The sequence below is a fragment of the Bacillus sp. FSL K6-2819 genome (assembly GCF_038008305.1).
GTDB lineage: Bacteria > Bacillota > Bacilli > Bacillales > Bacillaceae > Bacillus > Bacillus amyloliquefaciens.
Genome location: NZ_JBBOYV010000001.1, coordinates 2,681,871 through 2,797,213 on the forward strand (window position 1 = coordinate 2,681,871; position 115,343 = coordinate 2,797,213).

At 47.4% G+C, this 115,343-nt stretch carries 106 protein-coding genes, 2 tRNA genes, 1 riboswitch and 3 other annotated features (2 of these 112 cut by a window edge); of the genes, 14 read left to right on the plus strand and 94 right to left on the minus strand.

The features are described 5' to 3' along the window. The 4 genes from MHH91_RS14020 to MHH91_RS14035 form a co-directional block, all read right to left on the minus strand. Positions 1-264, minus strand: the beginning of a protein-coding gene (locus MHH91_RS14020) for an SPOR domain-containing protein (protein ID WP_013353065.1). 738 nt of this gene lie to the left of the window's left edge; only the first 264 of its 1,002 coding nucleotides appear in the window; it begins with the start codon at positions 262-264; its stop codon lies beyond the left edge, outside the window. 126 nt (positions 265-390) lie between these two features. Then, positions 391-1,143: a prepilin peptidase gene (locus MHH91_RS14025; protein ID WP_013353066.1), complete on the minus strand. Its 753-nt coding sequence runs from the start codon at positions 1,141-1,143 to the stop codon at positions 391-393. A 139-nt stretch (positions 1,144-1,282) separates the two neighbouring features. Further along, positions 1,283-2,575, minus strand: a complete 1,293-nt coding sequence (locus tag MHH91_RS14030) for a bifunctional folylpolyglutamate synthase/dihydrofolate synthase (RefSeq protein WP_013353067.1) — start codon at positions 2,573-2,575, stop codon at positions 1,283-1,285. Between the two features lie 58 nt (positions 2,576-2,633). Continuing rightward, positions 2,634-5,276: a valine--tRNA ligase gene (locus tag MHH91_RS14035; RefSeq protein ID WP_013353068.1), complete on the minus strand. Its 2,643-nt coding sequence runs from the start codon at positions 5,274-5,276 to the stop codon at positions 2,634-2,636. 58 nt (positions 5,277-5,334) lie between these two features. Beyond that, positions 5,335-5,556 (minus strand) — a binding site (T-box leader). A 170-nt stretch (positions 5,557-5,726) separates the two neighbouring features. Between MHH91_RS14035 and MHH91_RS14040 the strand changes: the two genes are divergently transcribed. Next, positions 5,727-5,918 carry a hypothetical protein gene (locus MHH91_RS14040; protein ID WP_013353069.1) on the plus strand — a complete coding sequence of 64 codons (192 nt, stop codon included), beginning with the start codon at positions 5,727-5,729 and terminating at the stop codon, positions 5,916-5,918. Positions 5,919-5,932: 14 nt separating this feature from the next. Here MHH91_RS14040 and ysxE read toward each other — a convergent pair whose 3' ends face one another. From ysxE to hemA, 8 genes are all read right to left on the minus strand, one after another. Beyond that, entirely contained in the window at positions 5,933-6,955 is a 1,023-nt protein-coding gene (gene ysxE, locus MHH91_RS14045) for a spore coat protein YsxE (protein ID WP_013353070.1), read from the minus strand. A gap of 33 nt (positions 6,956-6,988) precedes the next feature. After that, positions 6,989-8,512, minus strand: a complete 1,524-nt coding sequence (locus MHH91_RS14050; RefSeq protein ID WP_340978123.1) for a LysM peptidoglycan-binding domain-containing protein — start codon at positions 8,510-8,512, stop codon at positions 6,989-6,991. Positions 8,513-8,644: 132 nt separating this feature from the next. Then, positions 8,645-9,934, minus strand: coding sequence for a glutamate-1-semialdehyde 2,1-aminomutase (gene hemL, locus MHH91_RS14055; protein WP_013353072.1), 1,290 nt, complete (start codon positions 9,932-9,934; stop codon positions 8,645-8,647). A gap of 28 nt (positions 9,935-9,962) precedes the next feature. Then, entirely contained in the window at positions 9,963-10,937 is a 975-nt protein-coding gene (gene hemB / locus MHH91_RS14060; protein ID WP_088613212.1) for a porphobilinogen synthase, read from the minus strand. 2 nt (positions 10,938-10,939) lie between these two features. Next, positions 10,940-11,722: a uroporphyrinogen-III synthase gene (locus MHH91_RS14065; protein ID WP_013353074.1), complete on the minus strand. Its 783-nt coding sequence runs from the start codon at positions 11,720-11,722 to the stop codon at positions 10,940-10,942. After that, positions 11,712-12,653: a hydroxymethylbilane synthase gene (gene hemC, locus MHH91_RS14070; RefSeq protein ID WP_013353075.1), complete on the minus strand. Its 942-nt coding sequence runs from the start codon at positions 12,651-12,653 to the stop codon at positions 11,712-11,714. The genes MHH91_RS14065 and hemC overlap by 11 nt, the downstream gene beginning before the upstream one ends. Before the next feature lie 34 nt (positions 12,654-12,687). Continuing rightward, complete coding sequence (locus MHH91_RS14075; protein WP_007408154.1) at positions 12,688-13,518, minus strand: cytochrome c biogenesis protein; 831 nt, start codon at positions 13,516-13,518, stop codon at positions 12,688-12,690. Positions 13,519-13,525: 7 nt separating this feature from the next. Beyond that, positions 13,526-14,893 carry a glutamyl-tRNA reductase gene (gene hemA / locus MHH91_RS14080; protein WP_013353076.1) on the minus strand — a complete coding sequence of 456 codons (1,368 nt, stop codon included), beginning with the start codon at positions 14,891-14,893 and terminating at the stop codon, positions 13,526-13,528. Between the two features lie 196 nt (positions 14,894-15,089). On the opposite strand from hemA, the gene MHH91_RS14085 reads away from it, so the two are divergent. Then, complete coding sequence (locus MHH91_RS14085; protein WP_013353077.1) at positions 15,090-15,581, plus strand: hypothetical protein; 492 nt, start codon at positions 15,090-15,092, stop codon at positions 15,579-15,581. Positions 15,582-15,613: 32 nt separating this feature from the next. Here MHH91_RS14085 and yihA read toward each other — a convergent pair whose 3' ends face one another. The 13 genes from yihA to ilvB form a co-directional block, all read right to left on the minus strand. Further along, positions 15,614-16,201 carry a ribosome biogenesis GTP-binding protein YihA/YsxC gene (yihA, locus tag MHH91_RS14090; protein ID WP_013353078.1) on the minus strand — a complete coding sequence of 196 codons (588 nt, stop codon included), beginning with the start codon at positions 16,199-16,201 and terminating at the stop codon, positions 15,614-15,616. Continuing rightward, a complete protein-coding gene (lon, locus tag MHH91_RS14095; protein WP_013353079.1) occupies positions 16,198-18,522 on the minus strand; it encodes an endopeptidase La in 2,325 nt (774 codons plus the stop codon). The genes yihA and lon overlap by 4 nt, the downstream gene beginning before the upstream one ends. 198 nt (positions 18,523-18,720) lie before the next feature. Next, positions 18,721-20,379, minus strand: coding sequence for an ATP-dependent protease LonB (gene lonB, locus MHH91_RS14100; RefSeq protein WP_013353080.1), 1,659 nt, complete (start codon positions 20,377-20,379; stop codon positions 18,721-18,723). 150 nt (positions 20,380-20,529) lie between these two features. Next, positions 20,530-21,792 (minus strand): ATP-dependent protease ATP-binding subunit ClpX, encoded by a 1,263-nt coding sequence (gene clpX, locus MHH91_RS14105; protein ID WP_014470784.1) that lies wholly within the window; start codon positions 21,790-21,792, stop codon positions 20,530-20,532. 271 nt (positions 21,793-22,063) lie between these two features. Next, complete coding sequence (gene tig, locus MHH91_RS14110; RefSeq protein WP_014470785.1) at positions 22,064-23,338, minus strand: trigger factor; 1,275 nt, start codon at positions 23,336-23,338, stop codon at positions 22,064-22,066. A gap of 216 nt (positions 23,339-23,554) precedes the next feature. Next, complete coding sequence (gene ddcA / locus MHH91_RS14115) at positions 23,555-24,559, minus strand: DNA damage checkpoint antagonist DdcA (protein WP_013353083.1); 1,005 nt, start codon at positions 24,557-24,559, stop codon at positions 23,555-23,557. A 118-nt stretch (positions 24,560-24,677) separates the two neighbouring features. After that, positions 24,678-25,277, minus strand: a complete 600-nt coding sequence (gene leuD, locus MHH91_RS14120; RefSeq protein ID WP_013353084.1) for a 3-isopropylmalate dehydratase small subunit — start codon at positions 25,275-25,277, stop codon at positions 24,678-24,680. A gap of 14 nt (positions 25,278-25,291) precedes the next feature. Beyond that, positions 25,292-26,710 carry a 3-isopropylmalate dehydratase large subunit gene (gene leuC / locus MHH91_RS14125; RefSeq protein WP_013353085.1) on the minus strand — a complete coding sequence of 473 codons (1,419 nt, stop codon included), beginning with the start codon at positions 26,708-26,710 and terminating at the stop codon, positions 25,292-25,294. A gap of 49 nt (positions 26,711-26,759) precedes the next feature. Continuing rightward, entirely contained in the window at positions 26,760-27,857 is a 1,098-nt protein-coding gene (gene leuB / locus MHH91_RS14130; RefSeq protein ID WP_013353086.1) for a 3-isopropylmalate dehydrogenase, read from the minus strand. A gap of 20 nt (positions 27,858-27,877) precedes the next feature. Further along, entirely contained in the window at positions 27,878-29,434 is a 1,557-nt protein-coding gene (locus MHH91_RS14135) for a 2-isopropylmalate synthase (protein WP_014470787.1), read from the minus strand. Further along, on the minus strand, positions 29,421-30,449 hold the full coding sequence (gene ilvC / locus MHH91_RS14140; protein WP_007408142.1) for a ketol-acid reductoisomerase: 1,029 nt from the start codon (positions 30,447-30,449) through the stop codon (positions 29,421-29,423). Before ilvC ends, MHH91_RS14135 begins: the two co-directional genes overlap by 14 nt. Before the next feature lie 22 nt (positions 30,450-30,471). Beyond that, a complete protein-coding gene (gene ilvN / locus MHH91_RS14145; protein WP_013353088.1) occupies positions 30,472-30,990 on the minus strand; it encodes an acetolactate synthase small subunit in 519 nt (172 codons plus the stop codon). Beyond that, complete coding sequence (ilvB, locus tag MHH91_RS14150; RefSeq protein WP_014470788.1) at positions 30,987-32,711, minus strand: acetolactate synthase large subunit; 1,725 nt, start codon at positions 32,709-32,711, stop codon at positions 30,987-30,989. Before ilvB ends, ilvN begins: the two co-directional genes overlap by 4 nt. Before the next feature lie 119 nt (positions 32,712-32,830). Further along, positions 32,831-33,082, minus strand: a binding site (T-box leader). A 425-nt stretch (positions 33,083-33,507) separates the two neighbouring features. Here ilvB and MHH91_RS14155 point away from each other — a divergent pair. Continuing rightward, positions 33,508-33,858, plus strand: coding sequence for a hypothetical protein (locus MHH91_RS14155; protein ID WP_014472150.1), 351 nt, complete (start codon positions 33,508-33,510; stop codon positions 33,856-33,858). A 38-nt stretch (positions 33,859-33,896) separates the two neighbouring features. Here MHH91_RS14155 and MHH91_RS14160 read toward each other — a convergent pair whose 3' ends face one another. The 14 genes from MHH91_RS14160 to sdhC all read right to left on the minus strand — a co-directional run bounded on the left by MHH91_RS14160 (position 33,897) and on the right by sdhC (position 43,350). After that, positions 33,897-34,082, minus strand: a complete 186-nt coding sequence (locus MHH91_RS14160; protein ID WP_013353091.1) for a hypothetical protein — start codon at positions 34,080-34,082, stop codon at positions 33,897-33,899. A gap of 250 nt (positions 34,083-34,332) precedes the next feature. Further along, a tRNA-Arg gene (locus MHH91_RS14165) sits at positions 34,333-34,406 on the minus strand. A gap of 124 nt (positions 34,407-34,530) precedes the next feature. Beyond that, positions 34,531-34,604 (minus strand) — tRNA-Arg (locus MHH91_RS14170). Positions 34,605-34,718: 114 nt separating this feature from the next. Next, on the minus strand, positions 34,719-35,228 hold the full coding sequence (locus tag MHH91_RS14175; RefSeq protein WP_013353092.1) for a YfcE family phosphodiesterase: 510 nt from the start codon (positions 35,226-35,228) through the stop codon (positions 34,719-34,721). A gap of 16 nt (positions 35,229-35,244) precedes the next feature. Beyond that, entirely contained in the window at positions 35,245-35,841 is a 597-nt protein-coding gene (locus tag MHH91_RS14180; RefSeq protein WP_088030569.1) for an XTP/dITP diphosphatase, read from the minus strand. A gap of 12 nt (positions 35,842-35,853) precedes the next feature. Beyond that, on the minus strand, positions 35,854-36,591 hold the full coding sequence (gene rph, locus MHH91_RS14185; RefSeq protein WP_013353094.1) for a ribonuclease PH: 738 nt from the start codon (positions 36,589-36,591) through the stop codon (positions 35,854-35,856). 109 nt (positions 36,592-36,700) lie between these two features. Then, a complete protein-coding gene (locus MHH91_RS14190) occupies positions 36,701-37,786 on the minus strand; it encodes a GerMN domain-containing protein (RefSeq protein ID WP_013353095.1) in 1,086 nt (361 codons plus the stop codon). A 105-nt stretch (positions 37,787-37,891) separates the two neighbouring features. Next, positions 37,892-38,710, minus strand: coding sequence for a glutamate racemase (racE, locus tag MHH91_RS14195; RefSeq protein ID WP_013353096.1), 819 nt, complete (start codon positions 38,708-38,710; stop codon positions 37,892-37,894). 7 nt (positions 38,711-38,717) lie between these two features. Further along, the gene (locus MHH91_RS14200) at positions 38,718-39,158 is read right to left on the minus strand and encodes a MarR family winged helix-turn-helix transcriptional regulator (RefSeq protein ID WP_013353097.1); all 441 of its coding nucleotides are present in this window, start codon (positions 39,156-39,158) and stop codon (positions 38,718-38,720) included. Between the two features lie 186 nt (positions 39,159-39,344). Further along, a complete protein-coding gene (gene gerE / locus MHH91_RS14205) occupies positions 39,345-39,569 on the minus strand; it encodes a spore germination transcription factor GerE (RefSeq protein ID WP_003152579.1) in 225 nt (74 codons plus the stop codon). A 120-nt stretch (positions 39,570-39,689) separates the two neighbouring features. After that, entirely contained in the window at positions 39,690-40,127 is a 438-nt protein-coding gene (locus tag MHH91_RS14210; RefSeq protein WP_013353098.1) for an acyl-CoA thioesterase, read from the minus strand. Between the two features lie 59 nt (positions 40,128-40,186). Then, positions 40,187-40,945 (minus strand): succinate dehydrogenase iron-sulfur subunit, encoded by a 759-nt coding sequence (sdhB, locus tag MHH91_RS14215; RefSeq protein ID WP_013353099.1) that lies wholly within the window; start codon positions 40,943-40,945, stop codon positions 40,187-40,189. 2 nt (positions 40,946-40,947) lie between these two features. Next, positions 40,948-42,708, minus strand: a complete 1,761-nt coding sequence (sdhA, locus tag MHH91_RS14220) for a succinate dehydrogenase flavoprotein subunit (RefSeq protein ID WP_013353100.1) — start codon at positions 42,706-42,708, stop codon at positions 40,948-40,950. A gap of 33 nt (positions 42,709-42,741) precedes the next feature. Continuing rightward, positions 42,742-43,350 (minus strand): succinate dehydrogenase cytochrome B558, encoded by a 609-nt coding sequence (gene sdhC / locus MHH91_RS14225; protein WP_003152571.1) that lies wholly within the window; start codon positions 43,348-43,350, stop codon positions 42,742-42,744. Positions 43,351-43,646: 296 nt separating this feature from the next. Here sdhC and MHH91_RS14230 point away from each other — a divergent pair, with 296 nt between their 5' ends. After that, positions 43,647-44,093, plus strand: a complete 447-nt coding sequence (locus MHH91_RS14230; RefSeq protein ID WP_013353101.1) for a YslB family protein — start codon at positions 43,647-43,649, stop codon at positions 44,091-44,093. Positions 44,094-44,139: 46 nt separating this feature from the next. Here the strand turns inward: MHH91_RS14230 and MHH91_RS14235 are convergent, their stop codons facing one another. The 9 genes from MHH91_RS14235 to MHH91_RS14275 all read right to left on the minus strand — a co-directional run bounded on the left by MHH91_RS14235 (position 44,140) and on the right by MHH91_RS14275 (position 54,776). Further along, a complete protein-coding gene (locus MHH91_RS14235) occupies positions 44,140-45,369 on the minus strand; it encodes an aspartate kinase (protein ID WP_013353102.1) in 1,230 nt (409 codons plus the stop codon). A gap of 125 nt (positions 45,370-45,494) precedes the next feature. Beyond that, positions 45,495-45,674: riboswitch (Lysine riboswitch) on the minus strand. Positions 45,675-45,735: 61 nt separating this feature from the next. Then, the gene (uvrC, locus tag MHH91_RS14240) at positions 45,736-47,508 is read right to left on the minus strand and encodes an excinuclease ABC subunit UvrC (protein ID WP_013353103.1); all 1,773 of its coding nucleotides are present in this window, start codon (positions 47,506-47,508) and stop codon (positions 45,736-45,738) included. Positions 47,509-47,653: 145 nt separating this feature from the next. Next, positions 47,654-47,968: a thioredoxin gene (trxA, locus tag MHH91_RS14245; RefSeq protein WP_003152560.1), complete on the minus strand. Its 315-nt coding sequence runs from the start codon at positions 47,966-47,968 to the stop codon at positions 47,654-47,656. 151 nt (positions 47,969-48,119) lie between these two features. Further along, positions 48,120-49,610, minus strand: coding sequence for an alpha-N-arabinofuranosidase (locus MHH91_RS14250; protein ID WP_013353104.1), 1,491 nt, complete (start codon positions 49,608-49,610; stop codon positions 48,120-48,122). A gap of 213 nt (positions 49,611-49,823) precedes the next feature. Further along, entirely contained in the window at positions 49,824-50,801 is a 978-nt protein-coding gene (locus tag MHH91_RS14255; protein WP_014470796.1) for an electron transfer flavoprotein subunit alpha/FixB family protein, read from the minus strand. 31 nt (positions 50,802-50,832) lie between these two features. Further along, a complete protein-coding gene (locus tag MHH91_RS14260) occupies positions 50,833-51,606 on the minus strand; it encodes an electron transfer flavoprotein subunit beta/FixA family protein (protein WP_013353106.1) in 774 nt (257 codons plus the stop codon). Between the two features lie 13 nt (positions 51,607-51,619). Next, positions 51,620-52,399, minus strand: coding sequence for an enoyl-CoA hydratase (locus MHH91_RS14265; RefSeq protein ID WP_013353107.1), 780 nt, complete (start codon positions 52,397-52,399; stop codon positions 51,620-51,622). Between the two features lie 13 nt (positions 52,400-52,412). Next, entirely contained in the window at positions 52,413-52,997 is a 585-nt protein-coding gene (locus tag MHH91_RS14270) for a TetR/AcrR family transcriptional regulator (protein WP_014470798.1), read from the minus strand. A 90-nt stretch (positions 52,998-53,087) separates the two neighbouring features. Continuing rightward, on the minus strand, positions 53,088-54,776 hold the full coding sequence (locus tag MHH91_RS14275; RefSeq protein WP_013353109.1) for an AMP-binding protein: 1,689 nt from the start codon (positions 54,774-54,776) through the stop codon (positions 53,088-53,090). A 105-nt stretch (positions 54,777-54,881) separates the two neighbouring features. Between MHH91_RS14275 and MHH91_RS14280 the strand changes: the two genes are divergently transcribed. Beyond that, entirely contained in the window at positions 54,882-55,559 is a 678-nt protein-coding gene (locus MHH91_RS14280) for a DUF2711 family protein (RefSeq protein ID WP_014472154.1), read from the plus strand. Between the two features lie 140 nt (positions 55,560-55,699). Here the strand turns inward: MHH91_RS14280 and MHH91_RS14285 are convergent, their stop codons facing one another. The 5 genes from MHH91_RS14285 to zapA all read right to left on the minus strand — a co-directional run bounded on the left by MHH91_RS14285 (position 55,700) and on the right by zapA (position 61,115). Further along, positions 55,700-56,104, minus strand: a complete 405-nt coding sequence (locus tag MHH91_RS14285) for a DUF350 domain-containing protein (RefSeq protein WP_003152541.1) — start codon at positions 56,102-56,104, stop codon at positions 55,700-55,702. 16 nt (positions 56,105-56,120) lie between these two features. Then, positions 56,121-58,478, minus strand: a complete 2,358-nt coding sequence (locus MHH91_RS14290; RefSeq protein ID WP_014472156.1) for an endonuclease MutS2 — start codon at positions 58,476-58,478, stop codon at positions 56,121-56,123. Between the two features lie 20 nt (positions 58,479-58,498). After that, positions 58,499-60,211 carry a DNA polymerase/3'-5' exonuclease PolX gene (gene polX / locus MHH91_RS14295; protein WP_014472157.1) on the minus strand — a complete coding sequence of 571 codons (1,713 nt, stop codon included), beginning with the start codon at positions 60,209-60,211 and terminating at the stop codon, positions 58,499-58,501. Between the two features lie 105 nt (positions 60,212-60,316). Next, the gene (locus MHH91_RS14300; RefSeq protein ID WP_013353113.1) at positions 60,317-60,850 is read right to left on the minus strand and encodes a CvpA family protein; all 534 of its coding nucleotides are present in this window, start codon (positions 60,848-60,850) and stop codon (positions 60,317-60,319) included. A 7-nt stretch (positions 60,851-60,857) separates the two neighbouring features. Further along, a complete protein-coding gene (gene zapA / locus MHH91_RS14305) occupies positions 60,858-61,115 on the minus strand; it encodes a cell division protein ZapA (protein WP_003152533.1) in 258 nt (85 codons plus the stop codon). 133 nt (positions 61,116-61,248) lie between these two features. On the opposite strand from zapA, the gene rnhC reads away from it, so the two are divergent. Continuing rightward, positions 61,249-62,190 (plus strand): ribonuclease HIII, encoded by a 942-nt coding sequence (rnhC, locus tag MHH91_RS14310; protein WP_013353114.1) that lies wholly within the window; start codon positions 61,249-61,251, stop codon positions 62,188-62,190. A 39-nt stretch (positions 62,191-62,229) separates the two neighbouring features. Here rnhC and pheT read toward each other — a convergent pair whose 3' ends face one another. The 3 genes from pheT to MHH91_RS14325 form a co-directional block, all read right to left on the minus strand. After that, positions 62,230-64,644 (minus strand): phenylalanine--tRNA ligase subunit beta, encoded by a 2,415-nt coding sequence (gene pheT, locus MHH91_RS14315; protein WP_013353115.1) that lies wholly within the window; start codon positions 64,642-64,644, stop codon positions 62,230-62,232. Positions 64,645-64,657: 13 nt separating this feature from the next. Further along, a complete protein-coding gene (pheS, locus tag MHH91_RS14320; RefSeq protein WP_014470804.1) occupies positions 64,658-65,692 on the minus strand; it encodes a phenylalanine--tRNA ligase subunit alpha in 1,035 nt (344 codons plus the stop codon). A 360-nt stretch (positions 65,693-66,052) separates the two neighbouring features. Beyond that, positions 66,053-66,799: a TrmH family RNA methyltransferase gene (locus MHH91_RS14325; RefSeq protein WP_014470805.1), complete on the minus strand. Its 747-nt coding sequence runs from the start codon at positions 66,797-66,799 to the stop codon at positions 66,053-66,055. Positions 66,800-66,919: 120 nt separating this feature from the next. Here MHH91_RS14325 and sspI point away from each other — a divergent pair, with 120 nt between their 5' ends. The 4 genes from sspI to MHH91_RS14345 all read left to right on the plus strand — a co-directional run bounded on the left by sspI (position 66,920) and on the right by MHH91_RS14345 (position 71,118). Beyond that, positions 66,920-67,135: a small acid-soluble spore protein SspI gene (sspI, locus tag MHH91_RS14330; RefSeq protein WP_013353118.1), complete on the plus strand. Its 216-nt coding sequence runs from the start codon at positions 66,920-66,922 to the stop codon at positions 67,133-67,135. 60 nt (positions 67,136-67,195) lie between these two features. After that, complete coding sequence (locus MHH91_RS14335) at positions 67,196-68,281, plus strand: CdaR family transcriptional regulator (protein ID WP_013353119.1); 1,086 nt, start codon at positions 67,196-67,198, stop codon at positions 68,279-68,281. Positions 68,282-68,380: 99 nt separating this feature from the next. Further along, positions 68,381-69,793, plus strand: coding sequence for a glycolate oxidase subunit GlcD (gene glcD / locus MHH91_RS14340; RefSeq protein ID WP_014472159.1), 1,413 nt, complete (start codon positions 68,381-68,383; stop codon positions 69,791-69,793). Next, complete coding sequence (locus MHH91_RS14345) at positions 69,790-71,118, plus strand: (Fe-S)-binding protein (RefSeq protein ID WP_340978129.1); 1,329 nt, start codon at positions 69,790-69,792, stop codon at positions 71,116-71,118. The genes glcD and MHH91_RS14345 overlap by 4 nt, the downstream gene beginning before the upstream one ends. Positions 71,119-71,186: 68 nt before the next feature. On the opposite strand, the gene cstA is transcribed toward MHH91_RS14345, so the two are convergent. From cstA to MHH91_RS14405, 12 genes are all read right to left on the minus strand, one after another. After that, positions 71,187-72,983, minus strand: coding sequence for a carbon starvation protein CstA (gene cstA, locus MHH91_RS14350; RefSeq protein WP_013353122.1), 1,797 nt, complete (start codon positions 72,981-72,983; stop codon positions 71,187-71,189). A gap of 110 nt (positions 72,984-73,093) precedes the next feature. Continuing rightward, positions 73,094-74,593 carry an arabinosylfuranosidase ArfA gene (gene arfA / locus MHH91_RS14355; protein WP_014470807.1) on the minus strand — a complete coding sequence of 500 codons (1,500 nt, stop codon included), beginning with the start codon at positions 74,591-74,593 and terminating at the stop codon, positions 73,094-73,096. 16 nt (positions 74,594-74,609) lie between these two features. Continuing rightward, positions 74,610-75,437, minus strand: coding sequence for a carbohydrate ABC transporter permease (locus tag MHH91_RS14360; RefSeq protein WP_038463275.1), 828 nt, complete (start codon positions 75,435-75,437; stop codon positions 74,610-74,612). Positions 75,438-75,455: 18 nt separating this feature from the next. Further along, positions 75,456-76,397 carry a carbohydrate ABC transporter permease gene (locus tag MHH91_RS14365; RefSeq protein ID WP_013353125.1) on the minus strand — a complete coding sequence of 314 codons (942 nt, stop codon included), beginning with the start codon at positions 76,395-76,397 and terminating at the stop codon, positions 75,456-75,458. A 39-nt stretch (positions 76,398-76,436) separates the two neighbouring features. After that, a complete protein-coding gene (locus MHH91_RS14370) occupies positions 76,437-77,732 on the minus strand; it encodes an ABC transporter substrate-binding protein (protein WP_013353126.1) in 1,296 nt (431 codons plus the stop codon). Between the two features lie 30 nt (positions 77,733-77,762). Further along, positions 77,763-78,947, minus strand: a complete 1,185-nt coding sequence (locus tag MHH91_RS14375; protein ID WP_013353127.1) for a sn-glycerol-1-phosphate dehydrogenase — start codon at positions 78,945-78,947, stop codon at positions 77,763-77,765. After that, positions 78,944-79,750, minus strand: coding sequence for an HAD-IIA family hydrolase (locus tag MHH91_RS14380; RefSeq protein ID WP_373419132.1), 807 nt, complete (start codon positions 79,748-79,750; stop codon positions 78,944-78,946). The genes MHH91_RS14375 and MHH91_RS14380 overlap by 4 nt, the downstream gene beginning before the upstream one ends. Then, positions 79,728-80,417, minus strand: coding sequence for an L-ribulose-5-phosphate 4-epimerase (gene araD / locus MHH91_RS14385; RefSeq protein ID WP_013353129.1), 690 nt, complete (start codon positions 80,415-80,417; stop codon positions 79,728-79,730). The genes MHH91_RS14380 and araD overlap by 23 nt, the downstream gene beginning before the upstream one ends. Then, positions 80,410-82,095, minus strand: a complete 1,686-nt coding sequence (araB, locus tag MHH91_RS14390; RefSeq protein WP_013353130.1) for a ribulokinase — start codon at positions 82,093-82,095, stop codon at positions 80,410-80,412. Before araB ends, araD begins: the two co-directional genes overlap by 8 nt. Before the next feature lies 1 nt (position 82,096). Further along, complete coding sequence (gene araA / locus MHH91_RS14395; RefSeq protein ID WP_014470808.1) at positions 82,097-83,590, minus strand: L-arabinose isomerase; 1,494 nt, start codon at positions 83,588-83,590, stop codon at positions 82,097-82,099. A 178-nt stretch (positions 83,591-83,768) separates the two neighbouring features. Beyond that, positions 83,769-84,734, minus strand: coding sequence for a glycoside hydrolase family 43 protein (locus MHH91_RS14400; protein WP_013353132.1), 966 nt, complete (start codon positions 84,732-84,734; stop codon positions 83,769-83,771). Positions 84,735-84,873: 139 nt separating this feature from the next. Next, positions 84,874-85,959 (minus strand): M42 family metallopeptidase, encoded by a 1,086-nt coding sequence (locus MHH91_RS14405; protein ID WP_013353133.1) that lies wholly within the window; start codon positions 85,957-85,959, stop codon positions 84,874-84,876. A gap of 182 nt (positions 85,960-86,141) precedes the next feature. Here MHH91_RS14405 and MHH91_RS14410 point away from each other — a divergent pair, with 182 nt between their 5' ends. Continuing rightward, entirely contained in the window at positions 86,142-86,534 is a 393-nt protein-coding gene (locus tag MHH91_RS14410; RefSeq protein ID WP_013353134.1) for a hypothetical protein, read from the plus strand. Between the two features lie 13 nt (positions 86,535-86,547). Here the strand turns inward: MHH91_RS14410 and MHH91_RS14415 are convergent, their stop codons facing one another. The 8 genes from MHH91_RS14415 to MHH91_RS14450 all read right to left on the minus strand — a co-directional run bounded on the left by MHH91_RS14415 (position 86,548) and on the right by MHH91_RS14450 (position 92,127). Next, positions 86,548-86,814, minus strand: a complete 267-nt coding sequence (locus MHH91_RS14415; protein WP_013353135.1) for a DUF1294 domain-containing protein — start codon at positions 86,812-86,814, stop codon at positions 86,548-86,550. 57 nt (positions 86,815-86,871) lie between these two features. Next, entirely contained in the window at positions 86,872-87,231 is a 360-nt protein-coding gene (gene rplT, locus MHH91_RS14420) for a 50S ribosomal protein L20 (RefSeq protein ID WP_003152495.1), read from the minus strand. Between the two features lie 31 nt (positions 87,232-87,262). Next, positions 87,263-87,463 carry a 50S ribosomal protein L35 gene (gene rpmI / locus MHH91_RS14425; RefSeq protein WP_003152493.1) on the minus strand — a complete coding sequence of 67 codons (201 nt, stop codon included), beginning with the start codon at positions 87,461-87,463 and terminating at the stop codon, positions 87,263-87,265. A gap of 12 nt (positions 87,464-87,475) precedes the next feature. Next, entirely contained in the window at positions 87,476-87,997 is a 522-nt protein-coding gene (gene infC, locus MHH91_RS14430; RefSeq protein ID WP_010886591.1) for a translation initiation factor IF-3, read from the minus strand. 58 nt (positions 87,998-88,055) lie between these two features. Further along, positions 88,056-88,186 (minus strand) — a sequence feature (ribosomal protein L20 leader region). A gap of 180 nt (positions 88,187-88,366) precedes the next feature. After that, complete coding sequence (gene lrgB / locus MHH91_RS14435; RefSeq protein WP_013353136.1) at positions 88,367-89,050, minus strand: antiholin-like protein LrgB; 684 nt, start codon at positions 89,048-89,050, stop codon at positions 88,367-88,369. Between the two features lie 12 nt (positions 89,051-89,062). Next, the gene (lrgA, locus tag MHH91_RS14440; protein WP_013353137.1) at positions 89,063-89,503 is read right to left on the minus strand and encodes an antiholin-like murein hydrolase modulator LrgA; all 441 of its coding nucleotides are present in this window, start codon (positions 89,501-89,503) and stop codon (positions 89,063-89,065) included. Between the two features lie 130 nt (positions 89,504-89,633). Then, positions 89,634-90,368 carry a LytR/AlgR family response regulator transcription factor gene (locus MHH91_RS14445; protein WP_013353138.1) on the minus strand — a complete coding sequence of 245 codons (735 nt, stop codon included), beginning with the start codon at positions 90,366-90,368 and terminating at the stop codon, positions 89,634-89,636. Continuing rightward, positions 90,346-92,127, minus strand: coding sequence for a sensor histidine kinase (locus MHH91_RS14450; RefSeq protein WP_013353139.1), 1,782 nt, complete (start codon positions 92,125-92,127; stop codon positions 90,346-90,348). The genes MHH91_RS14445 and MHH91_RS14450 overlap by 23 nt, the downstream gene beginning before the upstream one ends. Positions 92,128-92,314: 187 nt before the next feature. On the opposite strand from MHH91_RS14450, the gene MHH91_RS14455 reads away from it, so the two are divergent. Next, positions 92,315-93,109 carry an HAD family hydrolase gene (locus MHH91_RS14455; RefSeq protein ID WP_013353140.1) on the plus strand — a complete coding sequence of 265 codons (795 nt, stop codon included), beginning with the start codon at positions 92,315-92,317 and terminating at the stop codon, positions 93,107-93,109. Between the two features lie 56 nt (positions 93,110-93,165). Here MHH91_RS14455 and thrS read toward each other — a convergent pair whose 3' ends face one another. From thrS to MHH91_RS14500, 9 genes are all read right to left on the minus strand, one after another. Then, positions 93,166-95,097, minus strand: coding sequence for a threonine--tRNA ligase (gene thrS / locus MHH91_RS14460; RefSeq protein ID WP_013353141.1), 1,932 nt, complete (start codon positions 95,095-95,097; stop codon positions 93,166-93,168). Between the two features lie 409 nt (positions 95,098-95,506). Continuing rightward, on the minus strand, positions 95,507-96,337 hold the full coding sequence (ytxC, locus tag MHH91_RS14465; RefSeq protein WP_013353142.1) for a putative sporulation protein YtxC: 831 nt from the start codon (positions 96,335-96,337) through the stop codon (positions 95,507-95,509). A gap of 65 nt (positions 96,338-96,402) precedes the next feature. Further along, a complete protein-coding gene (locus MHH91_RS14470) occupies positions 96,403-97,044 on the minus strand; it encodes a TVP38/TMEM64 family protein (RefSeq protein WP_014470811.1) in 642 nt (213 codons plus the stop codon). Positions 97,045-97,075: 31 nt separating this feature from the next. Continuing rightward, a complete protein-coding gene (gene dnaI / locus MHH91_RS14475; RefSeq protein WP_013353144.1) occupies positions 97,076-98,011 on the minus strand; it encodes a primosomal protein DnaI in 936 nt (311 codons plus the stop codon). Between the two features lie 24 nt (positions 98,012-98,035). Further along, positions 98,036-99,445: a replication initiation and membrane attachment family protein gene (locus MHH91_RS14480; RefSeq protein WP_013353145.1), complete on the minus strand. Its 1,410-nt coding sequence runs from the start codon at positions 99,443-99,445 to the stop codon at positions 98,036-98,038. A gap of 110 nt (positions 99,446-99,555) precedes the next feature. Beyond that, positions 99,556-100,014: a transcriptional regulator NrdR gene (gene nrdR / locus MHH91_RS14485; RefSeq protein ID WP_003152473.1), complete on the minus strand. Its 459-nt coding sequence runs from the start codon at positions 100,012-100,014 to the stop codon at positions 99,556-99,558. Between the two features lie 250 nt (positions 100,015-100,264). Beyond that, a complete protein-coding gene (speD, locus tag MHH91_RS14490) occupies positions 100,265-100,645 on the minus strand; it encodes an adenosylmethionine decarboxylase (protein WP_003152471.1) in 381 nt (126 codons plus the stop codon). 237 nt (positions 100,646-100,882) lie between these two features. Beyond that, the gene (locus MHH91_RS14495; protein ID WP_013353146.1) at positions 100,883-101,905 is read right to left on the minus strand and encodes a glyceraldehyde-3-phosphate dehydrogenase; all 1,023 of its coding nucleotides are present in this window, start codon (positions 101,903-101,905) and stop codon (positions 100,883-100,885) included. A gap of 207 nt (positions 101,906-102,112) precedes the next feature. Then, positions 102,113-102,499, minus strand: a complete 387-nt coding sequence (locus MHH91_RS14500; RefSeq protein ID WP_013353147.1) for a winged helix-turn-helix transcriptional regulator — start codon at positions 102,497-102,499, stop codon at positions 102,113-102,115. 183 nt (positions 102,500-102,682) lie between these two features. Between MHH91_RS14500 and MHH91_RS14505 the strand changes: the two genes are divergently transcribed. Both MHH91_RS14505 and MHH91_RS14510 read left to right on the plus strand, forming a co-directional pair. Next, on the plus strand, positions 102,683-103,882 hold the full coding sequence (locus MHH91_RS14505; RefSeq protein ID WP_013353148.1) for an MFS transporter: 1,200 nt from the start codon (positions 102,683-102,685) through the stop codon (positions 103,880-103,882). A gap of 57 nt (positions 103,883-103,939) precedes the next feature. After that, positions 103,940-104,782 (plus strand): aldo/keto reductase, encoded by an 843-nt coding sequence (locus MHH91_RS14510; protein ID WP_013353149.1) that lies wholly within the window; start codon positions 103,940-103,942, stop codon positions 104,780-104,782. Positions 104,783-104,821: 39 nt separating this feature from the next. Here the strand turns inward: MHH91_RS14510 and coaE are convergent, their stop codons facing one another. The 9 genes from coaE to citZ all read right to left on the minus strand — a co-directional run. Then, positions 104,822-105,415: a dephospho-CoA kinase gene (gene coaE / locus MHH91_RS14515; RefSeq protein ID WP_013353150.1), complete on the minus strand. Its 594-nt coding sequence runs from the start codon at positions 105,413-105,415 to the stop codon at positions 104,822-104,824. A gap of 14 nt (positions 105,416-105,429) precedes the next feature. Beyond that, positions 105,430-106,062: a sporulation membrane protein YtaF gene (ytaF, locus tag MHH91_RS14520; protein WP_013353151.1), complete on the minus strand. Its 633-nt coding sequence runs from the start codon at positions 106,060-106,062 to the stop codon at positions 105,430-105,432. 136 nt (positions 106,063-106,198) lie between these two features. After that, positions 106,199-107,029, minus strand: a complete 831-nt coding sequence (gene mutM / locus MHH91_RS14525; RefSeq protein WP_014470812.1) for a DNA-formamidopyrimidine glycosylase — start codon at positions 107,027-107,029, stop codon at positions 106,199-106,201. A 24-nt stretch (positions 107,030-107,053) separates the two neighbouring features. Then, positions 107,054-109,693: a DNA polymerase I gene (gene polA / locus MHH91_RS14530; RefSeq protein WP_013353153.1), complete on the minus strand. Its 2,640-nt coding sequence runs from the start codon at positions 109,691-109,693 to the stop codon at positions 107,054-107,056. Between the two features lie 245 nt (positions 109,694-109,938). Further along, positions 109,939-111,678: a two-component system histidine kinase PnpS gene (pnpS, locus tag MHH91_RS14535; RefSeq protein ID WP_014470813.1), complete on the minus strand. Its 1,740-nt coding sequence runs from the start codon at positions 111,676-111,678 to the stop codon at positions 109,939-109,941. Then, on the minus strand, positions 111,671-112,390 hold the full coding sequence (locus MHH91_RS14540) for a response regulator transcription factor (protein WP_013353155.1): 720 nt from the start codon (positions 112,388-112,390) through the stop codon (positions 111,671-111,673). The genes pnpS and MHH91_RS14540 overlap by 8 nt, the downstream gene beginning before the upstream one ends. A gap of 215 nt (positions 112,391-112,605) precedes the next feature. After that, on the minus strand, positions 112,606-113,544 hold the full coding sequence (gene mdh, locus MHH91_RS14545) for a malate dehydrogenase (protein ID WP_003152455.1): 939 nt from the start codon (positions 113,542-113,544) through the stop codon (positions 112,606-112,608). 46 nt (positions 113,545-113,590) lie between these two features. Then, complete coding sequence (gene icd, locus MHH91_RS14550; protein ID WP_013353156.1) at positions 113,591-114,862, minus strand: NADP-dependent isocitrate dehydrogenase; 1,272 nt, start codon at positions 114,860-114,862, stop codon at positions 113,591-113,593. Between the two features lie 160 nt (positions 114,863-115,022). Further along, positions 115,023-115,343 carry the 3' portion of a citrate synthase gene (gene citZ / locus MHH91_RS14555; RefSeq protein ID WP_013353157.1) on the minus strand. 798 nt of this gene lie beyond the right edge of the window, so 321 of the gene's 1,119 nt are visible here — the last part of the coding sequence; the start codon falls outside the window, past its right edge — the gene reads right to left on this strand; it ends in the stop codon at positions 115,023-115,025.

Sequence of the window (115,343 nt, forward strand, 5' to 3'; positions counted from 1 at the left end):
CGGGACGACTTTCGGGTCATCTTCAAATACCTCCTGATTCTTCTCATCATCCCAATTGAAATCTTCTTCCTTCGGATCTTCATGGGAAGCTGCGATCTCCTGCTCCGCCTTCTTTGTTTCTTCCCAATTTGAAAATGTGACGGTTTTCTCCCCGCCTTCATTCACATCTTCTTGTCCATACATCGTTTCTTCTTTTCCGTTAATCGTTACTTTAAGGGCATTGTTTTTGGCTTTGCTGTTCTTTTTGCTCTTCCTTTTTTTCAACGTCTCTTCCCCCTTGCATTCGTCTTGGCCGTACCTTGAACTGATCATGGTTCACACTTTAGCATAGGCGAAAAAAAAAAGAACAAGACTTTTGTCGTCTTGTCCAAAAAACGTTCGCCAAATTTTTCAAGCTCCTCCGGAAGCGAGTTTGATGTAAAACGAAAACAGTTCTTCACCGTATAAATAACTCACAGCGCTCCCGGCCGCGATGGCGGGCGCAAACGGGAAAGGCTGCTTTTTACCAAGCCTGCCGCCCGCTGCGGCGCACATCCCGTATACGGCTCCGATTATAACGGAAAGAAAGAATGCAATGAGTACGAGCTTCACGCCGAGCGCAAGGCCGATGACCCCAAACAGTTTCACATCACCTGCACCGATGCCTCCTTTACTGACAAACATAATAAAAATAAGCAGAAAAAATCCGCAAACGGCTCCGGCAAACCCCGCATACCATGAATCCAGCGGAGAAAAAATACGGCCGACGATGAGAAGCGGCAGAAAAAACAGCAGAACCTTGTCAGGAATCAGCATATATTGCAGATCTGTCACGGTAACAATCATTAATAGAGACAGAAATAACAGCGCGACTAACAGTTCTCTTGAGAAACCGAAATGAATACCGGCAGCCGTAAATAAACATGCCGTCCAGCATTCCGCCGCCGGATACATAATCGACAGCTTCCCACGGCAGTTTCTGCATCTCCCTTTTTGCAGGACATAAGAAACGACGGGCACCAGCTCACCCCAGGAGAGCGGCAGGCCGCAAAAGGAACAGGATGAGCGCGGCGAAATAACCGAGATCCGAAGCGGGATACGGCACGCTGCTGTATAAAAAAAAGAACCGAAAATCAAACCGAGCAAAAACAGAATCAAAAGCACTCAGACCACACCTTTTCTATCAATCTGGCTCAGATTGTAGCATAGAAAAACATCATGCCTGAAATGGCTGAAACTATATTTTCCTCATAAAAACACCCGGCAAAACCGTAAAATGGTTTGCCGGGTATCCGAAGAGCTGTCAGATAAGCCGCTTTCTCATTTCTGAAATAAAATATAAGGATCCGGTAATGATGATGACATCATCCGTTCCGTCTTTTTGCTTAATCCATTCTGTCACACTGTCCGGGTTTTCATCGAAGCTTTTGTTCGCAAGACTGCTTGCATTGTAAAGGTCTTTTGCGCTTGAAGCACGCGGAAAATCAAATGATACAAAATGAATGGAGTCTGCTTCGGTTTCAAGCTTTTTAATCATTTCCTGATACGGTTTGTCTTTTAATGCGCTGAATACGACATGGATGTTTTTATCAGCAAAGCGCTGCCTGATCGTTTCTGTCAGCGTTTCAACGCCCTCTTCGTTATGCGCACCGTCTGCAAATACTAAAGGGCGGCTTTGAAGCCGTTCAAATCGGCCCGGCCACGAAGCCTTTTTCAGACCGTTTCGCAATGCTTCTTCAGAAATGGCGGCGACTGTCAGGCGATTCAGCCATTCAGCGGCCAATATCGCCAATGCCGCATTCTGCCTCTGATGAATGCCGATCAGCGACGTTTGAATGTTATCATAGCAGTTCGTTTCCGTTTCCAGCGAAAAGCTTTCACCGTACGGAAGCGCCGCTTCATTAAAAAGTCTGCACGTTTTATATAGCGGCTGGCACGGAGCCTGCTTCTTTTCGGCTTCCGCTTCAATAACGCCGAGTGCTTCCGGCTGATTGACGCCCGTTATGACAGGAATGGCTTTTTTGATAATACCGGCTTTCTGCCCGGCGATCTCCTCGATGGTATTGCCTAAAATCGCCATATGATCATGCCCGATACTTGTAATGACCGACAAGAGCGGTTTCACTATATTGGTTGAATCAAATGTGCCGCCCAGCCCCGCTTCAAAAATGACAAAATCGATATCATCCCGCTTCGCAAAATATAAAAATGCACACGCTGTAATGATTTCAAATTCTGTCACCGTTCCGGCATCGGTCTTATCGAGCTCATCGACTATCGGTTTTATTTCATTAACGAGCGCTCTCCATTCCTCATCAGAAATCGGCGTGCCGTTGACGCTGATACGCTCATTGAACGTAATGATGTAAGGAGATGTGAATGTGCCGACCGTATAACCGGCTTCCTGAAGCACGGATCGGATAAAAGAGACGGTTGATCCTTTACCGTTTGTGCCCGCCACATGAATGGCGCGGATGTTCTTTTCCGGGTGTTCCAATTTTTCCATCAGCCTTTCCATACGGAGAAGGCCCGGCTTAACGCCGAACTTGAGTCTGCCGTGAATCCAGCTGATCGCTTCTTTGTACGTCTTAAACAATGAAATCCCCTCTTTTATACGACAAGGCGGTTTCTTAGGAAACCGCCCCGCTGGTTTATCAGCCTTTCAGCTCTGCAATCCGCTGCCGGACAGCTTCGCGTTTCGCCGTGTAGTCTTTCTCTTTTGCGCGTTCTTCTTCAATGACATGCTCAGGAGCTTTTTTAATGAATCCTTCGTTGCCGAGTTTTTTCTGAACGCGTTCGACTTCTTTTGTCAGCTTGTCGAATTCTTTTTGCAGACGGGCGATTTCCTCATCAATGTTAATCAGCCCTTCAAGCGGCAGAATGACTTCCGCTCCGGTAACGACTGCTGTCATCGCTTTGTCTGCCGCAGTGATATCCGTCCCGATTTTCAGCGTGCTCGGATTCGTGAAACGCTCAACGTAAGAACGGTTCTTCTCAAGGCGGCCGGCAATGTCTTCCGTAGATGTTTTAATGTAAAGCTCAACCTGCTTGCTCATCGGGGTGTTGACTTCGCTCCGGATATTGCGGACAGAACGGATTAATTCAACAAGCAGTTTCATATCAGCAGCCGCCTCTTGATCCGTATGTTCCGGCACCGGAACCGGCCAAGAGCTGATCGTGATTGACTCGCCTTCATGAGGAAGGTGCTGCCAAATTTCCTCCGTTAAGAACGGCATAAACGGGTGAAGAAGGCGCATCGTTTGGTCAAGCACGTACGCCAGGACAGAGCGGGTTGTTTTCTTCGCCGCTTCATCTTCACCGTACAGCGGAAGCTTCGCCATTTCAATATACCAGTCGCACACATCGTCCCAGATAAAGTTATACAGGTGGCGTCCGACTTCTCCGAATTCATAACGGTCCGCAAGCTGGGTTACATCTTCAATCGTTTCATTCAGTCTTGTGAGAATCCACTTATCAGCAACTGATTTCTCACCGGACAGATCAAGCTCGTCATACGTCATGCCGTCCATGTTCATTAAGGCAAAACGGGAGGCGTTCCAAATTTTATTTGCGAAATTCCATGTAGATTCCACTTTTTCATAGCTGAAACGGAGATCCTGCCCCGGTGAACTTCCGGTTGCCAGGAAATAGCGGAGGGAATCCGCTCCGTACTTGTCGATGACATCCATCGGATCAACACCGTTCCCAAGGGATTTACTCATTTTTCTGCCCTGCTCGTCACGGATTAAGCCGTGAATCAGCACGTCTTTGAACGGGCGCTCACCGGTAAACTCAAGACCTTGGAAAATCATCCGGGATACCCAGAAGAAGATGATGTCATACCCTGTCACAAGAACATCGGTTGAGTAATACCGCTTAAAGTCTTCAGCGTTTTCATCAGGCCAGCCCATTGTAGAAAACGGCCAAAGCGCGGAGCTGAACCATGTATCAAGCACGTCTGAATCCTGTTCCCAATTTTCGCTGTCTTCAGGCGCCTCAAGGCCGACATACACTTCTTTGGTTTCTTTATGATACCAAGCCGGGATGCGGTGGCCCCACCACAGCTGACGGGAAATACACCAATCACGGATGTTTTCCATCCAGTGGAGATACGTTTTCTCGAAACGGTCAGGAACAAAGTGAACTTTCTCTTCTTTTGACTGAAGGTCAACCGCCGCATCTGCCAGCGGCTGCATTTTGACAAACCATTGTGTGGACAGGTACGGCTCAACAACGGCGCCGCTTCTCTCACTGTGGCCGACAGAATGCATATGGTCTTCGATTTTAAAGAGAACGCCTGTCTCCTGGAGATCTTTGACGAGTTTTTTGCGGCATTCAAACCGGTCCATGCCGTTATATTCGAGCGCTTTTTCATTCATTGTTCCGTCTTCATTCATGACAAGAATCCGCTCTAAATTGTGTCGGTTTCCGAGTTCAAAATCATTCGGGTCATGGGCTGGCGTGATTTTAACGGCTCCAGATCCGAATTCCATATCAACATAATCATCGCCGACGATCGGAATTTCGCGGTTTGTAATCGGCAGAATCACCGTTTTACCGATCAAGTGCTTGTAGCGCTCATCTTCAGGATGAACCGCGACAGCCGTGTCGCCAAGCATCGTTTCCGGACGGGTGGTCGCGATTTCAATTGAGCCTGAACCGTCTGCTAACGGATAGCGCAAATGATAAAACGCGCCCTGTACGTCTTTGTAAATCACTTCAATATCGGATAAAGCCGTTTTTGTGGCAGGGTCCCAGTTGATGATATATTCGCCTCTGTAAATCAAGCCTTTTTCGTACAATTTGACGAATACTTCACGCACGGCTTTGTTCAGCCCTTCATCAAGAGTGAAACGTTCGCGCGAATAATCGAGTCCAAGTCCCATTTTGGCCCATTGGCTGCGAATGAAATCAGCATACTCTTCCTTCCACTTCCATGTTTCTTCAAGAAATTTTTCGCGTCCAAGGTCATAGCGGCTCGTGCCCTGTTCGCGGAGTTTCGCTTCGACTTTTGCCTGAGTGGCGATGCCGGCATGGTCCATCCCCGGAAGCCAGAGCACGTCATAGCCCTGCATGCGTTTCATACGCGTAACGATATCTTGCAGCGTCGTATCCCACGCATGACCGAGGTGAAGCCTGCCCGTCACGTTCGGCGGCGGAATGACGACAGAATACGGCTGTTTCGTTTGATCGCCGCCCGCTTCGAAATATTTTCCTTTCAGCCAAAAATCATAGCGGCCTTTTTCTATCGCAGACGGATCATATTTTGTCGGCATTGTTTGTTCGTTTGTATCCATAATAACCCTCCAGCATGTTTAGAAATGGCTGAGCAACTAAAAAAGAGCCTTCATCCTGATAAAGGACGAAAAGCTCTTTCGCGGTACCACCTTTTTTCATGAACAGATCTGTTCATGCACTTAAACGGATAACGGGTGCGGCCCGAATTTCTCTACTGTATGTTCAAGAAATTATGCTCCCGGGCGACCTTCCAATGAGACGGCATAAGAAGCCTTTCAGCACAGTAGCTTCTCTCTCTTCATGCGTCTTTCTTGTACTCTTCCCGTTCAAAGCAGGTGTATTCTATCAGCTCATGATCTTATTTATTATGTTCTTTATTATAGTAAAAGTGTTTTTGATTCGTCAATCATCTTTTCCAAAAACCGCTGCCGTCATACATAAATGGGCATGCACCCCGCCCTTTTACGCACATACGATACAAAGAAAGGCGAATGTGAGGAGGAATTGCCGTGAAAAAAAGATTCAATTCTTATTCGCTCCCCCAGTGGGCCAGACAGGTCCGCCTTGTATCCGCGCAAGTCATTATACCGATTACGATCTTTCAGGGAATCAGGACGATTTTCTTTCCGACGACTTTTGATGTCCTTCTGCTTGCCATCCTGCTGTTTTTAGCGTGCGCCCTGCATTTGGAATGGATATAAAAAAACGAGTCCCGTTATGAAGAGGACTCGTTTTCCGCCTTTATTTTTTTCTCCTGCTCAATCTGATACACCTTCATGAGAAATGGTTCAACATTTTTCATCTGCCAAAACGCCCTTAATAATTGCGAGCACTCTTCTTTTTCAGAGCCCCTTTGAGCGGTCTGATACCGTTTCAGCACTTTGTACATGCCGGACGGATAAGCCATATAGCTGAGAAACAGGCTGATTTCCGCTTCACGGAGCGGAAATGATTTATGATACGTATAAAACCAGTCAAGACACTCCGGACACGCTTTCGGATAGCTTCTGAACAATCTGGAATAAAAGCCGAGCAGATCATTTTGCGGAGGGCCCAGCGCAGCTTTCTCGAAATTGGTGAAAAAGCCCGCTCCCACGTCATTATATAGAAAATGGCGGCTCGATAAGCTGCCGTGATTGATCACCGCTCTCGTCTTATCAAGATCCTTTGCCGCTTCGAACCACTCCTCCAGACGCTCCAGAGCAAAATTGACGGCGGACACCGTTTCTGTAAGATACGTAACGGCCTGCAGTTCAAAAGGAGAAAGGTACCACTCTTTTTCCGCCCGGTCGGCAAATTGTTCATAGACGAGCTTATCATTTTCCCAATCTCTTTTCGTTACTTCATAAAAGCCGCTGATATCTTCAGTACTGATTTGGATGTCCCGCACGGTCGCGGAGTGGAGCTTCGCAACCTCTTTAAAAAGGTAAACATGCTTTTGATCCAGTTCTTCTTCCTGATCGTACTGAAGCCAAGGCATTAAATAATAAGAATCCTCCGTCTGGCTTCCGGCAAAAAAATCGCCTGCATGCGTGCGGTAGATCGGAACAAATGAACGGTAGCCTTTCTCCTCAATCTCAATCATATGATCCGTAAAATCATTGCTGCGGGCCGGCTTGAGCTGTTTCAAAGCAAAAATGCCGTGGTTTGAGTAGACTTTCCATACATGCGGGCTGACAGGCTCAATATACTCAGCCGCCAGCCCGTATTCCTGAAGCACTGATTGGACTGCTTCCATTCCATTCACCACATTTTTACGGCCTCTTTGTGCTTACGCATGGCTGTTATTATATTCAGGTATATACAGAAGCTGACCTTCTTCAAGCTCGTCATCAAACGATAAAGAATTCGTTCTGATAAGCTGCTGGGATGTGATGTCATATCGTTCGCACACCCGATCGATTGTATCTTGCTGCTGTACAATGCAAATTTTCATTCTCGAAAACTTTTCTTCTTCTCTTGTAAATAATTTTGTCAAATAATGAGAGTTGTCATTTTCCTTCTGATCCGTTTTCGGTGCCGGTTCTTCATTCTCTCTTTCGGACTTAAGCGGCTCAGGCCGTTCAGATGCCGCCGGTTCTTCAGGCGGCAGTTTGGAAAACTGAAAAGACAAATCAAGAGGTTCCCCGGTTTCCTCCTCCGGCTGCGCCATCTTCCTTACCTCAATTTCAAACCCTTCATCAGCCTGGGTTTCTTCCTCAAGAAACTTAGGAGCGCTGTAAAATTCCTCTTCCCGCGGTTCCGGAACGAACTCGCGATAAGCGGGCTCCTGTTCTTCTTCAAAAACCGCAGGCTCCTCTTCGTCTTCTGTCTCCTCTTGATCACTCTGACGGAGAAGCGGTTCGGCCTCTGGCTGCTCTTCTATTTCAAGGGCGGGCTGTTCCTCAACCTCTGTTTTTTCTGCATGCGGGGTCAGAGTAAAAGCAGGGGAAACCGGTTCAACATCATCCTTTGGCTCTTCCAGCACTTCCGCTGCATCATCCTCAGATACAGGCTCATTCCTTTCAGCCGACATGATTGCAGGCTCCTCAGCTTCTTCCGGCTCTTCTTCGTCTTGGACGGCAGCGGGAGGAGGAGGCTCAGTAATTGAAACAGGTTCCGGCACCTCTTCCAGCCTCAGAACAGGGGCGGTTTCCTCATCCTCCTCTTTTTCTTCTTCCTCTTCCTGCCTGAGTATAGGCGGAGTCTCTTCCTCATTCTCCACGGTTTCTTGTATTGCTTCTTCTTCCGATACACTCAGCGGCTCTTCAGGAATCTGACGTATCATTAATTCTGGTTCATTTTCTTCCTCGGAACGATGTTCAGCAAGATTGATCATTTCTTCTCTGGAAAATTCAGGCGCCACATACAGAGGGATTTCCGGCTCTTTTGGCTCGGTTTCCTCAAGCAGTCCTTCAATTGCCAAATCAGCCTGAATGGTTAAGATTCTTGAATCCGTCAACTGATAATCAAAGGCATCAATAAAAACGAAAACATCATTGAGGTGGCTCACTTTATTTTTCGGAATCGTGATGTCTACCGGGAAACAATGAAGGAGCTCTGCAGTGCCATCCTCCCTTGCCCTCACTTCCTCTACATGTCTCAGCTCTCTATCAAGCTCTTCGAAATGACTGCTGTGATCTATGTTGTAATCGCCAGTAAGTTCTAATGATCCTTTAATTGAGACATAATCATTTACTTCCTGCACCCTGATATCAGGGTCTAATGAAATCGAAAGTAATTCAGAAACTTCCTGTCCTTTTTGGAAACAGATTGATTCTTCAACAGAAAATTGCAACCGGTGATTATGCGGCAAGTTCATATCCTCCTTTCATCTAATCCATACAATTAGATGTCACTAAAGGTGTATGCCGCAATCCGGATAAATATGATAAAGGAGGCATTGAAAAAAGCCGATACAAGACTTGCTTGCATCGGCTTTTCGGTATCAGCGGCTGATAGTCTGGAACACTTTCTCAGCGGCTTGAATGGTTTTTTCAATATCCTCCATTGTATGCGCAGTGGAGAGAAACAATCCTTCAAATTGAGACGGCGGAAGAAATACGCCTGCGTCAGCCATCCCTTTATAATATTTGGCGAACAGCTTTAAATCAGATGATTTAGCTGTTTCATAGTTAATGACAGGCTCATTTGTGAAAAAGAATCCGATCATTGAGCCCGCACGGTTAAACGTGTGCGGAATGCCATGTGCTTCAGCGGCTTTGGAAATGCCTTCTTCAAGCATATCGCCTTTTTTCACAAATTCTTGGTAAGATTCAGGTGTGAGCTGCTGTAACGTCTCAAGTCCCGCTGTCATGGCAAGCGGATTTCCCGACAATGTTCCCGCCTGATAGATCGGACCGCTCGGAGCGATTCGTTCCATGATTTCGGCTTTGCCGCCATACGCACCGACAGGAAGACCGCCGCCGATGACTTTGCCGAGACACGTTAAGTCAGGCGTCACGCCGAAATATCCTTGCGCACAGTTATAGTCCACGCGAAAACCGGTCATGACTTCATCAAAAATTAACAGCGCGCCATTTTGTTCCGTGATGTCACGAAGCCCTTGCAAAAAGCCTTCCTGCGGCGGAACAACGCCCATATTGCCGGCTACCGGCTCAACAATGACCCCGGCGATATCTTCACCGTACTCACGGAATGCGAGTGCAACGCTTTCCAAGTCGTTATACGGAACGGTAATCGTATTCATCGCGATTCCTTCAGGCACACCCGGGCTGTCAGGAAGGCCGAGTGTCGCCACCCCGGATCCCGCTTTGATCAGCAGCGAATCACCGTGGCCGTGATAACACCCTTCGAATTTCAAAATTTTATTGCGGCCGGTATATCCTCTTGCCAGACGAAGAGCGCTCATTGTCGCCTCTGTTCCGGAGCTGACCATCCGTACGATTTCAACAGACGGCACACGGTCAATGACCAATTTGGCCAGTTCGTTTTCCACTTCAGTAGAAGCTCCGAAACTTGTTCCGTTTTCCGCGACCTTTTTCAGGCTTTCAACGACGCGGTCGTTGGTGTGGCCCAAAATGAGCGGACCCCAGCTCAGCACATAGTCGATATATTCATTGCCGTCAATATCAAAAATTTTCGATCCTTTGCCGCGCTGCATAAAAATCGGGTCCATATCAACTGATTTAAATGCGCGCACCGGGCTGTTCACTCCGCCCGGCATCAGTTTCTGTGCTTCTTTAAAAGCGGATTTTGATTTTTCATAGTTTCTCATCTGCCTCAGCTCCCGTCAAATGAAATTCTTATTCAGCAAGCCATTTTGCTGCGTCTTTTGCATGATACGTCATAATGAGGTCGGCACCTGCACGTTTCATGCTCGTTAAAATTTCAAGCACCATTTCTTTTTCTTTAATCCAGCCGTTTTGGGCTGCAGCTTTCACCATAGAATACTCCCCGCTTACATTATAAGCGACCAGCGGCAGGTGATGGCGGTTTTTCACATCACGCATAATATCTAAGTATGACATAGACGGTTTGACGATTAAAAAGTCAGCGCCTTCTGCAGCGTCTGATTCAGCCTCACGGAGCGCTTCCAAGCGGTTGGCCGGATCCATCTGATATGTTTTTCGGTCGCCGAACTGCGGTGTGCTGTCAGCCGCGTCGCGGAACGGACCGTAAAATTCACTTGAATATTTCACGGCATAGGACATGATCGGAATATTTGTGAATCCTTCTTTGTCAAGCGCTTCTCTGATCACTGTGACAAAACCGTCCATCATGTTTGAAGGAGCGATGATATCAGCGCCGGCTTTAGCCTGGCTGACGGCTGTCTGCGCCAGCAGTTCAAGCGACTCGTCATTCAGGATTACTCCGTCTTTCACAACGCCGCAATGGCCGTGATCCGTATATTCACAGAGGCATGTATCAGCGATTACGATCATTTCAGGATAATGCTTTTTAATTTCAGCAATCCCTTTTTGCACAATGCCGTGATCGTGAAAAGCCTGAGTTCCGCAGTCGTCTTTTTCTTCCGGCACGCCGAAAACGATGACCGACTTAATGCCGAGTGATATGAGCTCAGCCATTTCATCCTTTAATAAATCGAGTGACACATGATAAACCCCCGGCATGGAAGGAACTTCTTTTTTTCCTTCAAGCCCTTCAACGACAAATAAAGGGTAAATAAAATCTGAAGGGTGAAGGCGTGTTTCTCTTACTAAATCTCTCATCGCAGCGTTCGCGCGCAAACGGCGGTGTCTGTTAAATGTTTGATTCATCATTATCTATCCTTTCCCGACATGCTGCACATGACGTCCAGCATGCCTTCAATCGTATAGGTGTCAGGCACATGGGATGAGATCCCGTATTCCAATAGCGCTTTTTCCGTCAAAGGGCCGATGCTGATATAGCTCGCACCGCTGTTTTCCAAAGTTTTTTTTTCGTCTCCGACCGCATGCATAAACGTATGCACCGCCGAAGAACTGGTAAACGTAATAAAATCAAAATGAGAGCGGGATGCAGCCTGTCTCAGCTCGTCCATTCCTTTTTCATCCTGAATGGTATTGTACAGCACCCATTCCCTTATTTGATAGCCAAGCGGCTCAAGCTCCGCTTTTATGACATCGCGTGATAAATTGCCCTTTATCACTGAAATGGGTTCGGCAGCTGATGCGTGCCGCTTTAATGTATCAGCCAGACATTCAGCCACATACTCATCAGGCATCGCATCCGTCCCGGCTCCCCGCTCTTTAAGGGCGCGCGCAGTCTTTTCACCGACGGCTGCGATTTTTTTCCGTCCCGAAAGCGCAAGGCCGTGCTCATCGAGGTAGGAAAAAAAGAACCGGACACCGTTTACGCTTGTAAAAACAAGCCACCCCGGCTCAGAAAGGTCTTCCCGGAGACTGTCCGCACATTCACCCGGGAGCGCTTCCTGAAAAGCGATCAGCGAAGCGGAAACAGCCGTTCCGCCGAGCGCCTCCACTTTTTTTCGGAACGGGGCGGCCTGTCTTTTGTTCCGGGTGACAAGCACGGTCTTTCCTTGTAAAGGAAGGTCATTTGCCATCCTGATCGAGCTCCTGTTTTACGCTGTCGATTAATGCTTTGGCTCCTTTTTCAGACATCATCGCCGCACAGCGTTTCCCGATTTCTTCCGGATCATGTCCCGCCGCTGTTTCTTTATAAATCGTCTTACCGTCCGGAGACGCAACAAGACCGACCAATTCAACCTCATCCCGGTCATTGACGGACGCATACCCGGCAATCGGCACTTGGCAGCCGCCTTCCATCGCGTGCAAGAAAGCCCGTTCGGCTGCCACCGTGCGTTTCGTATACTCATCGGTGAATTGCGCAAACAGCTTCAAAAGCTCCTCATCCGACTCTCTGCATTCAATGGCAAGAGCGCCTTGGCCTACCGCAGGCAGACAGCGGTCCGGTTCGAGGAATTCAGATACGACATCATCTTTCCAGCCCATTCTTGAAAGACCCGCAGCAGCTAAAATAATAGCATCATAATCTTCCGTCTCAAGCTTTTGAAGTCTCGTATCTATGTTGCCTCTGATCCATTTAATAGTAAGATCAGGGCGCTCAGCAAGAATCTGGGCGCTTCTTCTTAAACTGCTCGTGCCGATGATGCCGCCTTCTTTTATGTCGTCCAGCTTTTGATGCCCCTTGGAAATCAGCGCATCACGCGGGTCCTCACGTTTCGGTATGCAGCCGATGACCAGACCTTCAGGCAAAACAGCAGGCATGTCTTTCATGCTGTGGACCGCCATATCAATCTCCTGATGTAACAGCGCCTGTTCAATCTCTTTGACAAACAGACCTTTGCCGCCCACTTTTGACAGTGTGACATCAAGGATGCGGTCGCCTTTTGTGACAATCTCCTGAATTTCAAAGTTATACGAAGGATTCAATTCCTTTAGTTTGTTAATCACCCATTTTGTCTGGGTCATAGCCAGTTTGCTCCGTCTGGAACCTACCTTAATCGTTCTCATTTTCTTTCCTCCCGAATCTGTTTGGCGCGTGACGTTAACTGAACCAATGGAATTGCGATAGGCTTCCGAGCAGGAAGTAATTAATCATCAGCACGAGAAAACATGCTGAATTCCATAACGCCGCCACTTTTCCCTGCAGTTCCTTAATCATTCTGATATATAAATAGTAGCTGTATAAAAGCAGCACAATAAACGAGCCGAGCACTTTTGAATCAAACCAGTACAGCGTTTCCAGAGACACATACGCCCAGATTACGCCTAAGATCAAACTTAACAGCAGCATCGGAACTCCGATGACATTCAAAACGTAAGCCATATAATCAAGTTTTGACAAATCTTCAATTCTCAACAGCCATTTTCCCCATTTTTTCTTCTTTAATAAAGAATATTGAAATTGATAAAGAAGCGAAAAGACAAAAGAAAGGGAAAAGGCGCCGTATGAGAGAATCGCCATTGTGATATGAATGACCAAAAGCTCTGAGACCAGCTGGCCGGAAAAAGCTGCCGAATGCTGATCAGTCGGTGAAAACGTGTGGATCGCGATCATCGAGAAACCGATGACATTCGTGAAAAACACGATAAAATCAACCCGCAGAATCTGCGTGACAACAAGTGAGAGCGTAACAAGCACCCACGCATAAAAGTAAAGGGCCTCTGTAATATTTAAGACCGGAAATCTCCCCGTCTGCCACATAAAATAAGAAAGATAGACGGTTTGCAGAGTCCAGACAATAGAAAGCAACCAGAAGGCCATTTTCCCAGCCTTCCGGTTGTGTTGAAGAAAATCTATAAAGTAAAAAAGGACGCTTACTGCATAAATAACAATTGTCGCTTCATTAAGTCTTGCCATTGCTGTATCAATCATACAGCGCTCACTCACTTACAAGCGGACGTAAGCCCGTTTTTGCTTCTGCCTTTTGAAACGAATGAACCGTCTGGCGGTTATCCAGGCTTTTGTCCAGCTGGCGGCCGGCTTCATCCTCAATATCGAAAATCTGCATAAACAGCTTCAGCTTTTCCTCGGAATCCGCTTCAGCCGCAAGCTCTTTCGCTTTCAGAATCGGGTCGCGCAGCATCTGGTTAATGATGCTTTTCGTATGTTTGCTGAGCAGTTTTTTCTCTCTTACCGTCAGATTAGGCAGCTTGCGCTCAATGCTCTGCATCGTATCGGACTGGATGGACAGCGCCTTTTCACGCAGCGCCGAAATGACCGGCACGACGCCGAGCGTATTAAGCCACTGCTTAAATTCAACAATTGCCGCTTCAATGAACAGCTCGACTTTTTCAGCGGTTTCACGGCGTTCTTTTAAGTTGGCTTCAACGATTCCTTCAAGGTCATCAATATCGTACAGGAAAACACCTTCAAGATCGTTCAGCGCAGGATCAAGGTCTCTCGGCACAGCGATGTCCACCATAAATAACGGGCGGCCCTTCCGCTGTCTGCCCGCTCTCTCCATCATATCTTTAGACACGACAAAATCACTCGCGCCTGTCGAGCTGATTAAAATATCAGCTTCAGCAAGTGCATGTTCAAGCTGGTTTAAGCTGCGAGCTTCTCCGGAGAAACGGTCAGCAAGCTCTTTTGCCTTCAAAAACGTTCTGTTGATGACCGTTACTTTGCCGATGCCCTGTCCGTGCAGGTTTTCTGCGGCGAGCTCGCCCATTTTCCCCGCACCGAGAATCAAAATGTGCTTATTTGACAGAGAGCCGAAGATTTTTTTCGCGAGTTCAACGGCCGCGTAACTGACGGAAACGGCATTGGCGCCGATATCGGTTTCAGCATGCGTGCGTTTGCCGACAGTCACCGCCTGTTTAAAGAGCTCATTGAAAATGGTGCCGATTGTCTTTTCTGTCTGCGCCGTTTTAAAGCTCGAACGGACCTGGCCGAGTATTTGTGTTTCTCCGATGACCATGGAATCCAAACCGCACGCCACACGGAATAAATGCTCGATCGCCGCATCGCTCTCATAAAATTTCAGAAACGGAGACAGCTCTTCTTTCGGCAGCGAGAACCATTCGGATAAAAATGTCTTTATATAATAACGGCCGGTATGAAGCTGGTCGACCACCGCATATATTTCAGTTCGGTTGCAGGTTGACACGATAATGTTTTCAAGAACACTTTTTTCTTCTTTTAAACGGAGCATCGCTTCTGCAAGCTCATCCGGCTGAAAACTTATTTTTTCACGTATTTCAATGGGGGCGGATTTATAATCTACTCCCACTACAAGAATATGCATAGCCGTTCATGCACCCCCGTACATCGCAATTTATTTATAATCATTCTAACATAGAATTTATTATTTATAATAATTATAACATAGTTTCTTCGTGAAAATGTGAACAGATTTCAAAAATGTTATGCTATAGTATAAAAAGCTTCGTTTCCTCTGTAATCATCATACTAAAAATCCTTTACTGCGGGTAGGTGACAGGATGAAAAAAACATCAATTTTATTACCAGGACTTCTGCTTGCCGCTTCATTATTCGCATGGCTTCAGAGCGGACAGGTCCGCCTCTTTGCGAATCAGGGAGAATGGCCGGTGCTCCTTATGCTTTTGGGTGCCGTGTTCTTGTATCAGGGCAAAAAGGAAGCGGCTGGGCCTCACGTCCTTATCGGTATGCTTCTGTTCGGAATAGGTTTACACTTTTTCGCCAAACCAGAGCTCTCTTGGTGGCCGGGAGATTTCGAAATGCTGCTCTTCGTACTCGGTTTCTCCTTATTTGCGGCCGCCAGAAAAGAATATGTATACGAAGCGGTTGCCATGATTGGTTTTTCCCTCTTTTTATACTTCTTTAAACAAATTACGGCGTGGATGGAATCCGTGAATATTCCGACGGAGCATTTCAAAACATACTGGCCGTATGTTTTCGTCGGAATCAGCCTTTTCTTATTGTTTATCAAGCGGAACAAAACTATACGATAAAACCCAAAACGCACTGCGTTTTGGGTTTTTCATTACCTGCTGATCATTTTTTTAATGGCTCCCCATGCTTCATCTTTTCCTTTTTTTGTTTCAGAGGAGAATAAAATCAGCTCATCTTCAGGGTCCATATCAAGCGTCTGTTTGACAACCTTTAAGTGCTTGTCCCATTTTCCTTTTGGAATCTTATCCGCTTTTGTCGCAATGACGATAACGGGAATGCCGTAATATTTCAAGAATTCATACATGTTCACGTCATCAGCAGACGGCGCGTGTCTGAGGTCGACAATCTGCACGCAGGCTTTCAGCTCTTCACGGGTCGTCATATAGGTTTCAATCATTCTCCCCCATGCTTCCCGCTCGCTTTTTGAAACTTTCGCAAACCCGTACCCGGGAACGTCGACAAAATGCAATTCATCATTGATGATGTAAAAGTTTAAGGTCTGTGTTTTCCCCGGTTTTGATGACGTTCTGGCCAGGTTTTTCCGATTGATTAATGAATTGATAAAAGATGACTTTCCTACATTTGATCTTCCCGCCAGCGCGATTTCCGGAAGTCCCCCATCAGGGTACTGTTCCGGTTTAACCGCGCTGATCACGATTTCTGACTTTGTAACTTTCATTTCTTCTCTCCTACTAAGGCATGTTCCAAAACGTCATCCAGATGTGACACGAATATAAATTTCAGTCCTTCTCTGACGCTTTCAGGAATATCCTCTATATCTTTTTCGTTATCTTTAGGCGCAATAATCGTGGTCAGGCCCGCTCTGTGGGCACCGAGCGCCTTTTCTTTCAGTCCGCCGATCGGAAGCACGCGGCCCCGCAGCGTGATTTCTCCCGTCATACCGACTTCGCGTTTTACCGGACGATCCGTTAACGCTGAAACGAGCGCCGTGGCCATCGTAATTCCCGCAGAAGGGCCGTCTTTCGGCACCGCTCCTTCAGGGACATGAATATGAATGTCATGGTTCTCATGGAATGTCGGATCGATTCCGAGCTGTTCCGCTTTTGAGCGGACATAACTGAAAGCTGCCTGGGCGGATTCCCGCATGACATCTCCCAGCTTCCCGGTCAGAATCAGCTTTCCTTTTCCCGGTGACAATGACACCTCGATTGAAAGCGTGTCTCCGCCGACTGTCGTATACGCAAGCCCCGTGACGACCCCGATTTGATCTTCGGTTTCCGCTTGTCCGTATCTGAATATCCGTTTTCCAAGGTAGTCTGCCAAATTTTTCTCTGTAACGGTAATGCGTTTTCTTTCCTCAGAAACGATGGCTTTTGCAGCTTTTCGGCAAATGGCGGCAACCTGGCGTTCAAGCGTTCTCACACCGGCTTCCCTTGTATAATAGCGGATGATGTCGGTAATCGCCTGATCCCGAATCTGCAGGTTGCTCTTTGTGAGCCCGTGCTCTTTGATCTGTTTCGGAAGCAGGTGGTCTTTTACGATCTCCAGCTTTTCGTTTTCAGTATAGCCTGACAGGCTGATAATCTCCATTCTGTCTCTGAGAGGGCCCGGTATTGAAGCAAGGTTATTCGCAGTCGCGATAAAAAGCACTTTCGATAAATCGAACGTCTCTTCAATATAATGGTCGCTGAATGTGCTGTTTTGTTCCGGATCCAGCACCTCAAGCATCGCCGAAGACGGGTCGCCTCTGAAATCAGACGACATTTTATCAATCTCATCAAGGAGAAAGACCGGATTTTGTTTGCCGGCTTTTTTCATCCCCTGTATAATACGGCCCGGCATCGCTCCGACGTATGTACGCCGATGCCCGCGGATTTCAGATTCATCCCGCACACCGCCCAGTGAAATTCTCACAAAACGGCGCCCCATGCTCGTACTGATTGATTTTGCAAGAGATGTTTTTCCGACTCCCGGAGGTCCGGCCAGACAAAGAATCGGCCCTTTCAGCGTTTTCGTCAGCTGTTTCACAGCCAAATACTCCAGAATCCGTTCTTTCACTTTCTCTAAACCGTGATGCTCTTTGTCTAAGATTTCCCCGGCTTTTTTAATATCCAGTTTATCTTCTGTTTCGTCCGACCACGGCAGAGCGATAAGCCAGTCAATATAGTTGCGGATAACAGAGCTTTCCGCTGAGCTTGACGGCACTTTTTCGTAACGGCTTAATTCCTTAAGCGCCGTTTCTTTGACACGCTCAGGCATGCCGGCTTCTTCTATCTTCTCCGTGAGCGACTGAACTTCACCGGTTTTCCCTTCTTTGTCGCCAAGCTCCTTCTGAATGGCTTTCATCTGTTCACGCAAGTAGTATTCCTTTTGAGTGCGTTCCATCGAACGCTTGACGCGCTGTCCGATTTTTTTCTCAATTTCCAGCACTTCTTTTTCATTATGAATAGAACGGATGACCTTATTCAGGCGTTCTTTAATATCAGCCGTTTCTAAAATATCCTGCTTGTCCTTTAATTTCAGCGGGAGATGAGAAGCGACGATATCCGCCATTCTGCCGGGCTCTTCAATATCAGTCACGGCTGCATACGTTTCTGCGGAGATTTTTTTAGAAATTTTTATGTACTGGTCAAAATGGTCCAGCAGCGTCCGCATAAGCGCTTCATCTTCCACGTCTTTCGAATCGTCCTCATGCATCAGCTGTATATCGACCGAAGTATAATCTTCGAGCTCGGTGTATTCAAGGATCTGCGCCCGCTGAATTCCTTCTACAAGCACTCTGATCGTACCGTTGGGAAGCTTCAGCATCTGTTTAATTTTTGTATAAGTGCCGACGGTGAAAATGTCCTCTTCACCCGGTTCGTCTATCGAAATATCCTGCTGAGTGGCTAAAAAAATCATATGATCATGCATCATTGCCTGTTCAAGAGCCTGAACCGACTTGTCCCGGCCTACATCTAAATGTAAAACCATCGTCGGGTATACCAATAAACCTCTTAAAGGGAGGAGCGGGATGCTGCGTTTTGTATCTTCTGCCATGTGACTGACACCTCCGTGACTTTAGTATGAACCATTATAATACAACTTTTTCATCGTTGTACAATTCCGGGATCGGGCAATCATCGGCTTACCGCCTGCCCTGTATATAAAACAGTCTCTTCGTAGTATACCCTTTCTTTCTGTTCTGAAAAAGGAAAAGATGTCCTCCATAAAAAAACCCCATTATAAAAATGGGGTTTATACGGATTCCTTATTCATTTGGATATCAAACGGTTTCTGTTCTGAAGGCGGGTCTACCAATATGACGTCAAGCACTTCCTGAAACGTTTTTACCGCTTTAATGGTGATTCCATCTATTCGTTTCAGAATGGACTGCTGATTTTCATAAGGGATAATGACCGTTTTTGCTCCGGCCTGCTTTGCGGCTTTGATTTTCGGGATAACGCCGCCGATGGGTTTGACAAGCCCTGTCAGGCTGATCTCTCCCGTCATCGCCACCGTATGGTCGATAGGGATGCGGTGAATCGCGGAAAAAATCCCCGCAGCCATCGCGATACCCGCAGAAGGTCCGTCAATCGGACCTCCGCCCGGAAAATTGACATGAATGTCATAGTCTGAAGGTTTGATGCCCATTGTGCGAAGAACCGTCAGAACATTCTCCACTGACCCCTTCGCCATACTTTTGCGGCGGATCGACTTTGATTGGCTGCCAATGCTCTCTTCCTCTGCGATTCCCGTAATATTCAGGCTGCCTTTGTCCTGCGCAGGCGTGACATTCACTTCGATTTCCAGCAATGCGCCGCTGTTCGGCCCGTAAACGGCAAGCCCGTTCACGATACCGACTTGCGGTTCATCAGCGATTTTCTGCTCATTTTTCGGCGTAAGCTGACTGGAATGAACAACCCACTCTATATCCTCTGTCGTAATTTCTTTCCTGTCCTCGGTCACCGCCATACCGGCGGCAATCTGAATCATATTGACGGCTTCGCGTCCGTTTCTCGTATATGCGGTCAGCACACCAAGAGCCTCATCAGAAATCTCTTTCTGAATTTTGTCGGCCGCTTTTTTCGCAACGGTTTTAAGTTCATCCTTTTCCAGCTCGCGGAAAAACACTTCAAGACAGCGGGACCGGATGGCCGGCGGAATTTCATTCGGCATTCTCGTTGTCGCTCCGATCAGTCGGAAATCCGCGGGAAGCCCGTTTTGAAAAATATCATGAATATGATTCGGTATCTGCGTATTTTCCTCACTGTAATACGCACTGTCTAAAAATACTTTCCGATCTTCAAGCACCTTCAGCATTTTATTCATCTGAATCGGGTGAAGCTCGCCGATTTCATCAATAAACAATACACCGCCGTGCGCATGGGTCACAGCCCCCTGCTTCGGCTGCGGAATGCCCGCCTGACCCATTGCCCCCGCTCCCTGATAAATCGGATCATGCACTGAACCGATAAGCGGATCGGCAATACCCCGTTCATCAAATCGTGCGGTCGTCGCATCAAGCTCAACAAAAACGGCCTGCTTCTGAAATGGTGACTGTTTATGTTTTTTCGCTTCTTCCAATACGAGACGCGCCGCAGCCGTTTTACCGACTCCCGGAGGCCCGTAAATTATGACATGCTGCGGGTTCGGACCGCAAAGCGCTGCTTTTAATGCTTTAATCCCATCCTCCTGGCCGACAATATCCTGAAAGCTTTTCGGCCGCACCTTCTCTGATAAAGGTTCTGATAAACTGATGGCGCGCATTTTGCGAAGCTGTTCCATTTCCTTTTTTGATTCTTTATCTATCGTCACTTTTTGTGTACGCTGGTTTTTGAGCAGATTCCAAAAATATAATCCGATGACTATCCCGAAAAACAGCTGTACAAATAATGCGATCCCTGTCCAACTCATGCTGGTCCCTCCTGAAAAAACGATTTATGTATCCAATTCATTCCTCTGTCCGCTAGTATCTCCCAGCAAAGCCCGGAATAAACATTTTTCAGAAGGGTCGGGACAAGAAAAAAACCTCCTGATCAATCCGAGTCAGGAGGTTTTGTAACGTTACGCTGATGTTTTATCTTGACCGACAACAGTGCCGTCTTTTAATACAAGACGCGGTGCTTCACCGTCTGCCACTGTCGCTCCGGTAATGACACATTTTTCAATGTCATCGCGGGACGGCAGATCAAACATGACGTCAAGCATGATGCCCTCAATGATAGAACGCAGGCCGCGTGCGCCTGTTTTTCGCTCGATCGCTTTTTTCGCAATTTCAGATAATGCCTCGTCTTCAAAATCAAGCTCGACATCATCTAGTTCTAACATTTTCTTGTATTGTTTGACGAGTGCGTTTTTAGGTTTAGTCAGAATTTCAACCAGTGCCGTTTCGTCAAGCTGCTCAAGGCTTGCAATGACAGGAAGACGGCCGATGAATTCAGGAATCAGCCCGAAACGAAGCAAGTCTTCCGGAAGAACTTTAGAAAGCAGTTCTTCTTTTTCCAAGTCTGCCACTTTATTATCAGAGCCGAAGCCGATGACTTTTTGTCCGAGACGGCGTTTAATGATTTGTTCGATGCCGTCAAATGCACCCCCGCAAATGAACAGAATGTTCGTCGTATCGATCTGAATGAATTCCTGATGAGGATGTTTGCGCCCTCCTTGAGGCGGCACGCTTGCAACCGTTCCTTCAAGAATTTTCAGCAGCGCCTGCTGAACGCCTTCGCCTGATACGTCACGTGTGATGGACGGGTTTTCAGATTTACGCGCTACTTTATCGATTTCATCGATATAAATAATGCCTTTTTCCGCTTTTTCCACATCATAGTCTGCTGCCTGAATCAGTTTGAGGAGAATGTTTTCTACGTCCTCACCGACATATCCGGCTTCAGTCAGAGATGTAGCGTCCGCGATCGCAAACGGCACGTTCAGAATACGCGCAAGTGTCTGGGCGAGAAGTGTTTTCCCGCTTCCAGTCGGCCCGATTAATGAAATATTACTTTTAGAAAGCTCGACATCATCCACTTTACTGTTGGAGTTGATGCGTTTGTAATGGTTGTATACCGCAACCGCAAGTGATTTCTTCGCCTGATCCTGTCCGATGACATATTCATTCAGAATCTCACGGATTTCCTGCGGCTTCGGAACGTCTTTAAATTCGACTTCTTCTTCTGTGCCCAGCTCTTCTTCTACGATTTCTGTACAGAGCTCGATGCATTCGTCGCATATATATACACCCGGTCCTGCAACCAGCTTACGAACCTGATCTTGCGTTTTTCCGCAGAACGAGCATTTTAATTGTCCTTTTTCCTCGTTGAATTTAAACATTCTTTCACCCCTTAATCTTGTCTCACTTTTTCTTTTACCTGAAGGGCAAAAGAAAACGGTTCTTGCTACGATCGAGTATGTATTGCATTTTACCATACTTTCCAGTAAGACGGTAACAATGTGTTTCGCGCTTGCACATTCTATATGTATGACAAAAAACAGCCCGGCAATGACTATCTTGCCCCAAGAAAAAGAGTTATATCATAATTGTACAAAACAAGGCACGAATTAATCGCGCCCTGTTTTATTATGTCTATTATTATGAACCATATTAACGGTTTTCTACAAGAAAATCAATTGCTTTTCGAACTTTTAAATCTTCTTTCATCGCGTCAGTTGAACCGATTGCCTGCTTGATGTTTTCAACCGGCATGTTGTAAGCTTCAGCCATTTTAGTCAGCTCAGCTTCAACTTCTTCGTCAGTCACTTCAAGATTTTCAGCTTGAGCGATCGCTTCAAGCGTCAGGTTTGATTTTACGCGTTTTGCAGCATCTTCTGTCATTTGCTCTTTTAACGCGTTTTCATCTTGACCTGAGAATTGAGTGTAAAGCTCAAGGTTCATGCCTTGCATTTGCAGACGCTGTTCGAATTCTTTCAGCATGCGGTCAAGCTCAGTGTCGATCATCGCTTGAGGAACATCAGCTTCAGCGTTTTCAGATGCTTTCAGAACAAGCTCTTCACGCAATTTAGCGTCAGCTTCGTTTTCTTTTGCTTCTTCAAGGCGTTTTTTTGTTTTCTCAGTTAATTCAGCAAGCGTTTCAACTTCTTCGTCAATGTCTTTTGCGAATTCGTCGTTAAGCTCCGGAAGCTCTTTCGCTTTGATTTCATGAATTTTCACTTTGAAAACAGCTGGTTTTCCGGCAAGCTCTTCAGCATGGTACTCTTCAGGGAATGTTACTTCAACATCCTTTTCAGCGCCTGCTTCAAGACCTGTTAACTGCTCTTCGAAGCCCGGGATGAATGAACCTGATCCTACTTCAAGTGAGTAGTTCTCAGCTTTTCCGCCTTCAAATGCTTCTCCGTCAACGAAACCTTCGAAGTCAAGAACGACTGTATCGCCGTTTTCAACAGCGCCTTCTTCTTTCACGACAAGCTCAGCCTGACGCTCCTGAAGCGCTTTAAGTTCGTTTTGTACGTCTTCGTCAGTAACGGACACGTCATCTTTTTCGATACCTAAGCCTTTGTAGTCACCGAGTTTCACTTCCGGTTTTACAGTCACTTTTGCAGTGAAAATTAAGCTTTCGCCTTTTTCGATTTTTTCAACATCGATTTCAGGGCGGTCTACAGGCTCAATGCCGGCTTCTTCAACCGCTTTAGGGTATTCTACAGGAAGTAAAATATCTAAAGCATCCTGGTAAAGAGCTTCAACGCCGAAACGCTGTTCGAATAAACCGCGGGGAACTTTCCCTTTGCGGAATCCAGGAATAGAAACCTGTTTTACTACTTTTTTAAATGCATCATCAAGAGCTGTTTTAAACGTTTCCGCATCAACTTCAACCGTTAATACGCCTTCGTTGCCTTCTTGTTTTTCCCATTTTACAGACATGTGTTTCCCTCCAAAAATCTATTCAGGTTGTGTCGGTCTTCCATTCTAAAGCAATCCGCGGCTTTGTCAAAGAAAAAACCGCTTTGAATCAGAATCATTATGTAATGAACTGGCAGCCTGTCCAACCGTAATTCTCATTTCAGTTAAACCGCTATACATAAATACAACCACTATATTATAACATAACGCCTAGCGCTTTCAACTATATGGCGTGATTTACAAATAAGAAATTTCTTCAATATCCTTAATCATCGTGCAGGCTTCTTCGAGTTCACGGCTGTCAAACTCGTACATCATATGAAGTTCCTCCGGCTCAATGTCAATGCCGTGCATCTCGTAACCGACCTTATGAAGCGCCGCGGCCCATAAATCTGCGTTCAAAAACTTCGGCATAAAAGGGTGCAATACGGTCAGATGCCTTCTCCACAGCTCCTCAACGGCGGCGTATAATGTAGGATTTTCATTGCCGAGCGTTTCATCAAGCACCCGGAGAACACGATGCAAAATCGGGGCCGCATCAGGCTGAATCGTTTCACTCGGGATCGCGGTCATTGAATCACCGAATTTTGTAATATGGACCGGTTTGCTGTAGTCGTGCTCCGACATAAGCGTCAAAATCATCGTTTTGATCAGCGGATGCGCGCCCGGATCTTGAAGAATCGTTTTTAAAAGGCCCGTGTATTTCGCAATATTGCGGTCTTTGAGAGAATGAATCAGATTCATTTGTTCTGCGGGGCTGTTCAGCACTTTTTCCGCATCAAGAACGTCTTCATATTCCTCCTCCCACGCCTCATCCTGCTGATCGGGATCGGTCATTTTGCGGCTGAATTCGAGCAGCCGGTAGAATTGTTCCGCACTTTCTGCTGGCAGCTGGTTTTCCTCCAGTACAGCTTCAATTGTGCTTTTGACTTCTTCATATTGTTTCAGCTGAATTAAAATGGTCATATACACCTGCAGCACGGTAAAATAATGGCCGTACCCTTCATTCAGCATTTTCTCGCAAACTTGTTTTGCTTCTTCCAATTCCCCGAGTTCCAGAAAACAAATCGCCATGCCTAAATGTACGTCGGACTCGGTATCACCGTGGCTTACCGCTTCTGAAAACAGTTCGAGGGCCTCCTGATACTGTTTATCCTTCATGGCGGCCATCCCTTTATCAACCAAGCGTTCTTTCAGACGGGGGAAAGGAATGATATCAGCTTTTTTCTTGTCATGCGTCATACTTTATTTCCTTTCAGGCGCTTATTTTGTTCAAGTGTATCAACACGCGTCAGGAAACACAAGAAAGGATGACGCGCACGGCCAAAAAAGCCGCCGGACAGATGCCGGACGGCTTTTTTCAGGCTCGAAGCCAAGAACTTCTTTTCGATTCAAACTGCTGAATGTCGTCCTCCAGCAGAAGCGTTAATGAAATTTCATCATAGCCGTTAATCAGCATTTCCTTCCAGTGAGGATCGACTTCAAACGAAATCTCTCTTCCTTCGCTGTCGTGAATGAGCTGGTTTTCCAAGTCAACCGTCATATTAAGGGACTGATTTTCATATTGACAGGCGAGTTTTTTCCACTGATCATACGGCATACGGATGGGAAGCATACCGTTTTTAAAGCAGTTTTGATGAAAAATATCGGCAAATGACGGGGCGATGATGATTTTGAATCCGTAATCATCCAGCGCCCAAGGAGCGTGCTCACGGGATGATCCGCAGCCGAAATTCTCTCCGGCAATTAATATAGACGCGCCTTCATAGACTTGGCGGTTTAATTCAAACTCAGGATCAGGCTCACCGTTCTCAAGGTATCTCCAATCAAAAAACGCGAATCTGCCGTATCCGGTTCTTTCAATTCTTTTCAGAAACTGCTTCGGAATAATCTGGTCCGTGTCGACGTTGATCCGGTTTAAGACGGCCGCTTTTCCTGTATGCGTTTTTAAAGGTTCCATCTTTCGCGCACTCCTTACACAACTGTTTTTTCTTGATAAAACTTTCTTACATCGACGAAATGCCCGTGAATGGCCGCCATTGCCGCCATGGCAGGACTGACAAGGTGTGTTCTCGCGCCTTTTCCCTGTCTGCCTTCGAAGTTGCGGTTGGATGTGGAGGCGCATCGTTCCCCTTCAGGCACGACATCATTGTTCATACTGAGGCACATGCTGCAGCCTGATTCTCTCCATTCAAAGCCCGCTTCAAGAAACACACGGTGCAGCCCTTCTTTCTCAGCCTGCTGTTTCACGCTTTGAGAGCCCGGCACCACAATCGCTCTGACGCTGTCGGCGACTTTTCGGCCTTTAATCATATCAGCAGCCTGGCGAAGGTCGGTCATCCGCGAATTTGTACAGGAGCCGATAAATACATGTTCGACTTTTATATCTTCAATTTTTTGATTCGGTTCAATCCCCATGTATTCGTACGCGCGGATGGCTTCTTTTTTACCGTCGTCAGAATCAATGCTTTCCGGCGCCGGTATTTGAGCATCTACCGGAAGAACCATGCCGGGGTTGATGCCCCATGTGACCATTGGAGAAATCTCGCTGCCGTCTAACACGATGGAACGATCGTAGACGGCGCCCGGATCGGTTTTTAACGCTTTCCATTCTGCAGCCGCTTTTTCAAACTCTTCGCCTTTTGGCGCGTATTTACGGTTTCTGCAGTATTCGATCGTCGTTTCATCAGGAGCGATCAGTCCCGCGCGCGCTCCCGCTTCTATTGACATATTGCAGACGGTCATGCGTTCGTCCATAGACATGTTTCTGAATACTTCCCCGGTGTATTCAATGACATATCCCGTACCGAATTTCACCCCGTATTTTCCGATAACCGATAAGATGACATCCTTCGCGGTCACTCCTTTTTGGAGCGTTCCGTCAACGCGGATTTCAAGCGTTTTCGGCCGCTGCTGCCATAATGTCTGTGTGGAAAGAACATGTTCCACCTCACTTGTGCCGATACCGAAGGCAAGCGCCCCGAATGCGCCGTGAGTCGATGTATGGCTGTCTCCGCAAACGATCGTTTTCCCCGGAAGTGTCAGACCAAGCTCAGGCCCGACCACGTGAACGATTCCCTGATCCGCGCTGTGAAGATCCGCAAGACGGACGCCGAACTCCTCACAATTTCGTTCAAGCGCGGTTACTTGGCGCTTTGCGACTTCATCTTTTATGTCAAAACGGTTGACAGTCGGGATATTGTGGTCCATCGTCGCGAATGTGTTCTGCGGCCGTCTGACCTTTCTTCCCTTTTGCCTTAATCCTTCAAACGCCTGAGGAGACGTCACCTCATGAATTAAGTGCAGATCAATATAGAGAAGATCGGGTTTTCCTTCACCGCTTTTTACAACATGCCGATCCCAAATCTTTTCGATGATTGTTCGAGGCATCATCTTTGTTTCCTCCCTCTACCTATGAACTAAGACCGCTCTCTTTTAAGCGTCACACTATAGATTTTGTATTCGCGCCGACTAATGCGGCTTTTACTTTTTCAGTAATATCATGCGTTCCGGCATATTGGCCGCCCCGGGCGATATCACGTGTGCGGCTGCCGTCTGCAAGCACCTTTGCGACCGCTTTTTCTATGGCTTGCGCTTCTGTTTCAAGTCCGAAAGATGTTCTCAAGAGCATCGCCGCTGATAAAATCGCCGCAAACGGATTGGCCATCCCTTTACCTGCAATGTCAGGCGCCGATCCATGCACGGGTTCAAACAAGTGAAGACCTGAACTTGATAAACTGGCTGACGGCAGCATGCCGAGCGAGCCTGTCAGCATAGAGGCTTCATCGCTTAAAATATCGCCGAACATATTTTCAGTTACGATGACGTCAAATTGATTCGGAGCGTAAATGAGCTGCATCGCGGCATTATCGACAAGCATATGCTCAAGCGTCACATCAGGAAATTCTTTTGCGATTTCATCTGCTGTTTCACGCCACAGCCTGCTTGAAGAAAGCACATTCGCCTTATCAACTGACGTCACTTTCCCTTTCCTGCCGGCAGCCATCTTAAAGGCTTCTCTGACAACGCGTTCGATTTCTTCTTTCTTATAAAAAAGGGTATCGACCGCTTCTTTTTCTCCCGCTTCATTGACATACTGTCTGCTTGGCTCTCCGAAGTAGAGGCCGCCCGTCAGTTCCCGGACGATCACAAAGTCGACCCCGCTGATATATTCTTTTTTCAACGGAGATGCCTCAGACAGGCTTTCAAATACGGTCACGGGACGCAGATTGGCAAACAGGCCGAGTTTTTTTCTGATGCCGAGCAAGCCTTTTTCCGGCCTGAGCTCAGGAGAATTTTGGTCCCATTTCGGTCCGCCGACTGCACCGAGCAAAATGGCGTCGGATCTTTCACAAAGAGCAACAGTCTCCTCAGGGAGGGGATTTTGATGAGCGTCAATGGCTGCTCCCCCGATCAGCCCGTTTTCAAATTCAAATTCATGTCCGAATTGTTCGGCAACGCTTTTCAGTACATCTGCCGCTGATTCCGCCACTTCCGGCCCGATTCCGTCACCGGGAAGCAAAGCAATGCGTTTTTTCAAATCAAACGTTCTCCTTTCTATTACGAGCCGACCGCAGTCTGTCTCTTTAATCCGTCTATATTGCAATCCAGCACCAATTGCCGGTTCACTGCATTCAGATAAGCTTTTGCAGAAGCTTCCAGAACATCATGCGCGATTCCCCGCCCTGATGATTCTTTTCCGTTCACGGTGACTCTGACATAAACTTGAGCCAGCGCGTCTTCGCCTTTCCGGTTGGACTGGATGCGGTAATCCAACAGTTCAATATTTTTATCGATGCAGCGCCCGAGCGTGTTATAAACGGCTTCTACGCTGCCCGCTCCTGTTGCCGCCTCTTGAATTAGCTGTTCGTTTTCCTGATTTCGCAAAGAGACTGTTGCAGTCGGCACCTGAGACGTCCCGTAATGCACTTGCAGAGACAAAAATTCATAGCCGATTTTTTTGTCCGTCACTTTTTCTTCTAAAATAAGAGAAATCAGGTCATCATCGGTGATTTCTTTCTTCTTTTCAGTCAGTTCTTTAAACATCGTAAAAAATTTATTGATTTCATCACTGTCAAACTGGAATCCAAGCGCATTCAGGCGGTCTTTGAACGCGTGGCGTCCGGAATGCTTTCCGAGCACGAGCGCCTCAGCAGTCACACCTACAAGTTCCGGTGAAATGATTTCATATGTTGATTTCTCTTTCAGGAAACCGTCTTGGTGAATACCTGACTCATGTGCGAAAGCATTATCTCCGACGATCGCTTTATTGCGGGGAACGGCCATTCCCGTCAGTTTGCTGACAAGATCACTCGTCCGCTTTAACTCATGAAGGGTGAGAGATGAATCAGCCTGATACGCGTCATTTCTGACATGAAGCGCAACGGCGATTTCCTCAAGCGCGGCGTTACCGGCTCTTTCTCCTATTCCGTTAATGGCGCATTCAATTTGATCAGCCCCGTTTTCAATTGCCGAAAGTGAGTTGGCAACCGCCATTCCGAGGTCATCGTGGCAATGGGCTGAGAGTTTTGCCCGGCTGATATTCGGAACGTGTTCCTTCATATATTTAAAGATATTTCCGTATTCAGCAGGCGTCAGGTAACCTACAGTGTCCGGGAGGTTGATGACGCTCGCGCCGGCATCAATCACTTTTTCTACGATTTCAGACAGAAACGGAAGTTCAGTTCGGCATGCATCTTCCGCTGACCATTGAACGAGCGGAAAGCGTTCTTTTGCATACTTCACCATTTCAACCGCTTTTTCCTTAACCTCTTCCCGCGTCATTTTCAGCTTATGCTTCAGATGAATGTCAGAGGTGGCGATAAAGACGTGAATCCGCGGGCTGACTCCGTCTTTCAGCGCTTCCCAGGCTGCATCGATGTCACCTTTGACAGAGCGGGCAAGCCCTGTTACCGAACAATTTTTAATCGTTCTTGCGATTTCCTGCACGGCTAAAAAATCACCTCGGGATGAAGCGGGAAATCCCGCTTCAATAATGTCCACCCCGAGTCTCTCAAGCTGCTTGGCTATCGCCAGTTTCTCCCGTGCATTAAGGTTGACTCCGGGAGATTGTTCACCGTCACGAAGAGTCGTGTCGAAGACATTAATTTTGCGCAACGGAGACCACCGCTTCCTTCTTTTTGCCTTGTTTGACAAACGGCATCATTTCACGAAGCTGTCTGCCGACTTTTTCAATCTGATGCTCGTTTTCACTTGCATTGATCGCATTGAAACGAGGACGGTTCACTTGGTTTTCCACGATCCATTCTTTTGCGAATGTACCGTTTTGAATATCAGTTAATACTTGTTTCATAGATTCTTTTACCTTCGCGTCGACTACGCGCGGTCCTGATACAAAATCTCCCCATTGAGCCGTATCGGAGATTGAGTATCTCATGCCTGCCAATCCTTCTTCATACATTAAGTCTACGATCAGCTTCAGTTCATGCAGACACTCAAAATATGCAAGTTCAGGCTGGTATCCGGCTTCTGTCAGCGTTTCAAAACCTGCTTTGACAAGCGCCGTTAAACCTCCGCAGAGAACAGCCTGCTCACCGAACAGATCCGTTTCCGTTTCTTCTTTAAATGTTGTTTCAAGAACCCCCGCACGCGCTCCGCCGATTCCTTTTGCATAAGCAAGCGCCGTGTCTTTCGCTTCGCCTGATACGTCCTGGTAGATGGCAAACAATGCCGGTACGCCTGCGCCTTGTTCATATGTTCTTCTGACAAGGTGTCCCGGCCCTTTTGGAGCGACAAGGAATACATCAACATCAGCAGGAGGCACGATCTGATGGAAATGGACGTTAAATCCGTGTGCGAATACCAATGATTTGCCCGCTGTCAATTCATCTTTGATTTCAGCTTCATATACTTTTTGCTGCTGTTCATCCGGAAGCAGAACCATAATGATATCAGCCTGGGCAGCCGCTTCTCTTACAGAAAATACTTGATGACCGTCTTCTTGGGCCTGTGTAAATGATTTGCCTTGTCTGACGCCGACAATAACATCAATTCCGCTTTCTTTTAAGTTCAGCGCATGTGCATGACCTTGTGAACCGTAACCGATAATCGCTACTTTTTTACCTGCCAATACGTTCTCTTTGATATCACCGTTATAATATACTTTTACCATTTTAATCTCTCCCTTTTTTGTGTTATACAATTGAAATTGTTTTATTGGATGACGCCTTCTGCTGGGTTCCCCTCGCAAAAGCCGTTGTGCCTGTTCTCGCGATTTCTTTAATGCCATAAGGTTTGAGAAGCTCTATAAGCGCTTCGATTTTATTGGATTCGCCGGTGACCTGAACGACGATGCTGTCTCTTGAGACATCAACGACGGAAGCCCTGAACGGTTCAATAATTCCGTTCATTTCCGTTCTGGCCGACGGTGCGGAAACAACTTTAATTAATGCAAGCTCACGCTGTACGATCGATTGGTTTGTGATATCCGTCACTTTCAGGACGTCAATTTGTTTGTTCAGCTGCTTTGTCAGCTGCTCTACGTCATTTTCGCCTTCCACATGGACGACAAATGTAATCCTTGAAACACCGCTAGTTTCCGTGTGGCCTACAGTAATGCTTTCGATATTGTAGTGTCTTTTTGTAAACAGTCCGGTGATCCGGTTTAATACTCCCGAGCGGTTGACCACCGTTAATGTGATAATGCGTTTCAAGGTTTCACCCCCACCATTTCATGAAGTCCTTTACCGGGCGCAATCATCGGGAATACTTTTTCGCTTTTGGCGACCCGGACGTCAATAACGACCGGCTCTTTTGATGAAAGCGCCTTTTGCAGCTCTTCTTCCGCCTCTTCTTCCGATGAAATCCGGACGCCTGTAATGCCGTAGGCTTCTGACAATTTGACAAAGTCAGGCTGCGCCGAGAATTTGGATTCAGAATAGCGTTCTTCATAGAAGATTTCCTGCCACTGTCTGACCATGCCCAGACATTCGTTGTTCAGGATAATCACTTTAACCGGAAGATTCAGCTGCCGGATGACATCTAATTCCTGCAGAGTCATCTGGAAACCTCCGTCTCCGAGGATTGCAACGACCGTGGCATTACGATCAGCCAGCTGCGCTCCGATAGCTGCCGGAAGGCCGAAGCCCATTGTGCCGAGACCTCCAGAGGTCACCCACTTATCCGCCTTTCGGAAAGGATAAAACTGAGCCGCCCACATCTGATGCTGGCCGACATCCGTCGCCACAATCGCCTCACCGTTTGTGAATTGGTGAATATACTCAATCAGCTTTTGGGGTTTAAAGCCCTCTTCTCTGTTGTCTGTATACCAAAGCGGATATTCTTCTTTCCATTCTGAAAGTTGCTGTTTCCATTCCTCCGAGTGTCCCTGTTTTCCGTTTTGCTTCAATAATTCCTGAAGGACGATTTTACTGTCGCCGACCACCGGAATCTGCGTTTCAATAATTTTTCCGATTTCGGCAGGGTCAATATCGATATGCGCCACCTTGGCGGACTTTGCAAAATGCTTCAGGTTCCCCGTCACGCGATCATCGAACCGCGCTCCGATGCTGATCAGCAAGTCACAGTGGTAAAGCGCCATATTCGCTGTGTATGTGCCGTGCATCCCCGCCATCCCCAGAAAAAGCGGATGGTCTGCCGGGAAACCGCCCAGACCGAGAAGCGTGTGCGCTACGGGAATTTGCTGCTGTTCAGCATAATTTTTTAAATCTTCTGAAGCTTTACCGTGCAAAACACCCGCTCCGGCTAAAATAACCGGCTTTTGCGCACTGCTGACAGCTTCCACGAGCTTTCGGATCTGCAGATAGTTAGGCTCTTTTACCGGCTGATACCCCGGAAGGCTGATCTCGTGATCATACCTGAATTCCCCTTCAAATGATGCGACATCCTTCGGTATATCAATTAATACCGGGCCCGGTCTTCCTGTTGTGGCGATATGGAACGCCTCTTTAATCACACGGGGAAGATCTTCCGGACGGCGAACCTGATAACTGTGTTTCGTAATCGGCATCGTAATTCCTAAAATGTCAGCTTCCTGAAAAGCGTCGCTGCCGATGACCGAAGTGGCCACCTGACCGGTAAACACCACGAGCGGCAGTGAATCAATCATCGCATCCGCAAGACCGGTAACTAAGTTTGTCGCTCCCGGTCCGGAAGTAGCGATTACAACCCCCGGCTTCCCGGAAACTCTCGCATACCCTTCCGCCGCATGAATCGCACCTTGCTCATGGCGGGGCAGGATGTGAACCAATCCTGATTGATACAACTTATCGTAAATCGGAAGAACGGCTCCCCCCGGATAGCCGAAGATCATTTCGACATTTTCTTTCTTTAATGATTCAATCAGCATTAAAGCCCCGTTCATTGTCTTTGTACAATCGGCAGACAGAGTATCCGCCTGTACATTTGTGCCCATTTTCAGTTCCTCCTTTTCAATGTTCCCTTCTAAAATCCAATTCATAAAACGAAGCGCCGGCTGACGCAAATAAAAAAGCCTTCCCACCCACATTCAGCCAAGCATTTTATGCGATAGCCAAAAGGGGCGAAAAGGCTTGCTTTCCGCGGTACCACCCTTGTTTACGGTCATATGAGACCGTCTCATGGATAATTACTATCCGTTTTGATAACGAGTAAACATTGACGTTCACTCGGCCGAGTCCTACTCTTCACATTTCAGACCGGCACTCTGAGGCGAGTTCACTTTGGTTTGTTTTTGCCGGCTCTCAGCGTTACCGGCTCTCTGTGAAAAACTTCAGCAAAGCTACTTATCCTCTTCTGCGCTTTTTATTATGGCGGCTCTTTTATTTAAAAAAGAACCTTCATTTGTTTGTTTTTTCAGTGTTTTATGATTTTTCTTTTTAGTGTGAATCATTTAATTATTTTTGTTTGAACTCATATTACGCTCGTTTACAGGCAGTGTCAACAGCATTTTTATAATTATTAGACAATTTAGATTAATCAATCTACTTTGTATACGCTTTCATTACTGATACAAAAGGATCGGTAAATGTTAAAAGTTTTTATAATTTTTTTGTTAATCTCTTAAGATTACATGAAATTTTTCCGTTCATATACGAATATGTCACATTTTATTCCAAGATTTTTCACGGTCTTTCCGTCCCGCCTGTCAGATATTCAGTTCAGATTGAACAGGCTCTTTATACAGACATACGCATACACTATTCTTATCTCGTGAAGAAATGAGTGATGTCATGAATAAGATGTTATCAGGCATGCAGGGCCTGCCTCCTGGATTTCCGCCTTTACCGGTTTTACCGCCGCAGTCTTATTATCCTCCGGCTCCGATGCATACAGCCCCATATCAGGCCGGTCCTTCTTTTCAGCAGGGATTTCCGCCATCCGGTTACGGGCAGCAGACCCCGCAAAGCACGCTGGCATTCTCCGGACAGCAATTCGTCCCGTACCCTTATACATCCGGGTACTACGGCCAAACCTTCAGTGACGTCGGAGGAAGCCTCGGCACCGGGACACATCCCGGCGCACTCGGAGGCGGTTTCAGCGGCGGCCATACCGGCTTCAGCGCTCCAAGCGGATTCAGATGATATAAAAAACCGGCCCCGCACGGCCGGTTTTTTCTTACTTACAGGGTATAACGGTCATTCCATTGATTCAATTCCTGCTCCGTATAGTAATCAGCCCTTGAAACCTCAACAATAATTAAACCGCATTGAGTGATTAAAAATTGTTTCAGCTCCTCAAACAGCTCATCTTTTCCGCAAAAGATGGTTTCTATATTGTAATTCTTATATGCAAATGCGTACTTCAAAAGCTAATTCCTCCCGCTGTCTTTCTATCGATTATTGACAAAATGTATGATAGAAATTAGATAATTTATCACTCAAGGGCGCCTTAAGTATCTTTATACATATATTTATTACGGTAAATATTACATTAAGTTTCATTTATATTAAAATTACTTTACAATTTTCATAAAATACGGAACTTTTGTTTCGTAAAAAAAATAAAATACAAAAAAACCTCAAACCCATTGACAGGGCTTGAGGTTTTTAATTATACGTCCCAGGAGAGATTCGAACTCCCGACCGACGGCTTAGAAGGCCGTTGCTCTATCCGGCTGAGCTACTGGGACATGAAAATCAAATCGTTCTGCTGATCATTTTACCATGATGTCAGCGAATTTACAATATGGTCATCCGATAAAAAAGGCCAGCGGCATCAGTTTTCACTCTGATGTCACCAGCTCTTTTTTTGTACGTCCCAGGAGAGATTCGAACTCCCGACCGACGGCTTAGAAGGCCGTTGCTCTATCCAGCTGAGCTACTGGGACAAGATTTTGCTTTATGTATCAGCGACAAGATTTATTATATACAGGTTCATATCATAAGTCAATATTTTTTCAGAAACTTTTTATGGGGAAGAAAGAAATCTTCCCCATCACATGTTAAAAGCTGATTGTATTCCTCAAGTCCTTCAATTCCTGACCTGTTTCGTCGTAAAAAGCCATGGCGCCTTCACTTTCTGTGAGAGTAAGAATGGCATAGCTTTTCACATTGCGGACTCTCGGAAGGCGGATGCTCCCCGGGTTAATCAAAAGCTTGCCCCGAAGCACTTCACTTCCGGCAATATGCGAGTGGCCGAAGCAGACAATATCCGCTCCAAGCTCTTCCGCCCGGTAAAAAACAGTTAAAAGTGACTGTTTAATGCCGTGAAGATGTCCGTGAACGGCCAGGATTTTCTTTGAACCGGCATCCAGCAGGAGTTCGTCCTGAAATCCGCCCCCAAAGTCGCAGTTGCCTTTCACCGTATGATACGGTGTGAGCGCAGGATGTGCGGCGTCAAGCTCTGAATCACCGCAATGAATCATCAGATCCACTTCGTCTTCGTGCCGCTTCGCGATCGTTTCCAGTTCGTCTTCAAGGCCGTGACTGTCACTTATCATCAGCACTTTCATTGCATTACGCTCCCCCTTACGCATCAAGCAGCTTTGACAGTTTCTTGAGCGCTTCAGCCCTGTGGCTGATTTTGTTTTTCTCAGCGCTTGTCAGCTGGGCCATGGTTTTATCTTTATCCTTTACAATAAAAATGGGATCATAGCCGAACCCGTTATCTCCCTCGGGTTCTTCTGCAATATATCCTTCAACATGGCCTTCGACCGTTTTGGTTTCCTGCCCCGGCATGCTGACGGCAAGGGCGCAGCGGAAACGGGCCGTACGCTGCTCTTTTTCGATGCCTTTTAATTCTGACAGCACCTTGTCCATATTCGCTTTATCATCTTTTGCTTCGCCTGCATAACGGGCTGAATAAACGCCCGGTCTGCCTCCCAGGTTGTCCACTGATAAACCGGAGTCGTCCGCAATGACCATTTTGTTTACGGCTTTTGCCACCGCTTCCGCTTTTAAAATGGCGTTTTCTTCAAAGGTATGTCCGGTTTCTTCAATTTCTTCCGTAAATCCGATTTCCGCCAAAGAAGAGACACTGTAGCCTTTCGGTTCGAGTATTTCTTTAAATTCTTTCACTTTTCCCGGATTGTGTGTCGCAATAATGGCTTCTTTCACGCTGATCAGGCCTCTCTTTCTTTATTTCAGTTCAGGCAATGTATCTCCAAGCACTTCTTTTTGTTTTTGAATAAGCGTCTGGATTCCTTTTTCGGCAAGGCTTAACAGTCCGTTTAAATCTTCACGGGAGAATGTGGCTTCTTCGCCCGTCCCTTGAAGCTCCACAAAACGTCCGCTTCCCGTCATGATGATATTCATATCGACTTCAGCCGCTGAGTCCTCTTCATAATTCAGATCCAAAAGAAGGCCTTCTTCTTTATCCATCCCGACAGAAATGGCCGCGAGATAGTCTGTCACAGGAGAGGTTTTGATAACGCCGCTTTTTACGAGTTTGCCGGCCGCAATGGCCATTGCCAAGAAAGCGCCGGTAATGGAAGCCGTTCTTGTTCCGCCGTCCGCTTGAATGACGTCACAGTCGATCCAGATCGTCCGTTCGCCGAGCTTCTCCAAATCAACGACGGCCCGGAGCGCGCGCCCGATCAGACGCTGGATTTCCATCGTTCTTCCGGAAACCTTTCCTTTTGAAGATTCTCTTATCGTTCTTTGATTCGTGGCGCGGGGAAGCATGCTGTATTCCGCTGTGATCCAGCCTTTTCCTCCGCCGCGTAAAAATGGCGGCACCCGGTCTTCCACTGATGCATTACAGATGACCTTTGTGTTTCCCGCTGTAATTAAAACAGAGCCCTCCGGGTGAGTGATAAAATCCAAATCAAATGTGATAGGTCGCAGCTCATCGTGCTGTCTTCCGTCGTGTCTCATATTTTACCTCCGATTATATGTACATAAACCTTTTGTTCCGGATTGTGAATAAAGAAAGAGGCAGCCGGAACGCTAACCTCTTTTTTACTAGTATATCAAAAATCGCAAATTAAAAACTACCCGTATTCACTTGGGACGGCCTCGAAACAGGTTTTGAAAGGGATTCTCCTTTTTCATTCACCAGTTCTGACTTTCCGTTTACTTTTATAGAAACACTTTTTATCGACGGCTGTTCTGTTAATGTGAGGACGATGCTGTCCAGTACGCCCGATGATACCATTTTTGTTTTTTCATCGGCGCTTCCGTAAATAGAGCTGTTAAAATCAAGTGTAACCTGGCCGTCTTTTACTTTCGGCTTGCTGAGGAGCTTAACATCGTTATTAAAGTCCGTCAAAAGCCCGCTTGCTTTGCCCGGTCCGTCGGCGAGCTGCTCAACGGCTGCGGTGATGTCGTTTGTTTCTGAATTGTCAATCCGCTTTGTGACAGGCACGTAGTATTCACTGGTCTCTGTTTCCGCCAGATAATACACAGTCAGCGGATGGGTGTCTGTCAGATCATTCACTCCGGCGGTTTCAATATTAATCCCGTCTTTTCTGCTTAAGTCGCCCGTAATCGGCGTGCCGCCCACAGGCATTTCTTTCAGTTCATGCCCGTTAATTCTGATTTTGACTTTATCTATTGAGCTGAATTGGGTAAGCGTCCATGTAATCGATTGCAGGATTTTTTGTTCGTCTTCTTTTTTGTAGTTTTTAAATTCCTTCGAAAAATCAGCGACGGCGGTACCGTCTTTTTTAATGTCAACATTTACCGTCGTATCCGCAGGGAGCACCGCTCTGAAGCCATTCGGCAGGATTTCTGACACAGGCCCTCCCTGAACCAAATACTCAAGGGCCTGCTTTGCGGTTCCCTCACTGTTCGGAAGAGGCAGTGTCTGTGCTGCGACATAGCCGTTTTTATCAATCAGATACAGCTCTCTCATGACTGTATTGGCCGGCTGATCGGCTTTAGATGTGCCGTTTTTTTCTGACTGCGTTGATTTCGCCTGAATTCCCGCTTCATCTTTTACATATGAAATGTCTTGAGGCGGGTCGATTTCCCCGGCTGTTTTATCGGATTGAAACAAACCGCATCCTGATAATACAAAAGCCGAAGTAAGACATGTTGCAGCAATGACTGCAGGTCCTTTTTTCAGCATACTTTTCCCTCCTAAGGCTGTTTGTACTATGATGTATACGAGCCCTGTGCGGGAAATAGACCGGGATGCGCAAAAAAACCCGCCGTAAACAGCGGGTTTTTTGATTTATTTTCTGATCGGCTCTTGAAGGGAGATGCACTCGACATGGCCGATTTCATGACCGAACCAGTCTTCGGCAATTTTTGCGAAGCCGTTCCGCTCTCCCGTTGTTAGAAACTGATGCTCCGGTGCATGTTTCGATTGGTTTAACAAACCTTTATAAGACAAAATGGTGCTCACTTCTCTCGCTGTCTCGTCTCCGGAGGAAATGATTTTCACATGCTTTCCCATATAATCCTGAATCGGATCTTTTAAAATCGGATAATGCGTGCACCCTAAAATCAAGGTGTCAATTGCTGTACCTTTTAAAGGCTCAAGCGATGCTTCGACCGCTTCCGCCGCCGATTCCTGAAGAAACCGTCCGCTTTCCACAAACGGCACCAGCAGCGGGCAAGCCATGTTCTCGACTTGAAGGTCTGCATTTAATCCGAGCAGCGCCTGCTCATACGCTCGGCTTTTAATGGTATTTATCGTGCCGATGACGCCGATATGCTGATTTTTCGTGACCTTGATCGCCGTTCTCGCACCCGGCTGAATGACGCCGACAACCGGTATATCCGTTTTGCGCTGAATATCCTCCAAGGCAATGGCCGTGGCCGTATTACAGGCGATCACGAGCATTTTGATATGGTGGTTTTCCAGCAGGTAATCGGTCATTTCCCACGTGTATTGAAGAACTTCTTCTTCAGGACGCGGGCCGTACGGGCAGCGTTTTGTATCTCCCACATAGATGATATTTTCCTTCGGTAGCTGTCTCATGATTTCCTTGGCAACGGTTAACCCGCCAACCCCGGAATCAATGACTCCTATCGGCTGTTCCAACAAAATCGCCTCATTTTCTTTTCATTTCATGCTGCAGTTTCAATAATGACTTTTCGAAGAGGGCTGTTTCTTCTTCGGAAAATGTCTCAAACATGTCCCGCAAATAAGCCTGCCTTTTCAAAATCACTTCCTGGATAATACGCTCTCCTTCAGCGAGAAGATGAATTCTGACGACACGTCTGTCAGCTGGGTCTTTAACCCGCTCGACAAGCTTATTTTTTTCCATGCGGTCTATCAGATCCGTCGTCGTGCTGCAAGCCAAATACATTTTGCCTGATAATTCGCCTATTGTCATATCCCCCAATTCATAAAGCCATTGAAGCCCCACGAATTGCGGCGGTGTAATTGAATATTGGTTAAGGATTTCTCTTCCTTTTTGTTTAATGATCGCAGCGATATGGCGGAGTGATTTTTCGATATCCGCAACATGCTCTACAGATTTTGATGTCATTTGTCCATCCCTCACTCAAGGATCTTTCTGGGCTATGCGCTCCGTGTCTATTTTCCTTCTTTTTTTAAAAAAATGCAAGACTGACGGAGAAAAAGGGAAAGCCGGGATTTTCACCGCATGCCCATTTTCCTGGGCGCCAACACAAATAACCGGCTCCTTCTCGTAAAGAAGGAAAACCGGCAAGAATCAGAGCTCTAGCTCACCCATTCTAAGAAGCTCGACAACAGCTTGCGAACGCCCTTTCACACCTAACTTCTGCATGGCATTTGAAATGTGATTCCGTACAGTTTTTTCACTGATAAATAGCTCGCTTGCAATTTCCTTTGTTGTCTTGTCTTGAACGAGCAATTCGAATACTTCTCTTTCTCTTTTGGTCAGCAGCGGCTTTGATTGAAAATCTTTCTCCTTCAAGTATTGTAATCCTCCTTGCTAAGGTGAGAGCGAATCTGAAACGAATGGGTTTATATAGTCAAGATATCATATGTAAAGGGCGCTTCGGAGGTGACGTCACTTAGAGAAATAGTTATCTGCTCAGGAGAGCAGGATGCCTTTCTCCCGCTCCGTCCAGCTGACCGCTTTGCCGCTTGTCTTTGACACTTGAACCATAACGACGGAACCGGTAAAGCACGGCAGGCCTGACTCATTTTCTCCAAGGTAATGAAGGGTGACGGACGCATTTCCGACAGAGCTTGCTTTGACATGAATCCGCAGGTTTTCATACGGCATCACCTGACGCATATAGTCGCACTGCTGGCTTGCGACGACCGTCATCGTTTCCGAATTTTGCGCTGATATGCCCCGCTGTTTAAAATAAGCGATCCGGGCTTCTTCAAAATAGATGAAAGGGATTACATTATTCATATGGCCGAACATATCCGTTTCTGAAAACCGAACCGTCACTTCAGTGAAGAAAGAAAACGACTGTCTCCACTCTTCAAACGGGATGTCAATATATTGCGGTTGTTTCATCACCTTCAGCTCCTTATAAAAAAACCTCTCCCGTGCGGAAGAGGCTCTTTTTTTCTTTCTTATACTCTGTCGCTTCCGAAGAAATTGCGGAATGCTTGTAAATTCGTATCTCTGTTCAAAGCAGCGATTGAAGTCGTGAGCGGAATGCCTTTCGGGCAGGATTGAACACAGTTTTGTGAATTCCCGCAATCTCCGAGGCCGCCGTCTGTCATTAAAGCTTCTAAACGTTCTGACTTGTTCATCGCGCCCGTCGGATGGGCGTTAAACAGACGCACTTGCGACATCGGGGCAGGCCCCATGAATTTCGATTTGCTGTTGACATTCGGGCAGGCTTCGAGGCAGACGCCGCATGTCATGCATTTAGACAATTCATATGCCCACTGGCGGCGTTTTTCCGGCATTCTCGGTCCCGGTCCCAAATCGTAAGTCCCGTCAATCGGCACCCATGCTTTCACTTTTTTCAGTGAATCAAACATTCTGCTACGGTCCACCTGAAGGTCACGGACAACCGGGAATGTTTTCATCGGTTTCAGACGGATCGGCTGTTCCAGCTTATCAACCAGCGCCGTACATGACTGGCGCGGTCTTCCGTTGATGACCATGGAGCAGGCGCCGCATACTTCCTCAAGACAGTTCATGTCCCATGCAACCGGCGTCGTTTTCTCCCCTTTTGCATTAACGGGATTTCTGCGGATTTCCATCAGGGCAGAAATCACATTCAGATTCGGACGGTAATTGATTTCAAATTCTTCATCGTATGGCGCGCTTTCGGGCGTATCCTGGCGTGTAATGATAAACCGTATCTTTTTCTCACTCATGATTATTTCGCCACCTTCTTCTTCGAGTAGTCGCGTTTACGGGGCGCAATCAGTGATACATCGACATCCTGATATTCAAATTCCGGAGCTTCAAACGGACCGGCATGTTTAGCCATTGTCGTTTTGAGCCACTCATCGTCATTTCTTTCAGGGAAATCCGGTTTATAGTGCGCTCCCCGGCTTTCATTTCGGTTGTATGCGCCGAGCGTGATGACTCTGGCAAGCTGAAGCATGTTGGAGAACTGGCGGGTGAACATTGCCCCTTGGTTGCTCCATTTAGTCGTATCGTTGATATTGATTTTCTTAAAGCGTTCCATCAGCTCTTGAATTTTGTCATCCGTTTTCAAAAGCTTGTCGTTGTGGCGCACCACCGTTACGTTAGCCGTCATCCATTCTCCGAGCTCACGGTGAAGCACGTAAGCATTTTCATCGCCGTCCATCTTCATGATATCGGCCCATTTTTCTTCTTCTTTTTTCACATAGGAATCAAATAATGAAGAAGACATGTCTTCCGCTGATGTTTCAAGTCCTGAAACATATTTCACCGCATTCGGACCGGCAACCATTCCTCCGTAGATGGCGGAAAGCAGAGAGTTCGCCCCTAAACGGTTTCCTCCGTGCATTGAATAATCACATTCACCCGCTGCGAACAATCCGCGGATGCTTGTCATCTGATCATAATCAACCCACAGGCCGCCCATTGAGTAGTGAACAGCAGGGAAAATTTTCATCGGAAGCTTGCGCGGGTCATCCCCCATGAATTTTTCATAGATTTCAATAATGCCGCCAAGCTTAACATCAAGCTCTTTCGGATCTTTGTGCGAAAGATCAAGATACACCATGTTTTCTCCGTTGATGCCGAGTTTCTGATTCACGCATACGTCAAAGATTTCACGTGTCGCAATATCCCGCGGCACGAGGTTTCCGTAAGCAGGATATTTTTCCTCAAGGAAGTACCAAGGTTTTCCGTCTTTATACGTCCAGACTCTTCCGCCCTCACCGCGCGCCGATTCACTCATCAGACGCAGTTTATCGTCTCCGGGAATTGCTGTCGGGTGAATTTGGATAAATTCGCCGTTAGCGTAGTAAGCTCCCTGCTGATAAACGATTGATGCGGCAGATCCCGTGTTGATCATGCTGTTTGTTGATTTGCCGAATACGATTCCGGGTCCTCCCGTCGCCATAATAACGGCGTCAGAACGGAATGACTCGATTTGCATATTGGTCAAATTTTGAGCTACGATACCGCGGCACGTGCGCTCATCGTCAAGAACGGCGCCGAGGAATTCCCAGCCTTCGTATTTTGTGACGAGACCCGCCACTTCATATCTGCGCACCTGCTCGTCCAGAGCGTAAAGAAGCTGCTGACCCGTCGTCGCTCCCGCGTATGCTGTTCTGTGGTGCTGTGTACCCCCGAAACGGCGGAAGTCCAAGAGCCCTTCCGGCGTTCTGTTAAACATAACCCCCATGCGGTCCAATAAGTGGATAATGGACGGCGCTGCTTCACACATCGCTTTTACAGGAGGCTGGTTTGCCAAAAAGTCGCCTCCGTATACCGTGTCATCAAAATGCTCGAACGGAGAGTCTCCTTCCCCTTTTGTGTTGACAGCTCCGTTTATCCCGCCCTGCGCGCAGACCGAGTGAGAGCGTTTGACCGGAACGATGGAAAACAATTTAACGGCCGTGCCTGATTCCGCTGCTTTAATTGTCGCCATGAGGCCGGCAAGACCCCCGCCGACTACAATAATGCTTGATTGACTCATGATAGCCCCTCTCCCTCTAGTAATCTAGTTCTCTTACACAAACGCAAAAATTGCTTTTAGACCGACGTATGAAAGCGCTAAAAATATAATCAGCGTCACGTAAGTCGAAATTCTTTGAGAACGCGGCGTGACCGTGATCCCCCATGTGACCGCAAAAGACCATAAGCCGTTTGAAAAGTGAAAAATGACCGATAAAACGCCTACAATGTAAAAACCGAGCATGAACGGCGAGCTCAAAATATTCGCCATCATATCAAAGTTGACTTCAGCGCCCATCTGTGCGGCAATCCGCGTCTGCCACACATGCCAGCTGACGAAAATAAGGGTGAGAATACCAGTGACACGCTGAAGCACAAACATCCAGTTTCTGAAATAACTGTAGTGGCCAGCGTTGTTTTTCGCAGTAAATGCTATGTACACACCGTAAACCGCATGATAAATTAAAGGTAAGAAAATAATAAAAATTTCTAACGCATACCTGAACGGCAGACTGTCCATAAAGCCGGCCGCCTTGTTAAACGCATCTGCTCCCCTTGCGGCAAATTGGTTGACGACTAAATGCTGGATCAAAAAGATGCCGACCGGAATAACACCGAGCAAGGAATGCAATCTTCGAAAATAAAACTCTCTGTTCCCAGACATTACTTTACCCCCTGTTTGATTTAAGTGCGAAATGTGCTAAAATCTCTGCCCCCACTTCGTTTCAATTGTAAGCACTTTATTAAAATTTATTGACAATTTCATTTTACTCCTCCCTCAAATGAGCGTCAAGAAAACGTGTACATAAATTATAATTTTCCGAATTGATTATCTGACGGGAAAATTTTATTTTCCTGCGATATCTTTCTCACTTTTTTTCACGTGTTTTATAGGATCATCCTGTAATCCTCCCCCCTGTTTAAGCTATAATAAACGAAGGAGAGAGGGGAATACATAATATGAAGAATAATTATGAAGCAGCTTTAGAACCTTTAACTGAACTCGACGTCAGCGCATACGGCTACGAATTAATCCGGGAAATCGTGCTTCCGGATATCCTGGGCCCGGAACATTCATCCATGATGTATTGGGCGGGAAAACGCCTCGCCCGCAAATTTCCTCTTCAATCGTGGGAAGAAATCCCCGCCTTTTTTGAAAAAGCCGGCTGGGGAACTTTGACAAACACCGGATCAAAAAAGCAAGAGCTTGAATTTGAACTGGAAGGACCGCTCGTATCCAGCAGGCTTAAACATCAGAAAGAGCCGTGTTTTCAGCTTGAAGCCGGTTTTATAGCCGAACAGATTCAATTGATGAACGATCAGATTGCAGAATCTTATGAACAGGTAAAAAAGAGAGCGGATAAAGTCGTCCTGACTGTAAAATGGGATATGAAGGACCCTGTATAATTGAAAAAAGGCGGTGACTCCAAGTCCCGCCTTTTTGCCTGCCCGTTTATACGGCAGACGGCTGTTTAGAAAGCTCAAACGCATCGTGAAGCGCTTCGACCGCTTTCACCATATCATTTTCGCTGACAACCGTTGATACTTTTATTTCAGATGTGCTGACCATTTTTACTTGTACATTTTTTTCCGCCAGTACGGCAAACATGTCTGCAGCGACGCCGGGATTTGAGACCATGCCTGACCCGACAATGGATACTTTCGCCAGCTTTCTTTCAGTTTCAATTTTTTCATAGTCAAGCGCGTTTTTATATTCTTCAAGCACAGCGACCGTTTGAGCGGCATCTTCCGTTTTCACTGAGAAAGAAATGTCCGCTTCCCCATCGTCCGCCTGTGTCTGAATAATGATGTCAACGTTGATGTTTCGTTTTGCCAAGGCGGTGAAGATCGTTGAAAGGGTTGTCAGTCCGCTTGTCAGGCCTGTAACGGACACCCTCGTGATCTGGTCTTCAAATGCAATTCCTCTGACGATTAAATTCTGCTCCATTGATGATTCCTCCTCAATTAACGTTCCCGCTTCATGTTCCGTACTTGACCGCACTTCCAAAGGCACTTGATAGTTTTTCGCGAACTCAACCGCCCGCGGGTGAAGGACACCCGCTCCGAGATTTGCAAGCTCAAGCATTTCATCATAAGAAATCCCCGCCAGTTTTCTCGCTGACCGGACGTACCGCGGATCTGTCGTAAACACGCCCGGAACGTCTGTGTAAATGTCACATTTATCCGCTCCTAATGCTGCGGCAAGAGCGACCGCCGTTGTATCGGAACCGCCCCGTCCGAGCGTCGTAATGCCGCCGTCTTCCGTTACGCCCTGAAAACCGGCGACGACTGTAATCCTGCCTTCAGCAAGCTGGGCCTGAATTGCCGTGATATCAATATCCGTAATTCTCGCATTGCCGTGGACGGCTTCTGTGCGGACACCCGCCTGCCATCCCGTATAAGAGACGGCGTCATATCCTTTTTCCTGAAGCGCCATGGCTAAAAGCGAAATCGTGACCTGCTCTCCCGTAGACAGAAGCATATCCATTTCACGTTTACTTGGCTCAGATGTGATTTCCGCCGCCAGGTTAACGAGCGCGTCGGTTGATTTTCCCATTGCCGAAACGACGACTACGACGTCATGGCCTTTTTGCTTTTCAGCAATGGCTCGATTTGCGGCATGTTGAATTTTTTCGGCAGAGCCGACGGAAGTGCCTCCGAATTTTTGTACGATAAGACCCATACTAGACCACCCTTTACATTTTGGTTCGTGCGGGTGAGGAGAAAAGAGCGTTTTGTTCACAATAAAAAAAGCAATGAGAGGAATAGCTCTCATTGCTTTTTCATATCATTACGACTGATTATGAACAACGAGATAGCCCTCCAAGAAAATGAATTCTTGACAGCCTTACATTTATTTAATGCAAGGCCAGCAAAACACACCGATGGGATGTGATTCACTTCGGCGACGCTCCCCTTTCAGCTTTTCTCGCAGAATCCATCATTCTCAAAAAGCTTACTATTGAAGTTCGCACCTCTATCTTCACCTTATAACACGATCTTATGAAATTAGTTCACATTCTAGCAGGTTTTTCAGAAAAGCACAATACTATTTTTTCAATTTTTCAAACAGCATCTGAGCCGCCGCAGCCGGCACACCGGCTTTTTTAATATCGTCAAGGCTTGCTTCCTTCATCTTTTTGACGGATCCGAAATGCTTTAAGAGCATTTTTTTGCGTTTTTCGCCGATGCCCGGGATATCATCCAAAACGGATTGAAAGGCGCTTTTTCCCCGGATCTGCCTGTGAAAACTGATCGCAAAGCGGTGAACTTCGTCCTGAATGCGCTGAAGCAGGTAAAATTCCTGGCTGTTCCGCTCCAGAAACATCGGTTCAAGCGGATCGCCGATCAAAAGGTTGGATGTTCGGTGTTTATCATCCTTCGCCAATCCCGCTACAGGGACATCAAGGCCGAGCTCATTTTCGAGCACGTCGCGCGCCGCATTAATCTGTCCTTTTCCGCCGTCAATGATGATTAAATCCGGCAGCGGGAGATTTTCGCGGAGCACCCTCGAATATCTTCTTCTGACGACTTCCCTCATAGAGCCGTAATCATCAGGCCCTGTTACGGTTTTAATTTTATATTTGCGGTATTCCTTTTTATTGGGCTTACCGTCAATAAAGACAATCATGGCCGACACAGGGTTTGTGCCTTGAATATTGGAGTTGTCAAACGCTTCAATCCGATGCGGCGTGTAAATGTTCAGCGCCTCACCGAGCCGTTCGGCAGCACCGATTGACCGTTCCTCATCCCGTTCGATTAATGAGAATTTTTCCCGCAGAGCGATTTTCGCATTTTTGTGCGCAAGCAAAAGCAGCTCTTTTTTCGGGCCCTTTTTCGGCTGATGCACGGCGGTTTCCAAAAGCTCGCTGATCATGTCCCTGTCCACGCTGTCAGGCACCAGAATTTCTTTAGGCAGAAAGTGATTGTTTTTAGAATAGAACTGGCCGATGTAGGTCAGAAATTCTTCATCCGCTTCCTGATACATCGGAAACATGCTGACATCGCGTTCAATCAGCTTTCCCTGGCGTATGAAAAAGACCTGGACGCACATCCAGCCTTTATCGTAGGCATAAGCAAACACATCGCGATCCAAAAGGTCATTCATGGTCATTTTCTGCTTCTCCATCGTCGATTCGATGTGAGCAAGCTGATCGCGGAATTCTTTAGCCCGTTCAAATTCAAGCTTTTCCGCCGCCTCTGTCATTTTCTCTTCAAGCTCTTTTTTGACCTCGTTATGCCCTCCCTTTAAAAAACGGGTGATATCTTCAACCAGCTCGCGATTTGTCTCCTCAGAAATATCTTTAACACAAGGAGCGAGGCATTGTCCGAGATGATAATAAAGACAGACGCGGTCCGGAAGCTTCGAGCACTTCCTGAGCGGGTATAGGCGGTCCAGCAGTTTTTTCGTTTCCCGCGCCGCCTGCACATTCGGGTACGGGCCGAAATAGCGCCCTTTGTCTTTTTTGACATTCCGGGTGACAATAAGCCGCGGATGGCGTTCATGGGTGATTTTAATAAAGGGATAGGTTTTGTCATCTTTCAGCATGACATTGTATTTCGGATCGTATTTTTTAATCAGATTCATTTCCAAAATAAGCGCTTCAAGATTGGAGGAGGTCACGATATATTCAAAGTCCTCAATCTCCGTCACAAGCCTTTGGGTTTTTGCGTCGTGAGAACCGGTGAAATAGGATCGCACCCTGTTTTTCAGCACCTTCGCTTTCCCCACGTAGATGACTGTTTTTTGACGGTCTTTCATTAAATAACAGCCCGGCTGATCGGGAAGGAGGGCCAGCTTTTCTTTCAGTTGTTTATTCATACGTTACCCTTCCTTATATTCATTTCTCGTGTCCATTCAGTGTATCACGAACATTTGTTTTTCTCCATTCTCAGCTTTTGGCAGATCAAAAAAAGGCGATTCCTCTTTAAAAAGGAATCGCCCTGCCGTAACGGCCGCTTTTGGCTTACAGATGTTTGTTTACAAGCTCTTCAAGCGCTTCTTTCGGTTTGAAGCCGACAGATGTTTCAACGACTTCTCCGTCTTTTAACACAAGAAGTGTCGGGATGCTCATTACGCCGTATTTACCGGCAGTTTCTTGGTTTTCATCAACGTCGATTTTGACGATTTTCAGTTTGTCTCCCATTTCTTGATCAAGCTCTTCAAGAACGGGCGCGATCATTTTACAAGGTCCGCACCAAGGAGCCCAGAAATCCGCCAATACGACCCCTTCACTTGTTTCAGCTGAGAACGATTGATCAGTTGCTTTTACGATAGCCATTTGTTATTCCTCCAATGTCAAATGATGATTTTTAGTATAGCATCTCCCATTCGTTCATGCTAATTTAATGCTTATATTATTTTCTCCCGAACTCCTCTGAAATAATCTTCTTTATATGGTGTATGATAACCGATCAGCAGGCATTCAAAACTTAAGATGGATCAGCAGGCAGCGTAATTAAAACTACCGCCATCGGAGGAAGCTCGGCCTCAAGGTTTCCGCCCTTTTGAGTAAATCCGGAAAACGGCTTCGGTTTGACGTTTTCCGGGCTGCTGAATGTATTGCGGGCATTCATTTTTTCCGCATGCAGAATCGTTCCCGAAGGCTTCCCTGTCTTTTTCATGCCCCGCAGCTCAATCTTCACGTCGGCTTTTTGCAGATGATCGATATTGCAAATGCTGATATGTATGTCGCCGTTTTGCTGTTTGGACGCTGAAATGCTGACCTGCGGGAGCCGGCCGTCTTTCCATTCGTACCCTGCTGCTTTTGTTTCTGATGCCAAAAGAGAAGCGTCATGATGAACCTTAAACATATCAAACACATGATATGTCGGCGTCAACAGCATCTGTTTCCCTTCTGTCAGGATCATTGCCTGAAGCACGTTGACGGTTTGCGCGATATTGGCCATTTGTACGCGGTCTGCGTGCTGATGAAAAATGTGAAAATGCGTGGCGGCGACAAGCGCGTCGCGGATCGTATTCTGCTGATACAGAAAGCCCGGATTCGTGCCGGGCTCAGGATCAAGCCATGTGCCCCATTCATCAATGATCAGACCGACTCTTTTTTCCGGATCATACTGATCCATGATGGCGCTGTGCCTTGTGATCAATTCATCCATATGCGCCGCTTTTTTCATCGTGATGAACCATTCATCTTCCGTAAACTCCGTCGCTGATCCTTTTCCCTTCCAGAAGTCGCCCGGTATTGTGTAATAATGGAGGCTCAGCCCATCCATAAGATCTGCGGCTTTTTTCATTAAGGTTTCGGTCCAGCGGTAATCGTCGACATTCGCGCCGCCGGCAATTTTATAGATTTCATTACCGCTGTAATTGCGGACATAGGTTTGAAAATTTCTGTAAAGGTCGGCATAATACTCAGGATGCATGTTTCCGCCGCAGCCCCAGTTCTCATTTCCTATTCCGAAATATTTCAGCTTCCATGGTTTTTCCCGCCCGTTTTCCTTTCTCCAGTCGGACATCGGCGTGCCTGCTTCAAATGTCATGTATTCAATCCAATCAGCCATTTCCTTAACCGTTCCGCTGCCGACGTTTCCGGCGATGTACGGTTCGCAGCCGAGCAGTTCACAAAGCATCATAAATTCGTGCGTGCCGAATTCATTGGAATCAATCGTCCCGCCCCAATGGGTATTCAGCATTGTTTTGCGTTTCCCTACGCCGTTTGCCCAATGGTATTCATCAGCAAAACAGCCGCCGGGCCATCTGAGAACGGGGATCTGAAGCTTTTTGAGAGCGGAAGCGACATCTGTCCTGATCCCGCCGGTATTCGGGATATCGGAATCTTTTCCGACCCAGATGCCCTCATATATACCTCTTCCTAAGTGTTCCGCGAAATGTCCGTATATATTTTTGTTAATGGCTGCTCTAGTGATATCGGTTTGAATAACTGCCGTATTGTGAGACAAACTTGATCATTCCTTTCCCATAATAAGAATGAAAGCACTACAGTCAATCTTTGTATCTGGGATGTATGCTGAAAGGATAAGTTTGTAAGCGCTTTACAGAAAGCTTATTACATTGGTTCGGACATGTCAATCTATTATTTTATCAATGTATAATTTGTACGAACCAATTATCCCAAAGCAAAACCCTCTGACAAAAGATCCAGAGGGTTTTGATTATGAATGAATATTGGCATTTTTAAATTCCTGAGTCAGAAGCGGAACCACTTCGAACAAATCGCCGACAATTCCGTAGTCCGCTATTTTGAATATTTCCGCTTCCGGGTCTTTGTTAATGGCAACGATGACTTTACTGTTTGACATTCCCGCCAAGTGCTGAATCGCTCCGGAAATTCCGCAGGCAATATACAAATCCGGTGTGACGACTTTTCCCGTCTGGCCGATCTGAAGAGAATAGTCACAATAGTCCGCGTCGCAAGCGCCGCGCGAAGCGCCTACCGCTGCTCCCAGCACTTCGGCAAGTTCTTTTAACGGTTCAAACCCGTCTTTGCTTTTGACGCCGCGGCCGCCCGCAACGATAATTTTCGCTTCTGACAGATCCACGCCGTCCGCTGTTTTTTTGACTACTTCTTCAATGACCGTCCGCAAATCTGCCGCCGGCGCCGCAAGCTCTTCAATATCACCCGTGCGGCTCGCGTCTTTTTCTAACGCCTGAATGTTATTCGGACGGATTGTCGCCAAGATGAAAGGATCGGTTGAAATCACCTGTTCAAAGGCTTTGCCGGAATAGATCGGTCTTGTAAAAACGATGTTGTCCCCGGTAACGCTTACATCCGTACTGTCTGAAATCAATCCCGTTTCAAATCGGGCCGCAAGCTTCGGTGACAAATCTTTTCCCATAGAAGTGTGGCCGAAAATGACCGCATCAGGCTTTTCATTTTCGATCAGATCCCCGAGAACCGCGGCATATCCGTCTGCTGTATACTGAGAAAGCCCCGGTGTATCAGCCGTAAATACTTTGTCGGCGCCGTAGTGAATGAGTTCTGGTGCTGCATCAGCCGCGCCTTTTCCCATCAGCACGCCGATTACATCTCCTCCGCCGGAAATGGTTTTGCCTGCGGCTATAGCTTCAAAGGTGACGTTCCGTAAGGCGCCGTCACGAATTTCTCCGAGTACGATCACTTTTTTTCCCATTCTGACATCCCCCAGTTTCTTTAATATCAGTTTATACGACTTTGGCTTCTTTTCTCAGCAATGATACAAGCTCTTTCGCCTGCTCGGCGGCTTCTCCTTCGATCAGTTTGCCCGCTTCTTTTTGCGGCGGCAGAAAACGTTCGATTGTTTTGAGCTTCGGAGCAGCATCGTCCTCATCAATGTCAAGGTCATCGAGCTCAAGTTCTTCCAGCGGTTTTTTCTTCGCCTTCATAATGCCCGGAAGCGACGGATAACGCGGCTCGTTTAATCCTTGCTGCGCCGTGATGACCAAAGGAAGAGAAGTTTTAATGATTTCGGTATCCCCTTCATTGTCTTTCTCTGCAACAGCTTCATCGCCGCTGATTGTCAATTTTGTAATCGTTGTGATGCAAGGAATGTTTAACAGTTCGGCAAGTCTTGGCGCCACTTGGCCGGAGCCGCCGTCGATCGCCACATTTCCGCCGAGAATCAGATCATATTCCTGATCTTTGAAATAGTGATATAAGATCGTTGAAATGGAATATTGGTCAGGATCGCTCAGGTCATCTTCAATATTGATTAACACCGCCTGGTCGCAGCCCATCGCAAGAGCTGTTCGCAGTTCTTTCTCCGCGTCCTCTCCGCCGACGGTTACGGCGGTAACGGTTCCGCCGTGCTCTTCTTTCAGCTGAATGGCTTCTTCAATGGCGTATTCATCATACGGATTAATGATAAATTCGGCTCCGTCCTCCTGAATCTTTCCTGCTTCAATGACGATTTTCTCTTCTGTGTCAAACGTCCGTTTCATCAGTACAAATAGATTCATATTCTTATCCCCTTTATCTTCGCCCACCGAATTGAGGCTTTCTTTTTTCGAGAAATGCCTGAATGCCTTCTTTTGCGTCATCTGATGCAAATGCTTCCCCAAAGCGCTTTGCTTCAAGCTTTAAGCCGCCGTCATAAGAATAAACCTTGTTTGTATAAAGGAGCTCAAGCAGGGAAGCCATCGACTGCGGGCTTTTTTCCGCAAACTTGCCTGCGAGTGTTTTCGCCTTTTGCAGCAGCTCTTCCTCATTTTCGGCGCCTATGGTGACAAGCCCGAGGCTGAGCGCTTCTTTTCCGGTCACAGGTTCTGACGTGCCGATCATTTCAAGCGCTTTCGCCGTGCCGACGTACCGGGGCAGACGCTGCGTCCCGGCAAAGCCCGGGATAATGCCGAGATTCAGCTCGGGCAGGCCGAGCTTTGCATCCAATGTAGCGATTCTGATATGACAGGCCATGGCAAGCTCCAGACCGCCGCCAAGCGCAGCGCCGTGAATCGCTGCGATAACAGGCTTCGGAAACCCTTCAATTTTTTCCATCAGCTGCTGGCCTTTATCCGCCATGGCAGAAGACTGCTCAAGATTTTCAAGCGACGTAAATTCCTTTATATCGGCGCCCGCCGAGAAAAATTTCCCCTCACCGCGAATGATGATGCTTCTGACGCTGTCATCTGTTTCATACCGGTCGAACAGACCGGACAATTCGTCTAAAATCGCACCGGACAGCGCGTTGGCCGGCTGATGATCAATGGTGATCACCGCGATAGATTGTTCTACCGCCACTGAAAGGCTGTTCATCCGTCAACCCCCTTTAGTTTTGATGAATCCCTGACACCAACAGTTCCAATACCTTGTCTGACAAATCCGGAAGATCATATTTCTGATCGTTCATCACCCACGTTGTCACTGTTTCATCTATCGTCCCGAATATCATCTGCCGGGCGAGGCGGACGTCGAGATTGTCTTTCCATTCGCCCGACTCAATTCCTTCGGTCAAAATGGTGTCGAGCATGTTTAAATAACCTTTTAAAATGTCATTGATTTTCAGGCGCAGCTTGATATTCGACTGTCTGAGCTCAAGCTGGGTCACAATCGCGAGGTGGCGGTCATTGCCGAGCAGTGTGAAATGCTGCTTAATGACGAGAGCGAGTTTTTCTTTTGCCGTCGTTTTTTCTTTCACTTCTTCTTCCATGCGTTCAATGAACTGGCCCATCTTTTCTTTAAAAAGAGAAATGAGTATATCCTCTTTGTTTTTGAAATATAAATAGATGGTGCCGTCCGCAACGCCGGCCTGCTTGGCGATTTTGGATACCTGTGATTGGTGATAGCCGTTTTCCGCTATGACTTCTACTGCTGCATCAATGATCTGCATATACTTTGGCCGTTTTTGGTTCAATGTCATCGTTCCTTCCTTCAATAAAAATGAATGACTATTCATTCATAACTTCATGATAAAAAGGAATCCGGGTTTTGTCAAGTTTTTCTTTTAAGGCACTTTGTTTTCACGGGAAGCATCTGTCTCTTCGACTAAGCGTCTTCTCAATATTTTTCCTACGGCCGTTTTCGGAAGCTCTTTTCTGAATTCGTAAAGCTTCGGGACTTTGTACGGCGCAAGCCGCTCTCTTGCAAATGCGTCAAGCTCATCGGCATCTGTCTCGGCCCCTTTTTTCAAGACGATAAATGCTTTCACCGTTTCCCCTCTGTAGGAGTCCGGCACGCCCGCTACGACGATTTCCTGAACGGCTTCGTGCTCATACAGCGCCTCTTCCACCTCTCGCGGGTAAATGTTGTATCCGCCGGCAATGATGATGTCTTTTTTCCTGTCGGCGATGTAGAAAAACCCTTCCTCATCCATGTAACCCATATCACCGGTAAACAGCCAGCCGTCTCTGATGACACGCGCCGTCTCCTCTTGTTTGTTCCAATAGCCTTTCATAACCTGCGGGCCTTTTACGATCAGCTCGCCGTGTTCATACGGCTCCGCAAGCCCGTCTTTTTCTTCTGAATATATTCCGGCATCGGTATTGGGCCAAGGACAGCCGATGCTGCCGGGTTTATTTTTTCCCCAAATGAAGTTTGAATGAGTAACCGGTGATGCCTCAGATAACCCGTAGCCTTCCACAAGCTTTCCCCCGGTCACTTTTTCAAATTTCTGTTTGACTTCGACCGGCAGAGCAGCAGAACCGCTCGGACAGCTTTTGATGGACGAGAGATCATATTTGTTCAGTTCAGGATGATGCAAAATGCCGATGTAAATCGTCGGTGCCCCCGGAAAAACCGTCGGCTTCAGCCTGTCGATTGTTTTTAGGGTGTCCAAGGGATTAAATTTAGGAAGAAGGATCATTTCACACCCCTGCATGATGGAAAAATTGAGCACGGCGGTTAATCCGTACACATGAAAAAAAGGTACGATGCCGAGCACCTTTTCGGCTCCCTTTTTCATTTTGTACATCCAGGCGGCGCACATTTCTGTATTGGCCTGAATGTTCCGGTGCGTGAGCATGACGCCTTTCGGATAGCCGGTTGTTCCGCCCGTGTATTGAAGCACGGCAATGTCATGCGCAGGGTCAATATCCGATAGCTCCGCTTCCTCGGCTTTTTCTTCTTTTAAGATGTCCGCTAAGCTGTGAATCTGTTCGTGGCCGTCATAATCAATATGCACCTGTTGTTTTTGGGTGAGCGTATAAAGCATATTTTTCGGAAACGGCAAAAAGTCTTTGATACTGGTTGTAATAATGCGCTCGACGATTGACAACGTTTTCATTTTTATCACCTTCGGAAACAGCATATCGAGGGTGATGATCACACGCGGCGCACTGTCTTTCAGCTGATACTCAAGCTCGTGTTCCGTGTAGAGAGGATTGGTTTGAACAACAATGCCGCCGGCAAACAATACACCGTAAAAAGCGATGACCGACTGCGGACAATTGGGCAGCATAATGGCCGCTCTGTCACCTTTTTTCAGACCTGTTTTGCGTAAAAAAGCGGCAAGCTTTAATGAATCTGTGAGAACGTCTTGGAATGTGAGTTTTTTTCCGAGAAAATAAATGGCGGTATGGTTTGGGAATTGAGCTGCGGAGTTTGTCAGATTGGATGGCAGGGTTTGATCGGTAAATTCAAGCTCATGCGGAATCTCTTCGGGATATTGAGAAAGCCATGGCTTTTCAGACTGCATAAAACCTCTCCCTTCTGTTTTTCCTATACGCTATTATTATAGCAGAAGGCTGATTGGAATTGGAAAGCGTTTCATGTGAATTTTGACGTTCAGGAGGTGTTGTCTTTGCTGGAAACGATGCATTTTGAAGAGGGAGTTCCTATTCTGCGCCAGCTGCCGAAGCCGTTTACTTCAGCCGCCTTTTTGCTACATCCCTTTGTCCGAATGCCGGATGGGTGGGAAGAGCAAAAGCGCGAGCGGCCTTTTGAACATATTTATCCGAGTGATGAGGAGATCATCACAATGGGCAGACCCGTTTCCTGGAATACCGTCATGACCATTTGCGGACTGCGCTCTGAAAAAGAGACCGCGCTTGCGCTTATGACCGCTGTCATGGCGCTGCGGGATGAATATGCACAGCCTGAATCCGCCGAGCTGCTTAATCGGCTTCATCCTGCGGATCTGTACTTGCCGAGCGATGATGTCACTTCGCCATTTTTGATTCCGGGGCTCTTAGACGTGTTCCGTTCAAAAGGCATTGAGCGCTGCATTTATTATGAGCCGGTCGAAGAGAAAGGTATATTTTCGCTCAATCAAACGGCGCCTTTGGATGTATGCGGACTGCTGAAGGCTGACATGATCATTGCCGATGAAAAGCGCCGCGCCGCTTTTATGAGTATGTATGATTCTTTCGCGACACTCTTTCTCATGGAAGATCAAGACATGCCGTCTGTGATCCGCGCCATGAATTGGGAAGCGGTCATTTGCTCTGATACGACCTGCATAAACTGGTTTTCTCAATAAAAAAAGGCCACCGGATTTAGTTCGGCAGCCTTTTTTTCAGTATTAAGATGTCATGACCAGATAAATAAGTCCGATGAACAGAAAAATTCCCGCTGCCGACAGCAGCACTTTCGCAAGCTTCTCCATTTTTCCCCGTCCCCTTAAATCCCGGCGGCCACCACAAATGACAGGCCGACTGAGATGACAAATGAAATAAAGCCGACAGCTCTGTTATCTTTTTCAATTTCTTTATCAATTTTAAACCGGGGCGTCAGAAATTCAAAGATAAAATAGCTGATTAAAAGCATAATAAATCCGTATACGCCCCAGCCGATCATTTGCAGCAGCGAATTATGCTGGGCGATGCTGTGCTGAAAGACATTTGCGATCCCGAGAATTTTCCCTCCGGTCGCCATTGCAACCGCAAGATTGCCTTTTTGGATTTCCACCCAGTTTTTATAGGATGTCACCAATTCAAACACGGTCAGAAAAATGACAAGACACAGAACGGCTACACTGTAATAAGCCGCGATTTCAACAAGCTCATTTTCCCAAAAAGCATTCATGACGTTTACTCCCTTTTTATTTTAGTTCGACAATCGTTACGCCTGATCCTCCTTCTCCCGCTTCCCCGAACCGCGAGCTTTTCACGCTGCGGTGGTTTTTCAGAAGATCCTGCACCCCTTTTCGGAGGGCGCCTGTGCCTTTTCCGTGAATGATGGACACTCTCGGATAGCCGGCAAGCACCGCGTCATCTAAATATTTTTCGACGCGGCTGAGGGCATTTTCGTAACGCTCTCCCCGCAGGTCAAGTTCAAGGGACACGTGATAATCCTTCCCTTTTACGGCGGTGATGGCTTTTTCTTTTTTCGGTTCAGGAGCGGACTTGAGAAACTCAAGGTCTTTTTCCTTCACCTTCATTTTAAGGATGCCGATTTGGACATTCCATTCTTTCTCGCCGGTTTTTTCAAGCAGCGCCCCTTTTTGTCCGAATGTGAGCACCTTTACTTCGTCACCCGGCTTCAGCTCGCGTTTTTTCTCTGTTTTTCTTTCCGGCTGCTTTGATTTTTCAAAAGCCGGCATCGCGTCTCCGAGACGTTTTTTGGCATCAATCAGCTCGTGTTCCTTAAAGGATCTGTGTTCTTGCTTGATAGACCGGAGCTCGCGAATGATCTGTTCTGCTTCTTTTGCGGCGTCTTCCAGTTTTTCCGCTGCTTTTTGTTCGGCTTCTTCCATCAGTTTGTCTTTCTGGGCGTTCAGCTCAATGATTTGCTGCTGCAGCTCTTTATGCAGTTTTTCTGCTTCTTTTCTGATTGATTCGGTTTCAGAAAGCTCTTCATCCGCTCTTTTTTTACTTTGTTCAAGTGACGCGATCATCAGATCGACTTCATTGTGTTCGGCGGTCATTTCTGACTTCGCCTGGCCGATGATATGCTCCGGCAGGCCGAGGCGTCTTGAGATTTCAAAAGCGTTGCTTCGGCCCGGCACTCCGATCAGGAGCTTGTAGGTCGGCGAAAGCGTTTCAATATCAAATTCAACGCTTGCATTCATGACGCCTTGTCTGTTATATCCGTATGCTTTCAGCTCCGGATAATGGGTTGTCGCAAGCACTCTGGCGTTTGTCCGGTGGACTTCGTCAAGAATGCTCATGGCAAGCGCCGCCCCTTCCTGCGGGTCGGTTCCGGCACCGAGTTCATCAAACAGCACAAGACTGTTTTCGGACACGTCTTTTAAAATACTGACGATATTGACCATGTGAGATGAGAACGTACTCAGGCTTTGTTCGATCGACTGTTCATCACCGATATCGGCAAAAACATGATCAAATACGGCGGCTTCCGATCCTTCATCAGCCGGTATGTGCAGTCCTGCCTGCGCCATTATCGTCAGCAGCCCGAGCGTTTTTAACGTAACGGTTTTACCGCCCGTATTCGGACCCGTGATAACGATCGTCGTATAATCTCCGCCCAGTTCAATGTCGTTGGCCACGACTTGATCTTGAGGCAGCAGCGGATGGCGCGCTTTTTTCAGACGGATAAAGCCGTCTCCGTTCATAAACGGTTTTGTCGCCTTCATCGCTTTTGCGTATCTCGCTTTTGCGAAAATGAAATCCAGCGTCTGCAGCACTTCCACATTTTGAACAATCTCTTGTGTGTGTTCAGCCGTATGCTCCGTCAGCATCCGGAGAATCCGTTCGATTTCCTGTTTTTCTTTCACCTTCGCCTGCTGAAGCGAGTTGTTCATATCGACGATCGCCTGCGGTTCAATAAACAGCGTCGCACCTGATGAAGAAGTATCATGCACGATCCCGCCGTAGCTTGATCTGTATTCCTGTTTGACCGGAATGACAAAGCGGTCATTCCGAATCGTAACGATCGTGTCAGACAGCATTTTTGAAGCGGAAGATGAACGCAGCATCGATTCAAGCCGGTCTCTCACTCTTGATTCAAGCGTTCTGAGCTGCGTGCGGATTCCTCTTAAAGCGGGAGATGCATGATCAAGCACTTCGCCGTGATCATCAATGCAGGAATTAATCTCCCTTTCCAAATCGCCCAATGTAATCAGCTCTTCTGCATGGGCCTGGATCAGCGGAATGCTGACGCCGTCTTCTGTCATTTGACTGATAAAGTGCTTCATTTGCTTAACGGCATACAGCAGCCCGGACAATTCGGTGAATTCCGCCGGGGTCAGCACGCTGCCGATTTCCGCCCGACGCAAAGCCGATCTTATATCGGTCAGACCGCCGAACGGAGCATGGCCTCTTAAGCGCATGATCGCGGATGCTTCTTCGACTTCATCCAGCTGTTTTTGGATGTCGGCGAGATCAGTCAAAGGCTTCAGCTGCAGAAGCTTTTCCCGGCCGAGCGATGAGGCGGCATGTGCGGTAATCTGTTCTTTTACTTTATGAAATTCAAGTGATGATAACACTTTTTGCTGCACGGTTTTGTGGTCCTCCTTACTTAATCATTGCGCGTCAGAAATGCTTTGACCTCATGTAGCGGCCGGGCGTTTAAAACATTCTTTGTTTCTGTCCAGCCTTTGCGCGCAGCGGTCACGCCCGTTTTCATGTCATCGAGCATCTCTATATTATGGGCATCCGTATTAATGACCAAAGTCACGCCTTTTTCGTTTGCTTTGATCAGATGCTCAGTCCGTAAATCGAGGCGCGCGGGGTTTGCATTCAGTTCAAGCGCCGTATTTGTTTTGGCGGCGAGTTCAATCAGCATGTCGATGTCGACTTCATAGCCGGCCCGTCTTCCGATCAGCCGTCCCGTCGGGTGGGCGATAATATCCACGTGCTTATTCGTCAGCGCCTGTTCAAGCCGTTTCATAATGACATGTTCCGGCTGGCTGAAGCTTGAATGAATAGACGCGATGACAAGATCCATTTCAGACAGGACACTGTCATCATAATCAAGTGAGCCGTCGGGGAGAATGTCCATTTCCACGCCTTTAAAGATATGGAAGTTTTCAAACTCGGCGTTCAACGCGTCAATTTCTTCCGCTTGTTTTCTGAGCCGTTCGGCCGTTAACCCATTGGCCACCTTTAAATATTGGGAATGATCGGTGATCGCCATGTACTGATAACCTTTTGCCATACACGCTTCTGCCATTTCCCTGATAGAAAAAGCGCCGTCACTCCAAGCTGAGTGCATATGGAGATCGCCTTTTATCTCTTTTTGCTCCACAAGGTCCGTTTCTTCCCGATACGTGTCGACCTCCTGCCCGCTTTCTCTGAGCTCCGGAGGAATAAACGGCAGACCGAAGTGGGCGTAAAAGGCTTCTTCGCTCGGGAAAGTTTTGACTTCTCCCGTTTCTATCGTTTCAACCCCGTATTCGCTGATCCGTTCACCGCGCTCTTTTGCCAGCTGGCGCATTCTAATGTTGTGATCTTTGGAGCCCGTAAAATGATGCAGTGTGGTCGCAAACTGCTCCTCTGTCACAAGCCGGAAATCCACACTCGTCTCATATTCAAAGGTCAGGATGACTGATACCTTTGTATCCCCGCTCGCTATCACGTCTTTTACGTTCGGCAGGGACAGAAGCTGGTCTCTGACAGCCGCCGGGTGATCTGTGGCGATAATGTAATCCAGATCTTTTACGGTTTCCCGCGCTCTTCTGAGACTGCCGGCACGGGAATATTTCTGAATATCCGTCAGCCCGGCCAAATGTTCTTCAATCACTGAAGCAATGCTGAGCGCATAGCCGATCGGAAAACGTTCAGGCTGTTTTCCGGCTTCTCCGAGAGCCTGGAGGATTTTCTCCTCTGTTTTTTTGCCGAAACCGGCGAGGCCCTGTACTTTTTGCTGCTCGCATGCTTCTTTCAGCGATTCCGCGTCATGAACGCCCAGCTCTTGATACAGCTTGGCGATTTTCTTGCCGCCGAGGCCCGGAAGCTTCAACAAAGGAACCAAGCCTTCAGGGACTTCTTTCTGCAATTGGAGAAGCGTGCCGGACACGCCTTCCTGCATATATTCACGAATGACGCTATAAGTGCCTTTTCCGATGCCGGATAAAGACATCATGTCGTCGATTTCCGACAGGCTGCGGTCATCCTGCTCAAGCGCCGTTGCCGCTTTTCGGAAGGCTGATATTTTAAACGGGTTGTCCCCTTTCAGTTCCATATAGACCGCAATCGTTTCAAGCAGCCTGATAATATCTTTTTTATGCATACTGTTAACCCCCAGTCGTTTCCTGCTTTTCATCATACAAATTTTTCTCCTCCTGCACAACTGACGCAGAGCTTGAAAAAAACTTCTCCGGTCAAGAGAAGTTTTTTATGCCCCGTACTGGGCCCACAGTTCTTGCAGAAGCCCTGACAGATACGGCGTATGATGTGTGATGATATCCGCAAGCGTTGATTGTGCGAGCATATCTTGAAGCGCGCTTACAGGCAGTACGGATGCGACGTATAACAGGATAAACGCAAATAGATAGACTTCCAGAAACCCGAGCACCCCGCCAAGCAGTTTGTTGATCTGTTTAATGACCGGAATGCTGGCGATGATATTAAGGGCCGCTCCGATAATCCGGAGCAGAATCTTTGCGATGATAAACAAAATGACAAACGCGATCGCATTGTAATAAGCCGTCTCTACGTTTCCATTAATAAAAGAAAGAGCCGCCTGGCCGCCGGAAAAATCAGGCGCAGGTATAAAGCTCAAATGCGGCGCAAGGTTTTTGTAAAAAAGCGCCGCAAACGCAATCGAAAGGATAAAACTCGTTAAATATATAAATTGGAGGATAAATCCTCTCTTCAATCCAAGCAATGTGCCCATCAAGAGCAAAACTAAGATGATGATATCTATCATATGGTGTTCATTCCTTTTCTTTAAGCTGCCGCTCCAGTATTTCATATTTTTCTTGCAGTTTCATATAATCATGCACGACATTGACCGCAGTCAAAACAGCGAGCTTATTTATATCAAGATATGGATTTTTCTCGTTGATTTCTCTCATTTTATCATCAACCATTCCGGCCACATGACGCATGTGCGCTTTGCTTTCTTCCCCGATAATGGTGAAGTGCTGGCCGTAAATGTTAACTGTCGTTTTGGTTTTTTTGCCGTCAGACAACGTTTCTCCTCCATTCCGCGAGAATCCTAGTTCCTATCATACCACGATTATCGTTTGAATGGAAAGACGAGCCTCGGGCTGTTATGATACACTGGTATATACAGTGAAAAGTGCCAAAAAAGGAGATTATATCGTGTCCCATTCTGTTATAAAAGTATCCGCTTCCGCTATAGAACAAATGAAACATTCCTATGCCGGCTCCCTTACTTCCGCCGTTCCGCAGGGCGCCGTCTTCCAGGCTAAGCCTCCGGGCTGTACCATTACAGCCTACCGTTCGGGCAAGGTTCTCTTTCAAGGAAGAAACGCCGGCACAGAAGCGGCCCGCTGGGGAACGGCTGAGGCGCCGAAGGCAAAGAAAACCGTCAAAAAAGCGGCCGATCCGATCTACGCTCCCCCGGCGGGCATTGCGTCCATGTCGGTGATCGGCTCAGATGAGGTCGGAACAGGCGATTATTTCGGGCCGATAACGGTTGCCTGCGCCTACGCCGACAAAACAAAGCTTTCTTTAATGAAAGAACTGGGCGTCAAGGATTCGAAGGATTTAAAAGATCCGCAGATTATTGAAATCGCCAAACTGTTAATTAAAACCATTCCCTACAGCCTGCTTGTGTTAAAAAACGAAAAATACAATCAGATGCAGGAAAAAGGCATGAGTCAAGGAAAAATGAAGGCGCTCCTTCATAATCAGGCGATTTCCAACCTGCTGAAAAAAATGAACGGCGTCAAACCGGAAGCGATTCTGATTGACCAATTCGCAGAGCCTGGCATTTATTTTAAGCATCTTTCCGGGCGGGATATCGTAAAAGAAAAAACGTTTTTCAGCACGAAGGCGGAAAGCATACACCTTTCCGTCGCCGCAGCCTCTATCATCGCGCGATATTCTTTCTTACTTGAAATGGATAAGCTTTCCCGTGAAGCCGGGATGACGATCCCCAAAGGCGCGGGGCCGCACGTCGATGAAGCTGCCGCCAAGCTGATCATCAATAAGGGAGAAGATGCGCTCAGAACATTCACCAAACTTCATTTTGCCAATACGCAAAAGGCGAAGCGTCTTGTCGAACGGAAGCGGTCATAATAAAAAAAAGCTTGCAGAGTGATCTGCAAGCTTTTTTCTTTAGCCTCTTAATACGGCCTGATACGTTTCTTCCAACGCCTTCAGCACGTTTTCATGGACTTTTGTCACTTCTTCTTCTGTCAATGTTTGTTCAGGATTAACATATTGAAGCGAGAAGGCGACGGATTTTTTGCCCTCTTCCATATGCTCGCCTTCGTACACATCGAAGACGGTGACTTCTTTCAACAGCGCGCCGCCGGCATCTTTGATAACGGCTTCGAGCTGTCCGCTTGTAACGGTTTTATCTGCAACAAGCGCGATGTCACGCGTGACGGACGGGTATTTCGGAATCGCCGTGTACACGAGAGGTTCTGTTTCTTCGGTCAGAAGCGCGTGCAGATCAAGCTCGAACACATACGTTTCTTTGATATCCAGCTCTTTTTCCATTGCCGGGTGCACCTGTCCGATAAATCCGGCAAGTGAGCCGTTCAAAAGAATGTTTGCGGTCCGGCCGGGATGCATGTTTTTGCGTTCTGACTGGACAAATTCAATCCGGTCTGACACATTCAATTGATGCAGCAGGCCTTCAACGATACCTTTGACAACGAAGAAATCAACCGGCTTTTTCTCACCCTGCCATAAGTTTTTGCGCCATAATCCGGTTACAGCTCCGGCAACCCGTTCTTTTTCAACAGGTTTTGTATTTTCTTCCTTCGTCAGAAATACAGAACCCGTTTCGTATAAAGCAACGGAATCAGTCTGTCTGGCCAGGTTGTATGAAACAGCTTCAAGCAGATTCGGCACGAGGCTGTGTCTGAGAATGCTTCTTTCTTCGCTCATCGGCAGAGCCAGCATCGTGTTGAATGATTTTTCGATCGCAAAAGCGGCCGCTTTTTTATCATTAGTCAATGAATAAGTGGTCGCTTGAGAAAGACCCGCTCCTTCAAGGAAACGTCTCACTTTCCGGCGTTTTGCCTGATACGGGGTCAAGCCGCCTGTCGTGCCGGCCGTTTCCGGAAGCGTGGACGGAATATTGTCATACCCGTATAATCTTGCCGCTTCTTCAATCAGGTCTTCTTCGATTTTAATATCTCCGCGGCGTGACGGCACCGTTACAACGAGAACGTCTTCAGCTTCACCGACTGCAAAACCGAGCCGCTTGTAAATGCTGATGATTTCTTCCTTAGCGATTGTCATGCCGAGCACGGCGTTCACTTTTTCAACTGACACGTGAATGTTGTTCGCTTCGATTTTCAGATGGTTTTCTTCAACCGTGCCTGACAGCACTTCTCCGCCTGCATACGCCTGAATGAGGCTGCAGGCCCGTTCAGCTGCAAGCAGAACGCGTGCCGGGTCAATGCCTTTTTCATATCTGGCGCTCGCTTCGCTTCTCAGCCCGAGGTCTCTCGACGCTTTGCGGACGGTCTGTCCGTCGAAATAAGCGGCTTCCAGTAAAATCGAGGTGGTGTCTTCACGGACTTCAGACTCGGCTCCGCCCATAACTCCCGCGACTGCTTGCGCCTTTTTTCCGTTTGTGATGACCAAATGGCTGCTTGACAGCTTGCGCTCCTGTTCATCGAGCGTCACGATGGTTTCGTTTTCCGCCGCTTTTCTGACAACGACCTCTTTTGAACCGAACCGGTCGTAATCGAAAGCGTGAAGCGGCTGGCCGTATTCAAGCAGGACGAAGTTTGTAATGTCCACGACGTTATTATGCGGGCGGATGCCTGCATTCATCAGCTTCGTCTGCATCCAAAGCGGTGACGGGCCGATTTTGACGTTTTTAATGATTTTCGCGGCGTAATGCGGGTTGGCCTGCGTATCTTCAATCTTGACGGAAACAGCGTCCGCCGCTTTTTCTGCCGCTGTTTCATATGAAGTCTCCGGAAGCTTTACCTCTGCGCCAAGGATAGCCGCGACTTCATAAGCTACGCCAAGCATGTTCATCGCGTCGGCGCGGTTCGGCGTTAAGCCCAATTCTAAAATCGCATCGTCAAGCTGAAGGGCCGCCATTGCGTCAGCTCCCGTTTCAGCATCATTCGGAAACACGAAAATGCCTTCCGCATATTCTTTCGCCACGAGCTTGCTTTCAATGCCGAGCTCCTGAAGGGAACAGATCATGCCGTGAGATGCCTCGCCGCGAAGCTTGGCTTTTTTAATTTTGAAATTGCCGGGAAGCACGGCTCCGACCGTTGCAACGGCAACCTTCTGTCCTTTATCAACATTCGGGGCGCCGCAGATAATCTGCACGGGTTCCTCCGCACCGATATCGACAAGGCATTTGTTGAGTTTGTCGGCATTCGGGTGCTGTTCACGTTCAAGCACGTGTCCGATGACAACGCCTTTTACGCCTTCCCCTTTATACTCGATACCTTCAACTTCAATACCGGCTCTTGTAATTTTTTCTGCAAGCACGGCCGGGTCGATTCCCTGCAAGTCAACGTAATCTTCTAACCATTTATAAGAAACAAACATGTGTATCCTCCTCTTACGCCTGTTTAAACTGCGAAATGAATCTGACATCATTGGTATAGAAATGGCGGATATCTTCAATGCCGTATTTCAGCATCGCGATACGTTCAACACCCATTCCGAAAGCAAAACCCTGGTACTCTTCAGGATTGAACCCGGCCATTTTCAGCACGTTCGGGTGAACCATGCCGGCGCCGAGAATTTCGATCCAGCCTGTTTTTTTGCAGACGGAGCAGCCTTGTCCGCCGCACTTAAAGCAGGTCACATCCACTTCGACAGAAGGCTCTGTGAATGGGAAGAAGCTCGGACGGAGCCTGATTTCACGGTCTTGGCCGAACATTTTTTTCGCGACCAATTCAAGCGTGCCTTTCAGGTCGCTCATGCTGATTTTGCGGTCCACGACGAGACCCTCGATCTGCATGAACTGATGGGAATGTGTCGCGTCATCGTTGTCACGGCGATACACTTTACCGGGACAAATGATTTTGACGGGGCCTTTTCCTTTATGTTTTTCCATCGTGCGTGTCTGCACCGGTGACGTCTGCGTTCTCATCAGCATTTCTTCTGTAATGTAAAAGCTGTCCTGCATGTCGCGGGCCGGATGTTCCTTCGGCAGATTCAGCGCTTCGAAGTTATAATAATCCGTTTCCACTTCAGGGCCTTCTTCTACGGTATATCCCATACCGATAAATAAATCTTCAATTTCTTCAATAACGACCGTCAGCGGATGGCGTCCGCCGATGTTTACCGGACTGCCAGGCAATGTGACATCAATCGTCTGACTGCTGAGTTTTTTATTCATCTCTTCTTGTTCAAGCTGTTCATTTTTCGCCGTTATGGCTGCTGCAATGCGCTCTCTCACTTCATTGGCGAGGGCTCCCATTTTCGGGCGCTCTTCGGCGGACAGTTTGCCCATGCCGCGGAGAACTTCTGTAATCGGCCCTTTTTTTCCGAGATATTGCACCCGAATATCGTTAACTTCTTTTAATGAACCAGCCGCTTCTACTTTTTCTGCAGCTTCCAGTTCGAGCTGTTTAAGCTTCTCTTCCATCATGCATCCTCCTTTTATGTAAACCAAACCGTTCTATGCCTTTTTCAGAAAACAAAAAAACCCGCCCCTTAGAGAAGGGACGAGTTGTGGCCGCGGTACCACCCTTTTTAAGGCAGACTTCATCTGCCGAAAGCTTCATTGACATAACGGAAACGATCGTTCCGGTTCACCTTTACGCGCGTTTGGCGCGGTCCCGGTGACAACTCGAGAGGTGAAAATCAATTTCTGTGCTGCGATAAAAATGCTTTCAGTCAGCGGCATTTTCTCCCTGGAAGGCAGTGTGTGCAAAAATTGACGTCCTCTGTCACGGTTTTTACATTATTGCTATCTATTATAGTGAAATTCGCGGCTTTGCGCAACCTATCCTCTAAGATGATATACGAGGATTGCGGCCGCTACCGCCACATTCAGCGATTCCGCCTGTCCGTACAACGGAACATACAGGTTGAGATCTGTTTTTTGCAGAAGGCCGGCGTCCACTCCCGCTCCCTCGTTCCCGACGATTAACGCGAACGATTCTTCAGGCTTCACGCTTTGATAAACCGCACCGTTTTCAAGCGCCGTGCCGTAGATCGCGACACCTTGTGATTTCAGCTCATCGATAAACTCATCAAGCGGACGTTTCAAAATGGGAATATGAAAGTGAGATCCTTGGGCAGAACGCAGCGTTTTTCCGCTGTATGGATCTGCCGTCCCGTCACCAAGGACAACGGCGTCGATACCCGCCGCATCCGCCGTTCTGATCATTGTTCCTAAATTCCCCGGGTCCTGCACGGCATCAATCAGAAGGAGCCGCTTCAGCGGATCAGGCTTCTCTTCCGGCATATGGCAGACTGCGGCGATCCGCTGCGGCGTTTCCGTTTCCGTCACGGCTGAAAACGCGTCTTCGCTCAGCACATAACAAGGAATGCTCATGTCCAGATCGGCTGGGATGGCGCTCTCATCTTTTACGAGAATTTCTTTTACCGTTCCCTTTGATTTGAGCGCTTCTTCTGCCAGATGCTCTCCTTCTATCAGAAATGTATTCGTTTTAAGTCTCTCTTTTTTTGTGTGAAGTTTTTTCCAGTCCTTCACTTTTTGGTTTTTTGCAGAGTCGATTCGTTTCACTTTATTTCTGTGCTCTCCTTTTTTCATGCATGTTGTTATTATATCTCAAGAACAGCACATAATAAACCGCGTGCGCGGTAAGAATATGCGTATCACAATCAGGAAAAAGGAGCGGTTGTAATGGATCTTAATTTACGCAACGCCGTTATTGCCAATGTAACCGGCAATAACCAAGACCAGCTGGAGCACACTATCGTTGACGCCATCCAAAGCGGTGAAGAAAAAATGCTTCCGGGCCTCGGCGTATTATTCGAAGTTCTTTGGCAGCATGCGTCAGAATCAGAAAAAAATGAAATGCTCAAAACACTTGAAGGCGGATTAAAGCCTGCGCAATAAGCATGAACCGGGTGATGGCACACCCGGTTTTTTTGTATAATAACGGCGAGGGGGATCGCCATGCAGTTACAGCCGGAACTGGCAAAGAAATTGATTGCCGAAGTCAAACACATGTACAGCCGCGAAGTGATTATTGCCGATACAAAAGGAATGATCATCGCCGGCACCAACGAAGCGCGCGCCGGATGTTTTCATGAAGGCGCACTGATCTGCGCGCGCGAAAAACGGAATGTCATCATCACGAAAGAAGATGAAAAACGGCTCGAGGGCGTAAAAGCAGGACTGAACCTCCCCGTTTTTTCGGGTCATGAGGTGATCGGAGTATTCGGTCTGACAGGAAACCCTGACGATATCCTGCCTTTCGGAGAATTGCTCAGAAAAATGACAGAGCTGTTTATTAAAGAAACGCGCCACATGGAAGAAGCGCAGTGGCGTGCGAGAATGCTTGAATCTTTTATGGTTGATTGGCTGCAGTTAAAAGAATGGTCCCCGGGCTTTATAGAAAAAGCAAAGCTCCTCGGCGCAGATCTGCATTCACACCGCCGGATCATACTCATTCAAGACCGTTATAAGCAATATAAAGCAGAAGAGCTCAGGCGAATCTGGCAGAACGAATGCCCTGAAGACCTGTTTGTCCGCTGGGGAAATGAACGCATTCTCATTAATCATGAAACAAATTCAAGTTCCAAACAGCAGCTGATCAAAAGAATCGGCGCTGTTTTTGGGCAGCCTGTCACGGCCGGCATCGGTCGGATTGTTCCGGGAGAGCGCCTCACGGAATCATACGGACAGGCGGAGAAAGCTCTTTCGGCAGGCATTGCTGACAAGCAGGCCGTCTTTGAAGAAGATTTAAAACTGGATATGTGTCTTGCCGAAATTGCGCCCGGCACACGGTCGGAATTTTCACGCCGTGTTCTCAAGCATGTGCTCGGCCGTGAAGAACTTCTGGATACGCTGCGCGCCTTTTTCAACCGGCAATTATCGTTAAAGCGCACCGCTAGCGACATGCACATTCATATTAATACATTGCGCTACCGTCTTTCCAAACTGGAATCATTGACAAATATGAAGCTTGACCGCCCTGAAGACATTACGGCTTTTTATTTGGCGCTTCGCTTTTTAGACCAACATACAAAAAACACGTAATCTCATCGTCATTTTTCATATGTTTCTCCATAGTGCGCGGAATCATTTTTCTTTACAATTAAATGAAAACGCTTTTCTAATCAGGGAGGTTGGGAGAATATGATTTCACGAGAGGCAAAGGAACAGTTCATTCTGGCGGTCGGAGAGGAGAATTATGATGATTCGGCGGCGGGGCGTCTTGTGTATTCGTACGATGCGGCCCCTCAGCTGCAGGCCATGCCGGATGCGGTAATAGCCCCCCGCTGCGCGGATGACGTATCACGTATACTAACGATTTGCAGCAGGTATGACATTCCGATCGTGCCGAGGGGTTCAGGCACAAACTTATGCGGCGGCACATGTCCGTCTGAAGGCGGTCTTGTTCTTTTATTCAAACATATGAACCGCATTCTCGAAATTGATGAAGAAAATTTGACGGCAACCGTACAGCCTGGTGTGATTACGCAAGATATGATCCATGCGGTGGAACGAAAAGGTTTATTTTATCCGCCTGATCCGAGCAGCATGAAAATATCGACCATCGGCGGGAATATTAATGAAAATTCCGGCGGGCTGCGCGGACTGAAGTACGGCGTCACCCGGGATTATGTGCTCGGCCTTGAAGCGGTCCTGGCATCAGGCGATATCATCCGCACAGGCGGAAAGCTGACAAAGGATGTTGCAGGTTATGATCTGACAAGGCTTTTTGTCGGATCTGAGGGAACGCTCGGCATTGTGACCGAAGCGACTTTAAAGCTTGTTCCGAAGCCGGAAACGAAAAAAACGCTGCTCGCACTCTATGAACATATTGAAGCGGCTGCGGAATCTGTTTCTGCCATTATTGCTGAAAAAATCATTCCAGCGACACTCGAATTTCTGGATCAGCCGACACTGCAGGTCATTGAAGATTACGTCAAGATCGGGCTTCCGACCGACGCAAAAGCCGTCCTGCTGATCGAACAGGACGGTGACAGCGATACGGTCAGACGCGATATGGAAAAAATCGAAGCCATCTGTAAAAACGGAGCCGCCGCATCGGTCCAAACGGCTGAAACCGAGGAGGAGGCATTCGCCCTTACAGAGGCCAGAAGATCCGCATTATCAGCTCTTGCCAGACTGAAACCGACAACAATTCTGGAAGATGCGACCGTGCCCAGGTCACAAATTGCCAGCATGGTCAGAGCCATTAACGAGATTGCAGAAACATACGGCTTGTCCATCTGTACTTTCGGCCATGCAGGCGACGGCAACCTTCATCCGACGTGCACCACCGAAATCAGAAATAAAGAGGAAATGGAACGTGTCGAAAAAGCCTTTGCCGCCATTTTTGAGAAAGCGATTGAGCTGGGCGGAACGATAACGGGTGAACACGGGGTCGGCATCGTGAAAGCGCCGTATTTAGAAATGAAGCTGAAAACAGAAGGCATCACCGCAATGAAAGCCATCAAACAAGCGCTCGATCCCCAAAACCTGCTGAATCCGGGCAAAATATTCGCCAATTCATCAAGGAAACGCGTGGTGGTGATGAAATGACAACAGCTAAAGAACAGAAGCAAATTCAAAAAGAATTCAAAAGCCGGATGGATGAAGGTGAATTGCTGAACTGTATGCGCTGCGGCTTCTGTCTTCCTTCCTGTCCGACCTATATAGAATCGGGATTTCAAGAATCCCATTCGCCGCGCGGCCGGATCGCCCTGATGAAAGCCGTCACAGACGGACTGATCGAGCCGGATGAAGATGTCGAGCGCTCACTTTCGCTGTGTCTCGGATGCCGGGCATGCGAACCCGTTTGTCCCGCAGGGGTTAATTACGGACAGCTGCTTGAAGAAGCAAGGGATATCATTCATCAAAATAAAAAACATAAGCCGGGCGTACGCCTTTTGCGGAAAGCCGCCTTTACCGGGCTTTTCCCTCATCAAAACCGCATGCAGAAAGCGGCAAACCTTCTCGGGATATATCAAAGGTCGGGATTGCAGGCCGCCGTCAGAAAAACCGGTATGCTGTGCGTTTTGCCTGAGCATCTGCGCACAATGGAACAAGTGCTTCCGCCCGTCCCGAAACGGAAAGACATGAAGGAACGGCCGCGTTTTCTTCCTGCCGCGGGCTCCGTTAAAAAACGGGCCGCTTTTTTCTCGGGCTGCTTAATGGATACGATGTTTTTAGCGACAAATCATGCGACAACTGCGCTGTTACAGGCGGCCGGATGTGAAATCGCGGTTCCGGAGGGTCAGGCGTGCTGCGGCGCGCTTCACGGGCACAGCGGAGAAAAAGAGACGGGAAAAGAACTCGCCAAGCGGAATATCGCGGCCTTTGAGGCGCTTGACGCTGATTATATCATTACAAACGCCGGCGGATGCGGCGCCTTTCTTCAGGAATATCCGCATTTACTAAAAGATGAACCTGAATGGGCGGAGCGCGCAAAACAATTCGTCCGGAAGCTCAAAGATTTTTCATCCGTACTGGTTGAACTGAAGTTCCATCAAAGGGACCTACGGGCGCGGTCCCCTCATATCGTCACATATCAGGACTCCTGCCATCTCCGCAATGTGATGCATACGTCAGAAGAGCCGCGCACGCTTTTGAAAAGCATTAAAGGGGCTGAGTTCAGAGAAATGGAAAAGGCCGACAGCTGCTGCGGGTCGGCGGGAATTTATAATATAACAGAATCAGAAATGTCTATGAAAATATTAGACAGCAAGATGAAAGCTGCCGGAAAAACGGAAGCGGCCGTCATCGTGACAGCCAACCCCGGATGCCTTCTGCAAATGCAGCTCGGCATCTTGCGTGAAGGCATAACAGACCGTGTCCGCGCGGTACATTTGGCGGATTACCTTCTGGAAGCGGCGGATTTGTCCTAAACCGAAAGCAGAGAGACCGATCGGCTCTCTGCTTTTATGATGCTGCAATGTTCTGATCGGCGGCGGATTTATCCGGGTATTGAAGCCTCCAGTCTGGCACTCGGATCACGCCATACGTTTGCCCATTTCTTCACAGCCGCAATGATAATCACAAGTCCGAGAATGAGCATGATAATGGATAAAACACCATTCAGCACATTGTATCCTGCCGCTTCGGGGTTCAAATACACATACCTCACCATCCAATACCCCGCATAGTTGACGGTGACGTACAAATAAGCGAGGGGAATCAGGCATGTCAGCATATAGCGCCGCTTATCGGCTATTTTCAATACGACGGTCGCACCGATGATTAATCCGACAGAAGCCATAAGCTGATTGGACACGCCGAACAGCGCCCAAATGGAGCTGATGTCGCCGGAATACAGAAGATAGCCCCACAGCAGGCAGGCGAGCGCGCTTGAGAAAATCGAGCCCGGCAGCCAATCTGTTTTTTTCAGCGGCTTATATACCTCTCCGAAAAACTCCTGAATCAAATAGCGGGCGACACGGGTTCCCGCATCAATCGCCGTTAAAATAAACACCGCTTCAAACATAATGACAAATTGAAAGAAATATGAAGCCAAATGACTAAAAAAAGGAATTTCCGTAAAAATATAAGTCATTCCGACGGCAAGTGTAACAGCGCCTCCCGTCCTTCCTTCCAGACTGAGCCCGATTCCTTTGCTCAATTCAGGCAGGTGGATGACATTCATCCCGAGCGTGCGGAATATTTCAGGCGTGCTGTTAATGGCAAAATAGTCGGCAGGCTCGAGAGCGGCAGCAGCAATAAGCGCCATGATTCCGACGAGACATTCAACAAGCATCGCTCCGAAAGCAACAGGCTTTATATCACTCCATTTATCAAGCATTTTCGGGGTTGTGCCGGAACCGACAAATGCATGAAAGCCTGAAATGGCGCCGCAGGCAATCGTTATTGAAATAAACGGCCAGACAGGACCCGCGATCACCGGTCCGCCGCCGTGAATAAACTCTGTCACTGCCGGGAATTGAACGGCTGGATTTACGAAAAAGACACCTGCGATTAATGCGGCAAAAACCCCGATTTTCATAAAACTGCTTAAATAGTCACGCGGGGCAAGCAAAAGCCAAACCGGAAGCGCCGCGGCGAAAAATGCATAGACGGGAAGCGCCACCGCGAGTGTTTTCGCATCCAATGTCAGCATGTCGCCGAGAGCCGTTGTTTGCAGCCACGGCCCGATCACAACACCGGCCATCAGCAAAAGAAAACCGACAGTTGATGCAAGTTTGAGATTGCCCGTTTTTTTATAGTAGACGCCGACCCCCATGGCGATCGGAATCGTAATCCCTACCGCAAACGTTCCCCACGGGTTTTGCTCAAGCGCATGGAGCACAACCATCGACAGCCCCGCCATCGTGATCGTAATGATAAACAGCATGGAAAGACCAGTGCAAAATCCCGCCACCGGACCAAGCTCTTCTTTGGCGACTTCAGAAAGCGTTTTTCCGTTTTTACGCATCGATGCAAACAATACGACAATATCATGCACGGCTCCTCCGATCACCGCCCCGATTAACAGCCATAAAAGCCCGGGCAGATAGCCGAACTGTGCCGCCAGAATCGGTCCGACAAGCGGGCCGGCGGCAGCGATTGCCGCAAAGTGGTGGCCGAATGACACCCATTTATTCGTCGGCACATAATCTTTCCCGTCCTCAAGCACATGGGCCGGAGTCGGTGTCTGATCATTGATTTTTAATACTTTGACCATCATAAAAGTACCGTAAAGCCGATAGGCGATCGCCAAAATACATATAGACGCTATGACGATTGTAATCGCATTCATTTAATCCCAGCCCCTTTTCTCTTTTTCTAAATATTATCACAATTATCAAATAACAGGAGATGATTTTTTGCGTAAAAAAACCCGGGCTTTGTCGCCGGCTTTTCGGAACATTATTTTCCTGATAAACGGATGACATTCCAGGACAGCGGCGTAAAATGAGCCGTTATTCCTTCGGCGCTTGCGGAAGATGTCCCGTTCGCGTGCGGAATGACTTGTTTTCTGTTTTTTTGATTGGTCGCTTTCATATCCTGATGCTCGAGCACGATATGCTCAATGATGCGGTAATTTTCAAATCCTCTGAGCTTTATCTCCGTTTCCATCAGTTCCTTGCTTTTGTTGACGGCAAAAATGGTCAGGGTTTCATCCTCTTCATGGTAAACGGCGGCGGCATCAACATACGGTACATCCGTAAAATCCGCGGAGTCGTATTTCGGGGAGGTCACCAGCAGCTTCATTGAAGTCCCTCTTCCATAGACAGAGGCGTGCATGTAAGGGTAAAAGATCGGCTGCCTCCACGCTTCTCCGCCCTTTTCTGTCATGATAGGCGCAATCACGTTGACAAGCTGGGCGAGACAGGCGATCTTTAGTCTGTCCGCATGCTGCAGCATCGTAATCAGCAATGAGCCGATCAACAGCGCATCTTCAAAATTGTAGATGTCTTCAAGAATCGGCCGGGCCGTAATCCACGGTTCCACTTTTTTATCCGCTTCATTTGAGTGATACCACACATTCCATTCATCTAATGAAAGCTGAATCGTTTTTTTGCTGCGCTTTTTCGCTTTCATATAATCACATACGGCTGTTACAGATTTGATAAAATGGTCTAAATCCATGGACTTCGCCAAATAATTTTCAAGATCATTTTCATGGTTGCCGTAATACGTATGCAGTGAGATGTAATCCACATGCTCGTACGTATGCTCCAGCACCTCCGCTTCCCACTCGATAAAGGTCGGCATGCCGCTGTTTGAGCTTCCGCAAGCCACCAATTCAATCGTCGGGTCCGTCCATTTCATTACCTTTGCCGTTTCAGCGGCGAGCCGCCCGTATTCGTGCGCCGTTTTATGCCCGATCTGCCAAGGGCCGTCCATCTCATTTCCTAAGCACCATGTTTTTATGCCGTAAGGTTTCTCATACCCATGCGATTTTCGTAAATCGCTCCAGTATGACCCTTCAGGATGGTTGCAGTATTCGACGAGGTTCCTGGCGGCGTCGATTCCTCTCGTCCCGAGATTGACCGCCATATTCACTTCGGCATTCACTTTTTTTGCCCACGTTAAAAATTCATTCGTCCCGACTTCGTTCGTTTCTGTCGTCTGCCATGCCAGATCAAGCCTTCGCGGGCGGTCCTTCACAGGTCCGACGCCGTCTTCCCAATTATAGCCGGAGAGAAAATTCCCTCCCGGATAGCGGATGAAGGGCACCTGCAATTCCTTGATCAGCTCCTGTACATCTGTTCTGAAACCGTCCTGGTCGGCTTTCGGGTGTCCGGGCTCATAAATGCCTTCATACACCGCCCGGCCCATATGTTCTATAAATGAACCGTAAATCCGTTTGTCCACTTCTCCGATGATATATTCTTTATCTACCGTAATTCCCGCTTTTTTCATTATGTTTCCTCCCTCTCTATCCCTTCACTCCGCCGACTGTCAGGCCGGAAATGAAGTATTTTTGGAAAAACAAGAATATGATGATGACCGGCAGTATCGCAAAAACGGAACCGGAGATCAGCATGTCATAGTTATTGCCGTACGGACTCAGCAGCCCTGAAAGCCCGATTGGAAGCGTAAACATTTCTTTCGACCGAAGCACAATCAGCGGCCATAAAAAGTTATTCCAGCTGTTTAAAGATTGGAGAATGATCATTGCTCCGAATGCCGGTTTCATAAGCGGCGCCATAATTCTGAAGAAAATTCCGAATTCCGTGCAGCCGTCCATTCTCGCTGAATCAAGCAGATCCTTCGGAAGGCCGAGCGCGTATTGCCTGAAAAAGAACACGGCGACAGGCGACACGATAAACGGCAGAATCACCCCCGTATAAGAATCGATCAAATGAAGGCCCACCGTCAGTTTAAATAACGGAAGCATCATCACTTCAAGAGGCACCATCATAATGATCAGCACAAGAACGAAAATAACATTTCTGCCTTTAAACTCGTAGACACCGAGTCCGTAGCCGATCATAGAGGAAAAAAACAGCGTGAGAACCGTGGTGAGAACGCCGAGCAGCAGGCTGTTAAAAAACCACTTAAAATAAATGCTTCCCCCGTGGAACAAATACGTGTAGTTATCAAGGCTCATCACATCCGGATCAAGACGCAGATTCAGCCCGATGCGCATCAGCTCAGATGACGGCTTTAATGAACCGAGCAGCAGGCAGAGCAACGGAAAGATATACAGCAGGCTCAGCATGATAAAAAACAAGGTAAACGCAACTCTGTACACAAGAGACATGTGATTGTGACGCACCGCTTATCCCTCCCCTTTAAACGAACCGGACAGTTTCAGCGAGACAAGGCTGACCAGTAAGATGATGAGCAAAAGGACAATTCCGATTGCGGCACCGTACCCCATTTCGTTATACGCAAGCCCCTGCTGATATAAATAACCGACAAGCGTAAGGCCGATATTGCCCGGGGAATTATTCTGCCAAAGCACATAGCTTTCCTCAAACATTCTGAACCCGCCGATAATACTGATCGTTAACACATAAACGGACACCGGCTTCAAAAACGGGAGAGTAATATGCCGGAACTTTTTCCACGTACTCGCCCCGTCAATTTCAGCGGCTTCATATAATTCTTTCGGCACGTTCTGCAATCCGGCCAAAAAATAAAGAATGTTAATGCCCATCCATCTCCATGATGCAAGGAGCACCATTAAAAACATCCCGGTTCCTTTGTTGTTGAGCCAGTTTTGGGGCGATGCGCCGAGCTTGATCATCAGCTCATTTGCCAGCGATGTATTCATTTCTCCGAACATCAGCCGGAATATAATGCCCGCTACGATTGTCGATGTTAAAGCCGGTATAAACAGTGCCGATTTAAATACATTTCTGAACATGACGAGCTTCGAATTCAGAAACACCGCTAAAAGAAGCGGCACCGGAATCAGCACGACGAGCGTCCAGAAGGTATATTCCAATGTATTGAATAATGCGGTATAAAAGGTTGGATTAAGAAGAGCGGTATAATTGGAAAACCCGACAAATGTAACTTCTCCCGGCAGTATCCGCTGAAAACTCATGATAAACACACTGATGATCGGATACAAAAAGAAGACGAGAAACGAAATGATAAAAGGCGCCGTAAATAGATAAGGCGCCGCTTTTTTTGAATACAGCACATTGCGCCGGCGCGGCTCTCTCCGGACTGCAGAAACGGTTTGCGCTGACTCTGTCTTTACAGGTCTCATAAAAGCTCCCCCGCTTTCTCTGTTAAATTGGGCGGCTTCTTATTTTTCCAATTGCTGTGCCGCCTCGTCCAAGGCTTCCTCAGGTGTTTTTTCCTGCGTCTTAAGCGCATCGAACAGCACCTGTCTGACTACGAGATCAGCCGCTTTAGAGAAGTCTTCATGCAGATAAATCGGATTGATCTCATCTTTTATCTCAAGGAGTGAGGAAAAAATGGACGTACCGTTCCGGAAGAAATCAGTGTACTTGTTTTTCTCCTTCAATTCTTTTGAATTCCACACGTCCCAGCGGAGCGGATCAAAGCCGAGCACCGTCCACAGCTTAATATTTCCTTCCTTTGAACCTTTCGCAAATCCGAGAAATTCTTTCGCGAGCTCCAGATGTTCAGCCTGTTTCGGCACGACGGTGGCTGTTCCGCCCAAGCCCGCTGATCGGTCACCGCCTTCTTTCCAGGCCGGCATAGGGTAAATCGCCATTTTCCCTTTTAAGTCAGGCATATAATCGATAAACCGCCCCATGTACCAAATGGGCATCAGCACTGACGCCGCCCCGCTCTGATTCATAAAACCGTAGTATTCTTCGCTGTGATGGCCGCCGCCGGGAGCCGGCAGAAGGGTTTTATCATTTACCATGTCCTTTAAGTAATTCAATGTGTCTATATTCGTTTTACTGTTCAGAATCAATTTGCCGTTTTTGCTGAAGTAGCCTGATCCCTGCTGCGAAATCATGGAAAGGAATGTGGCGGAGTCATTTGTTTCAACCGTTCCCATCGGTTTTCCCGTAATTTCGCGCACTTTTTTCCCTGCCCGCCGGTAATCCTCCCATGTCTTAATGGAGGCAGGATCAACGCCCGCTTTTTTCATGATATCCATGTTGTAAAACATGACGGTCGTCCCCACATGTGTATCAAGGCCGTACAATTTGCCGTTTTTGCTGTATAGGGCAAGACGCGCCTCCACAAACTTATCGCGGTCTTTTTCAATCAGCGGAGTCAGATCGGCAAGCGGGATATCCTTTCCTTTCAGAAAGTTCGAGAACCGGCTTAATTCCACGTCAGCTATATCGGGAAGCCCCTCACCCGCGATCAGCGAAACAGATAGATTATCATGCATTTGTCCATAAGGATAAACAACGGTATTCAGCTTAATTTTGCGCTCCGGGTATTTTTGATTCCATTCTTTGACCATTTCCTGATAGAACTGTTCGTGCAGTCCGTTAAACGTCCAAAAAGTCAGCTCCGTTTCTCCCGGCCGGCCGGCAGCCCGTTCTTTTGAACAGCCGGCGGTAAACAATAAGAGCATCATCACCACCAAACATACAGCGGTCGTTTTTTTCATGTCATCCCCCCTCCACTTTAGGCCGCGCGGCTATTGAAGCAAATGATGTGCAAAGAGCGCTGCATGTTCATTTATGATGGTCAAACCGGTATAACGGTCTCTCAGTGTGTGCGCATGCTTAAGCGCGTCGCAGACAAGTTCCTTCTTGACACCGATTTCATCGAAACAGGCTGGACCTCCCGCAGATGTGAGCCACCCGGCAATTGTTTTGCCGTCAGGAAGCCCCTCATATGCTGATTGAATCGCCTTGCGAAAGTTCGGCGGCAGTTCTGCAAGCTTTTCGTGACAAGCCAGTTCTTTGTAAATATCACTCAGCACCGCGCAGGCGCATCCCACCTTCGCACCGTGGAGAATCGGAGGCTGTTTTGTCTTCAGCATTTCCATCTCAATCCAATGCGAGATGTGATGCTCTCCTCCTGAGGCGGGACGGGAGTGATCAAGGGCAAGCATGACAAGGCCCGAAACGATCAGCGCTTCCATCAGTATCTCAATGCCGGTCTCTGTCCCCGCGGCAATGCCAGCGCGGTGATCAATGCACTGCCAAAGCGCGTCTTTCACAAGCTTCGCCCCTGCTTCTGAGTATGGCTCATCTGCAAGCCTGCGGGATATCTCCCAATCTGCCAGCGATGTTATTTTTCCGAGCATGTCGCCGAATCCCGCGGCTGTCATTGAACGGGGCGCGTCTTTTAAAAGATTCGTATCCGCAAAGAGGGCGATCGGCGCTTTCGTTTGAATCGTCGTTTTGATTCCGTTTAATATGAGCGGCGCTCCCGCCGATGTAAAACCGTCGACTGACGGAGCGGTGGGGAATGATATAAACGGCAAACCGCGCTGATAGGCGGCAAACCGTGTAATATCGTGAATCGTCCCTGAACCGGCCGCAATGATTACATCCGTCTCTTCCGCGATATTGATCAGCGTATAGACCAGTGTCCTCTCATCAGCCGCAGCGGTCCCGGCTTCATGCTCCGGAATGATGAGCTTTGCCGCTTTAACCCCGCCGGCCTTCAATTCGTCAGCAAGCACCCGTCCCGCTGCCTCGTAAGTGTTCCGATCACAGACGATCACCGGATGTTTCCAGCATTTTTTTTGCAGAAATCTGAGAAGTTCTTCTTTTGCAGTCGCTCCGATCACGATATCTTCTATTTGAATAGGCGAGCGGCTGCCCCCTTCTCTGTCAAACTCGGATTGAATGTCCGCCGGAGAAAGTTTCATAAAAGGATTCCCTCCTTCGCTAATTCTGTCAGATCTTTAATAGAACCGAGTACGATGTCAGGTTCATAAAGACGGGGCTCCCCGAGTTTGGCCGATCCAGTCAGAACCAGTACGCTTTTCATTCCGTACAGCCTGCCCATTGCGATATCTGATTCGAGACTGTCTCCGATAATGGCGCATTCTCCCGGAGGAAGCCCGAGCGCTTTACATGCTGCTTCAGCCATCAGCCAAGACGGTTTGCCGATGACAAGCTCCGTTTTTGCTCCGGCAGATGCTTCAATGGCCCCGATCATTCCCGCGACATCCATGGCATGGCCGCCTTCATTCGGAAAGGATCTGTCCCGATTCGTGGCGATGATGCGCGCGCCGGAGGAAGCTGCTTTAAAAGCGAGATTCAGATCCTCATAGGTGACGGTTTCATGCAGGGAGATGACAAGCCAGTCTGCCGCCTGCGGTTTTTGCGCCATGGCGACACCAGCTAAAGCGAGTTCATCAGTCAGCCCTTTCTCTCCTAACACCCACACCTTTGACAAAGGATAATGCTTCTTTAAAAATGATGCCGTCACACTGGAGGACAGCACGATGCTCCGTTCATCCGTCCGGATGCCGGCACCGAGAAGTTTCTTCCGGCACATTGCCCTTGATAAATTGCCGCGGTTGCTTAAAAAGACAACGGATTTGCCCAGTGACTGAAGGGTGTGAATGGCTTCTGCTGCGCCGTCAATCAGCTCCTGCCCCCTGAATACGGTTCCGTCTAAATCAATCAGAAACCCGGATGCGTCAAGTTTGGCCATAATAAGCATTCGCCCCGTGTTTTCTGTAAAAGTGCTTATCATGCAGCACTCTGTCGATCGGACTGAGCTGTTTGTTCAGCATGAGCGAATGGTAGGCCATTTCCGCCACTGTTTCGAGCACTACGGCGTTATGCAGGGCATTCAACGCGTCCTTTCCCCAGCAGAACGGACCGTGACTGTGGACGAGGACACCCGGATTTTGTTCATACGGTTCATTTTGAAAGGTTTCAGCTATGACTTTGCCTGTATGATATTCGTAATCTTTTACAATCTCTTCTTCATACATTTCCCTCGTGCAAGGTATAGCGCTTTCAAAATAATCCGCGTGAGTCGTTCCGAGCGCGGGAATGTCCCTGCCTGACTGTGCCCAGCTCGTCGCCCAGCGGGAATGTGTATGAACGATTCCGCCGATAGCCGGAAAAGCTTTATACAGATAAAGATGAGTCGGCGTGTCAGAAGACGGCTTCAGCGAGCCTTCCAGAATGTCTCCGTCCTCATTCAGGACGACCAGTTTGTCTGCGGTCAGCTCACTGTAATCGACACCGCTCGGTTTAATGACGATTCTCCCGCTCTCTCGGTCGATGCCGCTGACATTTCCCCATGTAAACGTGACAAGGTTATGTTCCTCAAGCTTCAGATTGGCGGCGAGCACTTCTTCTTTTAACGCTTCAAGCATAGCGGCTCTCCCCTTTCACGAACTCACGGTTTTTAATGGCTTTCAGGCGTTTCATGACATTGTTTTCTTTGCCGAAGTAGTGAACGAGCTCTTTATATTCCGCATATAAGCTGTCATAAATCTCAGCTCTTTCGCGATTCGGGACATAAGAGGCGTCTTTTAATTTCCCCATATGTGCGCAGGCTTCAGCAATATTGGAGAAACCTCCGTTTTCCCGTCCCGCAGCGAGCGCTCCGAAAATCGCGGAACCCAGTGCAGGCGCCTGCGGAGACCCGGATAATTTAATCTCCATATTTGTGATATCTGCATAAATCTGCATGATAAAAGGATTTTTTTCAGCGATTCCTCCGGCTGCGTAAAGCTCTTCGACCGGAACACCGTTATCCCGGAACGTTTCGATAATCATCCTCGTTCCGAAAGCCGTCGCTTCAATCAATGCCCTGTAGATTTCTTCCGGCTTCGTGTGCAGCGTCATGCCAAGCATCATACCCGTCAAATCGGCGTCCACTAAGGTTGACCGGTTTCCGTTCCACCAGTCAAGCGCGAGAAGGCCGCTTTCCCCCGGAATAAGCTCAGCCGCTTTTAAGCTTAAAAGCTCGTGAATGTCTATGTGTTTATCCTCCGCTTCCTTCTCATAGTCCCTCGGAACACACGTTTTGACAAACCATTCAAAGTGGTCGCCGACACAGGACTGCCCCGCTTCATATCCCGCATATCCGGGCAAGATGCCGTTATTTACGACTCCGCACATACCGGGGACGATATGTTCTTCCTCGCCAAGCAGCACGTGACAGGTGGACGTTCCCATGATCATCAGCATTTTCCCCGGTTTTGTAATGCCGACCGCCGGCACTGACACGTGTGCGTCGACATTGGCTACGGCAACGGCCGTCCCCGGCAGAAGCCCGGTCAGCTCCGCCATTTTTTCGGTCAGCCCGCCTGCCTTTTCCCCGACTGAATAAATGGTTCCGCTTAATTTATCCTTTGTAATCGTTTTCATTAAAGGATTGAGCCTTTCGAAAAAATGATCCGGCGGATACCCCGTCTCGTCATTCCAGATTGCTTTGTAACCGGCCGTACAGTTGCTTCGCTTCAATGAACCGCACAATTGATAGACGATCCAGTCTGCCGCTTCCACAATCCGGTCTGCCGCCTCGTATATATGCGGCGCTTCTTCCGCGATTTGCATGATTTTCGGGATCATCCATTCAGAAGAAATTTTTCCGCCGTATCTTTTGAGAAATGTTTCATTTGTGTCCTCGGCTATACGGTTTAAACGGTCCGCATATTTTTGAGCCGCATGATGCTTCCACAGCTTCACATAACTGTGAGGCTCCCGTTCAAATTCCGGCAGCATGCAGAGCGGCTGTCCCGATCCGTCTACCGGCAAGATGGTGCAGGCGGTAAAATCAATTCCTAAGCCGATCACGTCTTTCGGGTCAGTGCCCGTCTGCTGAAGCAGACTCGGAATCGCCGTTTTCAGAACTTCGATATAATCGGCTGGATGCTGAAGCGCCCAGTCCCGAGGAAGTTTTTCTCCCGTCTTCGGCAGCGTACGGTCGATGACGGCATGAGTGTATTCTTTTACAGCGGATGCGATTTCCTCCCCTGTCCGGACATTGACGAGCACCGCGCGGCCTGACAATGTGCCGAAATCGACACCAATCGTATACGCCATATCAAATCCCTCCCAACCGGTATAATACGTCATTCCATTTCAGCTCTTTTTTCAGCTCGCGTATTTCAGTATTGCGGGAAATAAAGATGCTTTCAATGCCCGCCATCTCGGCCCAATCAAGCATCTGTTCAGCCGTAAGCCGGAAAGACATGCAGGTATGATGAGCGCCTCCCGCCAAAATCCATGCTTCCGCAGCTGTTTTCAGCGATGGCTCAGGCTTCCACAGCAACCGCGCCACAGGGAGATTCGGCATGTCGTGATCAATTTCCCTGCCTTCCGCTTCATTCAGAACGAGACGGAACCGCCCTCCGATATCAATGATGCTGGCGATGATGGCTGAACCGCCGATTCCGTTAAAGACCAGCCGGGCAGGGTCTTCTTTGCCTCCGATTGAGAGAGGGTGTACTTCGATTTTCGGCTGATCGAGAGCGACTGTCGGGCATACTTCAAGCATATGTGATCCGAGAATCATCGCACGGCCCGGTTCAAAATGGTACGTATAATCTTCCATGAAGGAGGTTTGTTGTCCGTCCGCCATTATTTTCATCATCCGCACCAGGGCAGCCGTTTTCCAATCGCCTTCGCCCGCAAATCCGTACCCTTTTTCCATAAGACGCTGAACGGCAAGCCCCGGAAGCTGCTTCATTCCGTGCAGCACCTCAAAGGAAGTCGTAAACGCCGTATATCCGCCCCGCTCAAGAAAGGCTGTTAATCCGAGTTCGATTTTCGCCTGTTCTTTAATAGAAGAAACTTTTGCTTCATCCTGTTTCGTTTCGTCGCTGATGACATACAACTTGTCGTATTCTTCATAAAGCGCTTCCATTTCAGCATCAGTGACGCTGTTCATCACTTCGGTAAGATCGCCGATTCCGTATCCGTCTACCTGCCAGCCGAATTGAATGTGAGCGCCGACTTTGTCTCCGTCAGTAACGGCTACATTCCGCATATTGTCGCCGAACCGGGCTACTTTAATATGCCTGCTTTCATTCCAAGCGGCAGCAGTGTTCATCCATTGTGAAATGTCGCGTTTGACTTCCTCATCATCCCAATAGCCCGCAATGATTTTTCTCGTCTGCCCCATTCTTGACTGGATATATCCGTATTCCCGGTCTCCGTGAGCGGATTGGTTGCTGTTCATAAAATCCATATCAATCGTTTCCCACGGGATATCGCGGTGATATTGGGTATGCAGATGAAGCATCGGCTTTTGAAAGGCGGAAAGACCTTCAATCCACATTTTCGCGGGAGAAAATGTATGCATCCACGTCACGACCCCGGCGCAGTTTTCTTGATACTGTGCTTCCCGCAAAACCTCTCTGATTGTTTCAGATGACGTGACAACCGGTTTATGCCTGATCTTATATCTTGATGACACCCCGCTGAGACCGTCACATATCCCTTTTGCATGTTTATCGACAAGCTGAAGTGTTTCCTCTCCATATAAGTGCTGGCTTCCCGTTATAAACCAAAATTCATATTCCTTGTTCTGAAGCACATTCATTTCCCCTTCCCATCAAAATAAGGCGCTCGCATTTAAAAATATACGTACGAATATAAAATATAAAACTTCTATCCTTTTATTTGTACGAACAACTTCATTATAGTTAAGGAGGAATCAAACTGTCAATCTTTTATTGCAAGTAAAAAGCCGGACCATATGCCCGGCTGCTCAATTAATAGGAAGGCCAGCCTGAACTCCAGTTGATATCATTGATGAGCATCTTCGGAATCCCGCTGTCTTCGGCATCATACGCATGGCGCACTAAAATATTCCCGTTCACAATGTCTTGACCGCCCGGGCCTTTCCAGCGGTCATTGCCGGAATCAAGAATTGTGCCTCCGCCTTCTGACATGCTTTTCCCGCTTTTATCAAGATATGGGCCGGTGATGCTTTTGGATCTTCCATAAGCGATTTTGTACGTACTATTCACGCCTGAACAGCATTTATCAAATGACACCATTAAATAATAGTAGCCGTTCTGATAGGTGATGGCCGGCGCTTCCAAAGCTCCGCCGTTATTCGGCCTGGCAGCGATGGAGTAAAGTGATCCCGTCGGTTTCATTGTGTTTTTATCAAGCCTTGTCAGCTTGATGCCGCTCCAGAAAGAACCGAAAGCAAGCCAAGGGTTTCCGTCCTTATCAATTGTCAGCTCCGGATCAATCGCATTGTAATCATTTGCGCTTGTCGAACGGATGACGAGCCCTTCATCCTTCCAGTTTCCTGAGCTGAGACTTGTTGATGAAGCGAGACCGATTGCGGAGGTATTTTTGCCGAATGAAGAAACGGCATAATACAGCCAATACTTTCCATTATAATATTGAACATCGGGAGCCCATTGATTCAGCCCGTAATTCGGCACGTAATTGCTCCACCATGACAGCGGGGAAGTAAAGATTGATTTTTGAACGGTCCATACGCCGCCGCTGCCCTCCTTTAAGACACGAAGCCCCCGCTCACCTTCCAAACCGGTTCCGAAAGCGTACCACGTGTTTCCTTCTTTCGCCATCGTCGGATCGTGAAGCAATTCATTTGATGCCCCCCAAAACGCGGCAGATGCCGGAGATGAAGACATCAGCAGCAGCCCGGCTGTAACGGCTGCGCACGAAAAGCGGATCAAGCGTTTGAATCTGTTTTTCATTTCATAACCCCTCCCTTTTTAAGCGCTTACAAAATACGTTGTCAGATTTTTCTGTGTCTTTCTTATTGTAGCCGCAGGGCTCATATTTGTACAGACAAAAAAAAAGAATCTGCTTAAAAAAGCAGATTCTTCCGTATCTTTATTGATATGTAATACGGTCAACCGTTTCCCGGTCCAATTTTTTAATCACTTCTGTGATCAGTTTTACCGTATTCTCGTAATCATCCCGATGCAAAATAGCGGCATGAGTGTGGATGTAGCGCGTTGCGATTGTAATGGACAGCGCCGGCACTCCATTCGCGGTTAAATGAATGGAACCTGAATCCGTCCCTCCTCCGGCAATGGAATCGAATTGATACGGGATACCAGCTTCTTCCGCCGTATTCACGACAAGATCGCGCAGGCCTTTGTGAGATACCATTGACGCGTCATACAGAATTATTTGCGGCCCTTCACCGATTTTGCTTTGCGCCTCTTTTTCAGAAATTCCCGGTGTATCTCCGGCAATTCCGACATCCACACCGAATGCGATATCAGGCTGGATGGTATGCGCCGCTGTTTTAGCTCCGCGAAGCCCGACTTCTTCCTGAACCGTTCCCACACCGTATACTTCATTCGGATGATCGCTGTTTTTCAGATTTTTTAATACATCAATGGCTATCGCACAGCCGATGCGGTTGTCCCATGCTTTCGCCAATAAATGTTTTTCATTGTTCATCACTGTAAATTCAAAATACGGCACAACCTGGTCCCCCGGAAGAACGCCCCATTCCATCGCTTCTTCACGGCTGGATGCGCCGATATCGATGAACATCTCTTTAATATCAGCGGCTTTTTTTCTGGCGTCAGGCGGTAAAATATGAGGCGGCTTCGAACCGATGATCCCAGTGATGTCCCCTTTTTTTGTAACGACGGTGACACGCTGGGCCAGCATTACCTGAGACCACCAGCCGCCGACGGTTTGAAAACGGAGGAAACCTTTATCAGTGATTTGCGTCACCATAAAACCGACTTCGTCTAAATGCCCTGAAATCATGATTTTCGGACCGTTTTCTTTGCCGGTTTTTTTAGCGATTAGGCTTCCCAGCCGGTCTGTTGTGACTTCATCGGCAAATGGTTCTATGTATGATTTCATCACTTGTCTTACTTCTCTCTCATTTCCCGGTATCCCTTTTGCGTCCGTTAACGCTTTCAGCATGGTGAGCGTTTCATCTAATTTTGTCATCAATAAACCTCCTTTTTTTACTACCCTTCTTATTATACAGAACCAATGCTGAAGCATACGATTAATTCGCCTGAAAAACGGGTAAATGTTTTATATATTTCTTTTTAAAAAAATGAAACCTTTTGTTTTGTTTTTCGTATTACATCAGATCATGACAAAGGTGAGGAGGTGCCTTCACACATATGGCCATTACAGTATTCAGGATTGTCTTGCTTGCACTTCTTATTTATTTTATTTACATGGCGGTCAAATTCTACGCAAATCCGAAAAGAAAGCTCAGACTGGCGCAGTCAAAAGAAAATTTTTATTTTATTGATGAACAGAAAAACACGCGTAAAAATCTCCAGCTTACTTATAAAGGAGTGCTCTTTGAAGGAGAGAAGCATATCCCCTCCAAAGATCATCCGCTGTTTATTCATACGATATTCGTGTGGACCGAGACTCCGGAAAAGCTGAGCAGCTTTTCTGCAGATGATTATGAAGAAGTCGAGAGAAAGGTATTGGAGCGGTACCCCAATTGCAAGATTGATTGGGACCAGCCCATCAAAAAAGCAAAAAAAGCAGGCGAGCGCTGAGCTCTCCTGCTTTTTATTTTTTATACATCAAATAGATCAGCACAAGGGCGGCTTCGGCGAGAAAAAGCATCGGCACCCCGTATAAAAAAGATTTGTGCTTCGTCTTATGCCTGAAGGCGCGCATGCCGATCCATACGCCGAGCGAGCCGAACATAGCGGCTGTGAGCCATATCCGCTTCTCTGAGATTCTCCACCTGCGCGCTTTTGCTCTTCTTTTATCAGCGCCCATAATCCAAAAGCCGTATCCGTTTATCAATACCGCATAAATGAAGAAAGCCATTGATTGTCACCCTTTACGTAAAAAACCGCTCCCCGGAAAGAGAGCGGCTTTTTCAACTTACTTGTCTAACTGAGCTTTAGCAGCATCAGCAAGCTGATTGAAAGCAGTAAGATCGTTTACAGCAAGATCAGCAAGCATTTTACGGTTTACTTCGATACCTGAAAGCTTAAGACCGTGCATTAAACGGCTGTAAGAAAGACCGTTCATACGTGCAGCAGCGTTGATACGAGTGATCCAAAGCTTACGGAAATCACGTTTTTTCTGACGACGGTCACGGAATGCATAGTTTCCAGATTTCATGACCTGCTGGTTTGCTACTTTGTATAATGTATGTTTTGAACCGAAATAACCTTTTGCTAATTTAAGAACCTTTTTACGACGCTTACGTGTAACAGTTCCGCCTTTTACTCTTGGCATTAGATTTCCCTCCTAATTGTTCCTTGTCCGATTACTTGATGTTGGCAAGCTGTTGTTTAATGCGTTTGAAGTCTCCTGCGCTTACAATAGCACCCTTGCGAAGCTTACGCTTTTGCTTTTGGGATTTGTTGGCGAATAAGTGACTTGTATATGCATGAGAACGTTTTAACTTCCCAGAACCTGTCTTTTTAAAACGTTTAGCAGATCCGCGGTGAGTTTTCATTTTTGGCATGGGATTTCCTCCTTATTGCTTTTCGTTTTTCGGCGCGAGCATTAAGAACATGCTGCGGCCGTCCATTTTTGGTTTTGTTTCGACTGTCGCAACTTCCGCACATGCTTCAGAGAAACGGTCCAATACGCGCTGGCCGATTTCTTTATGAGTGATTGCGCGCCCTTTAAAGCGGATAGAAGCTTTCACTTTATCGCCTTTTTCAAGGAATTTAATCGCATTGCGCAATTTCGTGTTAAAGTCATGCTCATCGATCGTCGGACTTAACCGAACTTCTTTTAAGTTAATGATTTTTTGATTCTTACGTGCTTCTTTTTCCTTTTTCTGCTGCTCGAATCGGAACTTTCCGTAGTCCATGATACGGCAGACAGGCGGTTTTGCATTTGCTGCAACTAACACAAGGTCAAGATTTGCGCGGCCGGCGATTTCAAGTGCTTCCTGACGGGACTTGATGCCGAGCTGATCGCCATTTTGCCCGATTAAACGGACTTCACGTGCACGGATACCCTCATTAACCAATTGATCTTTGCTAATAATGAGCCACCTCCATAGTTTCTTCGAATTGATTCACAACGCTTTTTGACTGCATTCTGCAGGCAAACAAAAAGTGCGGGCATGATAACACACCCACACTACGAACATCTGCATAAATAAAAATGTACGGTCAACCTGCCAACTACATGAATGTGTCAATCAGGTGAGAAGCGGGTGCCTCTGCTTGTGATTTATATTCAATTCAGTAACTATTCTACACAATACCGGAACATTAGTCAAGAATGACTTATCCGGATCAACTTTTTCATTTTAACACGGTGCCGGGGTAAGCGCAAGGAAAAATGTGAAATTTTGTTCTTTGCAACCTTTGATGTGCCGGACAATAAAAAAACCGGGTCTATGACCCGGGGCTTATCCACCGATGAGCTGAACGAATACCGGAATGACCAGCACCGTCACCACTCCTACGACGACAACCGCGATACTTGCCATTGCCGCTTCTACCTCTCCCATCTCAATACCGACCGCAACACCAAGTGCGTGACCTGATGTGCCGAGAGCCAGTCCTTTAGAGATCGGGTGCTTCACTTTAAACATTTTTAAGAACAGAGCGCCCAGGGCATAGACGATCACGGCGTTGAAAATGACGGCGAAAGCGGTGATGTCGGTGATGCCGCCGATCCCTTTTGACAGCGGAAGGGCAATTGCCGTTGTCGCCGCCTGAGGAAGCATGCTTTTCATAACGGCCGCGTCAAGCTGAATGCCTTTTGCGATCAAATATACTATCGTGACTGAGCAGACAGAGCCGACAATAATTGAAGACATGATCTGCCACCAGTATTTTTTCAGCTTGTCACGCTGTTTGTATAAAGGAATGGCAAAAGCGATCGTCGCGGGCTCCAGGAAGAACTTAATAATGTCTCCGCCGCTTTTATAATCTTCATATGAAAAACCGCCGAGCTTCAGAAAAAGGATGCCGAGCACCATCGCGACAAACAGCGGGGTGAAGAGGAAAAAGCCTTTCGTTTTTTTAAATAAATACGTGCCGATGCCGAATGCTGCAAGTGAAACGACAATACCGAAATATGGACTCATCTGTTTTCCCTCCTAATGCTGCACAAGTTCATTTTCTTGATTGGAACGGCGCACCGTTTGTTTATCAGCCGAAGTTTCCTTCTGACGTTTTTGGCTGACAGACAGAATCAGCTGAGAAAAAAGACCCGTCGCCCCTAACAGAATGATGGTGGCGAGTAAGATGACGAGTGCGATCTGCACGCCGTACTGCTGCATGACGCCAAGTGAATTCATCACGGAGATGCCCGACGGGACAAATAAAAATCCGATCAGTGACGTTAATGATGTTCCCAGCGTTTCTACTTGTTCAAGCTTAATCACTTTCAGACATAAGAGGACAAATAATAACACCAAACCTACTACAGAAGCGGGTATAGGAATGGGGACAATCGCTGCAATCCCATTAGATATGAGCATAATTACGGCAAAAATAAATGCTTGTGTCAGAAATCCGTACACTTTTTTCGCACTCATTTTCTTCACCTCTTTCTCTTTGTTAGGTCCATTATAAAAGAGACACCGATTTATAAAGCGCTTTCATGACAAACGGTAGAATATTCATTCTGAAATGCAAAAAACGGCTGTTGAAATGCAGAAAGCCGCCTCATAAAATATGAAGCAGCTTTTTTAAGTCTTTTGCGTATGTACGGCTGACGGGAATTTTAGAGCCGTCTTTTAAAATAAGATTGTAGGTCGAATTAAACCACGGATGAATCTCCGTAATATGCTCCGTATTCACGATGAACGCGCGGTGCACTCGCAAGAAGCCCGTCTCAGGCAGTTTTTTCTCAATGACCGCCAAGGTTTCGTGAACGGAATAAGACGCGGCGAAAGTTTTGACGGAAACGTGTCCGTCCTCCATGCCGGCAAAAATAATGTCCTTCGTATCTAAAATAACGATAGATTCGCCGGCTGATACCGCCAGCTTATGCGCTCCGGCTGCGGACGGCTGTTCTGAGACGGCTTCTGCCCTGTCCTGTTTAACCCTTTTAAACTTTCTGATCGTCTGGCGGACTCTTTCTTCATCGAAAGGCTTTGTTAAATAATCGAGCGCATCGACTTCAAAGGCTTTTAAAGCAAATTGGTCATACGCCGTCGCAAAAACGACTGCCGGCGGATTTTTCATGTTTTTCAGCCGTTTGGCAATGTCAAATCCATTTTCTCCTGACAAATCAACATCTAAAAACAGCAGATCCGGTTTTTGATCCATCATGCTGTCAAAAGCGGATTCAATATTTTCCGCTTCATTTATATCACTTACTTCATTCGTCCGTTTCAGCAAATAAGCCAATTCATCTCTTGCCAGCATTTCATCATCAACGATTAACACCTTCAGCATGTTCTTCTCCTTTTGTCATCAGTTTCAAAGGCAGCTCAAATGATACGTCTGTACCTTTACCGGCCTCACTTTCCAATCGCAGAGCGGCTTTGGGACCGAACAGTCCGATCAGCCGCTGATTTAAATTGTAAAGCGCGGTTCCCGTTCCTTCTTTAGACGGCAGCGGACGGTTTCCGAGCACAGACAGCAATTCCGGATCAATTCCCCGCCCGTTATCCCCAACCCGCATTAAAACCGACGGACCGGCGGATACCACGCTGACATTGACGGCACAGCTGTCCTGCTTTCTTGAAAACGCATGGCGGAGCGCGTTTTCCACAAGGATCTGCAGCACAAAAGGAGGGATTTCGATGTCCTCCAAACCGTTTTCGATCTCAAGACTGATTTTATATTTCCCGGGAAAACGAGCCTGCTCCAGTGATAAATATGCCTGCAGATGGTTCAGTTCTTTAGAAAGCGGGATGAGCAGCTGCCTCGCTCCCTGCAGATTGGAACGGAAATAGACGCTGAGCTGCAGCAGAAGCTTTCGGGTTTTTTCCACATCCGTGCGGCAAAGTGCAGAAATCGTATTGATCGCATTAAACAGAAAATGCGGATTGACCTGTGCTTGAAGCGCCTTTATTTCTGCATCTTTCAGTAATTTGCTCTGCAGTTCCGCCTCACCGAGTTCAAGCTGGGTGGAAAACAGCATGGCAAGTCCTTCCGCGAGCTCTTCTTCAACCCGGCTTAAACCCGACGGGCTTTTAAAATACATTTTTAACGTGCCGATCGTTTTGCCGTTTGACGTCAGCGGCAATACGATAGCCGCATGCAGCGGACAGGGATCGTGCGTGCATTCAATTTCTTCCTTTGATGTCGCTTTCATAATATGTCCCGTTTTGATGACCCGTTTTGACAATCCGGTGATCAGGCTTTTAGACGGAATATGATGGTCGGCACCCGCCCCGACATGCGCTAAAATCTTTTCATTATCCGTAAGTGATACCGCATCCGTCCCTGTCTGCCTGTGAATGATGGCAGCAACGCTTTTGCATGAGCTTTCATTCAGCCCTTGGCGGAAAAACGGAAGTGTCTGGTCGGCAATCATCAGCACCCTGTGAGTTTCAAGCGCTCTTGCCCGCTCTTCTTTTCGGATAATTGACTGAATGATGGAAAGAAAAATAAAAGTCCCTGACCCGTTTACCAATATCATCGGGATGCCGATGATGCTCACAAGCGTCCAAGCGTCAGAAAACGGCTTGGCCATCAAAAGGATGAGCAGCATTTGCAAAGATTCCATCCCAAGCCCGACAAGCGCGGCCACCCGCGGTGTCGGCATTGCATAGCGTTTTCTGAAATACCGCCCGATCCAGCCGGACAAAACGCCCGCTAATACGGACGAGACGGCACAGCTGACTGCGGTCGCGCCGCCGAGTGATAAACGATGCAGGCCGGCCAATATGCCGACTCCGATCCCCACATACGGACCGCCTAAGAGTCCGCCGATTTCAACCCCCATAATCCGTGTATTGGCAATTGAACCGGACGGATTAATTTGAAACACCCAGTCATTATTCATGATCATATTCCGCTGAATTTCTATCCCCGTATAGTTACTGATGATACTGAACAGCGAGAAAATTGAAATCAGCACCGCTTTTCCTTTATAGCTCTCAGGCTGCTGGAGCGCCTGTCTGAACAATCTGGTATGAGCCAGAACGAATCCCAATATGACGATAATTCCGACTCTTTCCAGCATCATAATGATCAAATGCAGCATACTTTTTCACCTGTTCTTTCAAATTTTATTTTATCATGTTTTAAAGCAAGAGACAGAATCGGACACAAATCTGCCTGTTTTTTTCAAATCATCAGAAAACAAATCTTTCACAGTCTATGTATCTATTGTAGAATAAACGGGAGCCTTGCGGCAGAGAGTTTCAGAATATAACAAAGAGGAGAAGATCATGAAAGCCGTATTTTTTGATTTGGACGATACACTGTTATGGGATGAAAAAAGCGTCAGAACAACATTCAGAGAAACATGTTTACAAGCTGAAAAAAAATATGGCCTTGACCCGCACACATTTGAAGAAGCGGTTCGTAAAGCGGCACGGGAATTGTATATGTCATACGAAACCTATCCTTATACGGTCATGATCGGCATTAATCCGTTTGAAGGATTATGGGCGAATTTTTCTGAGCCGGTCAGCGAAGGATTTAAAAAGCTGAATCAGATTGCGCCGGAATACAGACGAAACGCCTGGACGAACGGGTTAAAAAGTGTCGGCATAGACGATGCGGCTTACGGCGAATATTTAGCGGAGTTTTTCGCGGCGGAACGCAGACAGCGCCCGTATGTGTATGATGAGACGTTTGCGGTGCTTGAAAAGCTGAAAGGCGTTTATGAATTGCTTCTGCTGACAAACGGCGACCCCAGCCTGCAGAAAGAAAAACTTGCCGGCGTTCCTGAGCTTGCGCCTTATTTTAATGAAATTGTCATCTCTGGCGCTTTCGGAAAAGGGAAACCCGACGCCTCCATCTTTGAACATTGCCTCAGTCTTCTGCACCTGAAAAAAGAAGACGCCATTATGGTCGGAGACAACCTCAATACTGATATATTGGGAGCGAAACGGGCAGGCATCACGACTGTCTGGGTAAACCGGACGAATAAGAAAAATGAAACGGACATTACGCCTGATTACGTGATCAGCGATCTTCACGAGCTGTTTGCGATTATAGAGAAACAAAAACAAAGATAATCACATACCGAAAAAAACCCCACTCATTCAGAATGGGGTTTTTTTATGTTTCCGGATTATTTTTTCGCTTCGGCTACAGCCTTTTTCACAAAATCGTCCAGTGAAACGGTTTCGGATTTCTGCTCGCCGTATTTCCGGACGTTTACCGCGCCGTTTTCCGCTTCTTGGTCACCGACCACAAGCATGTACGGGATTTTTTGCATTTGGGCTTCACGGATTTTATAGCCGATTTTCTCGTCCCGGCTGTCAAGCTCGACACGCAGGCCTTCACGCTGCAGGCGCTCCTGCACTTTTTTCGCGTAGTCAAGATGCACAGACGGTGATACCGGAATGACTTGGAATTGCACCGGCGCAAGCCATGTCGGAAGAGCGCCTTTGTGCTCTTCGATTAAGAAAGCAACGAAGCGTTCCATCGTTGAAACGACGCCGCGGTGAATAACGACGGGACGGTGCTGTTTGCCGTCTTCCCCGACGTAAGTGAGATCAAAGCGTTCCGGAAGAAGGAAGTCAAGCTGTACGGTTGACAATGTCTCTTCTTTGCCGATCGCCGTTTTTACCTGCACGTCAAGCTTAGGGCCGTAAAACGCCGCTTCGCCTTCCGCTTCATAGTAATCATGGCCGATTTCATCCATTGCCGCCTTCAGCATGGATTGCGCTTTGTTCCACATGTCATCATCATCAAAATATTTTTCCGTATCTTCAGGATCGCGGTAAGACAGGCGGAAAGTGTAATCACTCAGGCCGAAATCTTCGTATACGTCTTGAATCAAACGGACCGTGCGGATGAATTCTTCTTTAATCTGATCAGGGCGGACGAAAATGTGTGCGTCATTTAACGTCATGCCGCGTACGCGCTGAAGACCTGAAAGCGCTCCTGACATTTCATAGCGGTGCATCGTTCCGAGCTCGGCAATGCGGATCGGAAGCTCGCGGTAGCTGTGAATGTCCTGTTTGTAAATCATCATATGGTGAGGACAGTTCATCGGACGAAGGACAAGCGTTTCATTGTCCATTTCCATCGGCGGGAACATGCCGTCCTGATAATGTTCCCAGTGTCCTGATGTTTCGTACAGGTCTTTGCTTCCGAGAACAGGCGTATAGACATGCTCATAGCCGAGGCTCAGCTCTTTATCCACAATGTAGCGCTCGATCACGCGGCGGATCGTCGCGCCTTTCGGCAGCCAGAGCGGCAGGCCTTGTCCGACTTTTTGAGAGTTGGCGAACAATTTTAATTCTTTGCCCAGTTTTCGGTGGTCGCGCTCTTTCGCTTCTTCAAGCATGCGCAAATGCTCTTTCAAGTCATCCTTTTTAAAGAAGGCCGTACCGTAAATGCGCTGAAGCATTTGGTTTTTACTGTCTCCGCGCCAGTACGCGCCTGCAAGGCTGAGCAGTTTAAATTCTTTAATTTTTCCTGTAGACGGCACGTGCACGCCGCGGCAGAGGTCAAAAAACTCGCCCTGCTCATAAATGGAGACCGTTTCGTCTTCAGGGATGGCATCCAGCAGTTCAAGCTTCAGATTATCGCCGATTTCCGCAAACATGGATTTTGCTTCATCACGGCTCACTTCTTTTCGGATGATCGGCAGATTTTCACCGACAATGCGTTTCATTTCTTTTTCAATCTTCGGAAGGTCATCCGGCGTCAGCGCCTGCTCCATTTCAACGTCATAATAAAATCCGTTTTCAATGACGGGACCGACTCCGAATTTCACATCTTTATAAATGCGCTTAATCGCCTGAGCCAATAAATGCGCCGTGCTGTGCCGCATGATGTTCAGGCCTTCTTCTGTGCCTTCTGTAATGATTTCTACGGCACCGTCCTCTTGAATCGGCGTTCTTAAATCAATTTCCTGTCCGTTCAGTTTACCGGCTAAAGACTTTTTCTTTAATCCCGGACTGATGGATGCCGCGATATCTTCTGTTGTTGATCCTTTCGGAAATTCCTTTACCGCTCCGTCCGGAAATGTGATGTTGATCATATCTGACATCTTCGTCACTCCTTTTTTTATACAAATCAAAAACCCCGCCCCCTATGAAAGGGACGAGGTTAAATAAACGGAATCGTGGTTCCACCCTTTTTTCCGCGCGGCCGATTTTTTCGGCACCTGCGGCTCTAAACTCTGTAACGGGAGTTCCCGTCAGCTATTACTGGCGCTTATTCCTGCGTTCACAGCTGAAGTTCAAAGGCGGTAAAGACAATGATCCATAGCTGGAAAGCTTTCAGCCTGGGCTCTCCTCTCTTATAAAGCCGGTATCAATGCTTCATGTCCTTATCAATACGTGTAGCAATCATTAATCTGTTATGTATTATAAAATGTCTGTGAGAAAAATGCAACTCGGTTTTCCGTCTGATTTCGCACAGACAGCCCCGCTGCTGCCGCAAGGCCGTCTGTGCGGCTATCCTTCCGTCTTCTCCGACACAAACGCGCCTAACGGGAAGAGGCGCACCCTCTCCTGAAACACGTTTTGAATCGTTCTTGACATCATATGCTCCGGTTTGTCCGTATACAGTTCCACGGTCTCAGGCGCAATGGAGATCAGCGGCGCAAGCAGATGGGAATCGATATACATCGGGTGCTCCCGCACAAACCGCCTGTCTATGTATTTTTTCTGTTCCCGTTCTGACACATAGCGCAGCTCCCACAGCGTAAAAGCCCGGTCATGTACGATGCGGACTTTCTTCATCCGCGGCGGATTGGATGTCACGTAATCTCTCAGAGACTGGATAAAGTTTTGATATTCCTGTTCCATCCGGTATTCATCTATCGCAGCCTCCGCATATTCCCTGAGCCGCTCATAATACTTGCCGAGCCGGAACGTCTGAAACGAACGCACGGAAAAAACACCCGCATCAAGTGAAATTGTCCGGAGCGCATCTGAAATAAACTGTGTGCGCGGCTCTTTCTTCGGCTCAAACGGATGATCATCAAGCTCTCCTTCCATAATGCTGTGTGCAAGCTGAAGGATTTGCTGCTGTTCATCCTGATCGGTGAAGCAGTATGCGTCCTCTATGAGCGAAAGCATATGCTCGTCTTCTTTACATTCTAAAAAAAACCTGACAAATATCGGCTCAATAAAACGCTGAACGGAAAAAGCCGATTCAGACCTTTCGATTCCGACTTTTTTTATGCCTTCACGGACAATAAAATGTCTCCGGTCGTCCGATTGCTGAATGAGATGTAAAAAAGCAGCGGTATCGTGGTCATCTTCAAAGATCACTTCAAGCATATTTGTCCCCCCTTACGGCATCTGTTACAAGTATATGGGGGATCTTTTTAAAATAGACGTAAAGGTTAGCTTTCACCGCCGAACAAATGGCGCATCTTCTTTTTAAATATGAGGGGAAGCGATAAAAACACGATGTAAAGACAGATCACTCCGAACATGGTCAGCACATTGCCGGACATAAAGCTCGCACCGAGCACATTCAGGACAATCGTTCCCGGAATGATGCCCGCCGCGGTCGCCAAAAGATATGTCATCGGCCTGACTTTCGAAAGGCCCGCGGCATAGCTGATCACATCAAAGTTAACAGGCAGAATGCGAAGGATAAAAATATAAAAGAAGCCATTGGTTTTCATCTGTTTTTGAATGATTTCCATTTTTCCGTGACGGCTTTTTTCTTTAAAGGCAAACAGGCCCGCCGCAAAAAAAGACACGGCAGCAGCGCCCATTGAGCCTGCCAGCGTATACACGGTGCCGAAAAACGGTCCGAACGCCAATCCTCCGGCGACGGAAACGATTGATACGGGAAACAGCACAAAAGGCCTTACGATGGAAATTCCGATAAACACAAGCGGCGCAAAAACACCGAACGATAACACCCAAAGACGGATCTCCTTAGGCGACAGATTCAGATATTTGCGGTTTGCCCACAGCAAAAGGCCCGCTCCCGCCGCAGCCGCAGCCCATGTGACAGCCTTCTTATTCCTCATTCCCTCAAATCCTTCCCATTGGTCGCCGGCACTATGAACGGCGGCGGTTTTCCCCGTCAAGACGGACAGGCGAAGCCAAATATAAAATCCGCTCCATCAATCTTGCCGCTTTGACTTCTTCTTTTTCTCCCCGCTGTGAATAGGTAAAATGATGCTTCAGCTCGTCAGGTGAAAAATTAGACGAGAAGAAAGTAGGAAGCTGCTGGCTCATTCTGTGCTGAAGCACGGTGCCGATGACCTCATCCCTGACCCAGCTTGTCATTGATTCCGCTCCGATGTCATCAAGCATCAGTACGGGCGTCGTTTTTACCATATTCAGTTTCTCCTCCAGCGACTGATCCTGGAGCGAGTTTTTCAGCTCTCTGACAAATTCGGGAACATATACGATCATTGAGGAATACTCTTTTTCCGCAAGCTCATTGGCAATGGCGGCTAAAATAAATGTCTTTCCGATGCCGAATTTTCCGTACAGGTACAGCCCTTTGCCTTTGCCCGTCTCATTATAGCTCTTCAGAAAATCAGTCACATGCTGGAAAATGCCGAGTCTGCTCGGATCGGTAATGTCGATCTGCTGAAAGGTCGCGCCGAGCAGATCTTTCTGGATATACATGCTCTTCATCAGGGATTTTTGTCTTTTCTGGCGGTCGAGCTTTCTCTTTTCCGGACATTCGTAATATTCAATATCAATCGAACGCCCGTTGATCACAAGCTTCGGATGATAGCCTTCAAGCAGACTGTTCGTCTCGTTGTCTTTTGAACAGAAGGCGCACTGCTTGCTTTGCTGAACGTATTCGTACAGTTTATTTAACCCTCTGTCAATCATACTTTGATTGATTACATCATTCTGTTCCTTCAAAAAAGCCTGGACGTCTTTGTCGGCCATGACCTGCTGCTGCATTCGTTCCAGGCGTTTTTGAAAGTCAGGTCTCTTCGTTACGCCTTCTAAGGATCGGCTGATCGGTTCCATTTCATATCACCCCGCTTCTCTGTCTCAATAGGCAGAGTATTTTTTCAGTTTTTTCATTTCTTCCATCATTTTTTTCTTCTGTTCTTCAAGATCCTGTGCGGAAAGAGCCGGCTGTTCAGGCTTATTCCCGTTTTCTTCTTCTTTCATCCAATCAGGGCGTTTTTCTTCCCGGACGGTTTTTTTGCCGCGTGCCGCGCCGTTTGTTTTGCCGTCCGCCCAATCAAGATATTGCCTATGCTCTTCTATTGCGAGCTTCATAGCTTCCCGCACCGTTTTGACTTTCTTTCTGGCCCAGTGGGCGGCGATTTTTTGGATATAGTTTTTGGACAGCTTCATATCCGTTTTCAGCATGACATAATAAATCAGCACATTGGTGACACCGGGCTCAAGTTTCTGTTCGAACATAATATCCGCTATGATCTGCAGGTCGGCTTTTGACGGCTCGGTCCCGTCCGCAATGTCCTGGAGCAGCTTTCTCGGCGAAATGGTCTCAAGCTGTGCAATGAGTTCTGTATTCAATGAATCTTCCTTTTCCGCCTTGTTTTCTCTCAGACGGACAGGCTGTGTTTTATCAATCAATTCCGGGAGCTTCCCGCTTCTTTCAATTTGGTACCAGTCGCTGGCCGCTTTCCTCAGCGCTTCGGCCGTTATCGTATCCTGTTCATTAATTGCCGTCATAACGACGTGCTGCATGGAGATAGGATCTATTCCGTATAAATACGAAAGCTTTTTAATACTCTCCCGCACGTCCTGTGTGATTGATTTGCGCGGTATCATCGTTTCTGATAATCCCGCTAAAAACAGCTCAAAATCAAACACTTCCTCCGTCACCGTATAGGAAGGCGCTTGTCCGACAGACGCCGTCTCATAATCCTCGGGGAGGTTCATCGCTTCTTCCATATCCGGCGTCATCTTCCACTCACTCGGCTGGAAAGAGGCAAAGGCGTGATTAAACGGCCGCGTAATTTCCCTTGCGCCTTCGCCGACGGAAGGATGCGTGTAAAATTGTCTCAGCTGCTGGTATTTCGTTTTACCGACTCTGTTATAAAGAAAGACGTTCAGCATGCCGTCTTCAAAAAATTCATTCGGTCTGAGCGGGGGCAGCAGCTCATAAATAAACATCCGCTCCTTTTGCTCGGACTCGCGGATATACACTTTCAGCAGACCGATTCCTTCAAGCTTTCCCTGTTCATGATGAATCTTTTTTAAATTTGACTGCATCATACCCATCAGCTGTCTGTGCGTGGATTCCGATCCCCACAAACGGTTCTGCTCAAGCTCCCCCCATAAGGTCATATACAGGGAGAATGCAAAAGAACCGATCAGCGGCTGGTACAGATGTGTCAAAACCTGTCTGTCGACATCCTGAAGAAGCGAACGGCTTTTGACCGTATAAGGATCTACAGGCAATACGTCATTCCAATAGTCAGCCATGATTCTCAAACCTTCCGATATGTTTCTACTCTCATTTTACACCGTTTCCGCAATCTATCAAATGCCAATTTTGCTCATGAGAAAAGAGCCAGACACAATCTCTTAGCTCTTTAGCGTTCTTTCTTTATTAAATCTTTCAATTCATCGATAAACACGTTTATATCCTTAAACTGCCGGTAGACGGAGGCAAAGCGGACATAAGACACCTCATCGATTTTCGCCAGGCGGTCCATCACCATTTCTCCGACGAGTTCGCTTTTGACTTCAGATACGCCTTGGTTTCGCAGCTCTTTTTCAATGTCAAAGCACATGTCTTCCAGTGTTTTTAAAGGAACGGGTCTTTTTTCACAAGCTTTAATTAACCCGCGCAGCATTTTTTCACGGCTGAATTCTTCCCGGACGCCTTCTTTTTTCACGACGATCAGAGGCATCTCTTCAAACTTCTCAAATGTAGTGAAGCGGTAATGGCAGGCTTCGCATTCCCGCCTTCTGCGGATTGATTTCCCTTCGTCCGCAGGCCGTGAATCAAGTACGCGGGAACCGTTATGCTGGCATGAAGGACATTTCAAATTGGATCAGCTCCCATCTGTTTCGTTGCTGTAATGCGGTTCGCAAGCTTCCGGTAAATGCCCGCCAACGTTTCTAGGATGAGCCTATTGTGTTGGGAGAGCCGATAGACCGGCCTTATCTTTCTCTATTTTACAAAAAAAATGCTTAAAGAAAAAGCAATGCTGTTTTTTTACATTAGAAAAGGAGCATCAGCCTCAAAGCGCGTAATGGCTTTTTCAGCTTAGCTCCCTTGTGTGTGCGTTTTGAAAATTACAGTACTTTCGCTTGTGCCTGTTTAATCTGTACAGGCCCCATTCCTCTCGGTATTTCAATGTTTTCTCTTGTATCTGCATGTAATGCGTCCGCAATGTAATCAGCAGCCACATTAGGATCCAGGTCTCCACAAGTATAAACATCAATGCTTGCATATCCGTGTTCAGGAAAACTGTGAATCGTTAAATGTGACTCAGAAATAATAACGACTCCGCTTACGCCTTGCGGTGCAAATTTGTGAAATGCGACCTCGCGCACCTCAGCTCCTGATTTCAAAGCAGCATTTACAAACGTTTTTTCAATAAAATCCATGTCATTGAGCTTATCAAAATCGCATCCCCACAGCTCGGAGATGACGTGACGCCCCATTGTTTCCATAATCATGGACCCCCCTTAACAAGAATTAAAAAAGTGAATTTCCGAGAACTGACCCGGCTATTTACCACGGGGGAAAGTTAGTCCGGAGAGGTCCTAACCCTTTAAGTAATTCCGAAGCAGTCACGAGCAAGAAGTTCACGAAAGATAGTATACTGTGTTTAAGTTTATTTTGCAAGAAGTGTTTTTTGCGAATATGCCGTTAAGGGTTTTTTCTAACAAATGTCCATGATCTTTATTCTACACAGCTGACGGGTGTTTCATTCGCGCGGCCACGTGACGGATAAGATCAACGACCCGGCAGGAATATCCCCATTCATTGTCATACCAGGCGAGCACCTTTACTTTTCGGTCTTCCATCACCATTGTTGTCAGTCCGTCAATGATCGCGGAATGTGAATTCGTATTATAATCCGAAGACACGAGCGGCTCATCCGAATAATCAAGAATTCCGTACATTGACGTCTTTGCGGCTCTTTGGAAAGCGGCATTCACTTGCTCGGCCGACACATCTGTTTTCAGATCGCAGACGAGGTCCACTAATGACACATTGGGAACGGGAACCCGTAAAGCAAGGCCGTGAAGTTTTCCTTTCAGATGAGGGAGCACGAGCGACAGCGCTTTTGCGGCGCCTGTAGAAGTCGGAATGATGGATTCTCCGCACGCTCTCGCCCGCCTCAGATCTTTATGCGGGTTGTCGATATTTTTTTGGTCATTCGTATAAGCGTGAACAGTCGTCATCAGGCCGCTTTCAATTCCGAATTCCTGATCGAGCACTTTGACAACCGGCGCGAGACAGTTTGTCGTGCAGGATGCATTTGAAATAATGACATGTTCATCCGGATTGAATTGCTCTTCATTGACTCCCATGACAATGGTAACGTCTTCATTTTTGCCCGGAGCGGTTAAAATGACCTTCTTCGCCCCTGCTTCAATATGGCTCATGGCTTTTTCTTTTGAATTAAATTTTCCCGTTGCCTCTACGACGATGTCTATTCCGCACTCTTTCCACGGAAGCTCTCTCGGATCCCGCCGATTGAACAGCATAATATGTTTACCGTTGACGATCAGACTGTCTTCGGCGGCCTCGACTTCTTGATCGTATCTGCCGTGGATTGTGTCATACTTTATCAAATGAGCAAGCGTTTCCGGGGGATAGCTTGCATTAATGGCTGTTATTTGAATTTGATCATCTTCCATTGCTTTTCTGAACACCATTCTTCCGATTCTTCCAAACCCGTTGATTGCTACTTTTACCTTCATGCTCAGGTCACCCCTTTTTAATATGCCACTCTAATTAATTTTTAATTATATATAGTATAACACATTAAAAGAAATCCGCCAGTACAACTTGATAAAAATCCACCCTTATACCGATCAATATGTTGTTCAATCGGTTTTTTTGCATATAAAATGATCTTTTTTCCATAAAAAAAGCAGGATCAGCGTCTCATCCTGCCTGCTTTTTTCTTATATTTGTTCCGGATCTTTAAATTTGTCATTTAAAATGCTGTCCTCTAAAACGGAAGACACCTCGCCGTACCGTTTAGAAATATGCATCGCGCCCCAGTCGCACAGCGCGTTTAAAATTCTTTCCAGACTGTGCCCGTATTCACTCAGCTCGTATTCGACTTTCGGCGGCACCTGATTGTACACGATCCGGTTGATGACGCCGTCTGCTTCCAGTTCCCGCAATTGCTGTGTCAGCATCTTCTGGGTAATCTCCGGCATAAGCCGCTTCAATTCACTTGTCCGCTTTTTCCCGCGCATGAGGTGGCAGAGGATCACACACTTCCATTTTCCGCCGATCACTTCAAGCGTCGCCTCTACGGATATATTGTATTTTTTCTTCAGCAACGGTAATTCCTCCTCATCTATAGGAACTAAAAAGTGCCTATGGCACTTAAAAGTACGTTCTTTTCAATGACGCTTCTATCAATCATAATGACATTTGCCGGATGAAAAGGGATGTACTCTTATACTTATATCGTTTACCCGGCATCATTTCAACCATACATTATCGACCAAGGAGGAAAACAGATGTCTTCACATCGCCAAAGCTATTTACCAGCGCTGCTGGCATTAGCCGTCAGCGCTTTTGCGATCGGCACAACCGAATTTATCAGCGTCGGATTGCTGCCGCTTATATCTCAGGATCTGCATATACCCGTGACAACGGCGGGCCTTACCGTTTCCATGTATGCTCTCGGCGTGACATTCGGCGCGCCGGTTTTAACTTCTCTCACATCCGGCATGTCGCGGAAAACGCTGCTGCTCTGGGTCATGTTGATTTTTATCGCCGGAAATATACTCGCGGCGAGCGCGTCTTCAATCGGAATCTTATTGACAGCGCGGGTCATTACGGCGTTTTCCCACGGCATTTTCATGTCAATCGGGGCAACAATCGCCGCCAGTATCGTACCGGAACATAAAAGAGCAAGCGCGATTTCCATTATGTTTACGGGGCTGACGGTGGCTACGGTGACCGGCGTTCCGTTCGGCACCTATCTCGGCCAGCAATTCGGCTGGAGGATTGCGTTTGCCGTCATTGTCACGGTAGGAATCATTGCCTTCCTTACAAATGCGCTTCTCGTTCCGTCAAATTTGCGTAAAGGGACGAAGACCGCGTTTTCCGAGCAGGTAAAACTCGTCACGAACGGACGGTTATTGCTTTTATTTATGATTACGGCGTTAGGCTACGGCGGAACGTTTGTCGTGTTTACGTATTTATCCCCGCTTCTTCAGGAAGTAACCGGCTTTCAGAAAGAAACCGTCGCAGCCGTCCTGCTTGTTTACGGAATTGCAATCGCCATCGGAAATATGATTGGCGGCCGATTATCAAATCGAAATCCGCTGAAAGCATTGCTTTACATGTTCATTGTCCAGGCAGCTGTGCTGTTTGTCTTGACTTTTACCGCGCCGTTTAAAACAGCCGGGCTGATCACCATTATTTTAATGGGGCTGTTGGCGTTTATGAATGTGCCGGGACTGCAGGTATATATTGTGATGCTCAGTGAACGTTTTGCCCCAAGCGCCGTTGATACAGCATCAGCATTAAACATCGCGGCATTTAATGCCGGAATCGCGATCGGCTCGTTTGCCGGCGGAGTCATTACAGACTCAATCGGGATCATTCATACCGCTTGGATCGGGGCGCTCATGGTGCTCAGCGCGGTCGTGTTAACCGGATGGAGCAGGAAGCTTGAAAAGCGGGATCACATCATCCCTGAAAGGAGGTGAGTTTTTCTTCAGGCATTTTGATCTTTTCAACAAACAAATAATTGGAGGAACATATACATGACAACACATTTACAAGCAAAAGCAACATTGCATAACGGAGTAAAAATGCCTTGGTTTGGCATCGGGGTGTTCAAAGTGGAGGAAGGCGCAGAACTCGTCAATGCGGTGAAAACGGCATTGGTGCACGGCTATCGCAGTGTTGATACCGCCGCGATTTACGGTAATGAAGAGGGTGTCGGTGAAGGCATCCGCCAAGGATTGCAAGAAGCGGGATTAAAACGTGAAGACATTTTTGTCACGTCAAAAGTATGGAATGCCGATTTAGGATATGAAGAAACGTTAAAAGCGTTTGACATGAGCTTAGAGAAACTCGGTTTAGACTATTTAGATTTATATTTGATCCATTGGCCTGTCGAAGGAAAGTACATTGATGCGTGGCGGGCGCTCGAAACCCTCTACCGCAATGGACGCATTAAAGCGATCGGGGTCAGCAATTTCCAAATTCACCATCTGAAACATCTTATGAAAGAAACGGATATTAAGCCGATGATCAACCAGGTGGAATACCACCCGCGCCTGACACAGAAAGAACTGCAGGCATTCTGCGCCGAACAAGGCATTCAGCTTGAAGCGTGGTCGCCATTGATGCAAGGCCAGCTGCTTGATCATCCCGTCTTACAGGAGATCGCTCAGAAGTACGGCAAATCAGCGGCTCAAGTGATTTTGCGCTGGGATTTGCAAAACGGTGTCATTACCATTCCGAAATCAACTAAAAAACACCGTATTGAAGAAAATGCAAATGTCTTTGATTTCGAACTGTCAGCTGAAGATATGAAACGGATTGATGATCTGAACGAAAATCTCCGTGTCGGTCCGGACCCTGACAATTTTGATTTTTAATCCAGAAAAACACCGTTCGGCTTCCCGAACGGTGTTTGTTTATGCCCAGCTGCTCAATATTTCCTCCAGCTGATGCTTTGTATGTTCAAGACTGCCGCTGTTATCAATGACGGCGTCAGCTTTTTTTGTTTTGTCCGCTAAAGGCATCTGCGACGTTATCCGGCTCATCGCTTCTTCTTCTGTAAGAGAATTCCGCTCCATCAGCCGTTTGAGCTGTATGTCTGCCGGTACGGTGACGACGAGCACTTTGCCGACAAGATAGTCAAGCCCGCTCTCATACAAAAGCGGTATATCTAAAACGACGAACTGCTCTTTTCGCGCAACAGCCTCATCCCGCTGTTTCATCATTTCCGCACGCACCGCCGGATGAACGATCTGATTCAGCGTCAGACGCTTCTGTTCGTCCGTAAAAACGATGGCACCGAGTTTTTTTCTGTCAATCCCGCCGTTTTCCAGCAGGATTTCTTTTCCGAACGCTTCAACGATCTGTCCGTAAGCCGGCTTTCCTTTTTCCACCGCCTGTTTTGCGATGACATCCGCATCAATGACTGTAATCTTTTTGTCGATCAGCATGCGCGCTACTGTGCTTTTGCCGCTGGCGATGCCTCCCGTTAAACCGATGACCAAGCTCAAAAAGCCCACTCCTTCTACATTTTCCAAATCCCGATGATAATCAGCAGGACTCCCGGCAAAAATGTCATTTTATCTATCCAATTCCATCTTGAAAAGAAATGCCCCGCGTTTATGCCGAGTGAAACAAACAGCGAGCTCATCACCCCGACGGTCACGCTCATCATAACCGGAGAAAAGCCGAGAATGGCTGCTCCCATGCCGGCGCCAAACGCGTCGATTGATAAGGCGATACCGAGCAAAAGCGCCTCGACTCCGTTAATGGTTCCGGATTGATCAATATCAGCGCTGGTCGGCTTTTTCAAAATGTGAATCACGATGCCGAGCGATTTCACTTCAAGATTAAGTAACGTTTTTTCATGCAATAAGTAATCCGGCTCTTTAGCCGGTTTAAAAAATTGATAGATGACCCATGCCCCGATTCCGATTAAGATCAGCCCGCCCAGTTTCTCCGTGACGGATACGGGAAAAATCTTTGTCAGAAAATGGCCGATCAGCATGGATATAAACATCACAGAGGCTGAACAGCAAGCGATCACGGCAATCGCTTTGAACGGGATTTTCATTTTTCTCAATCCGTACGTAAACCCGACTGAAAAACTGTCCAAGCTGACAGCAAAAGCCAAAAGCAGCAAAGAAACAATCTCCATATCCGTTTCTCCCTTTCTCTTGATCGGCAATTGTGACAAATGCCTATTGGGTGAATCACAATATATATATGGAGAAAGGTCATCAACTGTGTTAGAAAAAAGTCATTCTTCCGGCGTCCGCTTGAACAGCTTCAGTTTATGATTTTTTTTGGCATCGGGCGCAGAAATGCGTACCTCTTCCGCCGACCACGATTTTAGAAATCATCGTGCCGCACGTCTTGCACGGCTCATCTTTTTTGCCGTATACGTAATGTCTGAGCTGAAACATTCCGATCTCTCCTTGGGAATTGATATAAGACCGGACGGTGCTCCCGCCCGCGTCAATCGCTTCCTGAAGGGTGTCTTTAATTTCTGTATGGAGCTTTTTTATCTGCCCGTCTGACAGACTGTTCGCTTTTGTCTCAGGATGAATCCCCGCCCGGAATAAAGCTTCATCGACATAAATGTTGCCGAGGCCGACGACCGCTTTTTGATCGAGCAGAGCGGTTTTCACCGCGCGGTTCGTTTTGGCGAGCCGCTCTTTTAAATAGGCGGCGGTAAATGCTTCATCGTCAGGCTCAGGCCCGAGCTGTGAAAGCGGTAATGCAGTCAGTTCCTCTCCCGGCGCAAATAAATGCATCGTGCCGAATTTCCGGACGTCCCGGTAGCGGAGCTGTGTTCCGTCCGTCATGTTAAATACGACGTGCACATGTTTATCGTCAGGCTCATCGGCCTGGTGAAGACCGTATTTCCCCTCCATCCGGAGATGGGAGACCATGACATAATGATCCAGATGGAAAAGCAAAAACTTTCCCCTTCTCCCGATGGATCGGATTGTTTCTCCTGCAATCTGCCGCGCGAATTCCTCCGGCTCGGCGGGTTTTTTGATGATATTCGGCCATCTGATGTCGGCCGATTCAATCGTTTTCCCTTTCACAAGACCGGTCAGAGTGCGCCGGACCGTTTCAACTTCTGGTAGTTCCGGCACAATCATCACTTCCTTTTTTTCTGTTTATTTTGCATCGTACCAAGACGGGCCTGAAGCATAATCCGCCTTTAACGGCACGTCTAAATCCAAAGCATGTTCCATCACTTCAGGAACCAGCTTCTCTAATATTTTAATTTCTTCCTTAGGCGCTTCAAAAATCAATTCATCGTGCACCTGCAGCAGCAGTCTTGCCTTCAGATTTTTCTCTTTCAGCTCAGCTGCCATATCAATCATGGCTTTTTTAATAATATCGGCGGCGCTGCCCTGAATCGGCGTATTCATGGCCGTGCGTTCCGCAAAGCTCCGCAGGTTGAAGTTGCGGCTGGTCAGCTCAGGGATATAACGGCGGCGCTGCATGAGTGTCGTAACATATCCTTTTTGCTTCGCTTCCTGCACCGATTCTTCCATATACGCCTTGACACCCGGGAAGCTCTCCAGGTAGCGGTCAATAAAAGCGCCCGCTTCTTTCCGGGTAATGCCGAGGTTTTGCGACAGACCGTAATCACTGATGCCGTAAACGATGCCGAAATTGACAGCCTTTGCCTGGCGGCGCATCGCTTGTGTCACTTCATCTTCACTGACATGAAACACATCCATTGCGGTTTTTGTATGAATATCCATGTCATTCGTAAACGCCTCAATCAGATTTTCATCTTTAGAAATGTGCGCAAGCACCCTCAATTCAATTTGTGAGTAGTCGGCGGCAAAAATAAGCCAGTCCGGTTCTGACGGAACGAAAGCCTGACGGATTTTGCGCCCTTCCTCCAGCCGGATCGGAATGTTTTGCAGGTTCGGATCCGTTGAGCTGAGGCGCCCGGTTTGAGTCAATGCCTGATTGAATCGTGTATGCACCTTATGAGAATCCTTGCGCGTGACTTTCAGCAGCCCTTCTATATAGGTCGATTGAAGTTTGCCGATTTGTCTGTATTGCAGAATATAAGCGACGATATCATGTTTGTCGGCAAGCTTCTCCAGCACATCGGCTGAAGTGGAATAGCCTGTTTTTGTTTTCTTCACTACCGGCAGGCCGAGCTTGTCAAACAAAATGACGCCGAGCTGTTTTGGTGAATTGATGTTAAACGGTTCACCGGCGATGTCATGGATTTTTTCTTCATATTCTTTCAGTTTCGCGCGGAGCTCTTCACCCATTCGCTTCAGTCTTTCAACATCCACTTTAACGCCCATAGATTCCATTTCTCCGAGAATCAGCGCAAGCGGGAGTTCGAGATCTTCATACAGTTCAAGCTGATTATTTTCTTTGAGCGCGTGCAGCAGCTTATCCCGGAGGCTGTTAACGGCAGCCGCTTTTCGCGCGAGATGGTCGGCAAGCTCTTTTTCAGCCGGAACGGCGTGCTTTGCGCCCTTTCCGTAAACCGCTTCGTCTTTGGAAACGATATTCAGCCCGTATTCTTTCGCAACGCTCGCGACATCGTCGTACGAATTGCCCGGGTTAATAATGTAGGCCGCGAGAAGCGCGTCAAATTCCGTTCCCTTCAGCTCAATTCCCTGCCAGCGCAGAGCGACGACGGAGCGTTTACTGTCAAACACCCACTTTTTCTTCGACTCATCTTCAGCCCAGGATTTAAACGCTTCGGACTGAATGGCTGTTTCTTTCGGAATATAATAAAGGCCTGTTTCATTCACGATGGAAAAGCCGAGAATCGGTTCTTCATGATAGTTATCACCGATTTGTTCGACGACTAAAGCGGACGGCGAAACGAGCATGTCTTCGGTGATTTCTTCAACCGTTTCAACATCGATGTCCTCAAAGTCTTCTTCCGCAGTTTCTCCGCTTTCTTCACCGAGCCGTTCAAGAAGCGTGTTAAAACCGAGGTCTTTAAATATGGCGACAACTTGTTCACGGTCAAACCCTTGATAATCTAAATCTTCGAGCTTGACTTCAATCGGCGCATTTGTCATAATCGTCGCCAGCTCTTTGCTCATCAAGGCTTGTTCTTTATATTCCCCGAGCTTTTCTTTTAATTTTTTTCCGCTGACTTCATCAATTGAATCAAGCAGTTTCTCAACGGAATGGAACTGCTTTAAGAGCTTAATCGCGGTTTTTTCTCCCACGCCGGGAACGCCCGGTATGTTATCGGATGAATCCCCCATTAATCCCTTCATATCAATAATTTGCAGAGGTGTCAGACCATACTTTTCTTCGACGTGCTCCGGCGTGTAATCTTCCACGTCGGTAATGCCTTTTCTCGTAATGGCAACGGTCGTTTTTCCGGTGGCAAGCTGCGTTAAGTCTTTGTCTCCGGAAAATACCTTTACTTCGAAGCCGTCTTTTTCAGCAGATACGGCAAGCGTGCCGATAATATCATCCGCTTCGTATTCAGGAAGCTCATAGCGGCTGATGTTGTATGCATCAAGGAGCTCGCGGATGAACGGCATCTGTTCTGAAAGCTCCGGCGGCGTTTTTTGTCTTCCGCCTTTATATTCTTTAAACGTGCTGTGGCGGAAAGTCGTTTTTCCCGCGTCAAAAGCCACCAGCATGTGGGTCGGTTTTTCATCCTCCAGCATTTTCATTAAAATCATAGCAAAGCCGTATACGGCATTTGTATGAATGCCTTTTTCATTGCTTAAAAGCGGCAATGCAAAAAACGCCCGGTACGCCAGACTGTTTCCGTCGACAAGCACTAATTTTTTTCGTTCCGTCATTCAATATCCTCCTAAGAGCAAAAGCTCGTGATTCCTCTGGTTTTAATCTCACAGCTTCTCTTATTTTAACAAAGTTCAATTTGAAAGGAAAATGAGCGAACCCCGAGAAAACGCAAAAAAGGACGGGAACAAGGAAACACGTTCCCGCCGTCAAAATTGGCTCCTTGGATGAAGGGGTTCTGTTACATCCTAACAAGATAGGTTTAACAGGTCATGAAGAAAATGTTAATCCTTTGTAAAGCTGATCACGCTTCCGGCGGCCGCTTCAGCGTCACGGTAAACACAGTCCCCTGTCCCGGCTCGCTTGTGACCTCGATATGGCCTTCATGGGCTTCTATTAAGTGCTTCACGATGGCGAGGCCGAGCCCCGTTCCGCCAGAGTTGCGGCTTCTGTCTTTATCCACACGGTAGAATCTCTCAAATATCCGCGGAATCTCTTCCTTCTGAATGCCGATTCCCGTATCGGACACTTTGATATCGACAACGGTTTCTTTCACGTTTACCGAAATTCCCACCGTCCCTTTTTCAGGGGTATAGGTTAAAGCATTGTTCGCCAAATTCAGAAATACCTGCTTCAGCCTGTGCGCATCACCCGTCACAAAAATCGGCTCTTCCGGGAGGTCGAGCTGAAAGCTGATGCCTTTTTCCGCAGCCTTATGCTGCAAAAGCGCTTCAATTTCATGCAGAATTTTTGCGGCGTCAAAGGATTCTACACGCATCGTAAAGTTTTGCTGTTCCATTTTGGATAAATCCAATAAATCCTGCACGAGCGATTGGAGCCGTTCACTTTCTTTCAGAATGATAGAAAGAAAGTCTGAAAGCGCCTTATCGTCTTTCATTGCCCCGTCTAACAGCGTTTCCGTAAAGCCTTTAATGGAGGTGATCGGCGTTTTCAGTTCATGGGAGACATTGGCGACGAAGTCCTTTCTTATCTGCTCCAATTTTTTAATTTCCGTCATATCGTGAAAGACGAGAACGATGCCCTTCCATTCATCATCAGGACCCATGATCGGAACGCCGTCAACTTCAAAGTACCGCCGTTCAATGTTGATGGGCAGTCTGAGCAGCTGGCATTTTTTCGTCTCCGTCATAAATATATCTTCGACAAGCCGAATGATTTCCTCATGCTCAAACGCATCATGATAAAGGCGGCGAAGCAGACGTTCAGGCTTTGTATGAAACTGCTTCGTGTACGACCGGTTCACGAGATTAATAAAGCCTCTTCCGTCTATTAAAATCAAACCGGAACCGATATTTTCAATGACGGTTAACAGACGGTCGCGCTGCATATCCTGCGTTCTCGTCATTTCCATCAGATCGACCGCCAGACTGTTCATCGCACGCCCGAGACGGTCCGACCGCCTTGCGTAACCGCTGTAGGAGCGGGCGTCATAATTCCCTTTGGACAGCTCCGTCGCCACTTTTGTCGCGGCGTCGATTGATTTTTTGTAACGGGACGTCATGTTTGTATAAAAGAAAACGATAATGATAAAAGCGGTACAAAGACTTGCCGCCAGCATGCCCCACATTTCTCCGGTGATGCTTGAACCGCCGTTGATCTCCGAAGAAACGACTACATATCCCGCCGTTTGCCCGGTGTCATTTTTCACGGCAGTCCCACGGATCACTTTGCTTCCCGCCTGTATGGCCGCCTCATTTTTATTGTGAGACATGAACTCCTTTACGGCTGAATCATCGGCATGACTGCCGGAATGATATACGGTGTCACCCTTCTCATTAAGCACGGAGACGTTTATACCGAGGGTGCGGCCGGCGTCGTGAATCACCGTGTCATTGCTTTTATTGCCGATTCGGCCGGTGTCAAGAAGGCCCGCTATGTATACCGCTTCCTTTTTTAGCTGATCCGCCGTTCTTTCTTTAGCAGATGAAGAAATAAGCTGCTGTAGAAAAAGGCCGAGAACACTGAAAACCAATATGATACATACAACGAGTAAAGCGAACAGACGCACACGGACTTTATTCATTCATTTTTGGCTCCTCCAGTTTATACCCCAAACCTCTGATTGTTTTAATATAAATGGGTTTTTTGGTATTTGATTCGATTTTGTCGCGCAAATGGCTGATATGAACGTCGACAATCCGGGTATCCCCGGCAAAATCATAGTTCCAGACCGCGCTCAGCAGAAGATCCCTCGTCAGCACTCTTCCCTTGTGTTTTCCTAAATACAGAAGCAGTTCAAATTCTTTAGGCGTCAATTCCAGCTGTTCTGACTTGAAGTACGCTTCGTAATGCTCCGGAAGAATTTTCAGCTCGCCGATGAGGATCTTCCCGTCCTTTTCCTCTTCTCTGCCTTGTGACAGTGAAGAAATGTCAGCCCTTCTTAAAATGGCTTTTACCCGCGCAGTGACTTCCCGCGGACTGAATGGCTTTGTCATGTAATCATCCGCTCCGAGCTCAAGTCCCAGCACCTTATCAAACTCCTCATCTTTTGCTGTCAGCATCAAGATCGGAACCATCATTTTCTGCTGTCTGAGCTGTTTACAGACGTCGATTCCGTCCACTTTCGGCAGCATGACATCCAATACGATTAAATCCGGATTTTCTTTCTCTGCCTGTTCCAGAGCCTCTTCTCCGTCTGATGCGGTAATGACATCATAGCCGGACCTTTCCAGATTATACTGTAAAAGAGTAACGATAGATTGTTCATCATCTACAACTAAAATTTTTTTGTTCATGCTGCGCCCTCCGCTGTCTATTTTCCCCGACATCCAATTTTCTCTATTTTATGTGTTGCATATCACTTTATGATTTCATTTTATCCAATACTGCCCGTTCAGACAATTCGCCTTTTTGATCATTTTCAGAGAAAGGATCGTTCAGGGAAAAAGAAAACGCTTTCATTAATTGTAAAAAGAGGAAGGCTTCTGATTCGGAAGCCTTCCCTTTTTTCTTATGACAATACTTTCATCACGTTTTTGACAGATTCAACTGATTTACTCAGCTGCGCTTTTTCATAGTCTGTCAGTTCAAGCTCGATGATTTGCTCTAGGCCGTTTCCTCCGATAATCGTCGGTACGCCTAAGTAAATGCCTTCATGACCGTATTCGCCTTCTAAGTAAGCGATGGTCGGAAGCACGCGGCGCTGATCTTTCAAAATGGCTTCTACCATTTCAGTCAGTGATGCAGCAGGCGCGTAGTAGGCGCTTCCGTTTCCGAGAAGGTTGACGATTTCCCCGCCGCCTTTTCTTGTGCGTTCTACAATCGCATCAAGACGGTCTTTCGGGATAAGCGTTTCAAGCGGAATGCCGCCCGCATAGGAATAACGGACGAGCGGAACCATGTCGTCACCGTGTCCGCCAAGAACAAAGCCGGTCACATCTTTTACTGACAGGTTTAATTCTTCAGCGACGAACGTTCTGAATCGCGCAGTGTCAAGCACTCCGGATTGGCCGATGACGCGCTCTTTCGGGAAGCCTGATTCTTTGTACACCGCATATGTCATCGCATCAACAGGGTTTGTTAATACAACGATGATGCAGTCAGGAGAATATTTCACGATTTCACGTGTGACGCTTCTCATGATTTTTTCGTTTGTAGATACGAGATCATCACGGCTCATGCCTGGTTTTCTGGCAATTCCGGCAGTGATAACGACGATATCAGAACCGGCTGTGTCCTCGTAGTTGGACGTACCTGTGATTTTCGCGTCAAATCCTTGAACCGGACTTGCTTCGAGCATGTCAAGCGCTTTTCCTTTTGTCGGGTTTTCTAATTGCGGAATATCAACGAGCACAACATCCGCAAGCTCTTTTTGAGCTGTAAGAAAGGCTGTTGTCGCTCCCGTAAATCCTGCTCCGATAACAGAAACTTTACTGCGTGTTTTTCCCATGATTCTCTTCTCCTTTTTTTGGCTTCATTAGAAGTCTGCTTTAGGTTCAGTCCATGTTTTTGATGAGCTCTTCACCGAACTCTGAACATTTCACTTCGGTTGCACCGTCCATTAATCTAGCAAAATCGTACGTTACTACTTTTGAAGCAATCGTTTTTTCCATAGATTTAATGATCAAGTCAGCAGCCTCATTCCAGTTCAGGTGTTCAAGAAGAAGCACTCCTGAAAGGATGACGGATGACGGGTTGACCTTGTCAAGGCCGGCATATTTAGGAGCCGTTCCGTGAGTCGCTTCGAAAATCGCATGCCCTGTTTCATAGTTGATGTTCGCTCCCGGCGCGATTCCGATTCCGCCTACCTGAGCGGCAAGCGCATCAGAGATATAGTCTCCGTTTAAGTTCATTGTCGCCACGACGTCGAATTCGCTCGGGCGGGTTAAGATCTGCTGAAGGAAAATATCAGCGATGCTGTCTTTGACGATGATTTTCCCTGCTGCTTCCGCTTCGCTCTGCGCTTTATCAGCTGCTTCTTTCCCGTCTTTTTCGACAATGCGGTCATATTCAGCCCAAGTGAATACTTTATCTCCGTATTCTCTTTCAGCAAGCTCGTAGCCCCAGTTTTTAAATGCCCCTTCAGTGAACTTCATGATGTTTCCTTTGTGGACAAGTGTAACAGATTTACGGCCGTTTTCGATCGCATACTCAATGGCGGCTCTGACTAAGCGGCTTGTTCCTTCTTCAGAAACAGGCTTGATTCCGATTCCTGATGTTTCAGGGAAACGGATTTTGTTAACGCCCATTTCATTTTGCAGGAAGCTGATCAGCTTTTCAACTTCTTCAGAACCTTTCGCATACTCAATTCCGGCGTAAATATCTTCTGTATTTTCGCGGAAAATGACCATATCTGTATCTTCAGGGCGTTTGACCGGAGAAGGCACTCCTGTGAAATATCTGACAGGGCGCAGACACGTAAACAAATCAAGCTCCTGTCTCAGCGCTACGTTCAAAGAACGGATACCGCCGCCGACAGGTGTCGTCAGAGGCCCTTTGATCGCGATGAAGTACTCTCTGATGTCTTCCAGCGTTTGGGCAGGGAGCCATTCACCTGTTTTATTATAAGCCTTTTCACCGGCATAAACTTCTTTCCACGTGATTTTTTTCTCGCCTTTATATGCTTTTTCAACAGCGGCTTCCAAAACTTTAGAAGCGGCATTCCAAATATCAGGGCCTGTGCCGTCGCCTTCAATAAACGGGATGATCGGATTATTTGGTACGTTTAATACTCCATTAGAGACTGTAATTTTTTCACCTTGTGACACAATATTACCTCCCAGTATGTAATTCATATTTAGAAAACATTTTATTTTTCTTGTATAAAAAATAAAATGATTTTTCTCAAGATTCTATCAAAATTGTAAACCAACCCGGGCTTGATTAACAAGAGGCTAACGACATGAAAATCACCAGCCTCCCGTTTGATCAGGCTCTTTCATCAATCGGAACAAAAGTCTGCTTATCCGGACCCGTGTATTCAGCGCGCGGGCGGATGAGGCGGTTGTTATCGTATTGCTCAAGAATGTGCGCGATCCATCCTGACATTCTGCTGACCGCAAAGATCGGCGTGAACAGATCGTGATCAATGCCGAGACTGTGGTAGACAGATGCGGAATAGAAATCAACGTTAGGCGGAAGTTTTTTCTCCGACGTCACGATTTCTTCGACACGGATTGACATGTCGTACCATTTGCTTTCACCCGTCAGATTCGTCAGGCGTTTGCTCATTTCTTTTAAATGTTTGGC

What these genes read in the sequence shown, in the direction of transcription:
- MHH91_RS14035 (WP_013353068.1), bottom strand. Translation starts at nt 5,276, where the DNA reads ATGGATACAAACGAACAAACAATGCCGACAAAATATGATCCGTCTGCG.
- ysxE (WP_013353070.1), bottom strand. Translation starts at nt 6,955, where the DNA reads ATGGAAGCAGTCCAATCAGTGCTTCAGGAATACGGGCTGGCGGCTGAG.
- hemL (WP_013353072.1), bottom strand. Translation starts at nt 9,934, where the DNA reads ATGAGAAACTATGAAAAATCAAAATCCGCTTTTAAAGAAGCACAGAAA.
- hemB (WP_088613212.1), bottom strand. Translation starts at nt 10,937, where the DNA reads ATGAATCAAACATTTAACAGACACCGCCGTTTGCGCGCGAACGCTGCG.
- MHH91_RS14065 (WP_013353074.1), bottom strand. Translation starts at nt 11,722, where the DNA reads ATGGCAAATGACCTTCCTTTACAAGGAAAGACCGTGCTTGTCACCCGG.
- hemC (WP_013353075.1), bottom strand. Translation starts at nt 12,653, where the DNA reads ATGAGAACGATTAAGGTAGGTTCCAGACGGAGCAAACTGGCTATGACC.
- MHH91_RS14075 (WP_007408154.1), bottom strand. Translation starts at nt 13,518, where the DNA reads ATGATTGATACAGCAATGGCAAGACTTAATGAAGCGACAATTGTTATT.
- hemA (WP_013353076.1), bottom strand. Translation starts at nt 14,893, where the DNA reads ATGCATATTCTTGTAGTGGGAGTAGATTATAAATCCGCCCCCATTGAA.
- MHH91_RS14085 (WP_013353077.1), top strand. Translation starts at nt 15,090, where the DNA reads ATGAAAAAAACATCAATTTTATTACCAGGACTTCTGCTTGCCGCTTCA.
- yihA (WP_013353078.1), bottom strand. Translation starts at nt 16,201, where the DNA reads ATGAAAGTTACAAAGTCAGAAATCGTGATCAGCGCGGTTAAACCGGAA.
- lon (WP_013353079.1), bottom strand. Translation starts at nt 18,522, where the DNA reads ATGGCAGAAGATACAAAACGCAGCATCCCGCTCCTCCCTTTAAGAGGT.
- lonB (WP_013353080.1), bottom strand. Translation starts at nt 20,379, where the DNA reads ATGAGTTGGACAGGGATCGCATTATTTGTACAGCTGTTTTTCGGGATA.
- clpX (WP_014470784.1), bottom strand. Translation starts at nt 21,792, where the DNA reads ATGTTTAAATTCAACGAGGAAAAAGGACAATTAAAATGCTCGTTCTGC.
- tig (WP_014470785.1), bottom strand. Translation starts at nt 23,338, where the DNA reads ATGTCTGTAAAATGGGAAAAACAAGAAGGCAACGAAGGCGTATTAACG.
- ddcA (WP_013353083.1), bottom strand. Translation starts at nt 24,559, where the DNA reads ATGACGCATGACAAGAAAAAAGCTGATATCATTCCTTTCCCCCGTCTG.
- leuD (WP_013353084.1), bottom strand. Translation starts at nt 25,277, where the DNA reads ATGGAACCTTTAAAAACGCATACAGGAAAAGCGGCCGTCTTAAACCGG.
- leuC (WP_013353085.1), bottom strand. Translation starts at nt 26,710, where the DNA reads ATGATGCCTCGAACAATCATCGAAAAGATTTGGGATCGGCATGTTGTA.
- ilvC (WP_007408142.1), bottom strand. Translation starts at nt 30,449, where the DNA reads ATGGTAAAAGTATATTATAACGGTGATATCAAAGAGAACGTATTGGCA.
- ilvB (WP_014470788.1), bottom strand. Translation starts at nt 32,711, where the DNA reads ATGGGCACAAATGTACAGGCGGATACTCTGTCTGCCGATTGTACAAAG.
- MHH91_RS14155 (WP_014472150.1), top strand. Translation starts at nt 33,508, where the DNA reads ATGAATAAGATGTTATCAGGCATGCAGGGCCTGCCTCCTGGATTTCCG.
- MHH91_RS14175 (WP_013353092.1), bottom strand. Translation starts at nt 35,228, where the DNA reads ATGAAAGTGCTGATGATAAGTGACAGTCACGGCCTTGAAGACGAACTG.
- rph (WP_013353094.1), bottom strand. Translation starts at nt 36,591, where the DNA reads ATGAGACACGACGGAAGACAGCACGATGAGCTGCGACCTATCACATTT.
- MHH91_RS14190 (WP_013353095.1), bottom strand. Translation starts at nt 37,786, where the DNA reads ATGCTGAAAAAAGGACCTGCAGTCATTGCTGCAACATGTCTTACTTCG.
- MHH91_RS14200 (WP_013353097.1), bottom strand. Translation starts at nt 39,158, where the DNA reads ATGACATCAAAATCTGTAGAGCATGTTGCGGATATCGAAAAATCACTC.
- MHH91_RS14210 (WP_013353098.1), bottom strand. Translation starts at nt 40,127, where the DNA reads ATGAAACAACCGCAATATATTGACATCCCGTTTGAAGAGTGGAGACAG.
- sdhB (WP_013353099.1), bottom strand. Translation starts at nt 40,945, where the DNA reads ATGAGTGAGAAAAAGATACGGTTTATCATTACACGCCAGGATACGCCC.
- sdhA (WP_013353100.1), bottom strand. Translation starts at nt 42,708, where the DNA reads ATGAGTCAATCAAGCATTATTGTAGTCGGCGGGGGTCTTGCCGGCCTC.
- sdhC (WP_003152571.1), bottom strand. Translation starts at nt 43,350, where the DNA reads ATGTCTGGGAACAGAGAGTTTTATTTTCGAAGATTGCATTCCTTGCTC.
- MHH91_RS14230 (WP_013353101.1), top strand. Translation starts at nt 43,647, where the DNA reads ATGAAGAATAATTATGAAGCAGCTTTAGAACCTTTAACTGAACTCGAC.
- MHH91_RS14235 (WP_013353102.1), bottom strand. Translation starts at nt 45,369, where the DNA reads ATGGGTCTTATCGTACAAAAATTCGGAGGCACTTCCGTCGGCTCTGCC.
- uvrC (WP_013353103.1), bottom strand. Translation starts at nt 47,508, where the DNA reads ATGAATAAACAACTGAAAGAAAAGCTGGCCCTCCTTCCCGATCAGCCG.
- trxA (WP_003152560.1), bottom strand. Translation starts at nt 47,968, where the DNA reads ATGGCTATCGTAAAAGCAACTGATCAATCGTTCTCAGCTGAAACAAGT.
- MHH91_RS14255 (WP_014470796.1), bottom strand. Translation starts at nt 50,801, where the DNA reads ATGGGAAAAAAAGTGATCGTACTCGGAGAAATTCGTGACGGCGCCTTA.
- MHH91_RS14260 (WP_013353106.1), bottom strand. Translation starts at nt 51,606, where the DNA reads ATGAATCTATTTGTACTGATGAAACGGACGTTTGACACAGAAGAGAAA.
- MHH91_RS14265 (WP_013353107.1), bottom strand. Translation starts at nt 52,399, where the DNA reads ATGAACAGCCTTTCAGTGGCGGTAGAACAATCTATCGCGGTGATCACC.
- MHH91_RS14275 (WP_013353109.1), bottom strand. Translation starts at nt 54,776, where the DNA reads ATGCAGTCTGAAAAGCCATGGCTTTCTCAATATCCCGAAGAGATTCCG.
- MHH91_RS14285 (WP_003152541.1), bottom strand. Translation starts at nt 56,104, where the DNA reads ATGAATGCTTTTTGGGAAAATGAGCTTGTTGAAATCGCGGCTTATTAC.
- polX (WP_014472157.1), bottom strand. Translation starts at nt 60,211, where the DNA reads ATGCATAAAAAAGATATTATCAGGCTGCTTGAAACGATTGCGGTCTAT.
- MHH91_RS14300 (WP_013353113.1), bottom strand. Translation starts at nt 60,850, where the DNA reads ATGATAGATATCATCATCTTAGTTTTGCTCTTGATGGGCACATTGCTT.
- pheT (WP_013353115.1), bottom strand. Translation starts at nt 64,644, where the DNA reads ATGTTTGTTTCTTATAAATGGTTAGAAGATTACGTTGACTTGCAGGGA.
- pheS (WP_014470804.1), bottom strand. Translation starts at nt 65,692, where the DNA reads ATGGAAGAGAAGCTTAAACAGCTCGAACTGGAAGCTGCAGAAAAAGTA.
- sspI (WP_013353118.1), top strand. Translation starts at nt 66,920, where the DNA reads ATGGATCTTAATTTACGCAACGCCGTTATTGCCAATGTAACCGGCAAT.
- MHH91_RS14335 (WP_013353119.1), top strand. Translation starts at nt 67,196, where the DNA reads ATGCAGTTACAGCCGGAACTGGCAAAGAAATTGATTGCCGAAGTCAAA.
- glcD (WP_014472159.1), top strand. Translation starts at nt 68,381, where the DNA reads ATGATTTCACGAGAGGCAAAGGAACAGTTCATTCTGGCGGTCGGAGAG.
- MHH91_RS14345 (WP_340978129.1), top strand. Translation starts at nt 69,790, where the DNA reads ATGACAACAGCTAAAGAACAGAAGCAAATTCAAAAAGAATTCAAAAGC.
- cstA (WP_013353122.1), bottom strand. Translation starts at nt 72,983, where the DNA reads ATGAATGCGATTACAATCGTCATAGCGTCTATATGTATTTTGGCGATC.
- arfA (WP_014470807.1), bottom strand. Translation starts at nt 74,593, where the DNA reads ATGAAAAAAGCGGGAATTACGGTAGATAAAGAATATATCATCGGAGAA.
- MHH91_RS14360 (WP_038463275.1), bottom strand. Translation starts at nt 75,437, where the DNA reads ATGTCTCTTGTGTACAGAGTTGCGTTTACCTTGTTTTTTATCATGCTG.
- MHH91_RS14365 (WP_013353125.1), bottom strand. Translation starts at nt 76,397, where the DNA reads ATGAGACCTGTAAAGACAGAGTCAGCGCAAACCGTTTCTGCAGTCCGG.
- MHH91_RS14370 (WP_013353126.1), bottom strand. Translation starts at nt 77,732, where the DNA reads ATGAAAAAAACGACCGCTGTATGTTTGGTGGTGATGATGCTCTTATTG.
- MHH91_RS14375 (WP_013353127.1), bottom strand. Translation starts at nt 78,947, where the DNA reads ATGAAACTTTCTCCGGCGGACATTCAATCCGAGTTTGACAGAGAAGGG.
- MHH91_RS14380 (WP_373419132.1), bottom strand. Translation starts at nt 79,750, where the DNA reads ATGCTTATTATGGCCAAACTTGACGCATCCGGGTTTCTGATTGATTTA.
- araD (WP_013353129.1), bottom strand. Translation starts at nt 80,417, where the DNA reads ATGCTTGAAGCGTTAAAAGAAGAAGTGCTCGCCGCCAATCTGAAGCTT.
- araB (WP_013353130.1), bottom strand. Translation starts at nt 82,095, where the DNA reads ATGGCGTATACGATTGGTGTCGATTTCGGCACATTGTCAGGCCGCGCG.
- MHH91_RS14400 (WP_013353132.1), bottom strand. Translation starts at nt 84,734, where the DNA reads ATGAAAAACAGATTCAAACGCTTGATCCGCTTTTCGTGCGCAGCCGTT.
- MHH91_RS14405 (WP_013353133.1), bottom strand. Translation starts at nt 85,959, where the DNA reads ATGACAAAATTAGATGAAACGCTCACCATGCTGAAAGCGTTAACGGAC.
- MHH91_RS14410 (WP_013353134.1), top strand. Translation starts at nt 86,142, where the DNA reads ATGGCCATTACAGTATTCAGGATTGTCTTGCTTGCACTTCTTATTTAT.
- MHH91_RS14415 (WP_013353135.1), bottom strand. Translation starts at nt 86,814, where the DNA reads ATGGCTTTCTTCATTTATGCGGTATTGATAAACGGATACGGCTTTTGG.
- rplT (WP_003152495.1), bottom strand. Translation starts at nt 87,231, where the DNA reads ATGCCAAGAGTAAAAGGCGGAACTGTTACACGTAAGCGTCGTAAAAAG.
- rpmI (WP_003152493.1), bottom strand. Translation starts at nt 87,463, where the DNA reads ATGCCAAAAATGAAAACTCACCGCGGATCTGCTAAACGTTTTAAAAAG.
- lrgB (WP_013353136.1), bottom strand. Translation starts at nt 89,050, where the DNA reads ATGAGTCCATATTTCGGTATTGTCGTTTCACTTGCAGCATTCGGCATC.
- lrgA (WP_013353137.1), bottom strand. Translation starts at nt 89,503, where the DNA reads ATGAGTGCGAAAAAAGTGTACGGATTTCTGACACAAGCATTTATTTTT.
- MHH91_RS14445 (WP_013353138.1), bottom strand. Translation starts at nt 90,368, where the DNA reads ATGCTGAAGGTGTTAATCGTTGATGATGAAATGCTGGCAAGAGATGAA.
- MHH91_RS14450 (WP_013353139.1), bottom strand. Translation starts at nt 92,127, where the DNA reads ATGCTGCATTTGATCATTATGATGCTGGAAAGAGTCGGAATTATCGTC.
- MHH91_RS14455 (WP_013353140.1), top strand. Translation starts at nt 92,315, where the DNA reads ATGAAAGCCGTATTTTTTGATTTGGACGATACACTGTTATGGGATGAA.
- thrS (WP_013353141.1), bottom strand. Translation starts at nt 95,097, where the DNA reads ATGTCAGATATGATCAACATCACATTTCCGGACGGAGCGGTAAAGGAA.
- ytxC (WP_013353142.1), bottom strand. Translation starts at nt 96,337, where the DNA reads ATGCTTGAAGTGATCTTTGAAGATGACCACGATACCGCTGCTTTTTTA.
- MHH91_RS14470 (WP_014470811.1), bottom strand. Translation starts at nt 97,044, where the DNA reads ATGAGGAATAAGAAGGCTGTCACATGGGCTGCGGCTGCGGCGGGAGCG.
- dnaI (WP_013353144.1), bottom strand. Translation starts at nt 98,011, where the DNA reads ATGGAACCGATCAGCCGATCCTTAGAAGGCGTAACGAAGAGACCTGAC.
- MHH91_RS14480 (WP_013353145.1), bottom strand. Translation starts at nt 99,445, where the DNA reads ATGGCTGACTATTGGAATGACGTATTGCCTGTAGATCCTTATACGGTC.
- speD (WP_003152471.1), bottom strand. Translation starts at nt 100,645, where the DNA reads ATGGAAACAATGGGGCGTCACGTCATCTCCGAGCTGTGGGGATGCGAT.
- MHH91_RS14495 (WP_013353146.1), bottom strand. Translation starts at nt 101,905, where the DNA reads ATGAAGGTAAAAGTAGCAATCAACGGGTTTGGAAGAATCGGAAGAATG.
- MHH91_RS14505 (WP_013353148.1), top strand. Translation starts at nt 102,683, where the DNA reads ATGTCTTCACATCGCCAAAGCTATTTACCAGCGCTGCTGGCATTAGCC.
- MHH91_RS14510 (WP_013353149.1), top strand. Translation starts at nt 103,940, where the DNA reads ATGACAACACATTTACAAGCAAAAGCAACATTGCATAACGGAGTAAAA.
- ytaF (WP_013353151.1), bottom strand. Translation starts at nt 106,062, where the DNA reads ATGGAGATTGTTTCTTTGCTGCTTTTGGCTTTTGCTGTCAGCTTGGAC.
- polA (WP_013353153.1), bottom strand. Translation starts at nt 109,693, where the DNA reads ATGACGGAACGAAAAAAATTAGTGCTTGTCGACGGAAACAGTCTGGCG.
- pnpS (WP_014470813.1), bottom strand. Translation starts at nt 111,678, where the DNA reads ATGAATAAAGTCCGTGTGCGTCTGTTCGCTTTACTCGTTGTATGTATC.
- MHH91_RS14540 (WP_013353155.1), bottom strand. Translation starts at nt 112,390, where the DNA reads ATGAACAAAAAAATTTTAGTTGTAGATGATGAACAATCTATCGTTACT.
- mdh (WP_003152455.1), bottom strand. Translation starts at nt 113,544, where the DNA reads ATGGGAAAAACACGCAGTAAAGTTTCTGTTATCGGAGCAGGATTTACG.